This window comes from Paenibacillus sp. FSL L8-0708, assembly GCF_038009325.1.
In the GTDB taxonomy this organism is placed as follows: domain Bacteria; phylum Bacillota; class Bacilli; order Paenibacillales; family Paenibacillaceae; genus Paenibacillus_AQ; species Paenibacillus_AQ odorifer.
Window position 1 is genome coordinate 3,455,272 of the sequence record NZ_JBBPBC010000001.1, and the last position, 111,601, is coordinate 3,566,872.

Consider the following 111,601-nt stretch of genomic DNA (forward strand, 5'->3'; position numbering starts at 1 on the left):
ACTCCAATGGAGTTAAGCGTGTAACGATCTCAAACGATGGTATGCACAAATATTCAGGTATTGGTTTTTGGTCACCAAGTGGAATAGAGAGAGCGGGAATGTATGCTGAAGAATATCTTTCATTTCTATACGCTCAGGGACCACTTCAAATTCTTTCCTTTGGAGATCGGGTGTTCTTTGCTGGTTCAGTTGATTTTTCAAGTGCCAATGTATACGGACTGAAGATATCAAGTATACAAGATCTGGAAACGACTATTAACTCCAAAGCAAGCTTGAATTCCGCTGCATCAAATATGACCTTTGATGCTACAAGTCGGAATCTTAAGTTATGGAGTGCTACAGGTGCATTACTTGCTCAAGTTAATATTCCTAAATAAGATTGAAACTTTTATCTCTTTATGGCGATAATAGACATATGAAATCTTTACCAAGGAGAGTGAGTTTTGTGAAGAAATTTATATCTGGAATTATCGTCGGGGCTTTACTATTTGGAGCAGTACCAACATTTGCAGCAAGCGGGTTGCTTGGACAAAAAGTCCAGGGTATATTCACGGTAGAAAAGAATGGCACTAAACTTGCTGATGCTGTTGTGATTAATGGCTCAGCTTATGCGCCTGTTCGTGCTGTGGCTGAAGCGTCTGGAGTAAATCTCAAGGTAGAAGGGAAGAAAATAATTATGTTATCGGAATCTTCTGAAAATATTTCTGAAGTGAATAGTGTGAAAATCAGTACATTAAAAGCCACTATTACAAACCTTGAAAGCAACATAGAAATCACAACTAAAGGTGAATTGGCTTCTTCAGAAGCTAATTTAATTGCCGCTAAAGAATCTGATAATGGAACACCAGAAAGCGCTTTGGTAATATCTAGTCTTGAGCAACGGATTAAAGAAAGTAAGGCATACATCGCAGAACAACAAAAACTAATTGATCAAGCAAAGGCAGAGATAGAAAAACTACAGGGTCAATTAAAGCCTTAAGACCGTAGTGTGAAAGTATTAATGCAGTGATATTCTATAACTAAGAAAGCCTCTCCAATATTTTGGAGGGGCTTTTACTTTTGTCCGGAAGGAGGAACAGAATTGGTAATTATAAAAAAACTTGAATTAGCACTTGATCTGACGAGACCAGCTGAAGAATTAGTTGAAGCGATTATAACAGTATTAGAATTTTACCCCGGGCGACAACTTGAGATTTTGCAACAAGTTGATCATAGAGTCGGTGAAATGTTAGGTGCATTGCAACCAACAGAAAATTCAAAATTAGAACCAGCAGTAAATTCGGATAAACAATAGAAAGGGGGCGAATTGTAATGACTAAATCTCAAATTGCTGCGTCAACAGTAGGTGCTGTGCTTATTCCAACATTTGATTTTTTATACGGGGAGGCGGACGCTGTCGTAACCATCATGGTCGCGCTTTTGTTTTTTATTATCATGGATTGGTTATCTGGTATTAGAGCCGCCAAAAAGGATAACACATATGCCAGTAAATATGGAATTGATGGAGTCTTTCGTACGTTCTTCATGTTGCTACTACCCGCAGGTGGACATCTGCTTGATATGGTGTTTGGGTTGCCTGGAGCGATATTTGGTGCATTATCCATTGGAACCTTGTACCACGTTTTACAGAGTATGACGGCAAACTCAATTCGGGCAGGTTGGGGGGATTCACTCCCATTGCCAATCTTGGATGTAGTACTTAAGTGGGTGGGTAGTGAGCTGGATAAGAAGGTTAAACGCGCTGCCAACAGAAAGGGGGACGATGAGTAATGTCTCTGACGCTAGATCAAGTAAAGAGTAAATCATCTGCGAGATTGATAGGGTTGCATCCGGTTGTATTGGCTGCTGCAACAGTTTTAATTGAACGGTGTTACACTCGGGGAGTTCCTATCTTGATAACTCAGGGGTTGCGGACAATAGCTGAGCAAAACGCTTTATACGAGCAAGGGCGCTCAAAGCCAGGAGTAATCGTCACCAATGCCCGAGGTGGATATAGCTATCACAATTTTGGACTCGCTGTTGACTTTGCTTTACTGCTGCCTAATGGGTCGAGTGTTTCATGGGATATGAACCGAGACTACAACGGAAACAACATCAAAGACTGGATTGAAGTAGTGGAAGAGGCTAAGAAGCTCGGCTTTGATTGGGGCGGTGACTGGACATCATTTAAGGATTACCCTCATTTCCAAATGGTCTTTGGCTTAACTCTTACTCAGCTGAGAGCTGGTAGCAAACCATCAGAAATAGCAATGGCAAAAGCAACAGCTATTATAGATCGACTAAAAGAGGAGGTAAAGGAAGACATGAGTAGAATTGAGGAGTTAGAAGCAATCGTAGTGAAGCAAGATGAACGCCTAGCAGCCGTAGAAAAACGATTAAACATCTCAGGCAAGGAAACATATGCCATCAATTATACTGAGGCTATTACGGCTGCTAAAGCAGTAGGGGCAATCACCACATCGGCTGACAAGTCAAAGCTTGAGCTTAATATTATTCAGATGTTCTTTAATCTAGGTTTATTTAGGAAAGGGGATAAATAATTAATGGACAATCAAAACTTAACAGATGTTCTAGCGTTCGCCTCGGTGATCGCTGTTTTTGTATTAGCAGGGGTACAGTTCGTAAAGAAAACTTTCAATGTTCCTAACAACGTGCTTCCTGCAATCGGTTTAGTCATTGGCTTGTTAATCGGGGTTGTAGCTTATCCATTTACAGACTTATCTTTAGTGTTGCGTTTATGGTCTGGTGGCCTTGCGGGATTGTCAGCTACTGGGTTGTTTGAACTTGCATTTAGTAATAGATCAGGGACAACTAAAGAATAAATTCTCAAATATTTGTAACTATAACAAAGCCCCGCCTTTTTATGGGCGGGGCTTTACTTACCATGTATTATAGTTCGATTGATACTTAACTTGTTTGTTCTCATAGTTCTCATTAGGATAATCACGTTTGACAGACTGCAAGTAGCCTGAAATTGCAAATGCTGCAGTAAGCCCTCCTACAATACCTGTGACTAAACTGAAAGCCGAAAATCCGAATGTGGCAGTGACCCCAACTGCAGACAATGCCACAAGCAATAGACTGAATAATTTCATCTTTATAAACACCTCCAGTCTGTATCTGTAGTAATTTGGAAATAAAGATTGTTACGTTACTTTGTTTGATCGGTTTCAATATTAGCTAGGCTTCATACTATTTTAAGCTAATAGGATTATAGTAATTACATAACCTCTTTATGATATAAATGTTGACCCTGTCATCATATGCAGGGTCATTTTATCATTCTTATTATTTAGAAGTATTTCCGTATGATAGTGAAATCTTCTTTTTTATTCCACAAATAGAAAGGGGAACTGAATTTAATGTCGAAGTATTATAAGAAATAAGTCACAAAAAGTCTAAGGAGAATTTCTGTATGTCAATGCGTATGATGATCTTTATACCAGGGATCAAAGGGTCTGAGCTATGGGAGGGAAGTAATAAAAGATGGTTTCCGAGAAAGAAAGAGGATCTTTATGCTAGCACGATTACTAATGAACTACGAGTCGAAACCCCTCTTTCATCCGTAAATGCATTTGGTTATACTAAAATTATTTATGAATATATTTTAGATTTTTATCCAAAAGAAATATTTGAATTTCATGCGTATGACTGGAGGAAGCCGATAGGAGAGAGTGTTGATCGTTTAATTAGAACAATTAAAGCTCAAAACGAACTCGGTTACAATGTGTATCTTGTAGCACATAGCATGGGAGGATTGCTTGCTAAATTAGCTATACAAGAACTGGAGAAAGAAGGGGTGTCGTCTTTAGTTTCGCGTTTGATTACCATTGGAACACCATGGAGAGGCGCGCCGGATGCATTCAAAGTTCTTTCTTATGGTGAACCAGGTTTATATAGTGATATATTTCAATTTCGCGAATTATTCGATGACAAAGAAACAAGGGATCTCGCCATGCAGTTTCCTTCAGTTTATCAATTATTACCCAGTGAAGAATATTATTCACACCAAAACGAAACGGAAGATAATCCTGGAAAATTCATTGCACCAAACAGTGAGAATATATATTTATCTTATATGGATGTCATAAGTAAGGTGCAAAACTTCTATATTGATGCCGGGAAAGTTACTGGGATTTATGAAGATGTTTTTTTGAAACATATGAAACCATTGCAAGATGCAATGCTCCAACCTCTACCTGAGGGCTTTAAACATGATTGTTTAATTGCTTGTAATTTTCCGACATTACACCAAATGCCACTAGAAAGTTCAGATAAAAGAAGGACTTTCAAAGGGGAATGCAAACTAGATGACGGAGATAGTGTTGTTCCCTTATATAGTGCAACACCTCCACATGTGGCAAATACATATTATGTATCTGGTCAGCACAGTGATTTATTGACATTAACTCCTGTACTAAGTTTTATTGATTGGTGCTTTAATGATAAGAGTGGTGATCAACCAGATTTCATTTATGATGCCCCTCTAGGAAACATATTCAAAAAGAGTTTGCTCGCAAAAATAATGTGTCCAGTTGATACAACTATTTTAGATAATGAAGGGAACTTTATAACAGGCACATTTGATCCCAGCGTAAAAGGGATAAGTGAACTCGCTTATGATAAAGATACATTGTTTTTAAACATTGGTGAATCTAAGTACGTTTTCATTAGGGATAATGAAGAGGAAAACATTAATTTGAAAATCAATTCCTATGATTTTGGGGTTGCTGATATTTCTATCAAAATCTTCGATGATGAAGAAAATTATACTGAAGTTAAGTTCGATCCACTACCTGTTAACTCTGAAATTTCGGCGGAATTAAAAATTCCAGTAAAGTCTAACTTAAATGAGGCAACCCTTAAATCAAACAAAAAAACACAGTCTGCTCGACTTGTTAAAAAAATGAAAAAACGGGATGAGATTGTTGTACCTGTTCCAAGGTTGCATATCTCTATTATAAATGCAGATGATGTTCAAAAAGCATTATATAGAAAGGTGTTCTCTGGAGATGTAATAATCAAAATTGAATCTGATGCCGATGAACTTATGGAAGACATTTATTATATTATTAATGATCAAATGCCTGTTCGGTACGAAGGTGAGACGATTGTCAATTTGAAGTCTGGAGAATATAATATCAGAGCATTTGGGAAAGATATCTACAATCGACCTACTTTGGATACAACTGTAAAATTCAAAATTGATGATGATGTACCAGAAACCAAAATTATTCTCGAAGTTAATCCGGAGGGATTATTACTTTCCTTTAAGCCACTAACTCAAGGTGCTAAGACAAAAACTTATTATAATGTTAATGATAAAGAGTCTACACCTGTTTCAGAAAATGAAATAATCCCTGTAACATGGGGGAAACTCCTAAACAATAGGAATGATTTTATTGAAATTGAGTACTATTCCGAGAATGAATTTGGATCGGTTGAAGCTCCTAAAAAATTCAGAATTTCATTAGGTGAGATTGGACTTTTGATGTGGGAAGATTACAGTGTTTGGGTTACTCCGGAAGTGATCTGGGGTAATGTATTTAAACATAATGACATATCTATTACTGATGCGAATGCATTTTTCATTGGTAAAAATGCTACAGCGGCTACACTTAATCAAAGAGTTCCTGATGACGTTAAGGGAGTTAAATTTATTTCGAGATTATTTGAAGTCGATGTAATGTATGCCGAAAAATATTCTTTATTCTTTACTGGACCTCCTACAGAAGTGTTGAAAATAGGTCAAGTTTATGACTTTACTTTTGAATTAATTGCTGAAAGGTCTAAAGAAAGAATATTACACTCAAAACCTGAAGCTCACTTAGTACCAATTAAATCTAAAATGAAAAACCAAAAATTAGATGTTCATTTGGAAAATGGTATTTTTAAAAGTCAATTTGTAGTTGATACTAGTTTTTTAACACAGAAATATAAGTTGGTTATATCTGATATCAAAAACACTAGTCCTGCTCTTAGAGAAATCCCATTAACATTAGGAGACGAAGAGCAGAAATAAAAATAAGGAGGCAGCGATTTATGTGGATTACAATGCAATTTATGCTTATTGTTTTTTGGATAATCGCTGCCTTCTTATTTTACCAGTACAAAGGTTGGAAAATTGGGAGCCCCCTAGATCCTATAACGGGTCTGTATTTGATAATTAGATTTGCTCTTATATTTGGTTTATTATCATCAATTTTGTTAGGATTCATTTATTTAGCATTTACAATGAGTAAGGCGGAATTTATTCCAATATTCACCTTAATGGTTGTGCCTGTGGTCTTGGTCATCGGTTTTTTTGCTAAATATTATTTTACAACATCTGTATCCAATAAAAGAGATAGTGACTTAATTAATAAAACAAATGAATGCAGAGAATGGGTACAGAAATTCCCATTTATAAATAATGAAATGATTGAAATAAAAATTTATATCTCTAATGGCAAGGCTACTGGAAGATTGATTGTTCATGATGTAAGTAAAAGTCAGAGGGAAGAAATAAATAAGAATAAACAAGGACTACCTGATGATATTCATTTGGTCGTCATCGCTGCTGATAAAGCCGATTACATTAACGATCCAAACGACAAACCTTTCCATTGAATTGTTATTAGATAAAAACCCGCCTGTTAGGCGGGTTTTTATTATATTTCGACTAGAAAATTAGTTTTCTTGTTTTATATTTTGTTTTAAGTTTAATCGATAGCTCTACAACAATAACATGTTGGAGTGGTTTTGAGTTAAGTAAAATTCTCTTTATCCTCACATACATAATGTGGAAAACGGTTTACATTAAGAATATACGGAAGCACAATACCTTGCCATTATGGGCGGGGTACTTCTTTGAGTTCAGGAAAATTTTCCTTACCAGTGATATAGAGTGCATATACATAATGTTCCAAATATATTATATTGTAGTTAAGGTCTCGCGAGGAAGCTCGTGAGTTTTTTTGCTGAGGAGGATAAAAATTGCTTAAGGTGTTAATTTTTGCTGGTATTATTGTAGTTGTTAGTATAATTGCTGTAGTTCTACTTTTATCGAAAAGAAAGCCACAGTACTCGAAAGGTGAAGTAATCGATCCTCTGAAGATTACAATCAAGGACATAGATCAGATGGAGGATGGATCAGACTTTGAAGAATATTTATATCTCCTATTTTTAGCTTTGGGATATAAGGATGCTTACAAAACTCCAAGAAGTAGAGACTTTGGTACTGATTTAGTTTTTACAGATCGTGAAGGGTATCGTAATGTAGTCCAGGCGAAGCGCTATTCGTACCCAGTAGGCTTAGGAGCTGTTCAAGAGGTATATAGCTCAATGAGGTACTATCAAGCCAAGAAATCTATGGTAATAGCCTCAAATGCGTACACTGCTGCTTGTGATGAACTTGCAGGATATAACGGTGTTAAATTACATAGTAGAAATGATCTTATTGAGATAATTAATTTATTTAAGATGGGACAATTAGACAAGGTCAAGGATATTATTGAAGGAGATCCACACTGGAAGTATGACTCTTGGGATAATTACATGAATAGTAATAAAGTTATTAAGAAGGATTTTAAGGCGGAAAAACGACTGGTCACGAAGAATAGATAGGAGTGATCGTATTGAGTAATATATACAAAGTCCTAAAGACAGACTCAGAATTTCTAACTGCAGCTTTAAAACAGTCTGAAGTTGATATACTTGAACGTCATGGTGATCTGGCAAGGTGTATAGTTGATTGTGGTGGCTCGATTCAGAAATGGAGTCCAGTTAGTGTTAAAGTTGCTGATTCTTATTATATGAGAAATGAATTTGAATTTAGGATGGTTTTGGCATAATCGCGTATTAAAATACCCCATCTACATTAAGGTAGATGGGATATTTTTCATACTGACATTTTAGAACGTAGGTCTGAACATTAGGTGGAGATTTTAACATTTATGTTCTTTTCGCTTCGAAGAAATGGGTGTTATCAGCAAATTCATGAGGCTGGGTTTAATACCATATATATTGGGCATAACCCTTTACAGTATACCCACCAGGCAGAATTCCATGTAATCTGATTCTATAATCTCCTGTTTCAAACCCGCCTGGGAAAAGAACAGTCCAGGCACCATCCGAAGGGGCAGCAGCAGTCAATAAACTTTTCCATGTACAAACAATTGATCCTGATTTATCACATTTTTCTAAAGAAACCTTAAATACACCATCATTAGAATCATAAGTGCTTGTACTTGTAAGATTAACTGTGATATTGGTATTGGGATTATAGACATGGAATGTAGGGGTATAAAAGTTACTAGAAAATTCATAACTGAAGGTATCCTGAGATAAAGGTGAAATGTCAGCTGGAGGAGAACTTGTATTTACAACTGCGGTAACATCATCAGTTACGGGTGCGATATCTTCAGCTGCGGATGAATGAGATGGTAATAAAATCACAAAAAATAATACTGTCATTAGTACTAAACTTAGTTTATTCTTCATTTTACACTCTCCCCAAAATGTTATTTTATTCTATTTTATTATAAAATATTACATTTATTTGTACATAGGTATAATTGATCATAAAATAATGTAAATTATTGTTGAATTTAGATTTTTTACGTCTTGATTATTTAGTATCACCTACAGAATAAAACTTGTGCATTAAATTTCTTGTTATTGCTAACTATAGATAAAGAAGAGGTGATCAAGTTGAAATTCAAAATGAAATTACTTGTGATTCTGTCGACTTTGTTCCTAACTATGAGTGTAGGTCGAATTTGTTTAGCTGCGTCAGGTGATCATATTGAAGATCCAGTAAAAGACATACGAACATACACATTATCTATCCTCTTTGAAGAAATCAATAGCTCTATATCAAAACAATTTGGTTCGGATTGGGGTTTCTTTCCTAAAAAAGTTTGTGAGATAAATGGTAAGAGTCTTACTGTTGAGGGGAATCTTTTCAAAGACAATCAAACCAAAAAAATTAGAGTTGATTTAGAGAAGGAAAATTCAAGGTATAAGGTTATTCGGGTTTCGGAAATTTAGTGAAATATATTAATGATTACTCTGTAGTCAACATGCGAATAAGTTATAGGTGAATTTTAAGGATTATAAAAATTTCCCATCAACCTTAAGTGGTCGGTGGGATGTTCGAAATCTTTAAATTACATTAACAGTAGATCGTTTGCAAACGGTTTCTAAAAGAATATAATATCTTAATAGGACGCTCATCAAACTAGACGGGGCATTTTTGACTTAAGGAGCGATGAAATGAAAAATCAACTCCTGTTTTTTGGAATTTGCTTTACAGTGGCCACGGTTGTTATAAATCTGTTCATATTATTAAAGAACAATGTTCCACATGTTCAGCAATGGTATTGCTGGTCAATTGTGTCATTATGCGGTACGCTCATATATAACGGGGGCTACTACTATTTAGAGAAGAGAAAAGGCGTTTGTGTGATTAACGCCGGAGTAATTATTCTAGGAGTATTAGTGTTTATGTTTTTATTTTAGAAGTGATTATTTGAGTACTACATACATAGAGAAGCACAACTTTCTAACGATGAGCTGACGTTGGGCAATGGCATTTATCTATAACTCCAAAACAAATATGATTGGAAAATTCTTGGGTTAGAGTCCATATTAGAAGGCTAAACGTAAGAATCTATCAAGATAGCTACCGCTCGAGGCATCCAACAATGATTTTAGTTTAGAGTAAAGACAAGAATACTCCGTCAACCTTCGCATTGAGTGTCCAGTTTTATTCTATGGCTTGAATATATAGTTTTGATACAGAAAAAATTTGTATACATAGAAAAAAGATAGGCTGGGAATATATATACAATAACGTTCCCTTGAAAGGAAGAGATAATTATGATTAATGAACTTCTCAAACTCAATGCCTTTCTTAGTTGGTCCATAATGATTTCATTTGGATTCTTATTTGCTTTAACAGGAAAACCAACATATTTGCTTGCTGTAGTATTCAATGCTATTGTGATCTTCTTGTTTTCTAACGAAGGGGATAAACAAAAAGATCCATGATCATCAAGAACCCAGTTGTTTTGTTTGCATAGGGTATAAGTAACCCCTTTTCAAGACTCCATCACCTTTAAACTCGCCTGAGTATAGGCGAGTTTTTTAATCTTTGTAAAAGATTTTTGTAATTAAATGATGGAGAATTATTTATTTTCTTTTTAATCCCAATAGATTAATATGTGTTCGCTTGATTTAAGAACATGTGTTTGGTTATAATACAAACAAATGTTCTTATATTTAGGAGGTTACCATCATGCAAATGCAGATTGGTCAAACCATTGAAATTATTTACTCAGATAAAGTTGGCAAGATAACTCAGCGTAAAATTGATATTAAAGGCATAAAGGACGGGGAGATTCGCGCAACATGCTTAAATACAGGAGCGCCGAGGGTGTTTCTAGCGATAAACATATTAGCTTGGCAGCCAAGTGATAAAGGAGCAATTGCATGAAGCCATTAACGAATAAAGAAAAAGAAATACTCAGATCATTAATTAAGATGATCGAAATCAATCACTATCCACCAACGTTACGTGAACTTGCCAAGGAGGTAGGGTTATCATCTACAGCGGTAATTCACAGGCACATGGAGCGCCTGGAGATTAAGGGATACATACAGAGAGGTAAGAACTTGCCACGAGCGTTGAGGGTTATTAAGGGAGTAGACGAAGACAATGAAATCACAACAGCGTAAGAAACTTGAAGGTAATGGACTTTGGGAGGGAAGTCGGATGATAATGCCTGAGCATAAAAATAGGATTCTGGACGATTCGCTGAAAGAAGAGGTGCGATTAAAGCCTGATTTAGATCCCCAAGCATTAGTGGAGATCTCACAGGTGTTAGCTCAATCATTAGAAGATTGTAGCCCGATCACGTTAACGGTGTTTAAAGAGTATGAGGATATGCAGATACATGGAATAGTGACGAGAGTAGACCAACAGCTTAAACAGATTAAATTCCGTCAAGATGATGATTGGGAATGGATTAAATTAGATAATGTTGTCGGCGTAAGCATGTAAAGAAATATTTCCTGCAAATAAATTAATGACACCCCATCAGTGATTATGCTGTCAGGGTTGCACAGAAAAACAACCGCCGAGTTTAAACCTCTGGCGGTTGTTTGCTGTCCCGTTCTATTTTTTCATCTAAAGCAGTAATGACAAAATCATTCAAACTCATATCAGCAGCTTTTGCGGCTGCTTCATACACAGCCTTACGTCCTTTTGGGACATACGGATAGAGTCTATCGTAATTAGCAGCATTGTATTTATTTTTAGCTCGCGTTGCGGCGGCACTTTTCTTATCTTCCAATGGCTTGTCCCTCCTTTACTATAAGGTAACATTCAATCGATACTCACGCAAGTATAAAAACACTTGACAATATACTCACGTGAGTATATATTTGATTTATGAGATGAAAACATTGAATTCGCGGGAGGGATAAGGGAATGGAGAAATTAAACTCACGGGATGCATATTTGATCGAAATTGCACTACATCAAATGAAGGATGGCGTCACCGGAAGACAGGAACTGGAGTTGCGGACTTTAATAGAAAAATTGCAACGGGTAGATATTGAACAGGTTTAGATACATCGAATAACACGGGGCTACATCCCCTCTAAAGGAGGAAATGAAGATTATGGAACAATGGAGTAATAACGCCTGCCTGGGGTACATCCGGGCGGCATTGGAGCGCAAGGGCTGGAGTAATGAGCGGATCAGAGAAGTAGTCGGGGCAGTGTATTACGAATTTGATTTTAAAACAATAGAAGAGGCAAGGCGCATTTACGAAAATTCGTTTGATTAATCCGCCTGATGAGCGCTGAGAGCGCCTTGGATCGGCTACGGGGCTGATCGAAACTTACCGGATATTGATTCCGGGATGGTCGCGGAATCCGCCATACGAGGGCAGCGCGCGTCCTCACATGCATAGGAGTGATAGATATGTTGGTAGCTCACCAAAGATTAGCTGAAATTTTTTATGAAAACTTGAAAGAACCATTAAGTGAGGAACTAGCTATAGAATTACAACATTGCCTTCATGAGAATGCAAAGTATTGTTGGGACTACAATACTCTTAATAATCAACTTATCCAGGCTAGATCCACTCATGATACTAATTGGGAAATGGATCTTCTGGTTAAGATGGATTGGCTTAGACGCTCAGGAAGGTTGGTGAAAGGGTATTAAGATAATGCCGCCTGATAGATCTATTACGTAGTAAATAAGTAGTATACTCAATACCTGGTAGGGTTATATAATTAACCTAATGAATGAAAATTATGTCAGGTGGTGCATTGTTATGTCGTGGGAGCCAGTGGGGTTTGTATTTTTTTCAACATTAGAGTTTATAGCTATCTATTTTATTATCTGTGCTTTATTTAGATTAAAACCAGTGGAAATTATATTTCCAGCATTATTCATCATTTTGTTAATGGATTTACAGAGTTTCTTTTTTAGAGAAGACCTACAGTTAACCGCAATTGTACCCTTTATCAATATTATACTGTTTGTCTTGCTATTTACAGTTGTGATGCGAATCCCGCTGGTCTGGTCTGCTGTTATATCTGTAATGGGTTATTTTGCTTACGTACTCCTGCAAGTCGCTCTAGTCCAATTGACTTTTGGATATTTATCCGTAAATGAATTGACGTTACATCCTGAAAAAGGGTATTTATTGCAAACAATCAGCAGTGTATTAGGCATAGGCGGTTCGCGTGTTTTTTATATGCTAGGTGGAGGGTTCACATTTGATTTTGAGAAATTAAGGCTAAAACGTGAGGCGATTTATGTATATACACTTATCGGCTGCGCACTATTATTAACGATCTGGCTTCTATACAGTGGCAACACATTAATTGATGTTATCTCTGTATCCATCGCATTTATCTTCTTTGCTTATTACGCAGTTAAAAAGGAGAAGGATAGATGATTGATTTTCTCTCCTTGAGAATCGCTCAAGGAATAAAGAAGGGTGTCCCCGATAGCCCTATTTCAATTACTGTGATGAAATATGCACTCTCAATCATTATAAATGCGTTAATGATAATCGTCCTATCGTTACTGATATCAACATTAACGGGAAGAACACTAGAGGTAACGATAGCACTTACTGTTTTTCCTTTCTTACGACAGGCGTCTGGTGGGTATCACATGCGGTCCGGAATGAAATGTGTTCTGTTTTCGACTGTATTGATTACTTCAATTTCCCTTGCTGACTTTGAATATTGGACGATCATGACTTTGGGTATTGTAAGCTTTATTCTTGTGGGGTTATTTGCGCCGTCGAATATCGAGAAACAATCCCGAATCCCTAAAAATTACTATCCTGCTTTAAAGATTGTATCATTGATGATCGTATCGTCTAATTTTTTAATAGCTTCACCAGTAATCGGCGCTGCATTCCTCGCGCAAAGTATCTCTTTAATTCGCATGAAAGGAGGTGATAACAAATGAAAAAAATAATGGCAAGTGTTAAACGTAAGGCGCTGGTAAACGTGGCTGCTCTTCTTGGAATTGTAGCTTTATCTTCAGTAAGCACGGCAAGTGCTTGGTACGTGTATAATGGAGAAGTGCCGGAGGAGTTGCTAAAATAGAGAAGTAGGTGATAGGTGTGCTGAAACTATCCGTAACTCGTGATCCAGAGGGAGAATCTGGATTAAACAATATAGATGTTGATAGTATACTAATGTTGGATTTTGCTATGAGTTCAGATAAAGTCGCTGTCCATACTGCAGAGGAAATTTATTTTACAGTAGGAACTCTAAAATATTGGAATAAAACTTTAAATAACAGTGGGTACAGATTTGGAATTGCTGACAGAAGTAATTGTGTGAATTTGGAAAAAATAGAAGTGCTAGATAAAACTTTAAAAATAGCGTATTTCGAAAAAGATTTCACGAGTAAATCAAAACGCTGTATGATTGCAAGATACCGCTTTAAAGAGGTTGCAGAAAGTTTGATGTTAGTCAATCCTAATATAATTATTACGGCAAGTGAGAGTCTTTATTAAAGGCTCTTTTTTTATTACCACAATATTCATAAAATGTAAAGTTAAAAACTCATGTTCGTATATGCAATCTGTCCAGCCATTTGCAATATACAAAATACACAATTTGGTTTTTAATATAAGTATATTCGCGCTATGAAACAGTATTGACCTTTTACTTGGTTGCGTGCTATGGGCTATTTCTTCGTTCGGGAGGAGCATGAATCACTCCGACCTACTGCAATATCCATTCATAGAGTTCAGCTTCTTCACATTTAAGAGCTAAGCAAACGGCACGCATTTGTATTGTGTTCATTGGCCGTTCGCTTCGTTCGATACGCGATAAGTGACTAACTGAAATGGATACTCCGTAAAACGTTCTGAGATTTTTAGACAAATCCGCTTGAGTTAGTCGAGCAGATTCTCGGAGCGTACGCAGTAGGCACTTCCCTTGAATCAGAAGCGCCATAACAACCTCCTATTTTGTTATCAAAGAGAGGTGATGAATATCGTTGGAATTATATCACAGTTACATAAAAAAGATAAAGGGCGCGTCCTGGCAGACACCCCCTAATCTTAAAAAATCAATTTTCACTAATAGCATAGCACAATTAAATAACAATTATTATACTTGATTCTCTTTTCGAAAAGTTATTGACAAAGATAAAACACCAGAAATGCAGCATGTAAATCTGAGAGGATGAACTTAATGGATATCATAGAATTTTTAGAGCCAGTTATTGAAAAGAGAACCGAAGAGATCGTGGAGGTAGTTTTAAAAGGTGAAACGAATGATGACTATCAACAGTTTGTTATGCTTCTTCAATCAGTAGAACCAGTCCTACGTAATGAATTGGAAAACTACTTTTTAAATAGTGTACTGGAAGCAGTAAAAACTTCTTATAGAAGTGGAGTAACTGAAGCATCGGCTTTAAGAGAGTTATTATGAAGTAGAAATAAAAAACGTCAACAATTCGTCAACAGTAGATCTTTTTAAGTAGTTAATAAGAATGATATCAATCAGGAAATCCTTTAACTATAAGGATTCATGAACATAAATTCGGGGCCCTCTTTCGAGAGCCCCTTTCATGGGAGAGGAGAAACCGGACGAAGAGCTTATGGGGAAACGTAAGCCTGCTCCGCGGTTGTCTACGACATTTGTGGTGTCGATAATTACATGATGTCCCTGGAAGTCCAATCTTATACATTAAGATGACTTATTTCTCTGAATAAGCTGTTTCGCCTTCTTATTTCATATCTAGACAAATTTTTTATTTCATCGCGCAAATGTGTTACGATAGGCGTGGACTTATGCCCTTTTGGGCATAACAAACAGAGATATAGAGCGGGTGAATAACAGTGAGAGTGGTATCGGGAAGTGCAAAAGGAAGGCCACTGAAGAGTGTTCCGGGAAGTGGGACAAGGCCTACGACCGATAAGGTGAAGGAAGCTGTATTTAGCATGATAGGCCCATATTTCGAAGGTGGAGTGGTGCTGGATTTGTTCGCCGGTACTGGGGGGTTGGGGATCGAAGCCTTAAGCAGAGGGATGGAAAGCGGCGTATTTGTTGATATGGATCCTAAAAGTATCGACACGATACGCGCCAATCTGAAGGCTACTAAGCTGGAAGAACAAGCGCAGGTGTACCGTAATGAAGCTGGGAGAGCGCTAAGTGCGTTGGAGAAGCGGGGGAAAATTTTTGATTTGGTCTTTTTAGATCCTCCCTATCGCTTGAAGCACGGGGATGAGCTTATGCTTATGATGGTCGAAAAAGGAATGCTGCAAGAGGACGCAATTATTGTTCTGGAGCATGAATCAAGTTATGCCTATCCTGAAGACATTCCAGGATTTTATAGGCTGCGTCAGGCCGTATACGGAGAAACGACAATTTCTATTTACCAGTATGAAACTAATCCTGCAGAGGAAAGTGAAGCTGGTGAGGAGGTAGAGAATGAGTCAGCAAATTAGAAAAGAACGTGTTGCCATTTATCCAGGTACCTTTGATCCCGTGACTATGGGACATATGGATATTATTCGGCGCGCATCCAAGCAATTCGACCGTTTGATTGTAACGGTGCTTAATAATTTGAGTAAAAACCCGCTGTTTACTGTTGATGAACGGACAGAGCTATTAAGACAGGCGACCGCTGATATTCCCAATGTGGAAATTGACAGCTTCCGTGATCTGTTAGTGAATTATGTTCGTCAAAAAGATGCTCAAGTCATTGTTCGGGGTATCCGTACCGTTACTGACTTTGAATATGAGCTGCAAAACGCATCGATCAACCATAGCCTGGATCCCGATGCAGAAACGATTTTTATGATGACTAATCCGAAATATTCCTACTTAAGTTCCAGTGTTGTTAAAGAAATCGCCCACTTCGGCGGGAATGTGACTGATTTTGTGACGCCTGAGGTTGAACAAGCGATGAAGCGTAAATTTAACCGAGCCGATGGCGAATAGTACTTACTAGATACGTTCCAGCAGATAATCCCAACAGGATGATGAGCAGAAGGGCTTGCAGACTTAGCAGCTGTGGAAAAGAGCTCCATATGTCCGTTACATTAAGGGTGCCGCTTGGAGTCGGGCGTGAGTCTGCAAGTGCTGGTAAAGCAGCTTTAGGGATAGCCAGCAATGGTTTCCAGAGCAATAAAGTTAACAGAAAAGCATAAAGTCCATGCATCAGACGAACCGTAGCGTAGGGTAGAAATCTGACTCTGGCTTGTTTGAGCATGGTCAGCACCTGTAGTTGCGCACAGAGTCCGCTCCAGCCCAGTGCAGCAGATAGTAAAGCTATCCCAAACATACTAGAGGGACCTGTTCCTATGCTTGCTAGCCCTTTGCTGATCGCGTCGGCGCCCAAATGAATTTCCAGCAAGCTTGCTGGCAGAGCAGCTGGCAATGCGGGAAGTACAGTAGTGATGATATTGATGACTACAGCGAACATAATCATGTAACCGCCCACGACCATCAGACTTTGCACGGCATTAGCGACGGACTCGCCGAGAAGCTTGCCGAAGCTGCGTCCGTCTTTTGCTCTGGCATCTGTTGCTGCAAGCTGAACGCGACTATATAAAGAAGGCTGTTTGGTGTCCGTGGAGATCTTATCAACTGGTTTCGTGTTCGCTGACCGCCCCTCTAATAGAGCATCGGTGTAGCTGGCTAGAAGTCCAGAGATCCAGTGGATGGCCAGCAGGAAATAACCTGCTGAAGTACTGTGTAGAAAAGCTATGCCAATTACTATAAGCATGGTTACCGGACTGGCGAAGTGTGTAAGTGCGGCAAGTCGGGCGGCTTCCTTGTCAGAAATGCTGTTCTGCTTGTGTAGCTGCATGACCCCTCCAGCTCCACCGGGGAATCCGGCTGTGATTCCGAGTGCCAAGGTCCAGCCGCTGGCACCGGGCAGACGAAAGACCTTTTTCATCAATGGCTCCAGAAGCACTCCAAAACCATGCACGAAACCCGAGGCGGTAAGCATCTCTGACAGCATCAGGAAGGGGAGCAGGGCAGGGAATACGAGTGTCCACCAAAGCTTCAATCCTTGGAGTGAAGCCTCAAAGGAGCTCTCCGGTGAGATAATAATTGCAATGGCTGTCAAGATTGCCATAATCCCGGGTATAAATGGTGTGGAGCGTGTAGCTAGTCGGCGTATTTGAATATTTTTCATTTCTCAGATCACCTCTTCATAACTTAAGGCATGGACGATGTGTTATCAATTTATGCAGAGTAGACAACCATCATGCCAAACCACTAGTCGAAGCGGTAATGAAGTTCAATCATTCATATCCTAAAAGTGCCGCGGGAAAGAAGGGAAGAGCAGTGAAGCAACTGAAGCATCGGCCGGGTTTCCGCGCCACAGCTTATCTGTTTACGTTTGTAGTAATCGTGTATGTATTTGTCTTTATGAACACCCCGTACATCGTATATCAGCCAGGCAGTGCATCTGAAGTTGCCCCTATGATTAAGGTAGAGAATGCCGATCCGGCTGAAGAAGGAACGTTTATGATGACTACGGTGTCTGCTAGTTATGCTAATGTGGCCTTATTGGTCGCCTCTGCTTTTAATTCCAATTCAGAGGTTGTGCGAAAAGAAACCCGGCTAGGGGATAAATCAGAAGACGAATATGCTGCGGAGCAGGTTTTTTATATGAATAGCTCACAGTCTTATTCTGTTCAGGCCGCTTATCATGCAGCGGGAATTCCATATGAGGATGTAGTGGATTATCTCTACGTCTTTTCGGTTCCTGTAGAAAGTAATAAAGGACAATTTCTGCCGGGTGACAAAATCATTAGTGTAGAGGGACAAAAAGTGCCCGATCCTGAAGCACTGTCTAAACTGCTCTCCTCTAAAAAAATCGGAGATCAAGTCGCTGTTGTTTTGCAAAGAAATGGCAAGGAAGTACAAGAACAAGTGACGCTGGTTGAAATAAAGGATAAAGAGGGCGCTGCCGTTCGACCTGGTTTTGGAGTTACTATTGCCGCCGTTCAAAAAGTAAAACCAAAAGAAGCAGGGAAAGCTGTCAGCTTTGTAGATACAAATGTTGGCGGACCTTCGGCAGGGCTAATGTTCACTATGGAAATTTACAATCGCCTTACTTCTGGTGATTTAACTAAAGGCCATAGGGTTGCAGGGACGGGTACGATTAACGCTGAGGGTGTAGTTGGTGCTATCGGTGGAGTGAAACACAAGATCGTGGCTGCGGACCGAGAAGGGGCGGAGATTTTTTTCGTGCCTGTTAAGAATTATGACGAAGCCAAAGCAAAAGCTGATAAAATCGGCACATCTATGAAGCTGGTGCCTGTATCTACGCTGGATGAGGCGCTGAAGTATATGGAGGAACTGCCGGTCAAACCATGACCGGAGGTTCCAAATAATCGCGGTACATATCATTTCTACGGGGCTCCTTAAAAGCTCCCGCGAAAGCGGAAGCGGCTTGAAGATCTCGCTCAAGCTGCGGATGGGAACAAAGGGACGGGCGCATGACGATGGGCAACGTAGCTTTTTGTTTCATCTCTTTAAGCAGTGCTCGTCCGCTTTCTCTAAAACCAAGAATACGAATATATCCGGGCCCCTCTGCTAGTATGGAAGGGGTCATTTCTTTTTTAGAATGATTTAACAGAACATGTAGCAGCAGACGCTGTAACCGTGTATGCGTGTAGCGCTTGCTCTTAAGGGCGTGAAGCAGGCCTGAAACAGAGAATTGCTCCAACTCAGGCAAAAGCCGCAGTATTCGATTCTCCAAGCCTTCATTCATATCATGGATCGCGTGTAACTCGGCCGCAGTATGGGTGGTCAGCAGATGGCGGAGCGGGATACTGAAGCTCTCCAAGCTCAGAGGGCCCCTTCCGGCTGCATGCTCTCTTTCCAAAATGGACACGCTATAATCCGGCATATAAGCAGCGGGAGATCCGCCTTCTTGCAGCAGCTTGCGGATGGCCGTCGCACTTGCAATAGAAGAGTCGGCTTGTAATGGGTCATGGAAGCCTGCTGCTGTGCGCGGAACGGTTAGTGGCATTATCTTGCTGTGCAGCCGCTGCAAGGCGATAAGATAATGCAGGCCAAGGCTGTTATTCGGCTGGCGCAGCAGCTCGCCTGCATCTCCGGGACTCTCCGTTTCCGGGAGAGTCCCTTCAAAGGCCACCGCCGCCGCTGCGCTGTACGCGGCGGGGAAGCTCGCTCCGAGCGCCATGCGGCGGCGGATCTCGCTCTGAAGCTCGCTGCTTTCCTCAGCCAGATATCTGGCCAGCGGGAGCAGCGAGCCCAAAGTGCCGGCTTCGGAGCCGAAGCACAAGCTGTCCACGACCCCGGTCGCTTCCAGCAATGCAACTGCTCCGAACGCGAACCACTCGGCTGGCTGGACGGCATAAGCCACCGGCAGCTCAATGACGAGGTCGGCGCCCATATGCAGCGCCATCTCTGTCCGGGCTTGCTTGCTTACCGCCGCCGGCTCGCCGCGCTGGGTAAAGGGACCACTCATGACGACGATGGTGCGCTCTGCGCCGGAAAGTCTTTTGGCTTCCGTGAAGTGATGCACATGTCCGTTATGTAAAGGATTGTATTCTGCGATGATTCCAACCGTTGTCACTGTGGCTTCCCTCCGATAAGTAAGGTATATTTATTGAGTTTAGTAGGGTAGATTTCTAGAGATACTGTTAGCACAAGCTGATCTTTTGATTTACACTAATAGTTATATCATAATTCACCGCATTTTCTGAAACAATATAAAGGGAAAATGGTTGACAAAGGTATAGAATACTAGGTATAATAAATTTTGTTTGTTTGGGAGTGATAAGTATGCAGATTCACTTTCGCAAATTAGCGAATGCCGACGAACCGTTACATATTCACGATGTTGTGGATGTCAGCGAGGTAGTCAAAGGGCGCAAGGATATTCTAACTGTTGCTCCGCTCTCAGTAGACCTTAAAGCGCTGCCCGCGGGAACCGATTGTGTGAACGTGGTGGGGAAACTGAGTGGAGATGTGGACATGTTATGTTCACGTTGTCTCACGGAGGTCAAAAGTGATTTGAACATTCCTTTTGCTGAGACTTTCAAGTGGCTTAAGCAGCCAGTTCTTCCAGATGATGACGAAGATGAGGATCTCATTTACGTCAAGGATGAGGTTGTGGATCTTATCCCGTATGTGGAAGAAAATTTCGTACTGCACTTACCGGATTCGGTATTGTGCAAGGCAGACTGTCTTGGTCTTTGTCAGAAATGCGGACAGAACTTGAACGAAGGCACCTGCAGTTGCGACAACACAGTGATCGATCCTCGACTCGCTGGGTTGAAAGACTTTTTCAAATGAAACATTACAACAAAACACATCCTGCTCTGAGGAGCAGGCTGACAGAAATATCACGAGGAGGTGGAACACATGGCAGTACCACAACGTAGAACGTCTAAAACACGCCGTGACAAACGTCGCACCCACTTTAAGTTGGTTGTGCCGGGCATGGTGAAATGTGAACAATGCGGAGAGTTGAAACTAGCTCACCACGTATGCAAAGTTTGCGGAACTTACAAAGCAAGAGAAATCATCAAACAATAGTTTCAAAAATAAGTAGTGCTTCACTTCGGTGAGGTACTATTTTTTTGTCCAAATTTAATAAAGATAAGGTTTGCACCTATACTTTATGTTCCGCTCAGAAGTCAATGCTTTATTTTTGGTGCGGCATGCTTTATACTACATATTAGTACCTGGTTCTAAAAAATATTTATGATTGTTTGACCTAATATAACAGCGGCCATTCAAGCGGCCGGATGCTTTCTTTAAAATATAAGGAAGTATAAGTTATGCACCTATACTTTATGTCTTATATTTCTCGCTTAAACGCTTACCGTCCTTATTAGGGCGCCGAGGGCGTTTATGCTTGGCATGTGCCAGGAGGTGAGCCGCTATCGAGCGGATGTCCAAGAAAGAACGTCAGCAACAGCTGCTACATATAATTGCAGGCAATCCTTTTGTAACTGATCGGGAGTTGACTCGTCAGCTGAAGGTGAGCATTCAGACGATTCGGTTAGACCGGATGGAGCTGGGAATACCAGAACTGCGTGAAAGAATGAAACAAATGGCAGAGCATTCCTATGATCAGGTGCGCTCTTTGCCTGCGGATGAAGTGATCGGAGATATTGTCGATTTACAGCTCGATAAAAGCGGGATTTCGATCTTTGAAATTCGTGAGGATCATGTCTTTTCCAGAAATGGGATCGCCCGTGGCCACTACGTGTTTGCTCAAGCCAACTCGCTTGCGGTTGCTGTGATTAACGATGAAATTGCCTTGACTGCTTCAGCCGACATACGATTTGTTCGTATGGTTCTGCTTGGTGAGAAGTGCATTGCTAAAGCTCAAGTGCGGTCACTTGCAGGCAGAGGCGGCAAAGCAGAGGTGGACGTATTCACCTATGTCGGAGAAGAATTGGTATTTCAAGGCCACTTTATAGTGTATCGTTCCGCTAATGAAGAGTATAGTGAAGGGGGTAACCGTAGTGCTGATCGCCATTGATGCCATGGGCGGGGACAACGCTCCTGAATGTAATGTCGAGGGGGCGTTGTCCGCGGCCGCGGAATGGAAAGATACGCAGATTGTGCTCGTAGGTGACGAAGCCAGACTAGAGCCACTGCTGAAGGACAAGCCGTCCAACCTGAGTGTGCGGCATGCAGGAGATGTTATTGGTTCTGATGAAGAGCCGGTTAAGGCGGTTCGCCGCAAAAAAGATTCATCCATGGTTGTAGCTGGACGTATGGTGCGTGAGGGCGAAGCAGATGCTATGATTTCGTCAGGTAACACGGGGGCGCTTATGACTACAGGGTTACTTGTAGTAGGCCGTATGCAGGGGATTGAACGTCCGGCGCTGGCACCTATGATTCCGACGCTGGATGATGTTGGCGTGCTTGCGCTTGATCTTGGCGCTAACATGGATGCAAAGCCTGAACATCTGGTGCAATATGCGCTGATGGGCAGCATTTATCGGAATAAAGTGCATGGCATTGCTAAGCCGCGGGTTGGACTTCTAAATGTAGGGACGGAGCCTGGGAAAGGCAACGAACTGACCAAAGAAGCCTATCCACTGCTGGAGAACTTGCCGGGCATTCATTTTATCGGTAATGTTGAGGCACGCGACGTACTGACAGGAAACTGCGATGTGCTTGTCTGCGATGGATTTGCTGGTAATATCCTGTTGAAGTCGCTTGAGGGTACAGCGGGTGCATTGTTCTCTTTACTGAAGGAGCAATTCAGCCGTTCTCTGAAGACTAAGCTTGGAGCGGCTATGCTGATGCCGGAGCTTAGAGCCCTGAAGGGTAAGATGGATTACAAAGAGCATGGCGGTGCACCGCTGCTTGGTCTTAGCGGATTGGTAGTTAAGGGGCATGGATCTTCGGACGGAAATGCGGTTAAAAATGCAGTAAGACAAGCGCGGATTGCTCTGCAAGCCGATCTTGTGCCAAGTATATCCAAGGAAATTAGCGGGAAGTGAGTGACGAAATGAAACAATTGCGGCCGGTTGGGATTATCGGTACGGGTAAATATGTACCTGAGAAAATTTTAACAAACAGTGATCTGGAAAAAATAGTGGAGACTAACGATGAATGGATCGTCAGTCGGACAGGGATCCGTGAAAGACATATCGCTGCACCACATGAGGCAACTTCTGATTTAGCCTATGAAGCTGCACTTAAAGCTTTGGATTCTGCAGGCATGAAAGCCGAAGATCTGGATCTTATTATTATTGCAACGGTAACCCCTGATAGCTCCTTTCCTTCCACAGCCTGCATTTTGCAGGATAAACTTGGAGCTAAAGGTGCTGCGGCCTTTGACTTGTCAGCAGCCTGCTCTGGTTTTGTATACAGCCTAGCTACTGCAGTTGGCTTTATTCAGAACGGAATGTACAATAATGCACTCATAATTGGTGCGGACACTTTATCCCGCATCACTGATTATACGGATCGTAACACCTGTGTACTGTTTGGCGATGGTGCAGGAGCAGTAATCATCGGTGAAGTTCCAGAGGGACGCGGTTTCCAATCCTTCGATCTGGGTGCTGAAGGTTCTGGAGGAAACTTGCTTAAGCTGGAAGCTGGGGGCTCGCGCTTGCCTGCATCTCAGCAGACGGTTGAAGACAAGAAACATTTCATCTATATGAATGGCCGTGAAGTGTTTAAGTTTGCCGTTCGTGTTATGGGCTCAGCTACAGAACGTGTGCTTACTAAAGCCGGATTAGGTAAAGAAGATATTGATTTGTTCGTACCGCATCAAGCGAATATTCGTATCATTCAATCCGCTATGCAGCGGCTTGACCTGCCACCGGAGAAATGTGTAATCAATGTTGATAAATATGCTAATACATCAGCAGCTTCTATTCCTCTAGCTCTAGTTGAAGCGGCGGAAGAAGGACGCATGAAGGAAGGCGACACGGTTCTGATGGTTGGATTCGGCGGTGGCTTGACTTGGGGCGCGTCCGTATTGATCTGGTAATAGAGGAAGGAGTTCTTACTTATGAGTAAAATCGCATTTGTCTTTCCCGGTCAGGGTGCACAGGCAGTTGGAATGGGTAGAGATGTATATGAAGCTCTTCCGCACAGCCGCGCGGTATTCGAAAAAGGTGATGAGGTGCTCGGATTTCCACTGAGCCAGCTGATTTTTGAAGGACCTGACAGTGATTTGAAACAGACCGTAAATACGCAACCGGCTCTGCTAACAGCAAGCGTGGCTTATCTGGAAGCATTACGTGATCAAGGGATGAAGCCGGATTATGTAGCTGGTCATAGCCTAGGAGAATACAGCGCACTGGTTGCGGCAGGCGTATTGTCCTATGAAGATGCTGTAAGACTCGTGCGTTTACGCGGTCGTTTTATGGAGGAAGCTGTTCCAGGTGGACAGGGAGCTATGGCTGCAGTGCTTGGTGCGGAGCGGGATGCTCTGGCAGAATTATGCCGGAGCGTATCCGAGGAGAGCGGCGTGGTAGAACTGGCGAATGTGAACTGCCCGGGACAGATTGTTGTTTCTGGTTCACAGGCCGGGGTTAACGGTGTTGTGCAGCGTGTTAAGGAAGCAGGCGGAAAGCGGGCTATTCCGCTGGAAGTAAGTGGACCTTTTCACTCTTCGATGATGAAGGCTGCGGCAGACCGCTTGGCAGACGAGCTGAAGAGTGTTACCTTTAATGCTCCGGCTGTACCTGTTATTGTCAATGTTACCGCAGCACCTGTAACGGATCCTGAAGAAATCCGTGAACTGCTTGTCCGCCAGGTGTACTCCCCTGTGCTCTGGCAAGACAGTATTGAATGGCTGATTGCTGATGGTGTGGATACTTTTGTGGAAATTGGTTCTGGCAGTGTTCTGGCAGGTCTGATCCGCAAAATAGACAAAACGGTCAAAGTAATCAACATTAACACGCTTGAAAGTGTGCAAGCTGTCTTGTAAGATACGTTCAAACATTGTTTATCAATAGCAATATGATCGAAAGGGGAATAAATGATGTTCTCAGCATTGCGGGGTCAAACGGCCCTTGTAACTGGTGGCTCTCGCGGCATTGGCCGCAGTATTGCACTTGCTCTCGCGGAACATGGCGTGAAGGTGGCCGTGAACTATGCGGGCAGTGAAGCAGCCGCACAAGAAACCGTGGCTCGGATTGTCGAGCTTGGCTCGGAGGGTATTGCCCTTCGTGGCGATGTCGGCAATAGTGAACAGGCCGAGAACCTTGTCAAAGAGGTTCTGAATACCTGGGGACGTATTGACATTGTTGTCAATAATGCCGGCATTACCAGAGACAACCTGATTATGCGCATGAAAGAAGAAGAGTTCGATCAAGTGATCGAAACGAATCTAAAAGGGGTGTTTAACTGCCTAAAGGCAGCTACACGCCCTATGATGAAGCAACGCTACGGGCGCATTATCAATATTTCTTCCGTAGTAGGTGTAACAGGAAATCCTGGACAAGCTAATTACTCCGCAGCTAAGGCAGGTGTCATCGGTTTAACGAAGGCATCGGCTCGTGAGCTTTCCTCACGGGGGATCACGGTGAACTGTATCGCTCCGGGCTTCATTGATACAGATATGACGCGTGAGCTCTCTGAGGAAGTGCGCAGTGAGCTTGAGAAGGGCATTCCACTTGCTCGGCTGGGGCGCCCTGAAGAGATTGCTATGGCTGTAGTCTTCCTGGCCTCTGAAGGCGCTGCGTATATGACCGGCCAGACACTACACGTGGATGGCGGGATGTATATGTAACTCTCCGTCAAGGAGAAATTACACTGTTTTAATGCTGAAATGTGAGGGATAAAGAAAGCGTTTTTGACGCTCTATGGTATTTTGAACTCATATCTCGTATAATACCAAAAGAGGAGGTGAACCGGATGTCCGATGTATTAGAGCGTGTAAAACGCATTGTCATCGACCGCTTAGGTGCCGATGAAGCTGAGGTAACATTAGAAGCGTCTTTCAAAGATGATTTAGGTGCTGATTCTCTTGATGTAGTAGAATTGGTTATGGAATTGGAAGATGAATTCGATATGGAAATCTCTGATGAAGATGCAGAGACGATTACGACCGTGGGTGAAGTTGTGAAGTACATACAATCTCATACCTAGAGTCATATGATTGAGAGTCCCGTTCCTGCTAGGGCGGGACTTCTCCTCATTTATAGAGCATTAAAGATGAATCAAAGGTTGCCTTGAGCAACTATATAAGGGATATAACAGAACCGCAGGATGGTTAATGATGCGGTTATCGCTGTTCATATAGTAGCAACAGAAAGTATATAAGTTCTGAATATAATGTATACAACCTATAGATGGGGTGATTGTGTTTGAGTCATAGAGTGGTTGTTACCGGGATGGGCGTAGTTACATCATTGGGCAAAGATTTGGAGACGTTCTGGGATAATCTTATGAGCGGCAAATCCGGTGTATCACAGGTTGAGACCTTTGATGTCAGTGAGTATACTACGCAAATAGCATCCTCTGTTAAAGATTTCGATCCAGAGGCACTTTTTGGTCGTAAGGAAGCCCGCAAAATGGACCGTTTTGTACAATTTGCAGTGGCTGCCGGTGAGGACGCATTACGAGATAGCGGACTTAAGATCGGTGAAGATATTGATGCCGAAAGAATAGGTGTATCTGTAGGATCAGGTATTGGCGGTCTTGGCACTTGGGAAGACAATCATAACTTGTTGCTTGAAAAAGGACCGAAGCGGGTTAGTCCGTTCTTCATTCCGATGATGATCGCTAACATGGGTTCTGGGCAGTTGTCCATTAACCTTGGTGCAAAGGGTCCTAATACGACGACAGTAACTGCTTGTGCTACAGGAAGTCACTCCATTGGGGAATCCTTCCGCTTGATTCAACGTGGAGACGCAGATGCAATGATCTGCGGTGGTTCCGAAGCGACCATTCGTCCAACAGGTATGGCTGGTTTTTGTGCTATGAGAGCAATGTCCACTCGCAATGATGAGCCTGAGAAGGCAAGTCGTCCGTTTGATGTGGATCGCGATGGTTTTGTTATGGGTGAAGGTGCCGGGATTCTTATTCTGGAATCACTCGAACATGCTGAGAAACGTGGAGCGAAGATCTATGCTGAGGTTATCGGTTATGGTCTAAGCGCAGATGCTCATCATATGACTGAGCCTGATCCAGATGGTGCAGCTCGCTGCATGAAGATGGCAATCCGGGATGCTGGTATCTCTCCTGAAGATATTGATTACATCAATGCTCATGGTACTTCAACGCCTGTAGGAGATAGATCAGAAACTGCTGCTGTTAAAAAAGCATTGGGTGACCATGCCTATAAAGTGGCAATTAGTTCGACGAAATCCATGACAGGTCACCTTCTGGGTGCTGCTGGTGGAGTAGAAGCTATTATCTGTGGCCTTTCTTTGCAAAAAGGGATGATTGCGCCAACGATTAATTTGGACAACCAAGACCCGGAATGTGATCTGGATTATGTACCAAATGTGCCACGTAAAGCTGATCTTGATATTGTAATGTCGAATTCGTTCGGCTTCGGGGGACATAACGCAACAGTTATTCTAAAAAAATATAATTAGTAAGGGGACAGTGCGGTGAAAGGAGAACTGAAGCAGTTACAACAGCAACTTCAAATCCAATTTCACGATTCTGTGCTTCTGAAGCAGGCCTTTACCCATGCATCCTATGTGAATGAACACCGTTTCAATCAGCATCAGGACAATGAGCGTCTCGAATTTCTTGGGGATGCAGTTCTGGAGTTAACGGTTTCTGAATATTTGTACAATCTATTGCCAGACCGACCTGAGGGAGAGTTGACCAAGCTGCGGGCCGCTATTGTATGCGAGCCTTCACTGGTCAAGTTTGCGGAGAGTTTAGGTTTTGGCCGTTATGTACTATTGGGCAAAGGGGAAGAACTTACGGGCGGACGTACTCGCCCGGCCCTGCTGGCTGATGTATTCGAATCCTTCGTGGGAGCGCTTTATCTCGACCAAGGACTGGAAACAGTGCGGAGTTTTCTTGATAATCACGTATTTCCTCTCGTGGAGACGGATGGGAAATTGCAAATGCAGATGACCGATTATAAGACGGAACTGCAAGAGCTAATTCAGCAGCACAATATGGGTACATTGGAATATCGAATTATAGAAGAACGGGGACCTGCACATGAGCGTGAATTCGTCTCAGAGGTGTATATGGCTAACCGTTCACTTGGTAAAGGAAGCGGCCGGTCCAAGAAGGAAGCAGAGCAGCAGGCTGCAGCAGCAGCACTTTTGCATCTGAAAGAGGACGGTGCCTGAGTTTTGCATCAAGGGGACAAGCGGAGGAGAGCAGCAAAGGTCTGAATACCGGCGTTTAGGCGGAGCTCAGACCGTTGCTGCTCTTTTTCGACAATATAAGAACTTATATGTTCCGCGTTACAAAGGATAAGGTACATCTTAATGGTTTTTTAGGGTACAAACGCTATGGTATAATGGGTCAGAGGTGATTGGCAAGTATGTTTTTGAAACGGATAGAATTAGCTGGTTTTAAATCATTTGCCGACAAAACAGAAATGGAGTTTGTGCGCGGTATAACGGCTGTAGTTGGCCCGAACGGAAGCGGCAAAAGCAATATTTCTGACGGCATACGCTGGGTACTCGGCGAACAGAGTGCTAAATCACTGCGTGGCGGCAAGATGGAGGATATCATTTTTGCTGGAAGTGATGCGCGTAAAGCCGTGAATTATGGCGAAGTATCACTTACGCTTGATAATGAAGATCACACACTTCCGCTGGATTTCAGCGAAGTTACAGTGACTCGGAGAGTCCACCGCAGTGGAGATAGTGAATATTTAATTAATAAGCAATCCTGCCGTCTGAAGGATATCACAGAGCTGTTTATGGATACTGGTATCGGACGTGAAGCCTATTCGATTATCGGGCAGGGTAGGATTGAAGAGATTCTAAGTACTCGTTCCGAAGATCGGCGAGGCATCTTTGAAGAAGCATCAGGTATTGTAAAATATAAATCGCGCAAGAAAGACGCAAGTCGAAAGCTGGATGATACCGAGCAGAACCTGCTTCGTATTCATGATTTGATCAGTGAGCTTGAGGATCAGATTGGGCCACTTAAGGATCAGTCCGAGAAAGCTATCCGCTTTAAGGAACTTCGCGAACAATTAAAACATCAGGAAATTTCAGTATACGTACACCAGATTGAAGGCATTCATACCGCTTGGCAGGAAGGTAACGCTAAGCTTGAAACGTTGAAGGACGAGCAGCTGGAGCTGTCTACTGTGGTTTCGGCTCATGATGCCAAGCTGGAGAGCGGGCGCTCTGAACTGCGCACAATCGAAGCACAGATCGAGAAGCAGCAAGAGCAATTGCTGCGTTATAGCGAAGCATTTGAGAAGAGCGAAGGTTACGGTGAAGTGCTGAGGGAACGCAAACGTAATCTGGAAAGTAATCGTGAGCAGTTAATGCTCACGTTAGGTTCGGTTGGCGAGCGTTCTGCAGATCGTCAGCGTGAAGTCGTGGATCTGGAGCTTAAGCTTGAGCAATCGCGGCTTAAGCTTGTGGATCTTCGGAAACAGATCGAAGATGAAGAGACAAGGCTTGAAGGTGTGGCAGACGGGATTAGCCAGAGCCAGGAAGAAAAGCTCAAAAGTGCTCTTTTGGAGCTAATGAACCTTATGGCGAATGCACGTAACGAAATTCGTTACGCGGATCAGCAAAAGGAGAATCTGGAACGTCGTATGAGCCGCAGTGAAGAAGAAAGCGGCAAATGGACAGCCCGGCATGAAGAGTTGTCTGCCAACCAGAAAGGGCTGAAGGACAAGATTGCCCAGCTGGGGAAGGAGCTTAGCAATCTTCGCGGGGCTTATATCACTGAAAGTGAGCAGCTCAGTAAACGTCAGAAGCTGATCGAAGAAACACAATCCGGTCTTCGGAAATGGGAACAGAAGCGGGAAGCGCAAGTCTCTCGTCATGAGACCATGAAAGAGATGCAGGATGATTTCGACGGCTTCATGCTTGGGGTTAAAGAAGTGCTCAAGGGTGCGCGCAAAGGGCAGCTCAACGGTGTGCATGGTGCGGTTGCGGAGCTGATCTCTGTTCCGGAGAAGCTGGAAATGGCGATTGAGACTGCTCTAGGTGCTTCACTTCAGCATGTGGTCATGGATAATGAAACTGTGTCCCGCCAAGCGATATCATTTCTAAAGCAACGTCAGCTGGGACGAGCTACCTTTCTTCCGCTAGATGTTATCCGGCCGCGCCAGATTTCTGGCAGTGACCGTGGTATGGTGGGTGATGCTGACGGATTTGTTGGAATTGGTTCCGAACTCGTTGGTTACGATGATAAATATACTAGCATTATTGGCAGTTTGCTCGGCAATGTGGTTATTGCGGAGAGCTTGGAGCAAGCGAACCGTATCGCCGCTAGATGCCAATATCGTTATCGGGTAGTTACCCTGGAAGGCGATGTAGTTAATGCCGGCGGTTCGATGACCGGGGGTAGCCAGCATAAGAAGAATAATAGCTTGCTTAGCCGTAAACGTCAGCTGGATCAATTAAGCAGTGAGATTGAAGAAAGCGAACGTCAAATAGTGAAGCTGAAGCAAGGCATTGCCAGACTTCGTGAGGAGCAGGAGAACGCTAGCGTGAAGCTGGAGGATCTGCGCCGTGATGGCGATGAGAAAAGACTGGAAGAGCAAAGAGTCTCCGGTGATTTGAAGCAGCTCGAGCATGAGCTTCGGCATGTGCAGGAGCAAGTGGAGAGCACAGGTGCGGAACGCAGTGGCTTTGAGAGTGAAGTACATGCGCTTGAAGAAACGCGGAAACAAGCCACTGCTGAGCTTGAACGCCTTGAAAAGGAAGAAAAGGAAGCCCATGAAGGTATCCGTAACGCTGAATCAGCGCGTAAAGCGAATGAATCAGCTAAGGAAGAGCTGCAAGGCAAGTTGACCAGTATGAAAGTCTCGGAAGGCAAGCTTGATCAGGAGATATTCTCCCTGGAGGAGCAGTTACGTCGCCTAAGACAAGATGTGGGTTCTCAGGACAAGGAGCTGCGCCAGAATCGAAATCTGTTACATACGATTGAACAGGATCTGGCTAACAATGCTTTGGAAGCTGTGAAGCAGAAGGAAGATTTGAACAGTTACCGCTTGAAGAAGGAAGAGACGACTGGAACTTTGGATTTTGCACGTGCTGAGCGTACAGCGTTAACCCGCAAGCTGGAACTTGAGGAAGGCAAGACTAAAGATCAACGTCAGGCCCTTAAAGTAGTTGAGGACAAGCTGCGTGCCACTGAAGTTTCTGTCGGTCGACTCGATGTGGAGCTGGATAATATTCTCCGCAAGCTGAGTGATGACTACGAGTTAAGTTATGAATTAGCAAAACAGAGATATCCAGTGCCTGAAGATGTACCTGCCGCACAAGCCGATGTACAGCGTTTGAAGCGCAGTATTTCTGCGCTAGGAGAGGTTAACTTAGGGGCGATCGAAGAATATCAGCGGGTCCATGAACGGTATACGTTCCTCAGTGGACAAAAAGATGATCTAGTCGAAGCTAAGACTACCTTGTATCAAGTAATCCGCGAGATGGAAGATGAAATGTCCAAACGTTTCAAACAGACCTTTGATGCGATCCGCAAACAGTTCGGGACCGTGTTCTCAAAGCTGTTCGGCGGCGGGCGAGCGGATCTCATGCTTCTGGATCCGGAACATATGCTGGAAACAGGTATAGATATCGTAGCCCAACCACCGGGTAAAAAATTGCAAAATCTGCAGCTTTTATCCGGCGGTGAACGCGCTCTAACTGCGATGGCGTTATTGTTCGCTATTTTGCAAGTGAAGCCAGTTCCGTTCTGCGTATTGGATGAGGTCGAGGCTGCGCTCGATGAAGCGAACGTTGTTCGTTTTGCACAGTATTTACGCGAGTTCTCTGAACAAACTCAGTTCATCGTCGTTACGCACCGCAAAGGAACGATGGAAGAGGCGGACGTGTTATACGGAGTAACGATGGAAGAGGGCGGTGTCTCCAAGCTCGTTTCAGTACGTTTAGAGGATGAAGAAGCTGAGATTGCTTAAATTCATCAAAGAAGAGAAACTTTTAGGAGGAACCAAATGAGCTTTTTTAGAAAATTAAAAGAAAGCATTTCCGGCAAAACGGAAAGTGTAACGAAACAATTCCGCGACGGATTAGAGAAAACCCGTAAAGGTTTTGTAGAGAAGGTCTCCGACCTTATCATCCGCCGCAAAAAGATAGATGAAGAGTTCTACGAAGAGCTGGAAGAGATTTTGATTGGTGCAGACGTGGGTGTAAACACTGTTATGACCCTTGTCGAGGATTTGCGTGCCGAAGTGAAGCAAAATCGGATTGAAGATGCTGCCGAGCTGAAGCCGATTTTGTCCCGTAAGCTTATGGAGCTACTGCGTGGAGATGATGATAACAGCCTGAAGGAAAATCCGAATGGAATTACGGTTATTTTGTTCGTTGGGGTCAATGGCGTGGGCAAGACGACTACCATCGGCAAGCTGGCTCATCGTTACAAACAAGAAGGTAAAAAAGTTCTTTTGGCTGCAGGGGATACGTTCCGTGCCGGAGCGATTGAGCAGCTTGAGGTTTGGGGCCAACGCGCAGGCGTAGATGTCATTAAACAACAAGCAGGCTCTGACCCGGCGGCTGTAATGTACGATGCGGTCCAAGCGGCAAAGCAACGCAACGTGGATATCTTAATCTGCGATACTGCTGGCAGACTGCAGAATAAAAGCAATCTGATGGAAGAGCTCAACAAAATCTTCCGCGTCATTCAAAGAGAAATCCCAAGTGCTCCACATGAGGTACTGATGGTGCTAGATGCTACGACGGGTCAAAATGCACTTACACAAGCCAAGTTATTTGGTGAAAAGAGTGGCGTCACTGGCTTGGTCTTGACGAAGCTGGACGGTACGGCTAAAGGCGGAATCGTTGTAGCGATTCGTCAGGAAATGAATTTGCCGGTGAAGTTTGTAGGTCTTGGAGAAAAAATGGAAGACTTGCAGCCATTTGATTCGCAGCAGTTCGTACATGCTCTTTTTGCCGGATTAATTGCCGAGGAAGAAGAGTCAGAAGAATCGGAAGAGCAAGTGTAGTCAACAGCACAATATAAACATAAAGAAGTCATATTTACAAGGAATGCCCTCGAAGCTATATTTAGTTAGGAGGGCATTCCTTTTCTTTTTTATAAAGGGTTTGTCCGTCATTTTGTAGCAACTGCTAAGCGACTTTTAGAAAGTATAAATGCATCGCGTAAGGGATCCCTTTAAATAACAGCTTTCCCTCACTAATTAGCCTCCAGAAGCGATATTCTATGAATGAGGTACTGATATACAAATTCCATTGCCCTATAATTGTGCCTACAACTAGACCTGCATTTACGTAGCCATCTCGATCCTCATACTGTTGAAATTGCAGAATTAAAGAAAGAATTTCTTCGTCATAGTAACTCTCGGGAACATTCATAAGCTGGCCATCAGCCCAAACTCTAAGCATATCCTCGGTGTTGCTGATTTTTTGCCATTCTAGTTCATACTGTTTTCTTTGAGCGGAGGTGATAGGGGATGTGTTTTCGGTAATTTTTATAATTTTTTGCAGAACTTCATTTGGGAGCTGACTAAGTGCTCTGGGATATAAGCCGATTTCAAATGAAGCGGCAATCTCCCTATAAGCCTTGACTGAATCAATAACATGAATAGGTTGCGTCCTCTCACTAAGAATAGAAAGTGCAAATCGTAAACCTGTCTGATCATGGGAGTTATCTCCGCACCAAATAGTGATTTTTTTGTCCTCGGGAATTTCTTTTAAGGTCTGAATCATGGCTGCCAGTTTATGCTGGGGATTTAAATGATAACCCTGATCCGGAAATCGTTCCTGAAACCATAACTCACGGGTATGATAGCCTTCATTATTATGTAATCCACGCAACGGTCCAGCAGAGAACGTCTCATTAAATGAAAGTACTCGTATTAAATGACGACAACCCAGATGACTAAGGGCTACCTTCATTGATCCCGCTTCAGACAGGCCAAATAACAGATAAATGTGATTCCGCCTAGTCTCTTCCTGCTCAATTGACATAGTATATTTGTGCTCCATAGGTCACTCTCCCATCGCAACAAATTATACCATACTCAATGAATCCACATCCTCAGGCAACTATATAAAAAATACATTATATGAAAAATTCATAACAGTAATGCTTGTCACACTTCCTGCATACAATTCAATGATGAATCTACATTTCATCTCCGGCAACCTATATAAGAGAGAAAGGAAGCGATTCCAAAAAATACAAATATCTCCGGAATCACATTTCTCTGTTATATATGTTGACATGAACGAGTGGATTTACGTATTATGAGAATATAAACCAATATTTCCATGGATGTTTTCTGAAATGAAAGTATAAGTTGTTAACAAAGATTACATCTATCGAAAGGAGTCGGGCTCATGTCCAAATTAGATCCTCTGCCAGGTCTGTCTCCGTATCCATTACAGCATTTTTTCGATGAAATGTATGCTGATAAGAGGAATGTCCGGCCGCACTACAGACATGTGAATCGCATGTTTTCCGGAATGAGCTCCGAAGAGCTGCAAGGGAAGCAAAATTTAATGCAGCGTAGGATGATGGAAGAAGGAATTACCTTTACGCTTTACAACCCGGCTCAGGATCATCCTATGGAGCGAACGATCCCCTTCGATATGATTCCACGTATTATCCCTAAGAATGAGTGGGAGAGGCTAGAAGCTGGAATTATTCAGCGTATCACAGCTTTGAATTTATTCATTCATGACATTTACCATGAGCAATACATTGTTAAAGATGGCATCGTCCCTAGGCGTATGATTATTTCCAACTGTTATTTCCGGCCAGAAATGTCAGGTCTGCGAGTGCCCGGTGGAGCTTATATCACCACCTCAGGAATCGATCTGATCCGCCACCACGATGGGCATTATTATGTACTTGAAGACAACCTGCGAACACCCTCCGGCTTTTCCTATCTTTTTAAAGGCAGAACGCTTATGAATCAATTGTTTCCTGAATTGTCCTTTGCCAGCTCCATCCGAGATGTAGATCATAGCTTAAATCGCTTCTTATCCGTGCTTCGTAGTCTATCTCCTTCAAGAAGGTCAGATCCGGTTATAGCACTCCTAACGCCTGGAGAATACAATTCTGCATATTATGAACATGCTTTTTTGGCACAGCAGATGGGTATACATTTGGTCGAAGGACGAGATTTGGTAACAAAGGATCACAAAATATATCTGAAAGAAATGAACGGACTGCGTCGCGTGGATGTGCTGTATCGTCGGTTGGATGATGATTACATTGATCCGCTAGCCTTTCAACCTGATTCTTTACTGGGTGTGGCAGGACTTATGAATGCATATAGGGCAGGTAACATAGCGATTGCTAATGCTCCGGGAACCGGTGTTGCAGATGATAAAGCGATGTATGTCTATGTACCGGATATGATTCGTTATTATCTGAATGAAGAGCCGATCCTTGGTAATGTGCCGACGTATTTGTTGTCCAGACCTGATGAACGCCTGTATGTTCTTGAGAACCTATCCGAAATGGTTGTTAAAGAAACCTCATTATCCGGAGGATATGGGATGTTGATCGGAAGTGAGGCGACCAAAGAAGAATTAGCCGAGTTCCGAATGAAAATTATTGCCGATCCAGACCGATATGTGGCACAGCCAATTATGTCCTTGTCCAGAGCGCCAGTATTGTCGGGAGGCACTATGGCACCCCGGCATATCGATCTTCGGGCTTTTGTATTAATGGGCGCAGACCGGAAGCCGCATGTCATACCTGGTGGATTAACACGAGTGGCTATGAAAGAAGGTTCACTGGTTGTGAATTCCTCGCAAGGCGGTGGCGTAAAGGATACTTGGGTTATGGCTTGATCTATTATCTTGTAAGCCTTGATTGTGAATCAAAAATATGCAGCATCAATTTGGAGGATAAAGGAGTGGCTAAAGATGCTGAATCGAAATGCGGAGGCTTTATTCTGGATCGGCCGATATATTGAAAGGGCAGAGAATCATGCGCGGCTAATCAATGTACATTATCATATCCAGCAGGAAGAGGATTTTCAGGAAGAAGGACATAAATGGTCGAGGCTTATCGATGCATTAGGAGTTCGAAGTGAGTATTTGCAGCAGTTCGAAACCTTTTCTGAACAGGACGTGTTATCCTTTATTACACTCGATTTGGGCAATTCGAATTCATTATTCTCTTGCGTACATCATGCTAGAAATAATCTTCGCACACTGCGTCAGCATCTTCCAAGTGAGCTATGGGATATCGTCAACAGCTTTAATCTATGGCTTGGGGAGCGGTCAGTCGCTGATATTATGAGTGGCCCACATCATTTCTACCAGCAGGTGAAGGAACGTGCGGCTATGTTTCTAGGAGCAGAACAATCCGTAATGCTTAGGGGAAATGAATGGCATTTTATAGAGAGCGGCCGTTTTCTGGAACGGGCAGAGAATACGACGCGTATTTTGCAGGCAGTTATTGCCTCTTGCCGTTTTAAAGAGCTTCATGCAATTTATATTCAGTTACAGGCTGTGCTGAAATCGGTAAGTGGTTATCAGGCGTTTCGCCGTTATTATGCAGATGCTATGTCACCGGAGAGCATTTTAGATTTTTTGATCGCAAATCCCAAATTTCCACGTTCGATCCGCTTTTCTTTTCACCAGCTGGAAGAGCATTTAGCTAGACTTGAATTAGATTCCTCAGAAAAAGGCTCAGGTCATGAGAAGGTCATCCGTCAAGCAGGAAAGCTGAAAGCAGAGCTGGATTATATGGAGAAAGAGGAAATGTCCGGTGAACTGGTGGAAGATGTGCTGCAATCACTCGTAATATCTTGCCAGAGATTGGGCAAAACGATGGAGGGCGCCTTTTTTCGGCGAGAAGGAGTATCTGTATGAAGATTCAAATCAATCACACCACCACATACAGTTATCCAGAACCGGTTACGGACAGTGTCAATGAAATCAGGCTTACCCCACGCACCAACTATCGGCAATCCTGTTATCACCATGAGGTTGAAGTATCTCCGGCAGCTAATCTATTAACGTATGAGGATTTCTTCGGTAATCGGGTGCATGCCTATTCGGTTAATAAGCCACATACGGAAATGGTAATCCATACGAAAGCTACTGTAGTAACGCTGGATAAAGCCCAGGGTACCGATCTTCCGCGAACCAGCCTTGAAGAGCAAGTTAAACTATTAAATGATGAAAAGTTTCAGAACCGTTATATTGAGTTTATTTTGCCGACCCGTTATACCGAGGTGACTCCTGAATTAGTGGAGTTCGCCTCTCAGTACCCTTTTAGTGAAGCTGAGGATATGTATGAATGGATTCTGAAGTTATCTTCGACGATTTATGAACAGTTCACCTATGATCCTGAGGCAACAAGCGTAAATACAACGGTAAAAAAAGCCCTGAAGCTTAAGCGGGGTGTCTGTCAGGATTATGCTCATCTTATGATCGCTGTCTGCCGCAGTGTAGGTCTGCCTTCAAGATATGTTAGTGGATATCATTTTGTCGGTGATCTACAGAGCAGCAATGCTAATTTCGAGCAGGCTTCACATGCTTGGGTGGAGACCCATATTCCGGGTACGGGCTGGCTTGGTTTTGATCCGACGAATAATGTTGAAGTGAACTGGCGTTATATCAAGCTGGGTCATGGACGGGATTATAAAGATATAGTACCTGTAAAAGGGGTATATCGCGGTGGAGCAGGCACACTAACTGTAAAAGTGGACGTACGCAAGCTGGATAACTGAATTGAAATAATCGAAACATCGAACATCGAACATCGAAACAATCAAAAAAATCAAAAAAATCAAAATATTCGAAACAAACTCTCCGCTCATCTTATTGAATGGGGAGATTTTTTTGTGCGGCGTGCCTAAATTCTGAAGATTTATGAACGAGATGATTCCATTACAGGTTTATTTGGGTAATCTTGATCCATAGTACTTATCTTACAGACATTAGAGGAGAGATTACATATGAGCCCAAACATATCTAAGAAACAAAGATTTATTGGAAAAACAGCGATTATAACCGGAGCGGGCTCGGGAATTGGCCGTGCCACCGCTATTAAGCTGGCGCGGGAAGGTGCAAATGTAGCATTGTTCGATTTAAATCTTGAAAGAACCTCTTCCTTGGCAGAAAAGCTTAATAAGCTTCGAAAAGATTGCGCGCTGGCCATAGAGGTAGATACTTCGGATGAGAAAAAGATGGAGGAAGCCGTACGTTGTACGGTGGAACAATTCGGAGGTGTGGATGTAGTATTCGCTAACGCGGGAATTAATGGCGCTGTGGGCCCGATAGAAGAACTAAGCTTGAGCGACTGGGAGCGTACGATGTCGGTGAACTTGACGGGGACTTTTTTGACTCTGAAATATACTATTCCTCATCTGAAAGATAAAGGGAAGGGCAGTATTATTATTACTAGTTCCATTAATGGGAACACTAGATTTGCCAGCTTTGGGTGGTCTACTTATAGCACTACCAAAGCTGGACAGGTGGCTTTTGCCAAAATGGCAGCTCTCGAGCTTGCTAAGTTTAAGATTCGTGTGAATGTGATCTGCCCTGGGGCTATTGCTACGAATATAGATGAAACCACTGAAATGAGCGAGGATGTAGAAGCAATCGTCATTCCGATTGAATTTCCTGATGGAGCGCAACCCTTGGCAGATGGACCGGGCAAGCCGGATAATGTCGCTGATCTCGTTGCTTTTCTGGCTTCGGATGAATCTATCCATATTACAGGTGCGCAAATCGTAATTGACGGCGCGGAGTCCTTGTTATCCTAATTTCGAGATCGCTCCCCGGTATTGCTCGTACCATTTATTCCATTCGTCTTTCCGTGACTTCAGCGTCGTGCCTTCCAAAAGATGCTGGATCACTTCTAGACAAACATGCCAGCCAGCGAGATCACGTGGGGTATGCGGGGTAAGCGTTTGTAGTGTTTCGTTCAAGACGAGTAAACAGCCTTCTGAATTAGGGTATAACTCAAAACGAACAAGATCCTCAGCCCAAGTAAACTCAAAAATAGATTGATGCTGCAGCGCGGTAATTTCCATATCCACAAACGTTCCGTTCTGCATATCAAACTTTATAAGTCCGCCTTCACGCAGGTCCTCGATTTTTAATTCAGAGAACCATAAGGCAAGCTTCTCATTTTCGGTCAAATAGGACCAAATCTCAGTTGCGGAATGCTTTAACTGGCGTTCGAAACGAGCGACATAATGTTGATCTTTTTTTTGGATGTTAGCTAACATTTATATTTCTCCTTTGGACTACTGCGGTAGTCCTTTTTTTATTGAGTTGAGGCTCATTAGAAAGAGTATAGCAATCGCGTGTGTGAATTGCACGATCCGGCTGTGTGGCTGAAGCGTAACTTATAGGGTATAGAGGGTAATAAAATAGCGGGAGAAATAAGGTCATAAGCAAATCCACGAGCTTGATTTGCGTACGGCGCGGAGTTAGTGTTGGCGAAGATAGGGGAGTGATGAAGGTGATAAGTGTGCAAGACGGGAGAAAGTGAGTGATGTAGGAGATAAGTGTGCATGACGATGAAAAGTGAGTGAAGACAGGGATAAGTGCGTGATGAATGGCGGAAGTAAACAGTAGCATCTACGGTGGCGAGGATGCATCGGCGTTGCGGACTGTATTGCAGCTATTTGGCGTTTTTGCTGTGTTTATTAGAAGTATCGGACTGCATAGCACTTATTGCTGCGATTTTGAACAAAAGTAGGGCGTGTTTGAGCGAATAGGTGCAACTGAGTCCGATAGCAGAGAGAATAAGCCTGAATTTGTGAAATAAGGGCTGCTGGGTCCGAACTATCTATGGCGACCAAGATGTAATGAAGATGCAAAGGATGTAGTATACGAGCAAGAGCTACTGAGCCCGAACGATTTGCGGAGGCGTGGATTCGCTAATGTATCGGACTGTATTGCAGCTATTTGGAGTTTTTGGTGTGTTTATTAGAAGTATCGGACCGCATAGCGCTTATTGCCGCGATTTTGAACAAAAGTAGGGCGTATTTGAGCGAATAGGTGCAACTGAGTCCGATAGCAGAGAGAATAAGCCTGAATTTGTGAAATAAGGTCATCTGAGTCCGCACGTTACATGGTAGCGAGGATGCATCGGCGTTGCGGACTGTATTGCAGCTATTTGGAGTTTTTGGTGTGTTTATTAGAAGTATCGGACCGCATAGCACTTATTGCCGCGATTTTGAATAAAAGTACGGCGTATTTGAGCGAATAGGTGCAACTGAGTCCGATAGCAGAGCGAAAAGGACTAAATTAGCGAAATAAGGGCTGCTGGGTCCGAATGATCTATGGCGACGAAGAGGTAATGAAGGTACAAAGGATGTAGTATATGAGCAAGAGCTACTGGGTTCGATCGGTTTGCGGAGACCTGGATTCGCTAATGGATCGGACTGTATTGCAGCTATTTGGTGTTTTTGGTGTGTTTATTAGAAGTATCGGACCGCATAGCACTTATTGCCGCGATTTTGAACAAAAGTAGGGCGTATTTGAGCGAATAGGTGCAACTGAGTCCGATAGCAGAGAGAATAAGCCTGAATTTGTGAAATAAGGGCTGCTGGGTCCGAACTATCTATGGCGACCAAGATGTAATGAAGATGCAAAGGATGTAGTATACGAGCAAGAGCTACTGAGCCCGAACGATTTGCGGAGGCGTGGATTCGCTAATGTATCGGACTGTATTGCAGCTATTTGGAGTTTTTGGTGTGATTATTAGAAGTATCGGACCGCATAGCACTTATTGCCGCGATTTTGAACAAAAGTAGGGCGTATTTGAGCGAATAGGTGCAACTGAGTCCGATAGCAGAGAGAATAAGCCTGAATTTGTGAAATAAGGGCTGCTGGGTCCGAACTATCTATGGCGACCAAGATGTAATGAAGATGCAAAGGATGTAGTATACGAGCAAGAGCTACTGAGCCCGAACGATTTGCGGAGGCGTGGATTCGCTAATGTATCGGACTGTATTGCAGCTATTTGGAGTTTTTGGTGTGTTTATTAGAAGTATCGGACCGCATAGCGCTTAATGCCGCGATTTTGAACAAAAGTAGGGCGTATTTGAGCGAATAGGTGCAACTGAGTCCGATAGTACAGCGAAATGGACTAAATTAGTGAAATAAGGGCTGCTGGGTCCGAACGATCTATGGCGCCGAAGATGTAATGAAGATGTAATGAAGATGCAAAGGATGTAGTATACGAGCAAGAGCTGCTGGGTCCGAACGATCAATGGCGACGAAGAGGTAATGAATGTGTAATAAAGGATGTAGTATACGAGCAAGAGCTCCTGGGTCCAAACATTTCACGATGGCAATTGTATGCTGACATTGCGGTTATGGACTTAGAATATACATTGTGTACGATAGTTACAGCCTCCAAGCTGCTCAATTGTGCGAGGAGGGGTAAGGGGCATTTGAGTAAACCTAAGTCTTTTATGCTAAAATTAACGCAATTCCGTAAAATCTACTTTTGCTTAGGCAGGGTAGTTAATAGTGTGGCATTGGTGAAGGAGGCTGCGTATATGGGGATGATGTCTTGGTTAGCTGAGCAGCGGATTCAGGAGTCTATGCGTAACGGCGAATTTCGAGATTTACCTGGGCATGGCAAGCCGCTGGAGCTCGAGGATTTATCGGATGTGCCGGAAGAATTGCGGATGTCTTTTAAAATCATGAAGAACTCCGGACTGGTGCCTGAGGAAATCTCTCTGCGAGCTGAATGTGTTACGTTGGAAGGATTGCTAGCGGCGTGTCATAATAGCGGAAGTGCAGAAACCAGTGAGGGCAAGGCTTTGCGGTCAAAACTGTCTATGAAAAGACTTCGTCTACAGGAGTTATTGCGTGAACGCGGCTTGGATAGTAACCCTGCTTTTATGCAATACAGTGCTCAAATACACGAACAGATGATAAAGGGAGAGGAATAACGCTGCTTAAGTTACTGCCTAAATGCCTACATTCATTTGGACATCAGAATAAATAGTGTAAAATAAAAAGGCATCTCTTAGTCGTTTTAGACAGAAGAGCTGCCTTTTTGCTTGTTATGTGTAACTAAACATGTATACTCATCTAATTTGTTTAAAATATACCCATTCCGGATCGCCTTCATCTAAATTCTCAATGACTCCGCTTTTAACAAACCCTTGAAAAAGACATAGTTGCTGCATGATCGTATTGGATTCATTGGTGGAGGTGAAAAGCTTGGGGGTGGGGCATTGTTCCTCGATGTAGCTAAGGAGTGTTTTGGCTATGCCTAGGCGTCTGAACTCAGGATCCACAATGACCAGCTGAATAAAACAGCATTCGAAAAAGGTGGTATCGTAGCAAGCAAATCCTACAAACGTTCCATTATGTGATGCTACGTAACACTGCTCATGATTGATATATTTTTCAATCTTCGATTTGCGGCTTTCATTGCCAATGATCTTGCTGTCTATTTTGGTGAGCATGGGTAGATCTGAAATTGTAGCTTTTGTTACGAATATCATAGTAAGTCTCCTTATTAATATTATAGAGGGTATGAATGGTAAGTCTTGATCTTTAAGGTTTTTTCACACATGATGAAGATGATCTAAGATAACTTCAAGGAAAATTATAACATATGATTATAGACGATGGAGAGATAGAATGAAACAGCTTCCGATTATACAGGTGCTTCCTGACCTGAAAAACATACTTAACACTGCGCAGGCAGCTGTACTTATCGCTGAACCGGGTGCAGGCAAAACAACTGGAACGCCTCCGGCGTTTTTGGACGAGCCCTGGATGGCGGGTAAAAGCATTTTAATGTTAGAGCCTAGAAGGCTTGCTGCTAGATCTGCCGCCACTTACATGGCATCCTGCCTTGGAGAAAGTGTTGGACAGACGGTAGGTTATCGGATGCGGAATGACACTAAAGTAGGCAAAAATACGCGGATTGTTGTAGTCACTGAAGGAGTATTAACGAGAATGCTGCAAAGCGATCCTTCTTTGGGTGATGTGGGTTTAGTTATTTTTGATGAGTTCCATGAGCGCAGTCTTCATGCGGATTTGGGACTTGCCCTTACACTGGAAGCACAGGCTGTGCTGCGGGAGGATCTAAGGATTCTTATCATGTCAGCTACCTTGGACAGTGAGCGGGTGTCTGCTTTACTAGGGGATGCGCCCGTAGTAAATTGTCCGGGCAGAACCTATCCTGTAGAAACAATCTATGTGCCAACTATTGGGAATCTTCCACTGGAAAAAACTGCTGCAGCTGCTGTGAGACGTGCGCTTGCTGATCAATCCGGAGATATTCTCGTCTTTTTACCGGGGGAAAGAGAAATACGCAGAACTCAAAGTGAGTTGGAAAATGGAAGCTTGGCAGAGCAGACGGTAATTCGCCCTTTATATGGCCAGCTGCCACAAAATATCCAAGATGCAGCCGTGGCTGCATCGGTTCAAGGTGAACGAAAAGTAGTGCTTGCGACTTCTATCGCTGAGACAAGTCTAACGATTGAAGGCGTGCGAACGGTAATTGACACAGGGCAGCGCCGTACACAGGTATTCTCACCACGCACAGGAATGCCAAGTCTAACGACAGTCCCGGTATCGAAAGCCTCCGCGGATCAACGGCGGGGACGTGCTGGACGAACAGCCCCAGGCGTGTGCTACAGACTGTGGAGTCAGGAGGAGCATAATCGACTTCCGGATGACAATGTGCCGGAGATTATGCAGACTGACCTTGCGCAGCTCGCTTTGGAGCTGGCGCTGTGGGGCGTGCGCGATCCTGCCGCGCTATCTTGGCTTGACGCGCCGCCCGCTGCGCCTTTTGCGCAGGGCACCGCGCTGCTGCGCCAGCTCGGCGCGCTGGACGCCGGCGGCGCTATTACGCCGCACGGCCACAGCATAGCCGCGCTTGGCGCGCACCCGCGAGCCGCGCATATGCTGCTGCGCGCGGCAGAGCTTGGCGCAGCACCGCTCGCCTGCCGGCTGGCGGCGCTGCTGCAAGAGCGGGACCTTTTCAAGGGTCCCGCGGCCCTAGATTGCGACCTCACGCTCCGCGTTGAGGCGCTGCTCCGGTTCGAGCGCTCCGCTGATAGCGGCGGAGCGGACCCGGCGGCTCTGCGCGCTGTGCAGCGCGAGAGCCGCCATTTCCTGGCGCAGCTGCAAGCCGCGCCGGGCGAGAACGTGAACGACATCAGCCGCTGCGGGCTGCTTCTGTCGTTCGCCTATCCCGACCGGATCGGGCAGAAACGCGGCGATGGCGCGTTTCTGCTCTCCTCCGGTCGGGGGGCGGCCATGCGGGAAGGGCAACCGCTGGCCCGGTCATCTTATATCGTAGCTGCTTCGATCGATGATCGCGCTACACAGGGCGCAATTATGCTGGCAGCTGAGATAGAAGAAGGACAACTGCTTTCCTATCATGCAGACCGCATCACCGAGGAAGCGGATGTGTATTGGGATAAAGAAAGTGGAAGTGTGAAGAAACGTCGTCGCACAATGCTCGGCGCGTTGGTCTTAAAAGAAACTTCACATGAAAGACCCTCCGCAGAAGAAATGGCAAATGTACTATTAAGTGTCATCGCTACAGATGGTATTGAAATCCTACCGTGGGAGAAGGGAACCATACAGCTTCGCGAACGTTTGATGTTTATGCATACCTTACGTTCAGATTGGCCGGATGTATCAGATGTTGCTTTAATTGCTACGTTGGATGAATGGCTTTTGCCATATCTGCAAGGTATGAGGAACCTCCGCGACCTTCAGCGTGTACCGTTAGCGCGAGCGCTTGAGGGGATGTTAGACTGGAATCAGCGGCAGATGCTGGAAAAGGAGGCACCTACACATATATCTGTTCCTAGTGGCTCGCGTGTGCCTGTAGAATATACTAATCCTGCTGCCCCGGTATTGGCAGTAAGATTGCAAGAGATGTTTGGACAGCTGGACACACCTCGAATTGGAGGGGGAAAATTGCCAGTATTGCTGCATCTTTTGTCACCAGCTAGACGACCTGTGCAGGTAACCTCTGATCTAGCAAGTTTTTGGCGGGGGACCTATTTTGAGGTCAAAAAAGATCTGAAGGGACGGTACCCGAAGCACTATTGGCCAGATGACCCATTACAGGCTATTCCGACTAATCGTACACGTCCTGTAAAATAATTTATGGTTACATATGCTCTTGAAATTTTTCCTTAGATGTTTGGTCTCCCGTTTAAAGGGTAATTACTAGCGAAGACAATTACTAAGGAGGGCTTCAAGTGACTAAAAAAATCGTAGGTATTTTCGACACAGAACAAGAAGCAACCAGAGCAATTGAAGGACTTCACAATCAAGGATTTAATAATGATGAAATATCAGTAATCACACGTGATCGTGATGAGCTTAGAAACATCTCAGAGGATACAGGCACAAAAGCTCCAGAAGGAGTAGCAACAGGCGCTGCTACAGGTGGTGTAGTTGGCGGCGTTGCCGGACTATTAGCAGGGATCGGAGCATTGGCGATTCCGGGGATTGGACCGATTCTGGCGGCAGGGCCTATAGTTGCAACCCTTACAGGTGCAGCAGTTGGTGCAGGCGCAGGTGGATTAGTCGGCGGCTTGATCGGGCTCGGTATTCCTGAGGATGAGGCTAAAGAGTACGAAGGTTATGTGGAAAGCGGTAAAATCCTTGTACTAGTCGATGATAATGGACGCGGCTATCAAGCACATGATGTGTTCCGCGGTAACCGTTCGCTGAATACTCAGCGTTACGAAGGCGTCTATAACGAAGACACTAGACTAGGAAATTCGATGGCTAACAGAGCGGATCGGACGGCTGAAGTCTACAACCGCGATAAAATATAACATTATAATAACCTGCTTTAAAAGCGGTAAAAGGTTACAAGGAGCGATTCTCCGATTTAATGGAGAATCGCTCCTTTTGTATTTTTAGTCCATCGCACCTCCCGGAATCCCCTTTGCTCATCCTCTTCTGAGGGGTACGGACCCAGATGACGCTATTGGCTAATTTTTGCTCTTTGCAGCAGGATTTCGGACTCCATGGACGCTATTCTATAGAATGAGGCTCTTATTTCCTGTTTTTTTTGCCAATAGCTGCAATGGGGTCCGATAGGGCTCCAAATATCGGATAATATTGCGTTTAAGGTCCGCTGTGTCCTTTGCTACTACGTTCCTGCATCGTTTCGGAGTGTCCTTATACTGCTACGCACGTGCTGTCCTTGTATTGCTACGTAAGCGCACCCGGTCACGGTGTCCTTATGCTACAGAGTATTCGCATCGGATTGCAACTCTGAACGTGCCCCGTTACGCAGTGTCCTTATGCTGTTACGCAGTGTCCTTATGCTGTTACGCAGTGTCCTTATGCTGTTACGCAGTGTCCTTATGCTGTTACGCAGTGTCCTTATGCTGTTACGCAGTGTCCTTAATACTACTACGCACGTGCTGTCTTTGTACTGCTACGTATGCGCCCGATCACGGTGTCCTTTGCAGGTGGGGCATCGTTCTGCTGACGTACATGCACCGTTCCCTAGAGTCCTTTTACTATTACGTACGTGCATCGTTCCACTGTGTCCTTGTATTGCTACGTAAGCGCACCCGGACTCTGTGTCCTTATCCTACTGAGCATACGCTCCCGGTTTGCAGCTACGAAATCCCCCCGTTCCGCAGCGACCTTATGGTTGCTAAGCACATGCCTCGTTCCGCAGTGTCCTTATATGCTGCTACCAGCACGATCTTAATCAAGGATACGAAGCATGCGGACGAAAGAATCAGCTGCCACGGATAACCTCATATCGCGATGGATTGCGAAGCCTATATTCCTGGGTGGAGGGGGATCATCTAATTGCAACTCGAAAAGTTCTCCTTTTTGAATCTCCTCAATTACAAAAGAACGGCTAATAAAGGCTACCCCGTAACCAAGTCTTGCAAATTCAGAGAGTAAATCAATGCTGCCCAGCTCTATATCTGGTTTAACGGACAACCGTTTACCAGCAAACCAATGATCAACAAACAGTCTGGTGCTGCTTTCTGGGGATAATAAAATAAAAGGTAACTCTGCAAGTTCTTTTGCCGTAAGCGAACGGTTTGCCAGTTCCTGAAAGGCTCGTCCCACTACAAAACAATCCTCAAGGGTGGCAAGCGTCTGAATACTTAATTGTGGATCGTCAATAGGCATATGGACGAGCGCACAGTCTATTTCGCCTTCTTTCAAACGTTTGGTGATCTCATGCGTTTTTCCGTGTGATAGCCGAATTCGTATGCCGGGATATTGTTTGTGGAATGCGTTCAATTGCGGCAGCAAAAGATTTTTTATAAGGGAATCACTTGCTCCAATCCGAACTTCTCCCTCGTTTAATTGCTTTAGATTATGAAGATGCTTTTGTGCAGAATCCAGCATGACTAAAGAGGGCTCAACATATTCCAATAACGCCCGTCCTTCCTCGGTTAGCTCTACACCTTTAGATAAACGATGAAATAATTTGAGGCCTAAAGAATCCTCCATTTGTTTAATGGCATAACTTACGGATGGCTGTGTAATATGCAATTCATTTGCAGCCTTTGTTAGATTTTTGTAACGAGCCGTATATAAAAAAATACGATACCATTCAAGGTTAAAGAATTTGATATAGATCACCTCTATGACAGTCTGTTGAAAATGTGATTTCATTAATCGCAACAATCTTATTATAATTTGGATATATAAATAATAAAAGAGTCGGCAATGGAGGTTTGAATATTATGGCAGGTAACACATTTGGAGAAGTATTTAAGATTACTACCTTTGGAGAGTCACATGGTGCAGCGGTTGGGGTCATAGTGGATGGAGTTACACCTAATGTTGAAATTGATGAAGCATATATTCAGAAACAGATGGATAGAAGGAAACCAGGCCAGTCCTCTGTAACTTCACCGCGTAAGGAATATGATGTGGTGCAAATACAATCAGGAATATTCGAAGGGAAAACAACCGGAACTCCACTCTTTGTAGTTCTGTACAACAAAGATATGAAACCGGAGGCCTATAACGATATTCAGCATTCATTTAGACCCGGCCATGCGGATTATACTTTTTTGCAGAAATACGGAATTCGCGATCATAGAGGCAGTGGACGGGCATCAGGCAGGGAAACAGCGGCAAGAGTAGCTGGCGGAGCGATCGCTCGGAAACTGCTCGAAAGAAGAGGGGTTGAGGTACTAGCCTACACGCAAGAGGTCGGAGGGATTAAGTGTCAAACCTTTGATGAAGATGTTATTGAACAAAATGCAGTCCGCGCCTGTGATGCTAAGGCTGGAGCTGAAATGATTAAAAAAATTGAACACTTAGCTTCGATTGGAGACAGCTGCGGAGGTATCGTGGAGTGTCGGATTAGAGGGGTTATTCCGGGTCTTGGAGAACCCGTATTTGATAAATTGGATGCAGAGTTAGCTAAAGCGATGTTATCTATTGGTGCTGTAAAAGGAATAGAGTTTGGAGCTGGATTCGAAGCGGCCTCTATGCTTGGAAGTGAACATAATGACGCGATGAATAAGGATGGATTTCTTAGTAACCATTCCGGCGGGATTATAGGCGGAATCAGCACAGGAGAAGAGATTATTTTTCGAATAAGTGTAAAGCCTACATCCTCGATTTCTGTTACTCAACAGACCATAAACACGAATGGTGAAGAAGTTGAGATTAAAACGGAGGGCAGACATGATCCATGTATCTGTCCGAGAATCGTGCCGGTTGTTGAAGCAATGGCTTGCTTAGTATTGGAAGATCTTTATAAAAGACAAGCTGCTATTTTTGGATGAACCACTTTATAAAATGAAACAAATCAAAGACTGCACCTCTTAGCAATAGACTGTGAGGTGCAGTCTTTTTTGCATATGTGGTATCATATGGATAATCATTCAAATTATGCTTTGTCTCTAGCTATGCCATAAGATACAGTACAGCGAAAAGGAGGGAATAGATGAGAATCTTTGTTGCAGGTGCTGCTGGTGTGATTGGACGGTCATTGCTTCCTAAGTTACTACAAGCGGGGCATGAGGTTATCGGTCTGACCCATAAAGAAGAAAACAAAACAATCCTTGAGAGCATAGGGGCACAAGCGGTAATCGCGGATGTGTATGAGCGTGAGTCTATATTTGCGGCTATTCAAGCAGCCCAACCTGAAGTGGTAATTCATCAGCTGACTTCATTAAGTCAGCGGAATTTTACAGATAATTCAAGGATAAGAATAGAAGGAACACGAAATATTGTCGATGCTTCACTGACAAGCGGGGTTAAACAGATTATTGCTCAAAGTATCTCTTGGGCTTATGAAGCTGGTGAGGGACCTGCCACGGAGAATACTCCATTAGATACTAATGCTTCTGAATCCCGGATGAGAACCATTGAGGGTATCCGCTCACTTGAAAAGGCAGTTGCAGAAATTCCTAATCATGTGATTTTGCGGTACGGAATGTTGTACGGCCAAGGGACTTGGTATGATGCTGCGGGATTAATGACAGAAGAAATTCGACAAGGGAGACTGACTGCAACAGAAGCGGTTACGTCATTCCTTCATGTGGAGGATGCAGCTAACGCGGCGGCGCTTGCTCTGAACTGGCCTTCTGGTCCAGTTAATATTGTGGACAATGAACCTGCGCGAGGAATAGATTGGGTGCCTGTTTTTTCTGAAATCTTGGGAGCTCCTAGACCTCCTTTGCATATGGGCAGAGAAGGCTGGGAACGGGGAGCGTCCGATACAAAAGCTCGAATGGATTACGGATGGAGTCCATCATACCCGTCATGGAGGTCAGGTTTTGCTCAGAGCTTGAAAGGTTAGAGATGAATCCAAACATGTAGAAGGAGAGATGACATGAATAAATTAAAGAATTTTTCTTTAGTAGTCGTGAATTTAATTGCTGATCTATGGTTTGGAATCGTTCGAAAACCAGAGTTTTATGATAAACACACCGTTACTAGAACAAAGAAAGGGTATGTCCTGTTTGTATCTATGGCAGGCATTATCGCAGTGGGTTCAGCTTTTTGGTTATGCTCGAGAATATATTAGAGAAAAGGCTGCCAATTGGCGGTCTTTTTTTTGATATTGGATGTCAGAAAGCTAGAATGTTATGTTACTACTTAATAGATGGTTAAAACAGGCTCCTTATTATGTTCAGCGCATAAGATTAATGTCTAAACTCATGGATGAAAATCGTGCCAAAGTGACGCTTATTGCCGCCTCAGCTGGGTTTGGAAAAACGACACTTGCGGCCGAATGGGCTCGTACTCATTCCGATGAGGTTGCATAGCTTGCAGATAACCATCTTGTACGGTTCTGGTTAAATTTGCATGCTGCAATTGAGAGAATCTTTCGCCCCTTTTTAAATCGCTTGGATTTGTTTATCCAGTCTGTTCGTGACGGTTCAGTAGAAACTGCGATTCCTCTTTTATTAAACGATCTGCATTCTCTTCCAGGCTCTATTACACTTATAATGGATGATTATCATGCGATTACGAATCAATCGATTCATGAGAGTATGGGCTTTTTCATCGGACATCTTCCGGCTAATGTGAAGCTTGTAATATTGAGTAGAACTCTCCCGCCACTCGCCTTATCCCGCCTAAGAGCACAACAGGAACTACTAGAATTAAGTTACGATGATCTGAGGTTTACATTTGACGAAATAGATGAGCTACAATCTCAATCCTTGAGCGAGCAGCTTTCACAAGATGAGTTATTTTTGCTTGGAAAAAAAACAGAAGGATGGGCAGCGGGTTTAATTCTTGCCTTCCGCTCTTTTTCAGGAAGGGCTGGTCTTGGAAGCTATCCAGCATGCTTTTGAGGCAGAGGATTATACGTTTTCTGCATCATGTATGGATAGGCCTTTCAATTCAATTATCAAAGATGGCGATGAATCTACATTGCTAGATTTACTAGATAAGTTGTCGATCAAAAATATGATTGTGCACCCTGATTTATTTTATTTTCAAGCGGGTTCGATGGCTGTCGCTGGACGATCAGATGATGCCAAACGCTTCTTACAAAGGTTGAACTTTTCATGGAAGAGGAATTTATTATTCCGGAAAAAGAGCAAGCCGTAATTCAAATGCGGTTGGATCTGTATCGTGCTTCGGTTGCATTTTATCAGGGAGACGTGGATACGTTCGTTGAGCTATTGGACCAAAACAGGGAAGGCATAGAGAAATTTGCATCTATAGTAAACGTTACAAGGTCATGGTTTTGTATTTTTGGTGGATCTTTTCTATGAAAGGAATCATCTTAAAGATGCAAATGTCCAACTGGACAAAGTGCTTGTTATCTGTAATTCCTCGAAGCATGTGAGCATGTGGGTACCAGGGGTTATTTTGCAAGCTAAAATGTTAAAAGCAATAGGTCATGTGGAAGATGCAGCGGAGGTTTTGCAGACAGCTATTGCGGAACTTAAGCAATATCATTCTCCTGGCAGGGAAAGATTGCTGGAAGCCGCATATATTCGAATTCAGTTCTCGCAAGGACTGTTAAGTAGCGGTGATGAATGGCTAACGAAAAGGCATATTAGTGCAAATGATAAACCTAATGTTGCCCGGGAATACGAACAAATCACACTCGCGCGTATGCTGATGGCACGTCAAGCTTATCAAAAGTTAGAGGTTAAAAACCGGGTACAAGCCGTTTCTAAGATAAAAGAAAAGCATTTGCTTTAAATCGGCAAAAGATTAATATAACAGTTTATTACCAAACATTTACTTTAAGAAGTGATACTATGGAATACAGAAGGTGATAGGACTAGCGAGGAGGAAATGTAAATGCAATTAATGGCATGGTCTGAATACGAGATTTCATATGACTTAAATAATGATTATTCTATTCGTAAGGCAGACTCAGAAGAGTGGGGACTGTATTGTTCCATTTATTATAATATGCAATATAACGGTTTTTTTAAAGAAGAAAGGTTCAATTCTGCCCAAAGAAACGCTTTTTGGATTTATAAAGGCGAGTCTAAAATAGGTGGAGTAAGGATGTCGCCTAACCGGATATATCATTTATTTGTTATTCCACCGTTTAACGATACATTTGTGGTGCTGAAGCTATTAAAAAAGCTTTTGATTTATTGGTCGGATAGAACAAAACCTATAAAAACCTTCGAGGTTCTGCCAGACCAGGTTCAATTATTTGCGCGGGCAGGGTTTTGGCCTGATGAGTTCAGATGCCGTTGGATGCACCGTCCTACAGATCATTTTGAGGTCGAATGGAACGAAGAGTTAAGGATTGAAAGTCCTCAGATCGAAGATAATGGAATGGGCGCTAAACGATTTATTCTTGAAGAGCAGATTGCCGAATGTAACTTTGCGAGCTTCGATGGAAGTCTTGAGGCAACAAGGAGAAAAAAATTCGCTTATGAAGATTTTATCCCAAGTGAAGAACCTAATTACACAAATGAAGAATTACTGACAGCGTCAACGCTTGTGTATGATAAGAAATCAGGACAGCTAATTGCGAATTGTCTTTTGGGTTTACAAGATGATTACGCAGCAGTTTACAGTATTGGTGTAATCCCTGCTTACAGAGGAAAAGGGATTGCTACAAGGATGTTGAAAAGAGGACTTAATCTCCTGAAAGATAAGTATCCGATCCTAAGATTATATGTCATGGAAGGTAATGATGCGGAGTCTGTTTATTTAAATCTAGGATTTGTCCCTGGAGTACAAGAGATACAGAGTATGTATATTCCTATGCACGACTAAGAAAGGCTGCCAGATGGCAGCCTTTTTTTTGTTAACTAGGCATGAGAGGTAATAGGAAACATGAAATGTTGAGGGAGTTCTTTTAATAGCGGACGTATAAATAAGGTATCTTCACTCTGGGAAATTAATTCTGCCTTAACTTGATCGATTGGATAATCTGGTGTGAAATAAAAATGTATAACTTCAGTATCCGGAGAAATAATGCTTTTCAATACTGTGTTGATATCAAAACTTGTTGTACTAATAATATCAAAAATATGAAGCTGATGATCCTCATGTTTAAAGATCACAATAACGTCAGCCTCTTCAATATAATAAAAGGAATCGTGAAAAGGAAGAATAAAATAAAACAGCAGCTGATGTTCATTATTTATCACGCTAAGCGCGGAGGATACCGGTGTTCTTTTGACCGCGAAATTTTTGATCATGCTAAAATCAACAGGGTTACCTATAGATAAAGGCCGCACAGAGTAGCTTGTAGTTGGCTGATTGCTAAGATGAGCAACGTTAAGTGAAAAGCTGCTTTCTTGCATGCGTTCAAACCCGAATTTAGGATAAAAATCCAAAGCGCGCTCATTAGCAAATAAGTAGAGGAAGTCGTATTCATGTTCGTACTTAGCGATAATGTGGTCTATTAATTTTCGGGATAAGCCTTGCATACGATAATCAGGATGTGTCATCACCGTCCCAATTTGGATGGCGTTGTATTCTTTTTTGTTGATGAGAATAGTCATTTTATTAATAGATGCATTCGCAATGACGTGATCTTCATCGATAAAGGAATAACAAATATATTTGTCATTCCAGCCCCCTTGTTCATACCAAGGTTTAAAATCAATACCAAAGATTGATTGGGCTAAAGAATTGAAGCTAAGCTTATATTTATCGATGTGTTTATAATCGCTAATCAATTGATATTCATGCATAGAATATACCTCTATTTCAGATGATTTTGGGATTCGCATTTTATGAATATATAATACTATGCTTTTTAACCGTAAAGTTGATTTTAAAAATACTATACCAATATAATCCTGTAGATGTGTTATCATAATCTCTAAATTATTGACTCGGAGGTATAAGATGAGAGAGATAGATTACTGTCATTATTTTTGGCAGGATGAGAAAATAAGACTAAGATCTGTTCACATTTGCAGAATTCTCATCACAGCGGCTGATGTTTAAGATCGAGAATCTAAATGATTAATATGTGGTTGGAGTAAATTTTAATAGCATAGACGAGAAAAATGGTACGTTCAGTATAGGCGTGCAAGTGGATAGAGATCATCGAGGTAAGGGGTATGGGACAAGAGCTATCAACATCCTGTTGAAGTATGCTTTTTTGGAGCTTAGACTCAACAAATTTAACGAATGTGCGCTCGAAGGTAACGAACCCTCAGCAGCTATGCTTAGAAAAGTGGGTTGTGTTCAAGAAGGCGTGCGCCGTAAAGTTATTTATACAAATGGACAGTATTTAGACTTACTGTTGTTTGGATTGACGAAGGATGAATTTATGGAGAAAAACGCTATGAAATAGTGCTTAGGAGAGGTTACTTGGAAAGCGGAGTGGCGCAGGGATTATAGCTGAGAAGGACGTTTAGAAAATGAACTTGGCAAAGTGGAACTTATTAGTTACCTAAAAAGCGATTCTTCAATACATGGAGGATCGCTTTTTTGCGTTTTGCTGTTCGAATTGATGTTCTATTGAAGCTTTCGGACCCAGAAGACGCTATTTGCAAATATTAAGCTTTTTCAGAGTAGTTTCGGACTCCAGTGCAGCTATTCCCCAAGAATAGCTGTATATATGTTACTTTTTATGCCAATAGCGTCCATGGGGTCCGATAGCACACCAAAAGTGGGAAAAAGCATCGAATAGAGTCAACTGTGTCCGATAGCAACTCGAACGAGCAATCTTGAACAAACTAAACAAAGAATGGGAGGGGAGCGTGCTGAAGCCTGTGGATTCAGATAGAGTTTATTTCGTGCAGAAGTTTGTGGGCTCAGATAGAGTTTATTTCGTGCAGAAGTATGTGGGTTCAGATGGAGTTTGTAACGTGCTGAAGTATGTGGATCCAGGTAGAGTTTGGTTTGCGTAGAAACTTGCCGATCTAAATAGAGTTTGGTTCACGCAGAAACTTTCGGACCCAGAAGACGCTATTTGCAAATATTAAGCTTTTTCAGAGTAGTTTCGGACACCAGTGCAGCTATTCCACAAGAATAGCTCTATATATGTTACTTTTTATGCCAATAGCGCCCATGGGGTCCGATAGCACACCAAAAGTGGGGAAAAGCAGCGAATAGGGTCAACTGGGTCCGATAGTAGCTCGAACAAGCAACTGATCAAACTAAACTGATCAATCCAAACTGATCAATCCAAACAAACCAAACGAATCAAATTAAACAAAGAATGGAAGGGGGTGCAGAAGCATGCGGGTTCAGATAGAGTTTGTATCGTGCAGAAGCATGTGGACCTAATTCTTCGAGGATCATTCTACGAAATCAACGATGTACAATCATTTATTCCATAATTTCATCATATGAAAAATTCACAATAGAAAACCACAAAAAAACCAAACTCTACCTACTCACATCCACATAAATCATCCTATATCCCACCAAATTTCTATAAACAACGTAATAAGTGAACCCTCTATCAAATTTCAGGTTGTGAAAGTTGGAAAATAGTGCTTATACTAGAGTAATAGAAGGAAAGATTAGCCAACAACATTTACAACATGAGGAGGGTTTATATGGCGTTTATGATTGCTCAACGAGCGTTTATCAAAGTGTATCTTATAACAATGGTAGAACAACACCGCGGTTACGGATATCAAATGCTGGAGGATTTACGTCGGGATTTCAAAGCCCATGGTTATTCTCCTCCACAGAGTGAAATCTATCGCGCCCTGCATGAGCTGGTGCAGCAAGGGATTTTATATCGAACCAAGCAGCTGAAAGGCAATGACCCTAAAGTGGATTTTCAAGAAATCGTACTTTACCATTTCACCTCAGATGGAGAAGAGAAAGCAAAGTTATATAAAAAGCAGGTAAAGACGGATCTTGACCGTTGCTTAGGCATTTTGAATAAAGCTGTTGTGGACAACTATTAGAACTGCAACTATAGTAATATTTTCAGGATGCTCTCACCCTGTTATAATGGTTACTGCCGGATGATTGCAGTATATACTTGGAGGTAGCAAAAGATGGATGAACATATGAAACGCCGGTTAGACAAACAGCGGAAGCTGTTCAGTCAACTTGGCATCACATTAGACGCTCTAACCATACATGAAAAAGAATTCAGCATGAAGCTGCGTGGCTACGATGCGGAGGAAGTAGATACATTTCTGGACAGCGTAATCAAAGATTACGAACGTTTCTATGCGACGATAGCTGATCTGATGGATAAATGGCAAGAGCAGCAGCTGGAAATGCGGGAATTAAAGGCAGAAACAAAAACAGAGGTTATCCAGGTTCCTGTTTCCCGAGGCATTGATCCAAAAGAATTGGAAGAGGTTATTCTGAGGCTTGAAACTAACGTCCGCCAGCTTAAAGATAAGCTTCCTCGCGTGGAAGAGTTTTTATAAGGCGCTGTTTGGGATAATGGGAGCTCCGCTTGACATTTCTAAATTTACCATTGACGAGTTAGCAGTTCATGAATTATGATATGTTCATAAATGATCATTTATATTTTAGTGGCGTGTTACCGTTAAGGGCATGAGCCAAGAATTGTCTTTATTTCCATTAGACAATTCTTGGCTTTTTTTGTTCCAATTTGACGATAATTAGGGAGAGGAGTGATGAGCTTGTCGCGAGAGATCGAGCAATTTCAAGTACAGCGTGTAATTGGGAATAACGTTGTAATGGTTCAGGGAAGCAAAAACGGGAAGGAATATGTCATCATTGGCAAAGGTATTGGATTTGCAGTGAAGGGTTCTGGTGTGATCGAAGGAAATGATGCTCGAATTGAGAAATTGTTTCGTCTAGAAGATCGCGAAGCCTGGAGCCAATATCAAGTTTTGCTGGAAGATATAGATCCTAAGGTAATGAAAATAACTGATGAGATAATTGCAGATATCCAAAGTCAATTTCCTGACAAGTTAAACGACAAGATTTATCTGGCACTCCCGAGCCACATACAGTTCACCATCTACCGTCTGCGCAACGGGATGGATATTATTAATCCGTTTTTGCAAGAAACCAAAATGTCATTTCCGAAGGAATTTGAGATCGCTTACAAGGCATCGGAGAAAATCAATGCTGAATTTCAAGTGCAAATCCCCGAAGATGAGATTGGATTTCTTACTTATCATGTGTATTCAGCAGTCAATAATGTATCGGTTGGTCAGTTAGTCAAGGCCTCTAATATTGTCAATGAGCTTCTAGACATGATTCAGCAAGAACGAAAGATAACTTTTGAGCACGGCAGTATGAATCATATCCGATTAATGATCCACTTGCGTTTTTCTCTGGAACGTATTTTAAAAGGATCACTAATAGATAATCCCTTTGTGAAACATATTAAGAAAGAATACAAAGAGGAATACAAGCTGGCTAAAAAGCTCGGTAAAGTAATGCAAAGATCGCTTGAGGTCGAAATTCCGGAAGAAGAACTATGTTTTCTAGCCATGCATTTGCACCGGTTATTTCAGACCTTAGTGAAATCAAATTAACATCTTAAGAGGAGTGGAGCATATGTTTTCCAAATGGAAATCAAAAAAAGAAGAGAAACATACTGAACATACCATCGAAATCATGGCACCAATCAGCGGGGAGTCAGTTCCACTAGCACAGGTTCCGGATGAAACCTTTGCTGGCGGTCATATGGGTAACGGAATTGCAATAAAACCCTCTGAAGGAATTTTGAAAGCGCCTTTTGACGGTAGGGTTGCTCATATCGTGAAATCGAGTCATGCAGTCATTCTGGAACATTCCTCCGGTATGCAATTGCTATTACATATCGGAATCGATACTGTCAGCCTCAAGGGCAACGGTTTTGTCAGTCATATAACCTCTGGAGATCAAGTAAAAGCAGGTCAAACCCTAATCGAATTTGATCTGGACGTAATTCGCGCGGCAGGTTGTGACACAATTTCGCCTGTAATCGTGACCAGTACAGAGGAGAATCCACCTCAAGTAAGCGGACATTATGGTCAGGTTACAGCAGGACAGGATCTGATTCTTACCGTGGCTTCAAAGTAAATGGTTTATAGAGCACTACTACTATTGAACCGAAAGGATGATTTTAAATGTTGGCTTTTCTACAAAAACTAGGTAAGTCGTTAATGCTTCCTGTTGCAACCATGCCGGCGGCAGCTATTCTTCAAGGGTTTGGTTTGCTTAACTACGAAAAAGATATTCCGCTAGGAGCGACCATTGGTGGATTTCTGAATCAATACTTTGCTCCATTTCTAAACGCCGGAGCGAATGCGATCTTCGGTAACCTAGCCTTAATCTTCGCGGTAGGGGTTGCCATTGGATTTGCCGGTGACGCCGTAGCAGCTTTGTCAGCAGTAATATCGTATATGGTACTGACTAAGATTCTGCTTATCGTACCGCTTCAATTCTCTTTCATCAATGATGATGTTGTATTGAACATGGGTGTACTTGGTGGTATTTTTGCCGGTGCTTGGGCAGCGTTCTTATACAAGAGATACCACAATATAAAAATGCCTGATTGGCTCGGATTTTTTGCAGGTAAACGTTTTGTCCCAATCATTACGGCAGCTTCTATGATGGTTCTTGCTGTATTTGTGGGTATGATCTGGAGTCCGATACAAGATGTTATTAGTGACTTCGGGAACTGGGTTGTGTCACTGGGGGCTGTTGGAGCATTCATCTTCGGTACAGCTAACCGCTTGCTGATTCCGTTCGGTCTTCACCACGTGCTTAATACGATTGCTTGGTTCCAAATTGGTGATTTTACGAATGCAGCTGGTGAACTGGTGCATGGTGACTTGTACCGCTTCTTCGCTGGAGATAAAACTGCTGGGATGTTTATGACTGGATTCTTCCCAATTATGATGTTTGCGCTTCCAGGGGCAGCACTTGCATTTATTCATACAGCTAAACCGGAAAAACGTAAAATGGTTGCTTCCATCTTCATCGGTTCTGCCATTGCTTCTTTCTTAACAGGGATCACTGAACCACTTGAGTTCTCCTTTATGTTCGTAGCACCACTCTTGTACGGAGTTCATGCTTTATTAACAGGATTCTCCATGGCCTTGATGTACATTTTAGATGTCAAGCTTGGTTTTGGTTTCTCCGCAGGTTTGATCGATTATCTTGTAAACCTGAAACTGTCTACTAATGCATGGATACTTATTCCTGTGGGTCTTGGATTCTTCGTCTTGTATTATGTACTATTCCGCTTTATTATCTCATTGTTCAAGCTAAAAACACCTGGACGTGAAGATGATGATGAAGAAAGCCTGTTAGCACCACCTGGAGGTAATGGAACGCCTTCATCGTCTTCTAAAGCTGCTCAAATTCTTGAGAACATCGGCGGTCCATCAAACATCCGCAATATCGATGCATGTATCACACGTCTTCGTCTGATTGTTAATGACGAAAAAGCCGTTAAAGATTCCGCATTGAAACAGCTCGGAGCTTCCGGTGTTATGAGACTGGGTCAAGGGGCTGTGCAGATCGTATTTGGTCCAAAATCAGAGCAAATTAAAGATGATATTCAAAAGCTGTTATAAGTAAATTGATCATGTTAAATTCATTAAACAGGGCTGGTTCCTACACCAGTCCTGTTTTTTTGCTGTGTCCAGAGATAAAGGGTTGCTTTATAGATAATGCCTAGTATAATACTTGGTATAAGTAAGCAAAGGAGTCGGTACACATGTCAGTCGATGATTATTTGGATCTTTTAAATTACGCCAAGGCGATTAAAGATGGGCAGTGGCAGGCTGACATCATTGAGCGCTTAAAGAATCTTAGTGCAGCAGCGGAAAGTCCTCAGATACAAGAAGAAAGTGTAATAGAACTTTGGTCAAGGTTTGATGCCATTAACATAATGATCATGAAGCTGTTTGAGAAGTTACGGGAGAATGAACATTCAGAGCAACAGTTTCAGTGGAAAGAGCAGCTCTGGGAGCTTAGGCTGGAACGGAGTATTTTATCTAAAAAGATTCTTAATCGTTACATTAGAATTAGGTAAACACTAGAAGACAGTTTCCTTATTAATTTAGGGGCTGTCTTTTTTTACGTAATCTTGATACAAAAATACATTGATAGTCGTCTTACTTATAGCTGCAGCTGATAAGGAGGATTTACAAGATGGAAATTCCGGAATCTGAAATTTTTAAAGCAATATTCTATGAACATTATCCTATTGTCAGACGTAAGCTGACCGCTTTGGTTCGTGATGAGTCGGCAGCAGATGATTTGGCACAAGAAGTTTTTCTGAGATTGTATCGTAACCCCCCAGATGATCCAGCAGCGCTGGGTGCCTGGCTTCATAGAGTCCTTACTCGTATTGGATATGATTATCTGGACAAAAAAGCAAGGGAACGGCGGCTGCAAAATAAACAAGAACAGTTATACGAAGTGGGGGAATCACCTCCTTCAGGAGAGGAAGTCTTAATCAGTAAGCTGGATCAGGAGGATGTTCATGAATGGTTGAACGAGCTGCCTGACAGGGATAGACAAGCGCTTCTGCTTAGATACTCTGGTTACAGTTATGCGGAAATAGCAGGCGAGCTTGGTCTAAGACCTCCCGTAGTAGGGACATTACTGCACCGTGCGACCCAGAGGTTAAGACAAAATGCAGCAAAATCACTGTCTCAGACGGAATAACAAAACGAGATAAGCGAAGCTCCAAATTATTTAGGAGGGATTACTAATGACTAAACAACCGCTAAATCAAGATCATAATAAACAACATACAGATGAAGCCTGGGCCAAATTGCAAAACAAGTTAGCGTCTGAGCCTGCAAGTCCCAAATGGTCTGTGTGGAGTCAGCAGTTGTCTGTGGATGTTATGAAAGATGATGACAAAACAGATCCACAAATAGACCAGCCTCAATCTACGGATGACAATCCAACAGCTAATCGCCCATCCAAGCGTCCTCGCATGAATCGTCGGCGCAAATGGGGAGTAGCAGTGGCAGGTGCCGCGATCTTTGCGGTTATACTTGGAACTCCAGTAGGAAATACGGCTATGGCATCGCTGCTGAATCAATTTCGGATGGAAGAAGTTACAGTTGTGAATGAAAATGATATCCGGGATATTTTTTATCAGGTAAATGAAAGTCAATCCATGAATGAAGCTATGAACAAATTTGGTGTGTTTACAAGTTCCTTTGGTTCAAATAAAGGGATTATTCCGCTAAATCAGGTGGAAGAGACTCTAGGTTTTACACTTCCAAGCGGAACTTTGCTCGAGAATGTGAAGAGCGCATATATAACCAATTCACAAGAAATAACCTTGAAGCTTAATATTGAAGCAGTTAATAAAGCAATGAAAAGATTGGGTGCAAAACAGCTTCTTCCAGAAGCCATAGATGGGAAAGAAATTAAATTAGATCTTTCGGAGATCGTGAATTATGATCTTTCGATTGATAATGATAAATGGGCTAATCTTACACAGACGAAGACTCCTTTAATTACGGTAGATCCAACTATAAAGGTTGATGAAGCTTTGGAAGCTATAATCGATTTTCCATTGCTGCCAGATTATCTGAAATCCAGCTTAAAGCAGAGCCGCATTTTATCGGGTGAAATTCCTCTGCCACTGGTAAAAGGCCTGAATACCGATCAAATAAAGATTAAAGATACAACGGTTCTACTGAATCAGAATGAATATAGTCAAGGGATTGTGTACTCGGCCGTTTGGGTACAGAACGGACAACTGTTTGATTTCAACGGAGGAAGCGTGTATACAGATAAAGCTGTATTCTTAGAGAAGCTAGGGGAGTTGATTGAATAATGACGGCTGCTGCAATAGAAGCGAAGTCTTTGACCAAAGAATATGATAACGGACGTGGTTGCCGTGATGTAACGATTACTGTTGGGAAAGGGGAAGCCTTTGGCTTCCTCGGCCCTAATGGTGCGGGGAAAAGTACCTTTGTCAAAATGTTGGTAGGTCTCATTCGTCCATCGAATGGTAGTGCTACTCTATTTGGTCATAAGATCGGTTCACTTGAAGCCAAGTCCCAAATCGGATATTTACCGGAATTATATCGCTATCAAGAATGGCTTACGGGGGAAGAAGTAGTAAGACTGCATGCCAAGCTGTGCCGTGTAGATCGATCTGTAGCCGACAAAAGAATTCCAGAGCTTCTAGCGGAAGTTGGAATTGGAAACCGTGGACGGGATCGTGTGAAACATTATTCCAAAGGGATGCAGCAGAGATTAGGGCTTGCTTGCGCTCTTGTAAACAATCCGGCCATCGTTTTTCTGGATGAGCCCTCATCGGCGCTAGACCCGATTGGACGTCAGGAAGTTCGGAATATTTTGCAGAGGCTAAAAGAGAAGGGAGTTACAATATTTCTTAACTCTCATCTACTGGAGGATGTTGAACTCATCTGCGACCGTATGGCACTGCTGAATAACGGAGTTATACTGCGGCATGGGAAAGTATCTGAGATCTTAAATAAGCGAACAAGCTGGCATTTTAAAGTGGGCGGTTTTACGCCTATTTTGTTGTCTTGGTTACAGGATAGTACTGAACTTCAGATCAAAGTTTCAGCGGATATCGGAGCTCAATCTGAAAAAGGAGCTTCATTCCCAGCTACATTGGAGAGTAGCACAGTTTGGCTGGAAGCGGAATTGGAGAATGAGGAGCAAGTAGGCTGGCTGAACACGTTAATTATTGAACAGGGCATGACCTTATATGAAGTCTCACGGAAGCGAGAACGTCTGGAAGACTGGTTTATGAGTGCTGTATCCGGCCTAAGTCACAGAGGTGAACACGAATGAGAATAATCATAGGAATGACCTGGAAGGAATTGCTGCGTAAACGAGTAATGGTATTAACATTGCTTATGACCATTGTCTTTCTTATAGGATTTTGGTTTGTGGCAAATACGATCGGACAAAGCGGAATACCGAACAGAACAGATATTAGCAGTGGCGAGCATCTCTTAGCTAATTTTACAAATGGTGCTTTTATATTATCACTTGGATTCTTTTTTGGCGCGTTTGTACTCGCCTTTTTGGCGATCTTCAGTTCCTTCTCAGCTATTGCAGGTGAAGCGGAACAAGGGGTTATGCAGGCTTTACTGCCAAGACCGCTGCCGCGGTGGAAATGGTACACAGGTCGCTGGCTTGGATATGTGACGCTTGGGATCGGTTATGCCCTGATTTTATTTATTTCTATTTTATGGATTACTGAGATCCATGCCACCGTTCCTAGAGATGCCGTAGTCCTATTGAAATCATTTTTGTTATTCTCCTCTGTAGTGCCTTTGCTAATTACGATTTCTATGCTGGGTTCTGGATTCTTCTCAGCAGTGGGAAATGGTGTCTTTATGACAATGTTATATGGAGCAGGCTGGTTAGGCGGGATGATTGATAAGATCGGAGGATCGCTGAGATTAGAACCCGATGTCCTTGACACATTAAATAATTTGTCAGGAATGATGGCACTGCTTATGCCAGTGGATGGTTTACAGCGGAAAATGACCGCCGTCCTGTTCAGCGCTAATGAAATGAGTGGAATGATGGGATTGTTCGGCAGCATGAATGGATTGCTGGATTTTAATACGGTTCCGTCAAATATGTTTATTTTTTATGCGATAGGATATACCCTGTTAGCTTTTGTTATAGGTCTACTTCGCTTCGAGCGAAAAGACTTATAAAGGGGGTGTTAATCCAAAAAGAGCCCTCTTGTCTCATGATCGGGACAATTAGGGCTCTTTATGTTGTGTAGCGGGAATCATTTCTTAATACCAAGCTCAATCCATTCGGTAGACCAGTTTCCAATTTCACCAAGTATAGGAGCAAGCGCTGTGCCTTTTGGAGTCAGAGAGTACTCAATACGTACTGGCATTTCAGGATATACAGTTCGCTCTATAATGCCTTCGGTTTCCATTTCCTTCAATCGGTCAGATAACACCTTGCCACTGAGATTGGACAGACAGCTCTCAATTTCACCAAAACGGCGTGGCCCTGGCATAAGCACGAAAACGATCAGCGCGACCCAACGTTTACTTAGCAAGTCTACCGCTTTTTCAAAGCGAGGACACATGTTGAAATCATTCATAATATCACCTCGACATTCATTATATCATAAACTTACATAAAGTAATTATAAATATTTAAAGATATATTATAACTTGACGAAGTTATATTACAATGATAAACTTACTTACAAATAGTTACTTATAATTTAACTAATATTTTATCCTTATGCTTAGCTCTATCTAAGCATTGATGAACAATGAGGAAGGTGTAATTATGATTAAACCAGAAATCACTTCTATTTTACAGAATAAAATCACGCGAATTCCTTTAGCAAATTCCACAAATATATTGGTTGGACCCATCACGTTACCGGTGAATTTAGACGGCGAGACCGTTGTTTTTAAATGGTACAACTGGCTGAATACAACGGATGCAGAGCTTCTTCAAGAGGATAGCAGTAAAGCAACGGCAGCTTTAATTTCACGTTTGCCATCCATGAACTTAGCAGAAGGACAACAATCCAGTGTGTTGGTATATGGCGATTTCGAAGGGTCTGAGGATGCATTGATCCGGATGCATAGCATCTGCCATACTGGCGATATTTTTGGCAGTAAACGTTGCGATTGCGGCTTCCAGCTGCATCAATCCATGAAAATGATTGTTGAGCATGGCTCTGGGGCATTATTTTATCTCGCGAATCATGAAGGAAGAGGCATTGGCCTGTTCAGCAAATCTTTAGCGTATCTTTTACAGGAAGAAGGATACGATACAGTTGAGGCTAATTTAGAGTTGGGATTTGCTGATGATTCAAGAAACTACGAAGAGGCAATCAGTGTTCTGCAAAATTTACGTCACAAACCAGTGACGCTGATTACGAATAATCCGAAGAAATTGGATGCGCTCAAGGCTGCAGGGATGAATGCCGTGAAAAGAGTAGCGTTATGGGGAGATGTATCTTCTTTTAACGAGAAATATTTGCGGACTAAAGTTGCTCGCTCAGGGCATTTAGAAGCTGTGAAGGACACCCATTCGCTAAATGAAAGACTGGCTAAGTAAAGATTGAAGTAGTGCTTTTGCGCTTCTTCTATTATAATGGGGTACTGGGAACCAACTCTAAGCTTAGTGAGGTACAATATGACTGCTATTCAAGTACAAGACTTACGCAAAACATTCAAAGTACAAAAAAACCGCGAGGGTCTCAAAGGGGCCTTCGCTGATTTGTTTAAAAGGGAATATACGGAAGTGACTGCGGTGAAGGACATTTCCTTTTCCATTCCTGAAGGTGAGATCTGTGGATATATCGGCGAGAACGGTGCTGGGAAATCGACCACGATCAAAATGCTCACAGGTATTCTCGTGCCGACTTCCGGAAACCTGACAGTAGGTGGGTATGTTCCGTATTTGGAGCGCGAGAAATTCGTGAAAAATATCGGTGTGGTATTCGGGCAACGCAGTCAGCTATGGTGGGACATTGGCGTGATTGAGTCGTTCCAGCTCCTGCGCAAGGTTTACCGGGTATCTGAACAAGATTTCAAGAAACGGCTGGATGAATTGGTCGAACGACTGCAGTTGCAAGAACTGCTGAATCGTCCGGTTCGTAAGCTTAGTCTAGGTCAGCGGATGCGTTGTGAATTAGTGGCAGCATTGCTTCATAATCCATCGATTGTATTTCTGGATGAACCGACCATTGGCTTAGATATTGTGGTGAAGTCAGAGATCCGTGAATTCCTAAAAGATATGAACCGCGAGCATGGGACAACCATACTGCTGACTACACATGACCTGCAAGATATTGAGGCGCTTTGCTCCCGAGTGATAATGCTTGATGATGGCCGTATCATTTATGACGGAGGACTGGAAGACCTGAAGCAGCGTTGGGGAACCGGACGTGAGGTTCAATTTCAATTTGGAAATGCTACGAAACGTCAGCAACTTGAGTTATGGACTGAGGGATTGCCTGTTACTTGGTCTGCGGAGAACGATTTAGGGGCGTCTGTCTGGATACCGCTAGAGCTAAATGTATCGGATGTATTAGGCAGAGTAGTGGGAAAAGCAGATATTACTGATATCAAAATCATAGAGACCAATACGGACGATATTGTTCGCAGTATTTATCAATCCGGGTCTGCAGACAAGCCTGATGAAATGGCTGCCGCTCTGAAGGATGAAAGAGAGGCTTTACATGTCTGATAAGCTTAATCCTGCAACGGCTATGTCTTCCTCCTCAGGAGGCGCGTCTTCTGAAGGTCCTCAGGAGAATAGCCGTAAATTACTATTCGGGGCTTACTTAGATTTTATACGCATCCGTTTCCTTACCATGCTTGCTTATCGGATTAACTACTACTCAGGTATTCTTATCTATTCACTGAATATTGGGGTTAACTATTTCACTTGGATGGCCATCTATGGCAATGGGGATTCATTGGGTGGCTTTACTGCAACGCAAATGACATCATATGTTGCTGTGTCGTGGATGGCTCGAGCCTTTTATTTTAATAACCTAGACCGCGAGATTTCTACGGATATCCGTGATGGAAGTATCGCTATCCAGTTTATAAGGCCCTATAACTATGTTTTAGTCAAAATGATGCAAGGTCTTGGAGAGGGAATGTTCCGCTTCCTCTTATTTATGATTCCCGGCATGGCCATAGCGATGCTGCTGTTCCCGGTTCAATTGCCAACAGCGCCATCTGCTTGGGCAGGGTTCCTGGTGATGCTCTTTTTCAGCTTTTTAATTAATTCACAGATCAATATCATTACAGGGCTCTCGGCATTTTTCGTGGAAAATAATGAAGGCATGATGCGAATGAAGCGGGTGATTGTAGACTTATTCTCCGGCTTAATCGTACCGATCAGTCTGTTTCCTAACTGGTTATCTTCCGTACTTGAGGTGCTGCCGTTTCAGGCGATTACCTACTTGCCAGGTTCAGTGTTTACGGGACGGGTGCAAGGGGTTGGAATATGGAATGTATTAGGGATACAAATTATTTGGTTCCTGGTATTGCTGATTCCAATTGTCTGGTTATATCATGCGGCGCGGCAGCGTCTCTTCGTGCAGGGAGGTTGAGGAAACATGTATTACCTGGGATTATTAATTGAATATATCAAAAACTATATGAAGAGCCGGCTCACCTATCGCGCTGACTTTTGGGTAGAGGTCATTTCAGACTTACTTTTTCAAGCTACCAACTTTATCTTTATTCTCGTAATTTTTATGCACACAGATAGCCTGGGCGGCTGGAATCAGAATGAAGTAGTGTTCGTTTATGGATTCTTTATGGTGCCATTTGGTGTGTTTAGTTGTTTTGTGAATCTATGGGGATTTAGTGAACGTTACATCGTTAAAGGTGAGATGGACCGTATTTTGACACGCCCAGCTCATAATTTGTTCCAGATTTTTTTGGAAAATGTTGATCCACCAGCACTTATGGGCTCATTCATAGGTATTATTATTATGGCCATCAGTGGCAGCAATTTGGGTCTTCCCTTTGAATGGTGGACGATACCGGCTCTGATCATTCTAACGTTAAGTGCGGTCGCCATCTATACGGGGATTTACACAACGTTGACTTCATTGTCTTTCTATTCGGATGCTCCTACCGGCATTCTTCCGTTAATGTACAACATTCAGACTTATGGCCGTTACCCGGTAACGATTTACAATCGTGCTATACAGGTATTGCTTACTTGGATCATTCCATTTGCATTCGTCGGAGTGTATCCAGCCGCGCTTTTTCTACAGCGGGAGGAGATGACCAGCCTTGCTCTGATGACACCTGTAGTAGGCGCTATATTCCTGGGGATTGGTTTGTTAGCCTGGAGTTATGGCGTACGAAGATATAAAGGTGCGGGGTCTTAAGTTAAGCTAGTGTTTTGTTAAGTTGGAAAGGCTACCTTCGGGTAGTCTTTTTTTTCACCCGGAATTCATGAATATGCTAAAATCATTTATATCTACAATGGGGAGGAATCATAGATGAATGTGTTAGATATTTTACCAGCACCCGAAAACTTAAAAAAACTTATGAAAATACTTGCTTCTCTAAATATTGTCCTATGTCCAGAGGACTGGCTTCGCTATCATAGTTTTGATTCTAAATTTGATAAGAATGTTTCTCTAGCATCGATCGATAACGGCTCAGGCGATAATTTGTTTATTATTTTTACACCTCATGGAACGATAATTAAAGGTTTTGATCATGAGTCCGAAGTAAGTCCATATGCGCGTGACGAACATGAAGTTTGGCCAGGAATCTATGAAGAGGTCCCAACCTCGCTATTGTCTATACTGGAAGATGAGGCGATAGCTAAGGATGATGTTACTTTTTGTTTTTGGCGTGAAAATAATGATTTGACGTGGCAGAAGGGGAAGGTAGAGATTCCAGCGGGAGTAGAAGATGGTTCGGACTTTTTGCTAGGGACTATTTTCCGCACAGCTGAGGATTTTGTGGAATTTGCCGAAGGTTATTTTGAACTCACACTCCCTTTAGAGGTTGTTGCACAAGTTTATGAGGGGGCAGCCATTACAAAAGAGATGATCAAAGCGTTAAATCCTGATGGTGATGTAGAGACAATCCTTCAGGAGTTAGCAGAGCTAGACTCTTAGGGACTTATCGATTTTGAAAACAAAGGGGGATGCGAAATGGAACTTTACGTGGAAAAGCTGAATGCTGATGCTGCTAAGGATATTTTAAGCTGGCAATATGATCCACCCTATGATTTTTACAATAATGAACTAACTCCTGAAGCTATAAGTGAAATGCTAGAGGAAGCATTTTTTTCTGTACTTGATGCAGATAAACAATTGATCGGATTCTTCTGTGTAGGAAGTCCGGCACAGGTTCCAAATGATAAATATACATATTCTCAGGATTTTATAGATGTGGGTTTAGGAATGAAGCCTGAGTTAACCGGACAGGGGAATGGGACTCTATTTTTCACAACAGTCCTTAACTATATTAATGAGAGATGCGAGGAAAAACCAAAGCGGCTGACAGTGGCGAAGTTCAACGATAGAGCGATACGCTTGTATGAAAAACTAGGATTTAGCAGGGAAGCTGAAATCGTTAAAGGAACTACAGAATTTATAATTATGATTTGTAATGAAAATGATAATCTTGCTTCCATGTATGAGCGGGCGAAACCCGGCGAAATAATTACTTTTGGCTCTTATCCGCAAATGGCGGACGGAGCAGACCAAATGCCGATAAAGTGGCGGGTGCTGCAAAATTCAGGTAGAGAACTGTTCATTTTGAGCGAGTACATTTTGGATTGCAGGCGGTATCACGGTGAATATGTTGACGTTACATGGCATGACTCCGATTTGCGAAAGTGGTTGAACGATGAGTTTTATAATGCCGCTTTTAATGACTCCGAGCACAGACTCATCAAGACTACACAATGCACAGATAACGGAGAGGGAAGTATAAACACGGAAGATAAGATTTTTCTGCTTAGTGTTTCGGAGGCGAATGAATTCACCTTTAAACTTGGAGAAGATACTTTACGTGCGAAGCGTAGGGCGGTAGGAACGGGATTTTCTAAAGAGAAAAAGAACGATGGATGTAAATTGTATGTGTATGATAAAAAAGTCAAAGCTGATTATATCCTTGAGAAGGATGAAGAGTTTGGCTGCTCATGGTGGTGGCTGAGAACTCAACCTGCGATTTCCTCACGTGCGTATTTTGTAGGTACTCGTAGCAGTATTCGCAGTTACGGACATGTCAACTTAGCTTGTTACGGTGTGCGCCCCGCTTTAATCCTTAATCTTCAATGAGATAATTTCCAGAGCCTTGCCCATCTGCTCTTCGCGGGAAGTGAACCCTGCCACAGAAACAAAACAGCCTGAACCCCTAGGAATACAGGACTCAGGCTGTTTATTATTGTATCTATTTCATGGAATTAGGTTTGTCTTTAGCATTGAGTGTAGCAATCAGTTTCTCGCCTTCGACATCCAGGTTTGGCAGAATACGGTCGAGCCATTTTGGAAGTGCCCAAGCTTTGTTGCCGAAAATAGACATTACAGCAGGAACTAATCCCATTCGAATAATGAAAGCATCGATTAAGATCCCTACGGCCAGTGTAAAGCCGATTTGTTTAATCATGACATCATCCGTAAAAATAAACCCTGCAAAAACGGAGATCATAATTATAGCAGCGCCTACTACGACACGACTCACCTGGTTGTATCCATGAACAACGGACTCTGATCCCTCATGACCATGAACGTACGATTCACGCATGGAACTGACAAGGAAAACCTGATAGTCCATCGCAAGCCCATATAGGATACCCGTAACGATGATTGGCATAAAGCTTAGCAATGGGCCACCGGTGTCGAAACCAAAGAGAGAATGGAGCCAGCCCCATTGGAACACGGCTGTGGTGATCCCGAAGGTAGCGAGTATGCTAAGCAGAAAGCCGATCGTAGCTTTGATAGGAACGATAATCGAACGAAATACCAACAGAAGAATAATGAGCGATAGGAGAATGATGATTCCTACATAAATGGGAAATACATCTGCCAGTTTGGCCGACATATCGATGTTAACAGCGGTAAATCCGGTAACCCCGAGTTTAACATCATTACTTTGAGCGATACTAGATTCCGTAGCCCGTAAATCATTCACCAGATTTTTGGTTGTTATATCGCTAGGACCCGTTTCTGGAATCAGACTGAAGATAGCTAAATCCTTAGTCATACCCAGAGGAGTGACCAACGCGACATTCTTTTGAGCTTGGAGCTCTTTTACAAGATTTCCTAGGAGCTCCGGAGTGACTGGATTGGAAGAATTCTTTGGTTCTGCAACCAAAATAAGCGGTCCGTTAAATCCCTCTCCAAAACCCTCGGATATAGCATCATAACTTTGTCTTGCTACCGTATCCAAATTCGCTGAGGCAGCTCCGGGAATGCCCATTTCCATTTTGGCTATAGGGGTTGCTGCTACGCCAAGTACCACGACGATGGCAACAATAGTGACCCAACGATACTTGATGACGAATTTAACCCATCTATCAGCTATACCGCGGTTACCCGTTGTATGATAATCCTTGTTTTTCTTGCGAGCTTTAGGCGAACAGATGCGTTCACCCACCAATCCGAGCAATGCCGGCAATAGGGTTAAGGCAACAAATACGTTGATAAGGACGGTAGCAGCTGCTACTAACGCCATCGTAGATAAGAAAGTAAGCCCGATTACAAGCATACCGCAGAGAGCAATAATAACCGTCAAACCGGCGAAAAATACGGCGCTGCCGGATGTGCCAATTGCTCTAGCCGCAGCTTCTTGTGCGCTTAATCCTTGATCAATAATCATCCGGCGTTGGCGATTTACAATGAAAAGAGCATAATCGATTCCGACGGCTAATCCAATCATAAGCGCCAAGACGGAAGTGACACTAGGCATTTCAATGAATTTGGAAATAGAAAATGCTCCACCTACACCGATGCCGACTCCAAGCAGTGCAGTTATAAGGGGCAGACCTGCTGCAACGACAGAGCCAAGCGTCACCAGCAAAACAATTGCAGCAATGACAAGTCCGACAATCTCAGCTGATCCTACACCGATAGATACTGATTTGAGTGTCTCGCCCGGCAGTACAGTGATGTTGGTATCTTTCTCGACATTCATGACGGTATCAATTACAGAATCAAAAATATCTTGAGAGATAGCAGATTGCTCAATAGTAAACTGGAATTGGAACAATGCAATGCTACCGTCTGCGGAAAGAATAACTCCAGGTACTGGAACGCCATCTGCCATCAGAGGACCATAGGAAAGGGGTGCTGTGGCTGCTGCAGACTGATCCATACTGGCAGCCTGAGTTGCTTCAGTAGTTGAACTACTTGCTTCCGCTGCATAATCCGCAGGATTAATCACTTTGTTTATACCGTAAACCTCATTAACACCTTTAGTGATCGCTGCCAAACGTTCTGGCGTATCCAATCGCTCATTTTCAGGTGCTTTGAACACGACACTCCCTTGTCCACCAGATGCAGCCGGAAGTTCTGTTGCTAATTGATCCAAAATCTTTTGCGATTCTGTGCCTTCAATCTTCATTTCTGAACTGATATGAATACCATTCATGCTGATCATAGAGATGACAATTCCTAAAATTAAAATCCAACCTAAAATGAAGTACCCAGGTTTGCGATAAGCGGTTTTTCCCACTCTGTATAATAATGTTGACATGTATCTATTTTACACTCCCTCGATGATGAAAACTGATTGTTAGCCTATTAGAATCCGTTGCGTAAATATCCGTAAATAGTTTCCAAAAATTGATCGAACGTAAGAGTTTGAGGACTTGGATCGTCGCTCGTCGTTTGTCCCGGAAGCAGCACATTAAGTTTTCCGTCAATTAAGGGAAGTACAGTTCCGTAAACCGAATTTATAAGCAGATAAGTATAGACCTCGTCATACTTACCATTTGACAAGTGCAACAATGTTTTTTGTGCTCCAGTTTGCGTAAGATGTATTGCTCTTAGATAATGGGGCTCGAGAGCTGGGAATTTTCGGGAAAGTAAAGAAAGCTCACGCAACCTCCCTATAAGCTCAGATGTAAGTTGCATCTTAATTAGTTGATATAAGGTATCCAGCAGGGAGGCATTTTCAGGGATTTTGGTGAGCAATTCTTCATACTCATTCGTGTTCCGTACGGTAACTGCTCCCATCGCAACTGCCTCTTCCTTGCATGTGAAATAGTTTGCGAAAGTTCTTCTGGAGTAGCCGGCTTTTTGCACGATATCTTCAACAACAAAACCGTCCAACCCATGTTCAAGTGCAAGTTCGAATGCCGCTTCAGCTAGCGCTTTTTCAGTGGCTTCTTTTTTGAAATCTCTCAACGTTTGTTTAATCATAATTTATGTATACACCTCCCATATGGCTGTTATTGTGGTGAAGATTAGGATTAATGACTATATACTAATGCAAACTTGCCTAATGTGCAAACTTTCTCATTGGGCAAGTTTATACTTTGGGATCTGCTTATAGAAAATTCCCAGCAGTTTCACAGCAGAAAACAGGAAATAAAAATAGAATAATTTCTCTTTATCAACAGATGAAAAGAGTACATAATTACAGACGACCTCATTAACTCTAGAAATATTTTGTGAGTATTATAAATGATCTTTTTCAAAGAGGGGAGTTCGTTATATGTATGGAATTCTGGCTGTTTCCGGCCTGTCATTTCTTCTGGTGGCGGTGTTTACGCCTCTATTAATCTGGACGCTGCATAGACTGAGGTTAACGCAGCCGATTCGTGCCGAGCTTCCAGCAGATCATCAGGCCAAACGGGGTACACCACTAATGGCAGGGTTGATCCTGCTTATCGGGATAGCGATTTCGCTGCAGTTTCAACCCGGGCCTCTAATGTTACTCTTATGCGTTGTGTTTTTGTTGTTTAGTTCAGTCGGATTTTTGGATGATTTCAAAAAGGCTTTTTGGCAAAACCCATCCGGCATCAGCGGCCGCTCAAAACTAGTGCTTCAATTTCTTTTTACTGGAATTATATTATATGTGTTGTTCCATTCGTTCGGCCTGACGAGTAATATCGAGTTATTTAAAGGCCAAAATCTGCAGTTGCCTTTATACCTTTATGTGACTATCATTTTGCTGTTTGTGGTCGGCTCCGCGAATGCCATCAATTTTACAGATGGTCTCGATGGGCTACTGATCAATGTTGCCATACCGTCGTATTTTTTCTTTTTTATGATTTCGGACAAACCTGAAGTGCAGACATTTTCACTTGTTATGATCGGTTGTCTGCTAGGGCTTTTGCTTTACAATATTTATCCTGCAAGAGCGTTTATGGGCGATACTGGATCACTCGCGATCGGTGGCTCCCTTTCCGTTCTGGCTGTCATTGAAAAGGTTGAGCTTTTGATTCCGATTTTGTTTTTCGTTTATTTTGCGGAGCAGTTGTCGGTCATTTTACAAGTTTGGTACTACAAACGGACGAAGCTGCGGCTATTCCGGATGGCTCCGATCCATTACCACTTCAGCTTAAAATACGGATGGAGTGAAAACAAAATCGTGATGATTTTCGGTTTCATTTCTTGGGTATCTGTACTGCTGTGCTGGTTGATATGGAAATATTTAATTCACTAAACGAACAATTCGATACGAAATATGAATCTACATAATGTTATTGCAACAACGAGACATCGGCATCTTTTGTATTTACAAATCTATAAAAATAGATATAATGGAACACATGGAACCTTTATTGATATTCAAAGCGTTGTCTAACGAGACTCGCAGTCAAATTATGATGTGGCTAAAAACTCCCGAGGAATTTTTTGATGAAAAGCCTTATTTACAACAAGGCCTAAATTTTCAAATTGGGATTTGCGTGGGAGATATCCAAGCTAAAGCGGGGCTTGCACAGTCGGTTATTTCGAGCTATCTATTGACTATGCAAAAAGCTGGTTTGCTGGAATCTGAGCGAATTGGGAAGTGGACGTATTATCGTCGAAACGAAAAGACAATTCAAGAGTTTTCCGAGTATATTAAAGAGAAACTATAGAAGAAAGGAGGAAGGGCTTTTTTTTTGGTAATACATATCTACAAATCTAAATATGTAAATATAAATGGAGGATTATTTTAAAATGAAAAAGGTTAACCCTTTGCTTATTATTATTTTGGCTTTAGGCGTATTTGGCATTATTACAACGGAAATGGGGATTATAGGTGTTCTGCCACAGGTAACTCAAAAATTTAATATATCAACTTCTCAGTCTGGATGGCTTGTAAGTATATTTGCTTTAGTTGTTGCTATTTCAGGTCCATTTCTGACCTTATTGGCTTCTGGAATTAATCGTAAAGTAATTCTATTAACTGCTGTACTTATTTTTGCAATTTCAAATATTGTTTATGCGTATACGACCATGTTTGAAGTAATGCTGATTTTCCGTATTATCCCTGCTATTTTTCATCCCGTGTTTTTTTCAGTTGCACTTGTTACCGCTGCCCAACTTGTTCCTCCGGAAAAGAGCACCAAAGCAGTTACAAAGGTTTTCGCCGGAATAACGGTCGGGTTTGCTTTTGGTGTGCCTTTGACTTCTTATCTCGCGGACAAAATTTCGTTAGAAGTCGCTTTTCTGTTTGGAGCTGTCGTAAGTATAATTGCCTTTTTAGGAATACTAGCTTGGCTTCCTTCCATGCCAGTTAAAGAAAAAATGTCATATGGTAAACAACTTGGTATTTTACGCAAACCCCTATTGTGGTTAAATATTGTGGCAGTTATTTTTATCTTTGCAGCTATGTTTTCTGTGTACAGTTACTTTGCTGAATATCTTGGGCAGGTAACACATATGAACGGGTCAGGGATTAGTATCATGTTGATGACCTTTGGGATAATCATGATTTTTGGGAATTTTTTATTTGGAAGCCTTTTGCATAAAGGCATTACAAAGACCGTTATCATGTTTCCATTGTTATATGCGGTAACTTACTTATTCTCGTATATTATCTAGGTTCTTATTTCCTTCCGATGGTTGTTATCATAATCATTTGGGGGGCAGTGCATTCCGGCGGACTGATTGTCAGTCAAGCATGGTTAACGACCGAAGCGAAAGAAGCTCCCGAATTCGGTAACAGCTTGTTTATCTCATTTTCCAACCTTGGAATTACAATAGGGACTGCTATCGGTGGTTGGTTTATTTCTCATGCAGGAATACATCGACTCATCTGGATCGGAATTATGTTTTCCCTGCTTGCTTTCTTATCGATCATAATCAAAATAAAGATTTCCAAATTAAACGTGGTGGAAGTAGAGTAAAGGCGAAACAGCGATAGCCAAGTATCTTTTTTCTGTTACATGGCTGTCGCTGTTTTCTATGATTAGTAGTACAGTCTTGTGTTTTTAAGTTTTTTAATTTATTTTTAATAGACCCCATGAAATTACATACGTGTATAAGAAAGAGGTTAACAATGAATAAGATTTATCTAGTAAAAAGCTTTTTAGCTATCACACTCTTACTTGGAACAACAACTGCCTGCAACTTAGCCGAGCAGATTACTTTAGAGCCAGTTCCAACGATTACGGCTGATTCCAGTTCTGGATTAGATTCTGCGCCAGACAATACAACAGAGGACAACAAACGTTTAATAGATGCAAAGGTAACACGAGTAGTCGATGGTGACACCATGAAGCTGACTATAGGCGGCAAAAAGGAAACCATTCGTTTATTGCTGGTTGATACTCCAGAGTCAGTGAATCCGAACATCCCCGAACCACAGCCCTTTTCGCTAGAAGCTTCTGATTTCGCCAAAAAGATGCTTACGGATAAAGATGTACAAATTGAACTTGATGTATCGGAGCGGGACAAATATGGCCGCCTACTTTGTTACCTCTATATAGATGGGAAAATGTTCAATGAGATTCTGCTAGAGCAGGGTTATGCACGTGTAGCCTATGTATTTGCACCTAATACAAAATACGTAGATCAATTTAGAGCGATTCAGGATAAGGCGCGAGAGCGGGGAATAGGTATTTGGAGCATTGAAAATTACGCGCAAGACAATGGTTTTCATGTGCAGAAAAAGAAATAAACTTTAATTAGCTTAGGATATTTGAGCCTATTAGAAGAAAGGATGTAGTTTTTTGAGCGATTATATTATGGAGTTAAGAAAGCTGGTAGGTACCAGACCCCTTATAATGGCAGGAGCCTGTGTTTTATTGTGCAGCAATCATCAATTATTATTACAACGTAGAACGGACAACGGATGCTGGGGTTTGCCAGGTGGCTCGATGGAGCTTGGGGAGACTTTAGAAGAGGTCGCTAAGAGGGAGCTTTTTGAGGAAACGGGCTTAACAGCCAAAGGTCTTGAATTGTTCGACATGTTCTCTGGAAAAGATCTTTATTATAAATACCCGCACGGGGATGAAGTATATAATGTTGTGGCTGCATATCTATGCACAGACTTTGATGGGGCGCTAAAAGTAGATGGAATTGAAGTGCAAGAATTGCGTTTTTTTAATTATGCAGAATTGCCAAGCGAGCTGTCTCCTCCAGATGTTCCCGTCATTAAGAGGTTTTTGGATCGTTTTGTTTGAAACTGAATTATCTAACGAAACCACATCTCACTCAAAGCGTCACCTTTCCTTGGGTACATTAATAAGATGAACAATGAAACATGACATCAGCCCGGAAAGGTGTGCGATTATGGACGGAACAATCCTGAATTTCTTTGCTGGCGGCAACACAGCTCACGGCTTCTCTAACCTCTATGAGTCGTCATTGCAAGGTTTAACACGTTTGTTTGTTTTAAAAGGAGGCCCCGGTACGGGGAAAACTAGAATCATTCGAGAAATCGGAGATCTTCTGGCTCAACAAGGTTATGAGATCTGGTTAATTCACGCAGCGTCAGATAATGATTCACTCGACGGAGTGGTTATTCCTGAATTAAAAGTAGGAATTATAGATGGTACGGCTCCACGGGTCATTAAGCCAGAATTGCCTGAAGAGGCCATCATACATGTGAATTTGGAGCAGGCCGTCGATACGCTCCAGTTAAGCCAGCGTTGTGTTGAGATCGACAGCTTAGTTGATCAGTACACGGAAGAGCATGAACTCGCTTATTCAGGCTTTGCTGAAGCACTCCGCATTCATGACGAATGGGAAGCGATTTATATTGCGACAATGAATTTCCAAGCCGCTGATGAGCTGACTCAGGAGTATATTCAACTTCTGTATGGTGATCAGAACTTCGAAAAAGTAAGCCGGGTGGATCACCGTTTTTTAGGTGCAGCTACGCCTAAGGGTGCAGTGGATTTTGTACCTAATTTAACCGCAGGGCTAAAAAGATATCTTGTAAAAGGTCGCGCGGGTTCCGGTAAATCTACACTTTTAAAAAAATTAGCGGCTGAAGGAATAAAACGTGGTGTCGATGTTGAGATTTACCACTGTGGTTTCGATCCGAACAGCCTTGATATGATTATCGTACGCGAGCTTGGGTTTGCTATTTTTGACAGCACAGCTCCGCATGAGTATTTCCCTGATCGTGCTACCGACGAGATTGTTGATATGTATTCACGGTGCATTCAGCCAGGTACGGATGAAGCTTTTGCCGAAGCCATCGCAAGTATTAAAGAGCGATATTCCAGCACCATGAAACAATCCATTCAACATCTGACAGATGCCAAAGTATTTTTGGATGAGTTAAAGACAATCTATGCCGCAGCTACAGATTTTGACCATATAGATCAGATTAAATCCCAAATTCAACAAGAAATCAGCGGGATTGTGGAAAGTCCTCAGGAGGTTTAACCTTCATTAAAGATCGCTCTCTTAGCGGGCGGTCTTTTTTCTATGTCAAGAAATTGGTATGGTACATACGCACCCATGCGGTTATTCCCACAAGAATTGTATCCAAGTATGCTCTCTCTAGGGACAACGATAAGGGAGAGAGAAACTTATGAGTGATCAGAAAGTGATGTTTAGAACGGGTCTTAAGGATTCTGTAGCTATTGTTGCAGGATTTATTCCTGCTTGTTTTACGTTTGGATTGGTCGGTAAGGGGTTAGGCCTGGGGAGTCTGGAAGTGTTCTTATTGTCAGCGCTCGTATTTGCGGGAGCCAGCCAATTTATTGGCGTGAAAATGCTTGCAGCTGGGGCCGCCGCTCCAATGATCCTGCTGCTTACGTTGATCATTAATTTAAGATATTTGTTTATTAGCCTATCTTTTGGGAGTCAGCTTGACCGTACAATCAATCCGCTGGCCAAAGTCTGGATTGGGTTCAGTTTAACAGAAGAAGTGTACGCTGTTAGTATGATCCCCCGCAATCATTCAAAAGAAAATATAACTCTTCCATATTTGCTGGGTCTACAAATTCCTCCGTATATAGCAAATTTACTGGCAACAGCTGCGGGAATATCGCTGGCATCCTACATTCCGGCTGTATACTTACCTGCTTTGAACACCTCATTATATGCCTTACTGATAGCACTAATAGTGCCACAACTAAAGGGAAGCATTCGGAATTTGGCCATATGTTTAGCAGCGGCGGGTTCTTCATGGCTCCTACATCCCGTACTTGGAAACTCCTCGATACTTGCAGCTATGTTAATGGGTATGGCAGTAGGCTCCTTATTTCGAGAGCAAGCTGAAGTAGAAAAGGAGGTATCCGTATGACTATTCTGATCATTATCGGGATGGCAATCCTTACATTTTCATTTCGTTTTGTACCTTTGCTGCTGACAAAGCATACGAATGGCTCTTCCAAAGTCCAAGCTTTGTTGGAATATTTGCCTATCGCGGTTCTTAGTGCTTTAACGGTTCCTGGGATATTTCAGGTGGACGCAGATGACAATCTTGTAGGTATCGCTTCGGGTATAGTCGCTGTTATACTGGTATTAATTAGGAAAATACCGCTGTTACTCGTGATCTTAGGCGCTGTTTCTGCAGCACTAATTGTAAAAATCCTTACTATGAACCATTAAGAAAACCCGGATTAGAAGGGTAGGAAATCTTATGAAGCATGAATTGCTGATTACTCTCGATAAACAAAGACCTATTCCATTAAGCCGTCAAATTTATGAGCAGGTTCGTAATGCTATCCATTCAGGAGCTTTAAGTGGGGGGGATTCACTGCCTCCATCAAGGACTTTGGCCAATCAACTGGAAGTATCCAGAAGTGTAATTCTTCAATCCTACGAGCTACTTCAAGCAGAGGGTTATCTGGAGATGAGAAAAGGGGCAGGAACCTATATAGCGGGGCTGCCGGTGGAGGAGAAAGACCCCCAGGATTCTGAGAACCCTTACAATTTTATAACGAAAGGTCCTGATTTCCTTACACTCAATCCTTCTTCTATTATAGAAAACGACTTGTACACAGTATTATGTAATTTTCGGCACGGTGTACCTGCATGGGACGCTTTTCCAATGGATCAGTGGCAAAAAGCATTAATGAATGCCTGTCGTCGTGCATCTCCTGATACTTTGGGTTACGGCCCGGTCGAGGGCTCTTTGGGACTACGCCAAGAGATTGCACGTTTATTACGGTCCACACGTTCGATGCCCGTGGTTCCGGAGCAAATTGTGATTACATCCGGGGCAACGCAGGCATTGGATATATTATCGAGAATTTTTGTTTCAAAAGGTGATCATGTTATTGTTGAAGATCCATCACATAACGTTGTGCGGGAGATTTTTTCGTTCGCTGGAGCGGTGGTTACACCCATCAGAGTTGACCTAGAGGGTATCTGTGTAGATGAGCTCCAAGCAAGCTGTGATACCATCAAAGAAGATCCTCATAAAAAACCAAAACTAGCTTATGTCACTCCTTCGCATCAGTTTCCTTTCGGGGTGACCCTGTCGATGAAACGAAGAGTGCAGTTACTGGAATGGGCCAAAGCCAATCAAGCTTTTATTATTGAAGATGATTATGACAGTGAATACAGGTACGAGGGTCCGAAGCTATCATCACTTGCTGGACTAGATGTTGAGGGTAGAGTAATTTATGTAGGCAGTTTTAGTAAAGTGTTATTTCCTTCTCTGCGCATAGGTTATGTTGTATTGCCTCCGACTTTGATTCAACCTTTTTTGGCGGTCAAATGGATAACAGATCGCATGTCTTCTGCTTTGGATCAGGAAGCGTTGGCGGAATTTATTCAGAATGGACATTATGCAAGGCATGTTACGCAGATGGGGAAACTTTATGCTGCCCGCAGGGCTTGTCTAGTAAAAAGTTTGGATGCTGAATTTGGCAGTCGTGTCCGCTATTATGGGGAAGAGGCGGGTCTTCATTTATTAATTGAGCTGGAATCCAATGCCGAAGAGCATCGTATAGCTGAATTGGCGTTACGATATGGAGTTCGGGTTTATCCTGCGTCTTCTTATTTTGTGGGCATTAAACCTCAAGGTCCTGTCTTTCTACTTGGTTATTCCAATCTCACCGAGAATCAGATTAAGATGGGTGTGAACCGCTTGATGTTAGCTGAAACGGAAGCGGCAGTTAGTACTAGAACTTAATCGAAAGCGATAGAATATCTAATTCTGGAGGTTTTTATGAAACGGTATATGTTAGGGATTGATCTTGGCGGAACCAATATTAAAGCAGGGATTTACGATACTGATTTTATGGCTGTAAAAGAAAGATCTATACCAACAGTGGCTGCTAAAGGTCCGGCCCATGTGTTGGGACGGATTAGAGAAGCAGTACGTTTAATCACGGATGAAGCGAATATTCCATTAGATTTGGTAGAAGGAATGGGAATCGGAGTGCCAGGATTACTTGATCCAGTAACGGGAATTTCTTTTTTCTCACCGAATTTTCCGGAATGGGAGCATGTACATGTTGTAGATGAGATGAAAAAATTCTATGACTTTCCTACTTTTATTGATAATGATGTTAGGGTTAATCTTTATGGTGAATGGCAACAAGGTGCAGGAAGAGGGTATAACAATCTGGTTCTGATTACCTTGGGAACGGGATTAGGGTCGGGTATTGTGAACGACGGAAAAGTGATCTACGGTACTTCGTATAGCGCTGGTGAAATTGGGCATATGAATATGTACAGGAACGGGCGTCCCTGCAAATGTGGAAGCTCCGGTTGTTTGGGGCGATATGTGTCCGCGATTGGCATGGTGAATACTTTTAAAGAGAAGCTGAAAGAAGGAAGAACAAGTATTATTCAGACTTGGACTAAGGATCAAGATGAGCAAATTACCGCGTTAATGATATCTGAAGCTTACGAACTTGGAGACGCTCTCTCTATGGAAGTAATGCAGGAGACTGGAACTATACTTGGATTTGGATTAGCGAATGTTGTGAATATCCTCAACCCGGATCTTATTATTGTAGGTGGGGGAATGGCAGCGGCGGGAGATAAATTGCTCCAACCTGTAAGAGACACTGTGCATCATCATGCATTGAAGCTATCAAGCAGTAAGTGTAAAATTGTTCAAGCAGAGCTTGGGAGTCGAGCAGGAACTATAGGTGCGGCCTCTTATGCGTATAGTAAACTGCAAGATGCAGGAAAATTATACTTTGCTTAGTGTTATTTGATTTTTTACATCAAATGGAACCAGATCAAGCCACCCGGAATACAACTGTATAAAACCGTGGAGGTGCTCTTATGTTTGCAATCATGCAATTAATAGGTGGAGTGATTCTTTCTTTGGGATGGATCCCGCAGATTGTTCAAATCCTCAAATCAAAATCCGTAGCCGATTTAAATCTCAAATCGTATTTACTTATGCTGCTCGGGATTAGTTTAATGGAAGCTTATGCGATCAGTTTGGCGGTTACGGGGGTTGGATTAGCTTTTTTGATTACGAATACGATGTCTTTATGTGTTGTATTGCTGGTTATTATTCTAGTGATTAAATATCGAACAAGATAATGAATGAAGCTTATTAATTTAAACTGGATAGTTAACGCAGGAGGTTAATTTGCGCGAAAAAAATTATACATATGAAATCGATGCGATAACTTTTCAATTACAGGAAGCCTGTGATTTTGCTTGGTTAACTAAGCTGGGAAAAGTGTTTAAAGTGTTCGATCAGCAAGACTCCGGAAATCTTTCTTTTGGAGTGGAGCAGGATGGGAAGAAGTGTTTTGTGAAATTTGCTGGGGCGAAACCTTTGACTTATGCCGGGAATCCTCAGGATGCTGTTAACCGTTTAATTGAAGCTATTCCGTTATATAACGAACTTAGATATGATGCGCTGATCGCGCTACTGTCGCATTTTGAAGTTGAGTCGGGGTATGTAGCAGTCTTTGATTGGTTTGCAGGTGAATGTTTACATTCGCATTGGCTGTTTGCGGGAGAAGCGAAGCTGAGTCATCCGGAGTCGCCTTTTTTTCGTTATAAGCAATTATCCGTTGAAAAACGTCTGTCTTCATTAGATGTAATCTTTTCGTTTCATGAATATGTGGAGTTACAGGGTTATGTGGCTGTCGATTTTTATGATGGAAGTATTCTATATGATTTTGTAAACGATGAAACTAAAATTTGTGATATTGATTATTATAGACGTAAGCCTACTGTAAATGATCTGGGAGAGAACTTCTGGGGTTCATCCAGATTTAAGTCACCGGAAGAGTTTATCTTGGATGCGCCGATTGATGAAGTTACGAATGTATTTAATATGGGTGCCACAGCATTTGTTTTGTTAGGAGGAGCATCCGATCGATCGTTTGCAAAATGGGAAACCAGCCAAGCCCTCTACGAGGTTGCTTTGCGGGCTGTCAGTGCGGTGAGGGAGCAGCGGTATCGGAATGTAGCGGAATTTAAATTGGCTTGGGATGCGGCAAAAAATGTTTGAGGCTGGAGGGAAGGCGAGGGATATAATTGCAGGTAAACTTTTATGATTTGGATAAGGAAAAAGAAGTTGAGCTGAAGTACGTTGTTATTATAGTTAAACATGGTGAAGAATGGATTTTAGCGAGACATCAGAACCGTTCGACGTGGGAGTTTGCCGGAGGGCATATAGAGGTTGGCGAAATCCCGGAGCAGGCTGCTGCCAGAGAATTATATGAAGAAACGGGTGCGGAACAATGCTCACTTTTTCCAATAGCTATTTATAGGGTCACTAGTATCGACACTCCAGAAAATTATGGTAAGTTATATTTTGCAAATGTGGAACAGTTCGCAGAACTTCCTCCTTATGAGATGGCAGAAATCAGAGGATTTACTGAGATACCAAAAGAGCTGACGTATTCCTTGATTTACCCAGCCTTGATATCAAAAGTTCAGGATTTCATTAACCATTCATCTTCAGCTGTAGGATAAGAATGATAGCCCTGCTGTTGTCACATGATATGATTAATAAATAGAACAAGCAGGAGGGATTTCATTGAAAAGAGACATTCAGCATGTACCCTATGGCTATGAGCCGCCAGTTGAGCAACGTAAAGGGACTTTAGTGTTTTACGACTCTTTTGAACATATAACAGATCAAGAGCTTGAAGTGGCGGCAAAAACTGCAACAGACCGGCGTTTCACCAAACTGGTGTTATATCCGCTTCATGAGGAAACGGTGCGACGGATGACCAAAGAGCCGGTGAGCGCTTATTATAAGCGAGAGGACCGGCTGCATGAATGGAAAAGGGAGCAAGGGCGTAGCTTTATCACGGTAGAGAGTTTGGAAGGGAAGCGAAAGAAGTATACTCCGCTTGATTCAGCGTTGCGGCATCTTTTGGAGGTCTATCCTTCGCCGATTTTTCTGTATTTAACGCCTGAGGTGGCGAATCAGTTTGCGTCTTATTCTTCTTTTGAAGAGTGGATTGTAAAGATTCGGTTATTGTTGCCAGCTGCACCTTCATCACTGCATCCACGGTTACTAAAATTTCGCCATCGCTGGAATGTTGTTGGAGAAGAGAGAGATTAAGATTAACAAATTTAATTTGTGCTGCTTTGTTTACGTCTATAATTGTACATTCTCCATTGATAATGGATAAAACATCCGATACAAAAACCTAGGATTGCCACAGTGGCGGCCACCGCAACGAGCGCCGTGAAAATGTAAGCTGCGATCGTCCAGCCAACGATGAAGCTGATCAGACCCCCTGCGAGGCAGAAGACTGCTATGCTTTGATTAAACTGTTGTTGTGACCAGTCTTCGAGTACATAGTGGGAACGCTCTTTTGTCAGAAACCTGGCAGCTAGCTTAATGATGGGATTATAACCGAACAAAAGACCGAGCAATCCGGCAAACAAGGGCAGCGCTAGTATCCAGTGTTGTCCTGTTAGCCATGTTAATATTACAGAAATGACGATAAACGCCTGATTAGTTTTTACTAATGGCCGGGGAATTCCTTTGGGCACGTTTTGCATTTTATTCATACCTTTCTCATTGGAATAATTATAGTATACGCTGGGATTGTGGGAATGGGAAGTAGATAATTTCAAGCGGACGTGGGGTGTCGGGAGTTGATTTAGTGATGGAGAGAGAAGGTATGGAGATGGCTGGAAGCGGATGGGGAAGATGAGGCGGGCGGATGGAGGTAGGTGGAGCAGATGGGCGGATGAAGCAGACGGGCTAGAAGGGGGCAGATGGAGAAAATGGGGCGAGTGGGGGCAGAAGGAGCAGATGGGCTGGATGGAGGCAGGTAGTAATTTATTGAGAAAATACAGATGGACATTAATAGCATCCCACCCCAAGCACATTACGTCCTCACCTCCTCTCCACAGCACATTGGGCCTTCTCTCGTTCACACCATCTCCTGCACTTCATCTGCCTCACTTCATCTGCCTCACTTCATCTGCCTCACTTCATCTGCTTCACCCCATCTGCTTCACCTCATCTCAATCACTCCATCGGACCCCAGAGTCCTTATATGCTGGAAAAGTAACCTTTTGAGTAATTATCGGACCCCAATGCAGCTATGAGCACAAAAAGGGATAAAAAAAGTCTGGTTTCAGGGGAATAGCGACGGTGAGGTCCGATAAATTGTGAAAGGACATGATTTAGCGCAAATAGCTGCATCTGAGTCCGATAGGAATGTTAGCTTGAGAGCAAGTGTAATACATGGAAAACAAAAGTGTGGGAGTAAGTGTGAAGCAAGGGAGTAGACGGACAAATGCATGCGCGGAAATAGTGTGAGGCAAGTGTGCGACCTAATGAAGCTAATAGCTCGATGAGAAGTAAATTTGAAGTAGAAGGATGTACGAAATTAGGAGCTATTGGACCCCACAGTCCTTATATGCTGGAAAAGTAACCTTTTGAGTAATTATCGGACTCCAATGCAGCTATGAGCACAAAAAGGGATAAAAAAAGTCCGGTTTCAGGGGAATAGCGGCGCTCAGGTCCGAAAATGAGCCCAAAAGCATGTTTTAGCGCGAATAGCTGCATCTGAGTCCGATAGGGAGGATGGAGCTAAGCCAACCCAACCCCCACGATCTTCCACCAAAATTACTTTGAATTTAAGTAATTTATGTGTTGACATATCTCTTTGAAATATGGTTTTATTATGTAGACCAATTGTTATAATGCAAAGGAAGTGTCAGCTTGTCGAACAAGCCGAATACGCGTGAGGCGATTTTGGACACAGCTTCGAAATTGTTTTTTTCTCAGGGATATCATGCAACAGGACTGAATCAGATTATTAAAGACAGCGATTCACCGAAGGGGTCTCTTTATTACTACTTTCCTCACGGTAAAGAAGAACTGGCTTTAACATGTATTAACCGGACTAGTGAAGTTGTCGCTCAGAAGCTTAGACATCATATGGAGAACAGCAAGAGTGCGTCTGAGGCAATTGAGGATTTCATTCTAGGAATGGCTAAAGATGCTGTGGAATCCTCATACGAAGGGATTGTTCCGTTTAGTTTTTGGTTGGCGGCGGAGACATCCTGTATTAGTGAGGAGCTGCGGACTGCGTGTAAATCTGTGTTTATGGACTTGCAGGATGTGATCAAGAAACGTCTTTTGGATGAGGGCGTAGAGAACAAGCCCGCGGCCGATAAGGCTTCAGTGGTAATCTCTTTATTTGAAGGGGCGCTTCTCCAGACGCTGACTTTTCGGGAGGAACAACCGCTTCTCGCGGCGGCAAAGTTTATCCCAGTAATACTTGGTTAGATACAGACAAATAGATAAGATTATCAGGAGGACTAAGGGTGGAAGCAACTATGCAAGGGAACCAACAAAAAGAGGTCAAGAAGTTTAAGACTATTCCAATTCTTGTCTCTTTATTACTAGCAGGTTTTATCGGAATGTTCAGTGAAACGGCATTAAATGTTGCCTTAAGTGATCTTATGAATGTCCTACAAATTACCCCAGCAACAGCACAATGGTTGACAACAGCTTATCTGCTTACACTGGGTATACTAGTACCAATTTCGGGGATGCTGCTTCAATGGTTTTCGACGAGACAGCTGTTTATAGCGGCTTTATGTTTTTCAATCCTAGGAACATTCCTAGCAGCAGTATCACCTAACTTTGAGTTCTTACTTACAGCAAGAGTGGTTCAAGCTATGGGAACAGCGCTTCTGTTGCCACTGATGTTTAATACAATCCTTATCATCATTGCTCCTGAAAAACGTGGGGCAGCAATGGGGATGATCGGTCTGGTTATTATGGTTGCTCCGGCGATTGGGCCTACCATTGCTGGACTGCTTATTGAAAGCCTCAGCTGGCACTGGATCTTCTGGTTGTCATTGCCATTCTTAGTGATTGCATTGATATTCGGGATTCTGTTCATGCAAAATGTAACAAAGGTGACGAAACCGAAGATTGATATCCTCTCCATTGTGTTGTCTTCACTCGGGTTTGGCGGTATTGTGTTTGGTTTCAGCAGTGCCGGTGAAGAAGCGGGCTGGGGAAGTCCGAAAGTGATCATTGCGATCATCGTAGGTGTAGTAGCACTGTTATTGTTTGGACTTCGTCAAATGAAGATGAAGGAGCCAATGATTAATCTGCGTGCTTTTAAATATCCAATGTTCGCTATTGGTGTAGCTATGGTATTTATCTGTATGATGGTTATTCTGTCCTCCATGTTGATTCTTCCGATGTACCTTCAACAAGGACAAGGTTATACAGCTTTCAAAGCGGGTCTGTTGCTGCTTCCAGGTGGAATTATAAACGGATTGATGTCCCCAATTATGGGTCGTATGTTTGATAAATACGGTCCGAAATGGCTCGTGATTCCAGGTCTGATTATTGCAGCAGTAGCCTTGTGGTTCTTCTCCAGTATTACTGTAGCTTCTACGGTTGTGTTCGTAATCGTACTTCACAGTACGCTTATGATTGGTATTTCGATGGTATTTATGCCGGCACAGACGAATGGTATTAACCAGTTGCCACTAGAACTTTATCCAGATGGTACAGCTATTATGAATACACTGCAGCAGGTTGCTGGTGCGATTGGTACTGCATTAGCAGTCAGCATTATGACCGCGGGTTCAAAAAGCTACATGAAAACTGTGGAGAACCCAGCAGATCCAGCTAATATGTTACCTGCGTTCACGAACGGTGTACAAAATGCTTTTATTTTCGGAATGAGTATGGCGATTGTAGGACTAATTCTTGCTTTCTTCATAAAAAGAGTAGTTGTTAATCATAAAATGAATACCCCGATGCATTAATAAATAAATTTGACGCAAGAAAAGGTGTTCGAATAGGTTAGTTTGTAAAATCCCCTTAGGATAGACAGTGAAAAAAAGTTCATGATCTCATGGACTTAACACTGTTGATCGAAGGGGATTTTTTTTTTCGCAATAAGAAAGAGGACCACTCCTCGTTAGAATACCGAAAAGCGACTCCACTTAAAGCTTTCTTTTTTAAGAAAAATGCTGGGATATATTAGTCAGATATTCTTCTTCGGCCGTATTTTCTTTCATTTGAATGAGCATTTTTGCATCTTCACCAACAACATATCGGAATTGACTTGTCTCATCTGTGGCGGCTTGATATATTGTTTCCGCAACAAGTTCTGGAGGCGAAGCATACGCAGGTTGTTTTTCCATCTCACCCAATTTACCCAAAAATGCAGTAGTAAAAGGTTTATATTCCGTTAATGCATCATTAAAAAAGAACTCCATCGATCTACTACCAAAGTCTGTCTGAATGGCACCAGGTTCAATTAACTTAACTTTGATGTTTTGTGATGCTAATTCATAAGATACGGATTCAGAAAAACCTTCTACGGCAAATTTCGTTGAATGATACAGAGACATTGTAGGAAAGGTTACTTTCCCACCCATAGAAGAGATATTGATAAGCAAACCATCTTGGTTAGCTCTAAAATGTGGCAGCATGGCTTTAGTCATACTGATAAGACCAAAAACGTTGACTTCAAACTGTCTTCTGATCTGCTCATCTGTAGCTACTTCTATAAGTCCCATTGTTCCATAACCAGCATTATTGAGAAGAACGTCAATTTTACCGAACCGTTTGATCGCCTCCTCTAACGCAGGTTGAATCGTGTCTGCTTTCTCAACATCGAGCCGTAACACCAACACATTATCGAGTGTAGTGAATTCACTTTCTTGTTCAGGTGAACGCATCGTGGCTACCACATTCCATCCTCTTTCAGCAAAATGTTTTGCTGTAGTTCTACCGATACCAGACGAAGCACCCGTTATAAAAATTGTTTTCATCTACAATTCCTCCTAAAAGTTTTATGAGCGGTACATCTTAACCTGGTTCGTATTAAACTCACTTCGGAAGTGCTAACTTCTCCATGTTTAACAATCCCTCAGCAATGGTTGTTAGTTTAGCCTTATATTCTTCTATGCCAATTTGAATGCAGATGATCTGTGCTGGATGCATTTCATCTTTATAAAGCGAATACTGAGCGAGTAATTGATCTAACTTATGTTGTGATTCCTCTTGAGCTTGCTTCAACCAAATAATCACCTTCTCATACCCGACAAATTCACCAAAATAAAGCCTCATCATAAAATCAGATTTCTTAATACTGTCAGCCTCTAGTGGAGCTAGTAAATAGGCATTAAAACTATCTCTTCCTTTATCCGTGATGTTTAAAAGATTTTTATTAGGCTTACCTTCTTGAGGTATGTTTTCCTTAGTAATCAGACCCTCCTTTTCCATGCGAGCAAGCGTAGGGTAAATCGTTCCATAACTAGAACTATAGAAATTAGAGAATATTTCCTCCAATAACTGCTTTATTTCGTATCCAGTCAACGATTTTTTCATAAGCATGCCTAAAATAACATCCTGACTGTTCAAAATAGGGCCTCCTTTAAGTTTCTAAATATTTGTATATCGTTATCACAATATATCAGACCTTTATATATTGAGTCAATATATATTGGACGGATACTTGGAGTTGTTTTTTTATGTATTCATTTCCCTAGAATATAAATGCAGTGGCAGTAGAATGAGGACTACAAGTATGAGGATTATAATAATAAATAGGCATTCCGAAAAAAACGACGATCGCTCCCTGGCAGAATACCGGGGAGCGATCGTCGTTTAATTCTCACTTTATTAATTTTCATTGTGTCCATTCCATCATATATACTCGTTGTAACTCCACGTTAAGGATCACGATACAGTAGCTACCATCATCTTTTTTCTTATAATAATACAATCCTCTTTCTTCGTGTTCTATAGGGTTCGCCTGAAATAATTTTTCGTATTTTTCTTTTTCATTTGGATAAATGGCAATTACAGAGTCTTTGAAACTTGATATTCTCTCTTTTAAGAGGTCAATGGAATCAACATTGAGGGGATGCCAAAATGCAGCGTCTTTGATTTCTTTGAATTGCTTTTCGTCATAATCTAATACGTAATAGCTTTCGCCATCCCCATGGAAACTAGGTAGACTTTCAAATATCACCTTTGACTCTGTAGGTTTAGAGATCGATATGCCCCAATTTATCTTCCACGTCTCATAATAGTTCATCGAATTGTTACGGAGCATATATCCAACGAAAACAAATATGAATAGAACGGTAAAACTCAAGATTGTTATTGTTGTTTTTCTCATCGTTGATCTCCTCAACATCCTGCTTGTATTACCATTATTATACATGAATGAGGAGGGAATAAGGGATTATTAATAGAAACTTTACATGCATAGATTTACGATGTATAGTTGTCCTAGGTATAAAAGGATAACTAATATTCATGATATACAGATATTAGTCATTAGAAGAGGAAGTAAATCAACGGTATAAATCCCGTAGAATGAGCTGAATCCGGTCCAAGTAAGCAAATCAACGGTATAAATCCCGTAGAATGAGCCGAATTCGGCTCGACGGAGTAAATCAACGGTATATATCCCGTAGAATAAGCCGAATCCGGACCGACGAAGCAGATCAACGGTATATATCCCGTAGAATGAGCTGAATCCGGTCCAAGTAAGCAAATCAACGGTATAAATCCCGTAGAATGAGCTGAATCCGGTCCAAGTAAGCAAATCAACGGTATAAATCCCGTAGAATGAGCTGAATCCGGTCCAAGTAAGCAAATCAACGGTATATATCCCGTAGAATGAGCCGAATCCGGCTCGACGAAGTAAATCAACGGTATATATCCCGTAGAATAAGCCGAATCCGGACCGACGAAGCAAATCAACGGTATAAATCCCGTAGAATGAGCCGAATCCGGTCCGACGAAGCAAATCAACGGTATAAATCCCGTAGAATGAGCTGAATCCGGTCCAAGTAAGCAAATCAACGGTATAAATCCCGTAGAATGAGCCGAATCCGGCTCGACGAAGTAAATCAACGGTATATATCCCGTAGAATAAGCCGAATCCGGACCGACGAAGCAAATCAACGGTATAAATCCCGTAGAATGAGCCGAATCCGGTCCGACGAAGCAAATCAACGGTATAAATCCCGTAGAATGAGCTGAATCCGGTCCAAGTAAGCAAATCAACGGTATAAATCCCGTAGAATGAGCCGAATCCGGTCCCACGCCAATTGTAAAGTTAGAATTTAGGAGGTGTTAGCTGTTGAAAGTAAGTAAAGAGATGCTGAAGGGCAGTACAGGTACGTTAATTCTGACTCTTTTACTGGAGAAGCCATTATATGGTTATGAGTTAATCAAAGAGCTGGAGCTGAGATCACAGGGTGTTTTTTCATTAAAAGAAGGAACCTTGTATCCAATTCTGCATGCGATGGAAAGTGAGCGCTGGGTAGAGGCTTACTGGATGGAGGTAGAGGGAAGGAAGCGTAAGTACTATAGAATTCTGGATGAAGGTAAAGAGAAACTCAAGGAGAAAAAAGCAGAATGGGTTATGTTTAAAGGTGCAGTTGACTCCGTTCTGGGAGAGGGTGGTGTATGATGAAAGAGAGGCAACAGCAATTTTTGGATGAAGTGTGTGCAGAGATTAAAGCGAAAAAAACTCACCCAGAGATACGTCAAGAATTAGCTAGTCATCTAGAAGATTTAATTTGTGAAAAAGAATCAGACGGTGTATCACGGGAAGAAGCCATAGCTTGGGCGATCGCACAAATGGGGAACCCGCAAACGTTAGGAAAGGAACTTCATCTAATACATAAACCACATGTACCTTGGGGATTGTTTGGCGTTGTAGCTTTATTATCCGCGATCAGTCTGATCGGAATGAGTTCTGTGGATGTAGGCTACAGTGATATTGTTAAAGGTGCTTTTTTGGATAATGCGTTTAGACGCCAAGCGATAAATATACTTATTGGAATTGTATTGATGTTTGGATTGTATTTTATCGATTTCAGAAAGCTGAAAAGTTTCTCGTGGGTATTATACGGAACATCAATAGCAGGAATTCTGTCGAGTATATTCTGGGGGATAACAATAAATGGAGTGAATTATGGTCCTAGGATTTTTTTGATCTTACCTGATATGACATCCTATCGTCCTTATGTTTTGATAGTCGCGTTAGCAGGGATTTTAGTGAATCGTAAGGAATCGGCTAAAAAGAAAACTTGGCGGAGTGGGTTGTTCGACATAAGCCTTCTGTTAGCACCTGCATGGCTTCTTATCTCTTTAAACTCTCTTCCAGAGCTTGTAGTGTATCTAATCTCTTCACTACTATTATATGTATGGATTACTCGCGATTGGATAAAGAGTGTAGTATTATTAGGGTTCTTTGTAATAGTTGGACTAATGTTCATCTTCAATAGCGACTACCTGATGGCCAGAATTATTAGTGCAATAAATCCATCTTTAGATCCAGAAGGTTATGGCTATATCTATCAAGTAATGCGTGAAGTTATTAGTTCAGCGGGTTGGTGGGGGCACGGATTCGGAGCAGTAGAACAAAAGCTGCCGTATGTTTACTCAGATATGTTGCCTGTCTATCTTATTCATTGTTTTGGTTGGGCGGGGGCGCTGCTTTTGCTTGCAGTTATCTCCTGGTTCTTTATCAAGCTTCTATCTACGATACGAGCGATTCGTGATCCCTATGGACAAGCTTTAGTGTTGGGTTTGGCATTTTTACTAGCCATAAGACTAACCTATGGTCTTGCTGTTTTGAGCGGCGGAATGATGTTGACTTCTATCCCGTTCCCCTTCCTGAGCTATGGGAGTCATGTGTGGTTTGAATATGCGGCGATTGGACTTTTGATGGGAATTTATCGTAGGAAGGATATTGGAGCCGTCCAGGATAATACTGTACTGAGTTAGATTCAGGATCCTCTCGTATGTCTAATTATTAAGTATGAATACTTAAGGGAGGTCTTTTAATGGGATGGAAAAAAACAGGCTTGTTAAGTATTGCCTTTGCCCTAGGCTCTATGGGAGGGTTTGGGAGTATACATACAACTGATACTGTAGCTGCCGCAACTGTGAAAGAATCTGCAAAAGTCTATAACCAATTCCAACAATATGTACAGAAACCGGCATCTCTTGCTAACGCACGGAATTATTTGATTAACCATATCAAAGAAGTGGATACCTGGACAGCCACTCAGATGACACTCCAGCTCGAAAATGCACAGAAGGCATATTTACCTGTGTACTCTGAGAAGGTTTTTCCGGAGAATGTTCAGAAAGAGATAAATAATGCTTTATCCAAAAGCAAAAATCTAACCTACAGCACACTCCTTAATGCGATCAAAGATGCTAATGTACGCAATATGTTAATTGAAGGACGGGATAAGGGGTATAAGCTGGAGACTAGTGAGGGCATGTACTATCCAGTGATGCATTATGAGGGGTTCAAAAGCTTTAAGCCGTATGTCACGAAGGACATCGCTGCTTATATAGATATCATGGCCACTGAATCGAATCAACCAAGTGTTTTTGATGCAGCTATTGTGATTAGTTGGACAGAGTTAACGAACAGGGCGCTTGCACTGGAGGATTTTGTGACGAAATACCCAGCTTCCAATCGGTCAACCGTTCTTCAAAAAGAGCTGCTCAATGCAACTTCACGCTTATTATATGGATCAAGCAACACACCAGCTTATGACTATGATGAGCAAGTAATCAAACCTGAAGTAAAGAAGGCGTATGAGAATGCATTAAAAGGAAACAAAGGCGACACCAGAATCCTAATGATTTTAGAAAAACTACTGCAGTTACTTGATTCCACGAATAATAAACTCACACCTGAAGTGGAGAAATTTCTGAATCAAACGGTTAATTCGAAATGAAAAGGCGGGATCTATTGAGAACCGGATTTAGAGGAACAAAAATCATAGTTTTCGCATTTGTGCTGTTGTTATGGACAAACACTATTTTTATGGGCAGCGCAGATGCAGCTTACGTTGGATCATCTACAGACAATGTACTGCAGCAAATGCAGCTGGAGAAGAAAAACAGTCTGCCGCAAGGATTTGTCTATTTGGATGAAGTAATTCCTACTGCTCAATTTGAGATTCGTTATTACGGGGACAATAATTTTGTAGGGAAGCGGATTGATGGTTATAAAGCGCCTTTAGCGATCTTTTCACAGACTGCAGCTACAGCCTTGAAGGCAGTAAGTGAGGATTTAGCCAAAAAAGGATATATCCTAAAAATCTATGATGCTTATCGTCCGCAGACCGCGGTGAATCATTTTGTAAGATGGTCACAGAATTCCGCGGATACTAAGATGAAGCAGCAATATTACCCGCTACTGGATAAACGTAATTTATTCAAACTCGGATTTATAGCGAAAAAATCAGGACATTCCCGTGGCAGTACCATCGATTTAACGATCGTCAATAAAGAGACCGGTGTAGATGTAGATATGGGCAGCCCGTTTGATTTTTTCGGAGAGATCTCTTTTTATGATACATCGTTAATCACCAAGACTCAGAAAGCAAATCGCGCAATTCTCAAAGAGGTTATGGTGAAGCAAGGTTTTAAACCTTATAGTAAGGAATGGTGGCATTTTACGCTGATAAAAGAGCCTTTTCCTAAGCAGTATTTTGACTTCAAGGTGGAATAATCATTTCTAAAGAAGCGGCTCAACATAATGTTGAACGGCTTCTTTTTTTTCTTGGCTTTATTATCCTTAGGATTAGCACATGCTGGAAACGCACATAATACTTGTAATAACTAAAGGGAGGTTTCGAGCGATGATCAAAATGGCAGCGGTAGTTGTGTTAGGTGTTCTGTTTTTAACTAATGGATTTGGTGGATTTGCCGCTCCAACAGTATGGGCAGACTCCGGCCAGGTTAGCGTAATTTTGAATGGTAAACTACTGGAAACTAATCCCCATTCAGCCTACAATAAGGGTTCCACGGTCATGATTCCGCTCAGAGAGGCTTCCAATGCACTGAAATATACAACAACATATCAAAAAAGTTCAGAAACTATAACACTAACAAAGATAAATGAAATAATTAAATGGAAGCTTAACGAACATTTAGTTAGCATCAATAATACACAAGAGTTGGTTTTTAAAGATGATTTCGAATTCAGACAGGATCATATCTATGTTCCAATCTCCTTTTTTAAGACAATTGGTTTAGTAACCTCATATGATGGGGAGTCCAATCAAGTTGAAGTGTATACCCCTGAAGTGACAGCGAGTGTTATAGCGGGGTTACTGGTCGGCGGTAAATATAATGAATTATCGGAGCGATATCATTATGATGTGGTCGTAAATAAGCCAAGCTCAAATGGATTACTGGAAGACTGGAAGCAAATTACGATAAAAGCCGGGAATTATCATGGGATTAAATCTACAAAAAGTAGCTATAACGAGGATCAATTTTCTATCCGCTGTGTATTGGATTTTGCAGAGACAGAGATTCCACTTGAAATTATTTTGAACACATCGGGCAAAATTATAGAATTAAGAGAGACGCTCTAATCGGAAAATGATTCCATGATGACTATGCACATTTCCCAAGCGAGAAGATTTTAGGGGATTATGCATAGTCTTTTTGCTGTTCTAATATACTTTCCCAGATAATTTCTGAAGGGTATCGTAAACCCGATGTGTTTTTAATGTAAAAAATGGTTTTATTTGTTGACTTCCAGATTCATCGAATGTAAATTAAAATTTGAAATAATCAATAAAGCATTTAATTAAATTAGAGAAATGAGTGGAGTACTGGATGACAAAAACAATGACTGGAATGAGTACTGCAGAAGAGCAACCCTTTTCGTTAAAAGCAATCATCCCCCCGCTTCTTGCTATTATTGTCGGTATGATTATGGTTATTCTGGATGGTACTGTTGTGAATGTGGCCGTTCCCAAGCTGGTTGATTATTTTGCTTCCGATCTCAAAACGATTCAGTGGGCGATTACGGGTTATACTTTAGCTTTAGCGGCTGTAATCCCACTCGCGGGCTGGATGACCGATCGTTTTGGATCAAAACAAGTTTTTCTGGCAACTCTTACGATGTTTATTCTTGGCTCTATGTTATGTTCGGTTGCACAAAGCTCATCTCAGCTCATTATTTTTCGAGTCATTCAAGGTCTTGGCGGGGGGATGGTTGCTCCCATTGGGATGGCGATGGTTTTTAAATTAGCTCCAGTAGAACGTCGAGGTTCTATTATGGGGATGCTTGGTATTCCAATGCTCTTAGCTCCGGCACTCGGTCCAGTCTTATCCGGTTGGCTGGTGGAGTACGTAAGCTGGCACTGGATCTTTCTGATTAATGTACCTATTGGAATTGTTGGCATTATTCTTGGTGTTAAATATTTGCCGAAGTCTGAACAAAAGAGCAAAGGCAAACTCGATATCCTAGGCATTATCCTTGCCCCAATTGCCTTCTCTATGTTGGCTTATGGGGTGAATGAAGGTGGTGGAACAAGCTGGTCGTCTACTCCCGCTATTGTTGGCTTATCTGTTGGAGGGGTTGCATTGATCCTTCTTGTCATTGTGGAGCTGCTTCACAAAAATCCGCTTTTACAACTGCGAGTTTTCCGTTCGTCGGATTTCACTCGGGGTATTATATTAACTTGGGTTATGCAAGCTGCTTTGTTTGGGTCCATGTTATTTGTGCCCCTTTACCTGCAGCAGATTCGAAGCTATACCCCGCTGGAGACCGGCCTGATTCTACTTCCGCAGGCTTTAGCTTCAGCAATCGGAATGCCGATTGGCGGCAGGTTGTTTGATAAGATCGGGGCTCGTCCGCTGGCGTTTGTTGGACTTAGTATCATTACGGTCACCTTGTTCCTGTTATCCGGAATTAGTGTTACAACAAATTTATCGTTAATTATGACATACCTGGGTTTCTTAGGCTTTGGGATGGGTCTAACGATGATGCCTTTGAATACTCATGTCTTGAATGCTGCTCCACGTGAATGGGTGGGAAGTGTAACTTCACTTACTGCTGCTGCTCAACAAGTCGTTGTTTCATTTGCTATAGCTGGAATGACAGGTTACCTGACTAGTCAGATCGCTGTTCATATGGGAGCACTGAAAGCGGGAAGTAATCCTTTGACAGCCGCAGTTAGTGGTTTTGATGATGTGTTCTTCCTGTCTGGCTGCATAGGAGTGGTAGGTGTATTGATGAGTATTATTTTGCGCAAGCCTAAGCTTTCTGCTGGCGATCCTACCTCTGGAGAGGGACAGAAGGCAGATGCGGCGATGATGATGGGGCATTAATTGAACCCAAAAACATAGATAATATAGAAAAGGCGTCGTTCAGCTTGTACAGTTGAACGACGCCTTTATTGTTATAAATGCTCTGGTTTCTTCTGAGCCCACGATGCGGGGAGACTTGCTTTACCAAGCAGCTCAGAAGCCACGATTCCCAGCAGAACAAGCGCTGCGCCAGCATAGCCTTGCATCGATAACTTCTCAGCAGCGAACCAATAACCAAACATCGCAGCGAAGACCGGCTCAAGGGAGAAGATTAGTCCGGTGCGGGTTGGTGAAGTATATTTTTGAGCAATAGGTTGCAGGATGAAGCCACAGGCACTGCATAGGATACCAAGCGCTAGAATTGCTGCCCAACCTGGCAAAGTAGAGGGGAGCGAAGGTGTCTCGAAGATTGCGGATAACACTAAGGCCAACCCTCCGGCAAATCCTAACTGCAAGATTCCAATATTCAGGGAATCACATTCTTTTACCGCCTTGCCTGTAAATAAGATCTGTACCGCATAGAACACTGCCGAAAGAATACACAGAAAGTCACCCGGTTGAATAGTTAAGGTTGCATTTAAGGTAAGAAGTCCAATCCCGGCTATGGCGAGGATGGAGCCGAACACTTGCGGAGGTGCAACTCTTTTTTTGAAAATAACTCGATCCAAGATCGGTACAAAAATAACCGTCAATGCAACTAAAAATTATGCGTTTGAGGTGGTGGTTGTTTGAAGTCCGAAGGTTATACATGTGAATACGCCTAGCAGGAGGAATCCGAGGAGAGCACCATATTTTAATGTTCTCATGTCTACTCGTCTTAATCGTTTGTGGAATATCATAGCGGCTAATATAAAAGCAAGTCCGAAGCGGAGTGCAATCAGATTGAATTCGCCTAACGTACCTAACCCCATTTTCATAAATATGTAAGAGGAGCCCCAAAATAATGTTACAACTAACAGCAGCAGCTCAGCTTTGAGCGGTTTCATCTCTTCATCCATCCTTCTTCATTTTCAACTCAATATAGTATAATACGGCTCTATACATAAGGTAACTGAATGTTTATCATAGGATACATGAGTAAAACTTATGTAATTTATAAGGGTGGGAACAGAGGTTGAGCATTAATAAATATGAGATTTTTCTGAAAGTTGTAGAGCTAGGCAGCTTAACAAAAGCAGCAGAAATGCTGGGTTTTACGCAATCCGGAATTAGTCACACCATTAGCAGCTTGGAAATGGAGTTTGGGTTCGCGTTATTAATTAGAAATAGATCCGGTGTGAAATTGACGGTAAACGGGGAACAAGTTCTGCAGCCTATCCGTGAAATCTTGAAATGGAACGAGAAATTGAAGCAGGAGGTAGCGGACATCCACGGGCTAGAGATTGGCACGATCACCATCGGTACGTTCACCAGTGTGTCTGTGCATTGGCTGCCAGGGATGATTAAGCAATTTCGCAGTGAATACCCATATATAGAAATCAAGCTGATGGAAGGCGGTTATTTGGAGGTTGAGCAGTGGATAGAGGCTGGAGTGATCGACTGCGGTTTTATTTCACTGCCTACACGTGAGAAGTTTGACGTAATTCCTTTAAAAAAAGACCGGATGTTAGGGATTGTATCTAAAGAGAATCCTCTTAGTGCAGAACCCTTTCTTTCCTTATCGCAAATTGCCAAGGAGGATTTCATTATCCCGAAAGCAGGCTCGGATTATGATGTTAGACGTGTGCTGGATAAGGCGGGTATTAAACCTAATGTTAAATTCTCAGCAGGTGATGACTATGCCATTATGTCGATGGTGGAGAAAGGCCTTGGCATTAGTATTTTGCCAGAGCTTGTCTTGACCCGGCAAAATTATAATGTGGCCATGCTAGAATTGGAGGAACGTAGTTTCAGATCGTTAGGAATTGCTGTCCACTCTATGAAATACGCTTCTCCCGTCACCAAAAAATTTCTAAAGCATGTGCAAATGTGGCTGAAAGATAACACCTAAATAAATAAGTCAAAAAATAAGAAACTGATACCTCATCAAAGTTAAGAGGGATCAGTTTTTTTGTTTAGTACTTCAGCTAGTTTTTCAGAAAACAGGAACAGAAAACAGGAACTACACACGGGCTTCTGTAATTGATTTTAAAGGATTCTCGTTAAATATATGTATATCTCCATTATCTTATGGTTTTGACGGCATTATATAGGGTTTAAGAGACGTTAAATCGCATGTTAATCCTCTATTAATATCTGTTTTAGAATAATTAATATGTTATAATTAGAAGAGTGGAAATAAGGAATGTATTCAGATGTTCTGGAAATGTGAGGACTTTATGCACAATTACGGATGGATGAGATTAGGAGGAGGATTAAGCGATTGAGCGTTACAATAATTACACTAGTCGTAGTAGCAGTATTTATAGGTGCCTTAATGAGAACCGTGTTTGGTTTTGGTGAAGCGATTGTGAGCATGCCACTGCTTGCACTGCTCCCGATTCCTATACATACCTCAGTTTCTTTGATTGGATTGGCAGGCCTCACGGTTGCCTCACTTACAGTTGTGAGTGGGTGGCGGCATATAGAACGACCTATTTTGATTCGATTAGCACTCTCAACAGTGATAGGAATTCCTGTAGGACTTGTCATGCTTTATTTAGCACCTGCAAGTGTAATTATGACTGGACTTGGTATATTTTTGATTATTTATGGAGTTTATTCAGTGATTAAGAAGAGAATAGTTAAGACGATCGATCATCCCTTGCTTAAGGCAAAAGGCTGGGTGTATCCTTTCGGATTCGCTTCGGGTGTACTTGGCGGTGCTTATAACTTTAATGGTGTCCCTGTCGTGATCTATGGTACTTTACGACAATGGAATCCGGATCGTTTTCGGGGTACGTTGCAAGCTCATTTTCTTATTTCTGGTGTACTCGTTGTAACGGGTCATGCTATCGGGGGATTGTGGACGGTGAATGTTCTTGTTCTTTATGGATATTCTATTCCAGCAATTCTCTTAGCTACGGTGCTTGGGGTATATGTGAATAAACGTATTCCTGCTAAAAAATTTGAGAGTTACTTATTTCTGATTATCATTTTACTTGGTGTCCTAATGCTAGTGCCTCGCGGATAGTTGAAAAGAAAAAGAAAGACGTTCTTCCCCCTTGCTGTATATGAACGTCTTTTAAATTTATCCAATCTTAGGGTTGACGAAGAGCCTTGTTCATGAGAAAATGTACGCGCGTACATTAAATGAATGCGTTTTCGAATAGCGAATTGAACGAGGCTAAATGTCACTGTTCATAACCTATGAGAAGGAGGAATTTATATCGCCAGCCGTAAAGAGGTTGCCGAGCTTGCAGGTGTCTCAGAAGCCACAGTATCTCGCGTGTTAAACAATGTTGGTCCGATTAAGGAAGAAACGAAGGAACGTGTGTTGGCAGCTGCACTGAAGCTAGGCTATACCCCTAGTTCACTTGCTCAGAGCTTTGCTCGTAGACGGAGCGGGAACTTGGGTGTAGTGATGCCTTATTTGCCGAAAGCCCGCTTGTTCTCCACTTATTATTTTTCGGAAATATTAAGTGGAATAGGGAGCAAGGCGCGAGAAGAGGGTTATGATCTGTTAATGTTGTTTCGGAATGCCGAAGCGCCAATGGATTATAACGAGTTGTTTAAGATGCGGAAGATCGATGCTTGCATTGTGCTTGGCGCTAAAGAAGAGCCAGGTGAGCTAGCCTCACTACGCCGTTTGAAGGAAGAAGACCATCCTTTTTGTCTGATTAATCAGCATTTTGCTGGGGAAGCTTTTCACGAGGTGGATGCCGATCATGTCGAAGGAAGCTGGCAAGCGGCTAAACACTTACTGGAACAAGGTTTTACGAGGATTGCTTTTCTAAATGGGCCAGAATCTTATTCCAACAGCCGAGATCGTTTAACGGGGTATACCCGCGCTTTGGCAGAGGTGAATCTTTCTGTAGATTCTTCACTTTTGTTCGAAGGTAACTTTAGCCGGAAAAGCGGAATTATAGCTGCCAAAGAAATGTTGCCTTTGCTGAATGAGATTGATGCGATTATGGCCGCTAATGATCGGATGGCCATTGGTTTGCAGCAAGGGCTGCAGGAGCTAGGAATACCAAGGGATCGCCTGCCAGCTATTGTGGGTTATGATGATTCGGAAGCTGCGGAGCTTACCACACCTGCATTAAGCAGTGTGCGGGTTCCCTTTTACGAACTAGGTGAACTTGCCGCAGCCCAAATCATTGAATTGCTGGGAAACAATCTGGCAGAAGTACCCGCACCAGCCGTACAGATCAAATTACCGACAGAACTAGTTATACGAGCTTCATCTAAATCTATCAACACTTAGGAGGAATAAGATGAAACAGCTTCGCATTGGAATGATCGGTTATAAATTTATGGGTAAAGCCCACAGTAATGCTTATCGCAGTTTGCCTATGTTTTTCCCGAAAGCGCTTAAACCGGAAATGTCTGTAATCTGTGGACGTAATAGTGAAGCGCTTGGAGAAGCTGCATCGCAGTTAGGCTGGGCGGATTGTGTTACGGACTGGAAGGATCTGATCGCTCGAGAGGATATTGATCTTATAGATATTAATGCTCCCAGCAACGCGCATAAGGAGATAGCTTTGGCAGCAGCCAAAGCAGGTAAACATATTTTTTGTGAAAAACCACTTGCGCTGACCTTGGCGGATTCCCGTGAAATGCTGCAAGCTGCTGAAGACGCGGGAGTTACACATATGGTTGGTTTTAATTATCGCTTTTCTCCGGCAGTTCGACTGGCTAAGAAGCTCATAGAGAGTGGGCGGCTGGGAAAGATTTATCATTTTCGGGCTTGGTTTCTACAAGATTGGATAATAGATCCGGATTTCCCTTTAGTATGGAGACTGCAGAAGGATATCGCCGGTTCAGGTTCACACGGAGATCTGGGGGCGCATCTCATAGATTTGGCTCATTTCTTAGTAGGTGATATGAAGGAAGTAATCGGCATGAGCGAGACCTTCATAAAAGAGCGTCCGCTCGCCGCTGAAATGACTGGTTTAAGCGCTAAAGGAGATAAGGATGCACCCAAGGGTAAGGTTACCGTTGACGATGCCACCTTATTTTTAGCCCGTTTTGATAATGGTGCTCTGGGCAGCTTTGAAGCTACAAGATTCGCAGCGGGTCATCGCTCTACCAATTCTTTTGAGATCAATGGGAGTCTTGGCAGTGTGAAATTCGACTTCGAACGTATGAATGAATTAGAAGTTTATTTGACCTCGGATGCAGAGGATGTACAAGGTTTTCGCCGTGTGCTGGCGACCGATCCTGCTCATGAGTATGCAGAGGCTTGGTGGCCACCAGGTCATACGATTGGTTTTGAACATACGTTTATTCACGAAATGCTGGAGCTTTCTAACGCAATTGAAGAAGGTCGTCAGCCAGAACCGAATTTCAATGATGGAGTGAAATGCCAAGCGGTGTTAGAAGCTGTAGAACGCTCTATTGATGAACGCCGGTGGGTCGATTTATCTGAGATGTAATCTAACCTTAGAAGGAGTGCTGAAGATGAGAAAAGCATTGATTGTATGGGGCGGTTGGGAGGGTCATGAGCCTGAGCAGGTCGCTGATATATTCGCTAAAATGTTGCAAGAGGAACAGTTTGAAGTTGAAGTATCGAATACACTGGAGGCTTTTGCTGATGCAGATAAGCTTCTTGGACTAGATTTGATCGTGCCGGTATGGACAATGGGCACAATCGAGCAGGATTTTGTGAATAATGTCTCAGCAGCTGTACAGCATGGAACAGGTCTTGCCGGTTGCCATGGCGGGATGTGTGATTCTTTTCGTAATAATGTAGATTGGCAGTTTATGACGGGTGGACAATGGGTAGCTCATCCTGGGAATGACGGCGTTAACTATACCGTAGAGATTTGTCAAAGCTCAAGTCTTCTGGTAGAAGGATTAGAAGATTTCAGCGTTTGCTCAGAGCAATATTATCTGCACGTAGATCCAGCTGTTGAAGTGCTTGCTACGACTCGTTTTCCAGTAGTTGAAGGACCTCATTCGTATAATAAGGCTGTTGATATGCCAGTAGCTTGGACAAAACGTTGGGGCTTGGGCAGAGTTTATTATAATTCACTGGGGCATCATGCGGACATTGTAGATCAGCCGCAAGTGCGTGAAATGATGCGCAGAGGGTTAATATGGGCAGCTGAAGGTAAAGCGCAAGCATTATCCAATGTTTCGGGGGTTAGGAATAGCTATAGTGGAATGGCAGACAGTCAATAAATTCTGGGAGCGATCAGCGAATGGATAAAGTCAAAGTTGGTATTATTGGATGCGGTAAAATCAGTAGCATCTATATGGAGAACTGTCAAAAGTTCGAGATCCTTGATCTAGTTGCATGTGCAGATTTGGATTTGGTGAGAGCACAAGAACAAGCGGATAAATACAATATTCCAAACGTCTATACCACAGAACAATTACTGAATAATCCAGAGATAGAAATCGTAATCAACTTAACGATCCCAGCTGTTCATGCGGAAGTATGCCTGAAAGCTATTGAAGCGGGTAAACATGTATACGTTGAGAAACCTCTAGCTGTGACGAGAGAAGAAGGCCGCAAAGTTCTGTCAGCTGCGCGGGAAAAGGGAGTACTTGTGGGCAGTGCACCGGAGACATTCTTCGGAGCGGGAATTCAAACGGTTTTGAAGCTGATAGATGAAGGAGTAATTGGCGAACCTGTTGCAGCTACTTCGTTTATGCTGGGCCGTGGACATGAGCATTGGCATCCAGATCCGGAATTTTATTATGCCGCTGGTGGAGGTCCAATGTTCGATATGGGTCCTTACTATTTGACGGCTTTGGTGCAGCTGCTGGGTCCTATTCATACGGTTAGCGGAATGACTGGGAAAGCGCTGGAAGAACGTACGATTACAAGCGAGAAGAAATTTGGGAATAAAATTCCTGTTCAAATTCCAACTCACGTAGCCGGAACCTTACGATTTGAAAATGGTGCCATTGCAACGTTGATTACAAGCTTTGATATCTTTGGCGGGAGCAACCTGCCGCATATAGAAATCTACGGAACGCTAGGAACGATTCAAGTTCCAGACCCGAATAACTTTGGGGGTCCCGTGAAACTCCGGCTTATGGGTGAGAATGAGTGGACGGAACAGCCGTTGTTGTCAGGGTATGATCAGAATACCCGCGGGATTGGACCAGCAGATATGGCTTACGCCATTCGGACGGGTAGAGGGCATCGTGCCAGTGGTGAACTGGCTTATCACGTATTAGAAGCAATGTGGGCTTTTCATGATTCTTCTGATGCTCATTCATTCTACGAAATGGAAAGCACCTGCACTCGTCCTGCGGCACTTCCAATCGGTCTTGCTCCTTACACTTTGGATTAGAGAATTCTTCCTGAAATTGCAACCTATCACTTCCGGTCTTCGTTTGAGAAGATGAAGAGTGGAGGTGTTAATAGGATGCGTAAGATAATTATTGGTTGGATATGGATTCCCGTTGTTATTTTGTTAATCAGTGGCTGTTCAGAGGCTCAACAAGCGAATAAGGAGCCGGTTCCAACTCCTGTAATTAGTTCAGAACCACAAATTCTAGCTTCTCCGAACCCTGCAATGGATGATCCAGGCGCGGTTAAGACTTTCTTATCTGCTCAGAGGATTCCTAACGGAGATATTTATCTGCAAGATAACAAGGTTCATATTAATATTGTAGGTTTGAACTCGAAGATTGAGCAAAGCCTTGCTCAGACTTTCACTGCAGGTACTTATGAGCTTCATGATGTGAAATATACGATGCAAGAGTTATTAGCTGCTCAAGAATTGTTGCATGAACAAGAACTATACCAGAAGCTGAATCTCTACGGCTCTGGTGTAGATACGATTAGTAATAAAGTAACTATTACCATTCCGTCAGATGATGCGGAAGCAGCTAAGCTTGAAATTGAAAAGTGGATCGATCCAAAGATGTTGACCTATGATATTTCTGAAATAGGTGATCCGCATGTAGTAGGTACAATCGTTGATATCGATACTAAACAGGCGAAGCGGATTCTAATCCTTGAACCTGGTAACGAAGATCCATCTTACTGGTTCACATTCAATGCGAAATCTGAAATGTTTAATGAAGCTGGAGAGACCATCAGCTTTAAGGATTTACAGGTTGGACAGCAGGTTAAGTTATGGAATACAGGGATGGTGCTGGAATCTTTTCCCGCGCTTGCGAGTGTGCGGAGGATGGAGCTAGCAATTACTGAGTAATCTAATAGACCCGTCAACAGGTAGCAAGTGCTCCACGTATTTGAACTGTAGATGGAAAGTGAGGGTGCTCTAACCCTCACTTTTTTTAATTAGGAATAGTATACTTTTTCTACTTTATATAATGTATGCTCGATTGTTGGACAGAGATTGGCATGTACTTTGTAATATTTAACTCGAAAATATAAACTTTTCAAAAAGTTCTTTATATTATTTTTTTGTTTAAAGGCAGGAAGAAATTCTGGATTTTTCTCCACATCACCAAAACTTTGAATCCATTGCTCTACATAAGTCTGACTAAGCATTTTTCTATCTAAAACACTCATTATGGATCTTACCATTCGCTCATCTTCCCCATCGGAGTATATTCGATCTGTTATGGTCATCTTTTCGTAAAACAAATCGAGGATAGTTATGAGGTCATTTTCATCCAGTTCGGAGCATTGAGCCAATTCATCTAAAGTATCTGCTGCATGGGCTATAGCATGAGCCCAGCCTTTTTCTTCGTCATACCCCCGGTAATCCCGCTCATTTTGCACACTGCAAAATACCTTCTCTTTTATCTGATGAATTTGCTCTCTTGAGAGAAATGGTGATTCTTTATGCCTCATGAAGAGGAGTGGGATGACTAGCATAGAGAAGGATCTAGTAAAGACAGAGTCTGTATTGGTTTCACCAAGCTTAAAATGCAAATGGTTTTTATCCAAGATAAGAGGTATAAGTTGTTCCAGTTCGTTTGTAGTTAGAGAATTACCTGGGATCCAATGTGATAAGGTTGTATAAATTAGCTCATCCCGTAGTTGGGCATCTAAAGAACCAATGTTATTTATCATTTCTTGTACCAACTGGAAGGTATCGGGAGGTGCTTGGTAATCATTTTCTTTTATGCATATCAACGTTTCTTTTAAATTCATTTTACATGCTCCTATTTTCCAGTGTGAATTATTTTCTAATACCGGATGGTGTAGTTCCTTTATATTGCTTAAACAGCTTGGTAAAATAATTAGGATTGTCGCAGCCCACTCGTCCAGCAATCTCCGTTACAGTAAAATCTGTCTCCAGCAGCAGACGTTCTGCTTCATTTACGCGGCAAAGATTAACATAATCGATGAAGGTTCGGCCGGTGAGCTTCTTAAAGGTTTTGCAGAAATGGTATGGATTTAGATTAACGGATCTCGCGGCACTTTCAATGGTCATTTTCTCATCAAAATGGTTCTCCATGTACTCCAGCAGTGGCTTAAAACGCTCACGATTGAAGGATTGACGTTCATTTGTTCTGCCAGAAACCTGTTCAGGCAAAAAGGTACGGGAGAGCAATATAAAAAGCAGATGAAGTTGATTTTTGATGATCAGCTGAAATGCAGGACCTTTCTGATGCACTTCATCCACGATAGTGCTCAGAAGAGAGTAATAAGTGGAACAGGTTGGAACTAGTGCCGCTGGTTTAACTGGTAGCTGATATCGATTCTCCAAATAGGGAGCTACGAATTGTTCATGTTGAGGATCTTGCTTCCAATCTTTAAATAAAGAACTATGAAATACGACGGATATAAATCGGACATGATCATCCCGCAGACTATATCCAACATGCAAACCTCCAGAAGGAACAAACAAAACCTCTCCGGGATGCAGTTCGTAGGGTTTGCTGTCGATGTGGAAAATGGCGCTGCCTGCTTGCATGATAATGATTTCGAAATGCTCATGCCAGTGTAGAAAAAGGATGTTCTGGCCGATTTTCGCATGTCTGCATTCATTAAAAAACAATCGAAACGGATAGGTGTTTCCTTCTAATTGAGGGTATTCTTTAAGATCATTAGGATAGCTCAATATTTATTCAACTCCCACAATATACGACTATATAAACACAATATAATAAGAGTTTTAAGCTCAAATGCAGTATATACTCGGGTTATAGAACTTACTATAAACCAATATTGGAGTGGTACACAAGATGAAGGATACAATGCGTATAGGTACATTAGTTGGTGGCGGAGATGCTGTTAGAGTGATTCCGCAAATCGTAGGTCATGGCTTCGAATCTTTTAGCTTAACCTTCTGGCAGACTACAGGTGAAACAGATCTTGTGGAAACTGGTAAGCGTGTGCAAGAACTTGCGGCAAAACATGATTTTGTGATTTCATCGGTTGGCATCTTTGGCAATCCTTTGACGAATACGGGTGACAATTCCGATGCATTAGCGAGCTGGGAACGGCTTATTGATCATGCTCATGTATTTGGTACTGATATGGTATCAGGATTCACGGGACGACTACCAGGAGTGTCCATTGATGAATCGATTCCGAAGTTTGCCGAGGTATTTGGTGAGCTGACAAAAAGAGCAGCAGATCGCGGAGTAAGAATTGCTTTTGAGAACTGTTCCATGGATGGCAATTGGACTTCAGGGGACTGGAATATCGCTCATCATCCAATAGCCTGGGAAAAGATGTTTAACGCTGTCCCTGCTGACAATATGGGACTCGAATGGGAGCCCTGCCATCAGATGGTGCAGTTGATTGACCCGATTCCACAGCTGCGCAAATGGACAGATAAGATTTTCCATGTACACGGCAAGGATGCCACCATCGCTTGGGATATTGTAAAAGAATATGGAATCCACGGCCCGAAACCTTATGTATGGCACCGTACTCCGGGTTTTGGTGATACGAACTGGACGGATGTTATCTCCATTTTGCGTCAGGCTGGTTATAAAGGCACCATTGATATTGAAGGTTGGCATGATCCTGTCTATCGGGATGAACTGGAAATGACGGGTCAAGTACATGCCTTGAATCATTTAAAACAATGCCGCGGGGGCAGCTTTGTGCCTAATCCGCTTTAATAAGTCAGGGGGAGAAATATGACAGCACAGTACCGTGTAGCGGTTGCAGGTTGCGGAGGAATGGCTAATGCATGGATTGAATACGCTTTATTGCGTCCAGATACTAAGATCGTTGCTCTAGTAGATATAAGGTTGGAGTCGGCTGAGGCGATGGCCGCGAAGCATGGGATTTCATGTCTGACGTTTACGGATATTAAGCAGGCGATACAGGAGACCGCAGCAAATCTCATCTTTGACGTTACTGTTCCAGGAAGTCATTTCAATATTTCTAGCACTGCATTGGAACTTGGATGTAATGTCTTTAGTGAGAAACCTTTAGCTGAGACTATGGAGGAATGTAATAAGATTGTTGAGATCTCGGAACGGACTGGAAACGCTCATGCTGTGATGCAGAACCGCCGTTATGATCCTCGTATTCGTTCTTTAAGAAAAATCATAGAATCAGGAACGATTGGTAGAACAGGATTTATCGGTGCAAGCTTTTTCCTTGGGGCTCATTTCGGGGGATTCCGTGATGTTATGAAAAGTCCGTTGCTGCTGGATATGGCGATTCATACCTTCGACCAGGCCCGGTTTATTAGTGGCGCGAACCCTGTGTCCGTATACTGTCAGGAGTTTAATCCTCCCGGCTCATGGTATGAGGGGAATGCTTCGGCAGTGTGCATTTTCGAGATGTCCGACGGTTCAATATTTACCTATCAGGGATCTTGGTGTGCAGAAGGTGCATCCACGTCATGGGAAGCTTCTTGGCGGGTTAACGGGGAGAAAGGAACCGCAATCTGGGATGGTCATGAGCTGCCATATGCTGAGGTAGTTACTGCAGGAGATCAGAGTGATAAGTTCATTCGTGACGTAAAGCGTGTAAATGGTGAAAACGTTGAGATGAGTAAAACATTCCATCAAGGGTGTTTGGATGAGATGTTCTTGTCATTGGCAGAGCAACGTCCTGCAGAGACGAATTGTAGAGATAATCGGTATAGTATGGCAATGGTGTTCGGAGCGCTGGAAAGTGCTGAATCTGGCCGGAAAATCGATCTAGTGGAGTTTTGAGATTGACTTCTGTTACTACAATCGCCAGCAAGGAGATCAAAATGAATATTAGAGCTTACCGAGAATTGGATCTTAGTCAAATTGTCTCATTGTTCTACGAAACAGTTCATTCCGTAAACAAACAAGACTACTCACAGGAACAGCTGGATGCTTGGGCACCTAAAGAGGAAGAGGCACTTAAGCTTAATACTTGGAGAGCTTCTTTACGTCAAAATATCACTTATGTAGCCGAAATTGATAATATTATTGTGGGCTTTTCTGATATGACAGCAGAAGGACATTTGGATCGATTATATGTTCACAAAGATTACCAAGGGCAAGGTGTAGCCTCTGCATTGGTGAATAAGTTTGAATTGAAAGCAAAAGAACAGGGTCTTTATGAAATGGATACCGAAGCAAGCATCACTGCTAAACCTTTTTTTGAACGATTGGGGTACCAGGTTATTGCGAAACAAAGTGTAGAACGAAAAGGTGTTCTGTTGGTCAATTATAGGATGAGCAAAAAAATAATGTAATTCAAAAAAAGCAGGTTGCTCATTAGAGCAGTCTGCTTTTTATGATAAGAAGGATATTCAAATTTACCCATCAATCAAGTTCATTAATGCTACAGTATCAAATCGATCCCCTTGAACTAACCATTTACCGTCCACATCAAAGAGAGTCAATATACCTTCCAAAGGTACACGTTTACTTTCTTTGTCATCCTTATCCAATAAAACAAGATCCACCGTATATTTTAACTCGACAATATCCTTTTTTTGTTCGGAAAGGTTGAATTTTAGGTTTTCCGGTTTTAAAGAAAGCTTTTGTTTATCAGCGATTTTAAATGGGATAGTTGTAATTCGGTTCGCTATAGCTTTTTCGGAAAAGTATTCTGTAAAATACGGTTTCATCTCTTCATTTCGCGCAAGAATGGATTCATCAGACATTAAATCCTCAGAAGCCTTGACGGTATATTCTACATTTTTATATTTCTCTGCGGCTTTAGTAGCATCATCTACTTCTGAACTACATCCCATAATTAACGCCAGGGATAATAATATCATGCTTAATATCAACGGTGATTTACGCATTAGTACACCCCCAATGTATTTGATCTTGCATTATTATACTTATATTACCATGTTGTGGTTTCATAATTTCAAGAAGAAAATGATTCAAATCCCTAAATATGGTATGGTGTAAACATGATCGTAAATTTGAGGTGATTAAACTAAAAAGTCGAATCGAAAGGATTATTAAAATGAACACAACCTTAAAATTTACTCGCGGGAATAAAGTAGGACTGATTGCTTGTTCAGATGGTGTGAGAGTAGAAAACCTAGCTAAAGTAGAGGAATTAAAAAGAGTTTTGCATTCCTTTGGACTCCATGTAGTGGTGGCTAATACTTTGTTTAGAAAAGAGGGATATTTCAGCGGCAATCCCAAGGAAAGAGCAGTGGAGCTGAATCAACTATTTAAAAATACTGAAATTAGCGCGATATTCGATATTTCAGGTGGGGATTCTGCCAATCAGATCTTAGAGTACATAGACTATGAAAGTATTCGAATGAACCCCAAACCCTTTTTCGGAATGAGTGATTTGTCAGTTATTTTGAACGCTTTATATACGCAAAATAATTCGAAATCCTATCATTATCAGTTGATGAATTTAGTGTCTTCTGATGGGGCGGAGCAGCAAAGGGCTTTTTATCGAACATTTTTCGAGGGTCAAAACGATCTTTACGATTTCCGGTATCATTGGGTTCGTGGTAACCAGATGAGCGGGATAGTAATCGGGGGGAATATTCGCTGCTTTTTGAAGCTGGCAGGGACAAGCTATTTTCCGGATCCTTGTGACAAAATATTATTGTTGGAGAGTTTAAGTGGCAGAGCTAACAAAATAGTCTCCTTTTTTGCTCAGCTCCAGCAATTGAAATATTTTGATGCTTGTGCTGGATTGATTCTAGGCTCGTTTTCAGAACTTGAGAACTTTAATGAATTCCCGATAGTAGAAGAGTATGTGAAGGAAATTAGCCATTCCGCCTCCATTCCTATTATAAAGACAGCTGAGATTGGGCATGGCAGTAACAGTAAGTGTATTGTTGTGGGCGATAAAATCACTTTGTAAAATTCTTTATCAAATTCCTCTTGCCAGAGAACTTGGAAATGGAGATTCACTCAAAGGGATCATTAGGTCAGCGTTTACGTGTGCAATTTGGACTGCATATT

At 42.4% G+C, this 111,601-nt stretch carries 128 protein-coding genes and 2 pseudogenes (2 of these 130 running past the window's edge); 107 read left to right on the plus strand and 23 right to left on the minus strand.

Annotated features, from left to right (window positions below; translation table 11 throughout):
* From NYE58_RS16445 to NYE58_RS16470, 6 genes are all read left to right on the plus strand, one after another.
* Positions 1-377, plus strand: the 3' end of a protein-coding gene (locus NYE58_RS16445) for a phage tail protein (protein WP_341002388.1). 1,831 nt of this gene lie to the left of the window's left edge; only the last 377 of its 2,208 coding nucleotides appear in the window; its start codon lies beyond the left edge, outside the window; the stop codon is at positions 375-377.
* Between the two features lie 68 nt (positions 378-445).
* The gene (locus NYE58_RS16450; RefSeq protein WP_341002389.1) at positions 446-979 is read left to right on the plus strand and encodes a hypothetical protein; all 534 of its coding nucleotides are present in this window, start codon (positions 446-448) and stop codon (positions 977-979) included.
* Between the two features lie 102 nt (positions 980-1,081).
* Positions 1,082-1,294: a hypothetical protein gene (locus NYE58_RS16455; protein WP_341002390.1), complete on the plus strand. Its 213-nt coding sequence runs from the start codon at positions 1,082-1,084 to the stop codon at positions 1,292-1,294.
* 17 nt (positions 1,295-1,311) lie between these two features.
* Complete coding sequence (locus NYE58_RS16460; protein ID WP_076275556.1) at positions 1,312-1,770, plus strand: phage holin family protein; 459 nt, start codon at positions 1,312-1,314, stop codon at positions 1,768-1,770.
* Positions 1,770-2,540, plus strand: a complete 771-nt coding sequence (locus tag NYE58_RS16465) for a M15 family metallopeptidase (RefSeq protein ID WP_341002391.1) — start codon at positions 1,770-1,772, stop codon at positions 2,538-2,540. The genes NYE58_RS16460 and NYE58_RS16465 overlap by 1 nt, the downstream gene beginning before the upstream one ends.
* A 3-nt stretch (positions 2,541-2,543) precedes the next feature.
* Positions 2,544-2,822 (plus strand): holin, encoded by a 279-nt coding sequence (locus NYE58_RS16470; protein ID WP_341002134.1) that lies wholly within the window; start codon positions 2,544-2,546, stop codon positions 2,820-2,822.
* A gap of 57 nt (positions 2,823-2,879) precedes the next feature.
* Here the strand turns inward: NYE58_RS16470 and NYE58_RS16475 are convergent, their stop codons facing one another.
* The gene (locus NYE58_RS16475) at positions 2,880-3,095 is read right to left on the minus strand and encodes a hypothetical protein (RefSeq protein WP_341002135.1); all 216 of its coding nucleotides are present in this window, start codon (positions 3,093-3,095) and stop codon (positions 2,880-2,882) included.
* 320 nt (positions 3,096-3,415) lie between these two features.
* Between NYE58_RS16475 and NYE58_RS16480 the strand changes: the two genes are divergently transcribed.
* From NYE58_RS16480 to NYE58_RS16495, 4 genes are all read left to right on the plus strand, one after another.
* Positions 3,416-6,022, plus strand: coding sequence for a lipase/acyltransferase domain-containing protein (locus tag NYE58_RS16480; RefSeq protein WP_341002136.1), 2,607 nt, complete (start codon positions 3,416-3,418; stop codon positions 6,020-6,022).
* A gap of 20 nt (positions 6,023-6,042) precedes the next feature.
* Positions 6,043-6,609 carry a hypothetical protein gene (locus tag NYE58_RS16485; protein WP_341002138.1) on the plus strand — a complete coding sequence of 189 codons (567 nt, stop codon included), beginning with the start codon at positions 6,043-6,045 and terminating at the stop codon, positions 6,607-6,609.
* Between the two features lie 375 nt (positions 6,610-6,984).
* Positions 6,985-7,605, plus strand: coding sequence for a restriction endonuclease (locus NYE58_RS16490; protein ID WP_341004261.1), 621 nt, complete (start codon positions 6,985-6,987; stop codon positions 7,603-7,605).
* An 11-nt stretch (positions 7,606-7,616) separates the two neighbouring features.
* A complete protein-coding gene (locus NYE58_RS16495) occupies positions 7,617-7,832 on the plus strand; it encodes a hypothetical protein (RefSeq protein WP_341002392.1) in 216 nt (71 codons plus the stop codon).
* 157 nt (positions 7,833-7,989) lie between these two features.
* Here NYE58_RS16495 and NYE58_RS16500 read toward each other — a convergent pair whose 3' ends face one another.
* Positions 7,990-8,481: a hypothetical protein gene (locus tag NYE58_RS16500; protein ID WP_076139049.1), complete on the minus strand. Its 492-nt coding sequence runs from the start codon at positions 8,479-8,481 to the stop codon at positions 7,990-7,992.
* Positions 8,482-8,703: 222 nt separating this feature from the next.
* Between NYE58_RS16500 and NYE58_RS16505 the strand changes: the two genes are divergently transcribed.
* The 5 genes from NYE58_RS16505 (at position 8,704) to NYE58_RS16525 (ending at position 11,044) form a co-directional block, all read left to right on the plus strand.
* Entirely contained in the window at positions 8,704-9,030 is a 327-nt protein-coding gene (locus NYE58_RS16505) for a hypothetical protein (RefSeq protein WP_341002393.1), read from the plus strand.
* Between the two features lie 831 nt (positions 9,031-9,861).
* Positions 9,862-10,032 carry a hypothetical protein gene (locus NYE58_RS16510; protein ID WP_341002394.1) on the plus strand — a complete coding sequence of 57 codons (171 nt, stop codon included), beginning with the start codon at positions 9,862-9,864 and terminating at the stop codon, positions 10,030-10,032.
* 247 nt (positions 10,033-10,279) lie between these two features.
* Positions 10,280-10,477 carry a hypothetical protein gene (locus NYE58_RS16515; RefSeq protein WP_178944274.1) on the plus strand — a complete coding sequence of 66 codons (198 nt, stop codon included), beginning with the start codon at positions 10,280-10,282 and terminating at the stop codon, positions 10,475-10,477.
* The gene (locus tag NYE58_RS16520; protein ID WP_340398039.1) at positions 10,474-10,719 is read left to right on the plus strand and encodes a LexA family protein; all 246 of its coding nucleotides are present in this window, start codon (positions 10,474-10,476) and stop codon (positions 10,717-10,719) included. Before NYE58_RS16515 ends, NYE58_RS16520 begins: the two co-directional genes overlap by 4 nt.
* Positions 10,700-11,044 carry a YolD-like family protein gene (locus tag NYE58_RS16525; RefSeq protein ID WP_341002396.1) on the plus strand — a complete coding sequence of 115 codons (345 nt, stop codon included), beginning with the start codon at positions 10,700-10,702 and terminating at the stop codon, positions 11,042-11,044. The genes NYE58_RS16520 and NYE58_RS16525 overlap by 20 nt, the downstream gene beginning before the upstream one ends.
* 82 nt (positions 11,045-11,126) lie before the next feature.
* On the opposite strand, the gene NYE58_RS16530 is transcribed toward NYE58_RS16525, so the two are convergent.
* Positions 11,127-11,336, minus strand: coding sequence for a transcriptional regulator (locus tag NYE58_RS16530; RefSeq protein WP_340398041.1), 210 nt, complete (start codon positions 11,334-11,336; stop codon positions 11,127-11,129).
* A gap of 137 nt (positions 11,337-11,473) precedes the next feature.
* Between NYE58_RS16530 and NYE58_RS16535 the strand changes: the two genes are divergently transcribed.
* From NYE58_RS16535 to NYE58_RS16565, 7 genes are all read left to right on the plus strand, one after another.
* On the plus strand, positions 11,474-11,614 hold the full coding sequence (locus tag NYE58_RS16535) for a hypothetical protein (protein ID WP_340398042.1): 141 nt from the start codon (positions 11,474-11,476) through the stop codon (positions 11,612-11,614).
* Between the two features lie 52 nt (positions 11,615-11,666).
* On the plus strand, positions 11,667-11,834 hold the full coding sequence (locus tag NYE58_RS16540) for a hypothetical protein (protein WP_341002397.1): 168 nt from the start codon (positions 11,667-11,669) through the stop codon (positions 11,832-11,834).
* Between the two features lie 137 nt (positions 11,835-11,971).
* Positions 11,972-12,217, plus strand: coding sequence for a DUF7667 family protein (locus NYE58_RS16545; RefSeq protein ID WP_341002398.1), 246 nt, complete (start codon positions 11,972-11,974; stop codon positions 12,215-12,217).
* A gap of 244 nt (positions 12,218-12,461) precedes the next feature.
* Entirely contained in the window at positions 12,462-12,959 is a 498-nt protein-coding gene (locus tag NYE58_RS16550) for a hypothetical protein (RefSeq protein ID WP_341002401.1), read from the plus strand.
* Positions 12,956-13,483: an accessory gene regulator ArgB-like protein gene (locus tag NYE58_RS16555; RefSeq protein ID WP_340398045.1), complete on the plus strand. Its 528-nt coding sequence runs from the start codon at positions 12,956-12,958 to the stop codon at positions 13,481-13,483. Before NYE58_RS16550 ends, NYE58_RS16555 begins: the two co-directional genes overlap by 4 nt.
* On the plus strand, positions 13,480-13,623 hold the full coding sequence (locus tag NYE58_RS16560; protein WP_081389185.1) for a cyclic lactone autoinducer peptide: 144 nt from the start codon (positions 13,480-13,482) through the stop codon (positions 13,621-13,623). Before NYE58_RS16555 ends, NYE58_RS16560 begins: the two co-directional genes overlap by 4 nt.
* A gap of 8 nt (positions 13,624-13,631) precedes the next feature.
* Positions 13,632-14,039, plus strand: coding sequence for a LytTR family transcriptional regulator DNA-binding domain-containing protein (locus tag NYE58_RS16565; RefSeq protein WP_081389184.1), 408 nt, complete (start codon positions 13,632-13,634; stop codon positions 14,037-14,039).
* A gap of 211 nt (positions 14,040-14,250) precedes the next feature.
* Here the strand turns inward: NYE58_RS16565 and NYE58_RS16570 are convergent, their stop codons facing one another.
* Positions 14,251-14,484 carry a helix-turn-helix domain-containing protein gene (locus NYE58_RS16570; protein WP_076138641.1) on the minus strand — a complete coding sequence of 78 codons (234 nt, stop codon included), beginning with the start codon at positions 14,482-14,484 and terminating at the stop codon, positions 14,251-14,253.
* Positions 14,485-14,724: 240 nt separating this feature from the next.
* Here NYE58_RS16570 and NYE58_RS16575 point away from each other — a divergent pair, with 240 nt between their 5' ends.
* The 3 genes from NYE58_RS16575 to coaD all read left to right on the plus strand — a co-directional run bounded on the left by NYE58_RS16575 (position 14,725) and on the right by coaD (position 16,479).
* Positions 14,725-14,964: a hypothetical protein gene (locus NYE58_RS16575; protein WP_340398046.1), complete on the plus strand. Its 240-nt coding sequence runs from the start codon at positions 14,725-14,727 to the stop codon at positions 14,962-14,964.
* Between the two features lie 410 nt (positions 14,965-15,374).
* A complete protein-coding gene (gene rsmD / locus NYE58_RS16580) occupies positions 15,375-15,983 on the plus strand; it encodes a 16S rRNA (guanine(966)-N(2))-methyltransferase RsmD (protein WP_076190033.1) in 609 nt (202 codons plus the stop codon).
* On the plus strand, positions 15,967-16,479 hold the full coding sequence (gene coaD / locus NYE58_RS16585; RefSeq protein ID WP_076126111.1) for a pantetheine-phosphate adenylyltransferase: 513 nt from the start codon (positions 15,967-15,969) through the stop codon (positions 16,477-16,479). Before rsmD ends, coaD begins: the two co-directional genes overlap by 17 nt.
* Here the strand turns inward: coaD and NYE58_RS16590 are convergent.
* The gene (locus NYE58_RS16590) at positions 16,457-17,683 is read right to left on the minus strand and encodes a nucleoside recognition domain-containing protein (protein WP_076218870.1); all 1,227 of its coding nucleotides are present in this window, start codon (positions 17,681-17,683) and stop codon (positions 16,457-16,459) included. The genes coaD and NYE58_RS16590 overlap by 23 nt on opposite strands.
* Positions 17,684-17,835: 152 nt before the next feature.
* Between NYE58_RS16590 and NYE58_RS16595 the strand changes: the two genes are divergently transcribed.
* The gene (locus NYE58_RS16595) at positions 17,836-18,873 is read left to right on the plus strand and encodes a SepM family pheromone-processing serine protease (protein WP_076275749.1); all 1,038 of its coding nucleotides are present in this window, start codon (positions 17,836-17,838) and stop codon (positions 18,871-18,873) included.
* On the opposite strand, the gene NYE58_RS16600 is transcribed toward NYE58_RS16595, so the two are convergent.
* Positions 18,863-20,101, minus strand: coding sequence for a nucleotidyltransferase (locus NYE58_RS16600; protein ID WP_076280754.1), 1,239 nt, complete (start codon positions 20,099-20,101; stop codon positions 18,863-18,865). The genes NYE58_RS16595 and NYE58_RS16600 overlap by 11 nt on opposite strands.
* A gap of 209 nt (positions 20,102-20,310) precedes the next feature.
* Between NYE58_RS16600 and NYE58_RS16605 the strand changes: the two genes are divergently transcribed.
* The 12 genes from NYE58_RS16605 to ftsY all read left to right on the plus strand — a co-directional run bounded on the left by NYE58_RS16605 (position 20,311) and on the right by ftsY (position 33,085).
* Entirely contained in the window at positions 20,311-20,823 is a 513-nt protein-coding gene (locus tag NYE58_RS16605; protein ID WP_036686482.1) for a YceD family protein, read from the plus strand.
* A 69-nt stretch (positions 20,824-20,892) separates the two neighbouring features.
* On the plus strand, positions 20,893-21,066 hold the full coding sequence (rpmF, locus tag NYE58_RS16610) for a 50S ribosomal protein L32 (RefSeq protein WP_019911234.1): 174 nt from the start codon (positions 20,893-20,895) through the stop codon (positions 21,064-21,066).
* 358 nt (positions 21,067-21,424) lie between these two features.
* Positions 21,425-22,021: a transcription factor FapR gene (fapR, locus tag NYE58_RS16615; protein ID WP_036686484.1), complete on the plus strand. Its 597-nt coding sequence runs from the start codon at positions 21,425-21,427 to the stop codon at positions 22,019-22,021.
* Complete coding sequence (gene plsX, locus NYE58_RS16620) at positions 22,005-22,994, plus strand: phosphate acyltransferase PlsX (RefSeq protein WP_038570599.1); 990 nt, start codon at positions 22,005-22,007, stop codon at positions 22,992-22,994. Before fapR ends, plsX begins: the two co-directional genes overlap by 17 nt.
* Positions 22,995-23,002: 8 nt before the next feature.
* Positions 23,003-23,992: a beta-ketoacyl-ACP synthase III gene (locus tag NYE58_RS16625; RefSeq protein ID WP_139329841.1), complete on the plus strand. Its 990-nt coding sequence runs from the start codon at positions 23,003-23,005 to the stop codon at positions 23,990-23,992.
* Positions 23,993-24,013: 21 nt separating this feature from the next.
* Positions 24,014-24,937 (plus strand): ACP S-malonyltransferase, encoded by a 924-nt coding sequence (gene fabD, locus NYE58_RS16630; protein WP_076138632.1) that lies wholly within the window; start codon positions 24,014-24,016, stop codon positions 24,935-24,937.
* Between the two features lie 54 nt (positions 24,938-24,991).
* The gene (gene fabG, locus NYE58_RS16635; RefSeq protein ID WP_036686492.1) at positions 24,992-25,741 is read left to right on the plus strand and encodes a 3-oxoacyl-[acyl-carrier-protein] reductase; all 750 of its coding nucleotides are present in this window, start codon (positions 24,992-24,994) and stop codon (positions 25,739-25,741) included.
* Positions 25,742-25,866: 125 nt separating this feature from the next.
* On the plus strand, positions 25,867-26,100 hold the full coding sequence (locus NYE58_RS16640; protein ID WP_036686493.1) for an acyl carrier protein: 234 nt from the start codon (positions 25,867-25,869) through the stop codon (positions 26,098-26,100).
* Between the two features lie 218 nt (positions 26,101-26,318).
* On the plus strand, positions 26,319-27,554 hold the full coding sequence (gene fabF, locus NYE58_RS16645) for a beta-ketoacyl-ACP synthase II (RefSeq protein WP_076101782.1): 1,236 nt from the start codon (positions 26,319-26,321) through the stop codon (positions 27,552-27,554).
* Between the two features lie 15 nt (positions 27,555-27,569).
* Positions 27,570-28,274: a ribonuclease III gene (gene rnc, locus NYE58_RS16650; RefSeq protein WP_038570606.1), complete on the plus strand. Its 705-nt coding sequence runs from the start codon at positions 27,570-27,572 to the stop codon at positions 28,272-28,274.
* Between the two features lie 197 nt (positions 28,275-28,471).
* Positions 28,472-32,041, plus strand: a complete 3,570-nt coding sequence (gene smc / locus NYE58_RS16655; RefSeq protein WP_076218873.1) for a chromosome segregation protein SMC — start codon at positions 28,472-28,474, stop codon at positions 32,039-32,041.
* A 36-nt stretch (positions 32,042-32,077) separates the two neighbouring features.
* Positions 32,078-33,085 (plus strand): signal recognition particle-docking protein FtsY, encoded by a 1,008-nt coding sequence (ftsY, locus tag NYE58_RS16660; protein ID WP_036686498.1) that lies wholly within the window; start codon positions 32,078-32,080, stop codon positions 33,083-33,085.
* Positions 33,086-33,209: 124 nt separating this feature from the next.
* Here the strand turns inward: ftsY and NYE58_RS16665 are convergent, their stop codons facing one another.
* Positions 33,210-34,088: a DUF1835 domain-containing protein gene (locus NYE58_RS16665; protein WP_076218874.1), complete on the minus strand. Its 879-nt coding sequence runs from the start codon at positions 34,086-34,088 to the stop codon at positions 33,210-33,212.
* 354 nt (positions 34,089-34,442) lie between these two features.
* Between NYE58_RS16665 and NYE58_RS16670 the strand changes: the two genes are divergently transcribed.
* From NYE58_RS16670 to NYE58_RS16685, 4 genes are all read left to right on the plus strand, one after another.
* Positions 34,443-35,906, plus strand: a complete 1,464-nt coding sequence (locus tag NYE58_RS16670) for a circularly permuted type 2 ATP-grasp protein (RefSeq protein ID WP_036686502.1) — start codon at positions 34,443-34,445, stop codon at positions 35,904-35,906.
* A gap of 75 nt (positions 35,907-35,981) precedes the next feature.
* Positions 35,982-36,935 (plus strand): alpha-E domain-containing protein, encoded by a 954-nt coding sequence (locus tag NYE58_RS16675; protein WP_076126125.1) that lies wholly within the window; start codon positions 35,982-35,984, stop codon positions 36,933-36,935.
* Positions 36,932-37,798 carry a transglutaminase family protein gene (locus NYE58_RS16680; RefSeq protein ID WP_076126126.1) on the plus strand — a complete coding sequence of 289 codons (867 nt, stop codon included), beginning with the start codon at positions 36,932-36,934 and terminating at the stop codon, positions 37,796-37,798. The genes NYE58_RS16675 and NYE58_RS16680 overlap by 4 nt, the downstream gene beginning before the upstream one ends.
* Before the next feature lie 228 nt (positions 37,799-38,026).
* On the plus strand, positions 38,027-38,836 hold the full coding sequence (locus tag NYE58_RS16685; RefSeq protein ID WP_036686506.1) for an SDR family oxidoreductase: 810 nt from the start codon (positions 38,027-38,029) through the stop codon (positions 38,834-38,836).
* Here the strand turns inward: NYE58_RS16685 and NYE58_RS16690 are convergent.
* Positions 38,828-39,304 (minus strand): SRPBCC family protein, encoded by a 477-nt coding sequence (locus NYE58_RS16690; protein WP_076275747.1) that lies wholly within the window; start codon positions 39,302-39,304, stop codon positions 38,828-38,830. The genes NYE58_RS16685 and NYE58_RS16690 overlap by 9 nt on opposite strands.
* 332 nt (positions 39,305-39,636) lie before the next feature.
* On the opposite strand from NYE58_RS16690, the gene NYE58_RS16695 reads away from it, so the two are divergent.
* From NYE58_RS16695 to NYE58_RS16705, 3 genes are all read left to right on the plus strand, one after another.
* Positions 39,637-39,780: a hypothetical protein gene (locus tag NYE58_RS16695; RefSeq protein WP_179086966.1), complete on the plus strand. Its 144-nt coding sequence runs from the start codon at positions 39,637-39,639 to the stop codon at positions 39,778-39,780.
* Between the two features lie 627 nt (positions 39,781-40,407).
* Positions 40,408-40,557, plus strand: coding sequence for a hypothetical protein (locus tag NYE58_RS16700; protein ID WP_179087673.1), 150 nt, complete (start codon positions 40,408-40,410; stop codon positions 40,555-40,557).
* Between the two features lie 925 nt (positions 40,558-41,482).
* Complete coding sequence (locus NYE58_RS16705; RefSeq protein WP_341002406.1) at positions 41,483-41,989, plus strand: DnaJ family domain-containing protein; 507 nt, start codon at positions 41,483-41,485, stop codon at positions 41,987-41,989.
* Positions 41,990-42,127: 138 nt separating this feature from the next.
* Here the strand turns inward: NYE58_RS16705 and NYE58_RS16710 are convergent, their stop codons facing one another.
* Complete coding sequence (locus tag NYE58_RS16710) at positions 42,128-42,550, minus strand: GNAT family N-acetyltransferase (RefSeq protein ID WP_076275745.1); 423 nt, start codon at positions 42,548-42,550, stop codon at positions 42,128-42,130.
* Between the two features lie 139 nt (positions 42,551-42,689).
* Between NYE58_RS16710 and hrpB the strand changes: the two genes are divergently transcribed.
* Both hrpB and NYE58_RS16720 read left to right on the plus strand, forming a co-directional pair.
* Positions 42,690-45,182, plus strand: a complete 2,493-nt coding sequence (gene hrpB, locus NYE58_RS16715) for an ATP-dependent helicase HrpB (RefSeq protein WP_341002407.1) — start codon at positions 42,690-42,692, stop codon at positions 45,180-45,182.
* A 98-nt stretch (positions 45,183-45,280) separates the two neighbouring features.
* A complete protein-coding gene (locus tag NYE58_RS16720; RefSeq protein ID WP_076126136.1) occupies positions 45,281-45,865 on the plus strand; it encodes a general stress protein in 585 nt (194 codons plus the stop codon).
* An 889-nt stretch (positions 45,866-46,754) separates the two neighbouring features.
* Here NYE58_RS16720 and NYE58_RS16725 read toward each other — a convergent pair.
* Positions 46,755-47,687: a LysR family transcriptional regulator gene (locus NYE58_RS16725; RefSeq protein WP_076218037.1), complete on the minus strand. Its 933-nt coding sequence runs from the start codon at positions 47,685-47,687 to the stop codon at positions 46,755-46,757.
* 71 nt (positions 47,688-47,758) lie between these two features.
* Between NYE58_RS16725 and aroC the strand changes: the two genes are divergently transcribed.
* The 7 genes from aroC (at position 47,759) to NYE58_RS16760 (ending at position 52,739) form a co-directional block, all read left to right on the plus strand.
* A complete protein-coding gene (gene aroC, locus NYE58_RS16730; protein WP_076126139.1) occupies positions 47,759-48,814 on the plus strand; it encodes a chorismate synthase in 1,056 nt (351 codons plus the stop codon).
* Between the two features lie 161 nt (positions 48,815-48,975).
* A complete protein-coding gene (locus NYE58_RS16735; RefSeq protein WP_076275742.1) occupies positions 48,976-49,833 on the plus strand; it encodes an NAD-dependent epimerase/dehydratase family protein in 858 nt (285 codons plus the stop codon).
* A 33-nt stretch (positions 49,834-49,866) separates the two neighbouring features.
* Positions 49,867-50,061, plus strand: a complete 195-nt coding sequence (locus tag NYE58_RS16740; RefSeq protein WP_076275741.1) for a hypothetical protein — start codon at positions 49,867-49,869, stop codon at positions 50,059-50,061.
* A 322-nt stretch (positions 50,062-50,383) separates the two neighbouring features.
* Positions 50,384-50,836, plus strand: coding sequence for a hypothetical protein (locus tag NYE58_RS16745; RefSeq protein WP_341002408.1), 453 nt, complete (start codon positions 50,384-50,386; stop codon positions 50,834-50,836).
* Entirely contained in the window at positions 50,811-51,095 is a 285-nt protein-coding gene (locus tag NYE58_RS16750; RefSeq protein WP_340034434.1) for a hypothetical protein, read from the plus strand. The genes NYE58_RS16745 and NYE58_RS16750 overlap by 26 nt, the downstream gene beginning before the upstream one ends.
* Positions 51,096-51,245: 150 nt before the next feature.
* Positions 51,246-51,698 carry a hypothetical protein gene (locus tag NYE58_RS16755; protein WP_341002409.1) on the plus strand — a complete coding sequence of 151 codons (453 nt, stop codon included), beginning with the start codon at positions 51,246-51,248 and terminating at the stop codon, positions 51,696-51,698.
* Positions 51,699-51,800: 102 nt separating this feature from the next.
* On the plus strand, positions 51,801-52,739 hold the full coding sequence (locus NYE58_RS16760) for a GNAT family N-acetyltransferase (protein WP_341002410.1): 939 nt from the start codon (positions 51,801-51,803) through the stop codon (positions 52,737-52,739).
* 35 nt (positions 52,740-52,774) lie between these two features.
* Here the strand turns inward: NYE58_RS16760 and NYE58_RS16765 are convergent, their stop codons facing one another.
* On the minus strand, positions 52,775-53,650 hold the full coding sequence (locus tag NYE58_RS16765; RefSeq protein WP_341002411.1) for a GNAT family N-acetyltransferase: 876 nt from the start codon (positions 53,648-53,650) through the stop codon (positions 52,775-52,777).
* A gap of 362 nt (positions 53,651-54,012) precedes the next feature.
* Between NYE58_RS16765 and NYE58_RS16770 the strand changes: the two genes are divergently transcribed.
* The 12 genes from NYE58_RS16770 to NYE58_RS16825 all read left to right on the plus strand — a co-directional run bounded on the left by NYE58_RS16770 (position 54,013) and on the right by NYE58_RS16825 (position 63,547).
* Entirely contained in the window at positions 54,013-54,276 is a 264-nt protein-coding gene (locus NYE58_RS16770) for a GNAT family N-acetyltransferase (protein WP_256718902.1), read from the plus strand.
* 376 nt (positions 54,277-54,652) lie between these two features.
* The gene (locus NYE58_RS16775) at positions 54,653-54,835 is read left to right on the plus strand and encodes a hypothetical protein (RefSeq protein WP_341002412.1); all 183 of its coding nucleotides are present in this window, start codon (positions 54,653-54,655) and stop codon (positions 54,833-54,835) included.
* Positions 54,836-55,489: 654 nt separating this feature from the next.
* A complete protein-coding gene (locus NYE58_RS16780) occupies positions 55,490-55,849 on the plus strand; it encodes a helix-turn-helix transcriptional regulator (RefSeq protein ID WP_036686667.1) in 360 nt (119 codons plus the stop codon).
* Between the two features lie 93 nt (positions 55,850-55,942).
* Positions 55,943-56,326, plus strand: coding sequence for a DivIVA domain-containing protein (locus tag NYE58_RS16785; RefSeq protein WP_036686669.1), 384 nt, complete (start codon positions 55,943-55,945; stop codon positions 56,324-56,326).
* 213 nt (positions 56,327-56,539) lie between these two features.
* Positions 56,540-57,412, plus strand: a complete 873-nt coding sequence (locus tag NYE58_RS16790; protein ID WP_076126156.1) for a PRD domain-containing protein — start codon at positions 56,540-56,542, stop codon at positions 57,410-57,412.
* A gap of 22 nt (positions 57,413-57,434) precedes the next feature.
* Positions 57,435-57,941, plus strand: a complete 507-nt coding sequence (locus NYE58_RS16795) for a PTS sugar transporter subunit IIA (RefSeq protein WP_076126158.1) — start codon at positions 57,435-57,437, stop codon at positions 57,939-57,941.
* 47 nt (positions 57,942-57,988) lie between these two features.
* Positions 57,989-59,443 carry an N-acetylglucosamine-specific PTS transporter subunit IIBC gene (gene nagE / locus NYE58_RS16800; protein ID WP_036686675.1) on the plus strand — a complete coding sequence of 485 codons (1,455 nt, stop codon included), beginning with the start codon at positions 57,989-57,991 and terminating at the stop codon, positions 59,441-59,443.
* 143 nt (positions 59,444-59,586) lie between these two features.
* Positions 59,587-59,904, plus strand: coding sequence for a hypothetical protein (locus tag NYE58_RS16805; protein WP_036686678.1), 318 nt, complete (start codon positions 59,587-59,589; stop codon positions 59,902-59,904).
* Between the two features lie 119 nt (positions 59,905-60,023).
* Positions 60,024-60,542 carry a sigma-70 family RNA polymerase sigma factor gene (locus NYE58_RS16810; protein ID WP_076135192.1) on the plus strand — a complete coding sequence of 173 codons (519 nt, stop codon included), beginning with the start codon at positions 60,024-60,026 and terminating at the stop codon, positions 60,540-60,542.
* A 46-nt stretch (positions 60,543-60,588) separates the two neighbouring features.
* Entirely contained in the window at positions 60,589-61,674 is a 1,086-nt protein-coding gene (locus tag NYE58_RS16815; protein WP_341002413.1) for a DUF4179 domain-containing protein, read from the plus strand.
* On the plus strand, positions 61,674-62,666 hold the full coding sequence (locus tag NYE58_RS16820; protein ID WP_076126163.1) for an ABC transporter ATP-binding protein: 993 nt from the start codon (positions 61,674-61,676) through the stop codon (positions 62,664-62,666). The genes NYE58_RS16815 and NYE58_RS16820 overlap by 1 nt, the downstream gene beginning before the upstream one ends.
* A complete protein-coding gene (locus NYE58_RS16825; RefSeq protein ID WP_076183784.1) occupies positions 62,663-63,547 on the plus strand; it encodes an ABC transporter permease in 885 nt (294 codons plus the stop codon). Before NYE58_RS16820 ends, NYE58_RS16825 begins: the two co-directional genes overlap by 4 nt.
* 77 nt (positions 63,548-63,624) lie before the next feature.
* On the opposite strand, the gene NYE58_RS16830 is transcribed toward NYE58_RS16825, so the two are convergent.
* Complete coding sequence (locus NYE58_RS16830; RefSeq protein ID WP_036686688.1) at positions 63,625-63,951, minus strand: winged helix-turn-helix transcriptional regulator; 327 nt, start codon at positions 63,949-63,951, stop codon at positions 63,625-63,627.
* A 194-nt stretch (positions 63,952-64,145) separates the two neighbouring features.
* Between NYE58_RS16830 and NYE58_RS16835 the strand changes: the two genes are divergently transcribed.
* The 6 genes from NYE58_RS16835 (at position 64,146) to NYE58_RS16860 (ending at position 69,645) form a co-directional block, all read left to right on the plus strand.
* The gene (locus NYE58_RS16835; protein WP_341002414.1) at positions 64,146-64,928 is read left to right on the plus strand and encodes a GTP cyclohydrolase II; all 783 of its coding nucleotides are present in this window, start codon (positions 64,146-64,148) and stop codon (positions 64,926-64,928) included.
* A 78-nt stretch (positions 64,929-65,006) separates the two neighbouring features.
* Complete coding sequence (locus NYE58_RS16840; protein WP_076126169.1) at positions 65,007-66,062, plus strand: ABC transporter ATP-binding protein; 1,056 nt, start codon at positions 65,007-65,009, stop codon at positions 66,060-66,062.
* A 127-nt stretch (positions 66,063-66,189) separates the two neighbouring features.
* A complete protein-coding gene (locus NYE58_RS16845) occupies positions 66,190-66,939 on the plus strand; it encodes an ABC transporter permease (protein ID WP_051491475.1) in 750 nt (249 codons plus the stop codon).
* Between the two features lie 6 nt (positions 66,940-66,945).
* A complete protein-coding gene (locus NYE58_RS16850; protein WP_036686696.1) occupies positions 66,946-67,731 on the plus strand; it encodes an ABC transporter permease in 786 nt (261 codons plus the stop codon).
* A gap of 114 nt (positions 67,732-67,845) precedes the next feature.
* Positions 67,846-68,475: a hypothetical protein gene (locus tag NYE58_RS16855; RefSeq protein WP_076275731.1), complete on the plus strand. Its 630-nt coding sequence runs from the start codon at positions 67,846-67,848 to the stop codon at positions 68,473-68,475.
* Between the two features lie 36 nt (positions 68,476-68,511).
* Positions 68,512-69,645 (plus strand): GNAT family N-acetyltransferase, encoded by a 1,134-nt coding sequence (locus NYE58_RS16860; RefSeq protein WP_341002415.1) that lies wholly within the window; start codon positions 68,512-68,514, stop codon positions 69,643-69,645.
* A gap of 112 nt (positions 69,646-69,757) precedes the next feature.
* On the opposite strand, the gene NYE58_RS16865 is transcribed toward NYE58_RS16860, so the two are convergent.
* Positions 69,758-72,061 carry an MMPL family transporter gene (locus tag NYE58_RS16865; protein ID WP_341002416.1) on the minus strand — a complete coding sequence of 768 codons (2,304 nt, stop codon included), beginning with the start codon at positions 72,059-72,061 and terminating at the stop codon, positions 69,758-69,760.
* Positions 72,062-72,108: 47 nt separating this feature from the next.
* Entirely contained in the window at positions 72,109-72,729 is a 621-nt protein-coding gene (locus NYE58_RS16870) for a TetR/AcrR family transcriptional regulator (protein WP_340012527.1), read from the minus strand.
* Between the two features lie 295 nt (positions 72,730-73,024).
* Between NYE58_RS16870 and mraY the strand changes: the two genes are divergently transcribed.
* The 14 genes and pseudogenes from mraY to NYE58_RS16940 all read left to right on the plus strand — a co-directional run bounded on the left by mraY (position 73,025) and on the right by NYE58_RS16940 (position 84,208).
* A complete protein-coding gene (mraY, locus tag NYE58_RS16875; protein ID WP_076279012.1) occupies positions 73,025-73,978 on the plus strand; it encodes a phospho-N-acetylmuramoyl-pentapeptide-transferase in 954 nt (317 codons plus the stop codon).
* 106 nt (positions 73,979-74,084) lie between these two features.
* Positions 74,085-74,396: an ArsR/SmtB family transcription factor gene (locus NYE58_RS16880; RefSeq protein WP_076183917.1), complete on the plus strand. Its 312-nt coding sequence runs from the start codon at positions 74,085-74,087 to the stop codon at positions 74,394-74,396.
* Positions 74,397-74,478: 82 nt separating this feature from the next.
* A pseudogene (locus tag NYE58_RS16885) lies at positions 74,479-75,650 on the plus strand (MFS transporter).
* A gap of 152 nt (positions 75,651-75,802) precedes the next feature.
* Positions 75,803-76,423, plus strand: coding sequence for a thermonuclease family protein (locus NYE58_RS16890; RefSeq protein WP_341002417.1), 621 nt, complete (start codon positions 75,803-75,805; stop codon positions 76,421-76,423).
* Between the two features lie 67 nt (positions 76,424-76,490).
* Positions 76,491-76,928: an NUDIX hydrolase gene (locus NYE58_RS16895; protein WP_076218042.1), complete on the plus strand. Its 438-nt coding sequence runs from the start codon at positions 76,491-76,493 to the stop codon at positions 76,926-76,928.
* Positions 76,929-77,037: 109 nt separating this feature from the next.
* Entirely contained in the window at positions 77,038-78,141 is a 1,104-nt protein-coding gene (locus tag NYE58_RS16900; protein ID WP_341002418.1) for a PRK06851 family protein, read from the plus strand.
* 148 nt (positions 78,142-78,289) lie between these two features.
* Positions 78,290-79,006 carry an AzlC family ABC transporter permease gene (locus tag NYE58_RS16905; protein WP_076309345.1) on the plus strand — a complete coding sequence of 239 codons (717 nt, stop codon included), beginning with the start codon at positions 78,290-78,292 and terminating at the stop codon, positions 79,004-79,006.
* Complete coding sequence (locus NYE58_RS16910; protein WP_036686713.1) at positions 79,003-79,314, plus strand: AzlD domain-containing protein; 312 nt, start codon at positions 79,003-79,005, stop codon at positions 79,312-79,314. Before NYE58_RS16905 ends, NYE58_RS16910 begins: the two co-directional genes overlap by 4 nt.
* Positions 79,315-79,345: 31 nt before the next feature.
* Positions 79,346-80,845: a MocR-like pyridoxine biosynthesis transcription factor PdxR gene (pdxR, locus tag NYE58_RS16915; RefSeq protein ID WP_341002419.1), complete on the plus strand. Its 1,500-nt coding sequence runs from the start codon at positions 79,346-79,348 to the stop codon at positions 80,843-80,845.
* A 36-nt stretch (positions 80,846-80,881) separates the two neighbouring features.
* Positions 80,882-81,871, plus strand: a complete 990-nt coding sequence (locus tag NYE58_RS16920; RefSeq protein ID WP_341002421.1) for an ROK family protein — start codon at positions 80,882-80,884, stop codon at positions 81,869-81,871.
* Between the two features lie 80 nt (positions 81,872-81,951).
* Positions 81,952-82,218: a PQ-loop domain-containing transporter gene (locus tag NYE58_RS16925; protein WP_076275723.1), complete on the plus strand. Its 267-nt coding sequence runs from the start codon at positions 81,952-81,954 to the stop codon at positions 82,216-82,218.
* 49 nt (positions 82,219-82,267) lie between these two features.
* The gene (locus tag NYE58_RS16930) at positions 82,268-83,143 is read left to right on the plus strand and encodes a serine/threonine protein kinase (protein ID WP_341002422.1); all 876 of its coding nucleotides are present in this window, start codon (positions 82,268-82,270) and stop codon (positions 83,141-83,143) included.
* A gap of 26 nt (positions 83,144-83,169) precedes the next feature.
* Complete coding sequence (locus NYE58_RS16935) at positions 83,170-83,610, plus strand: NUDIX hydrolase (RefSeq protein ID WP_341002424.1); 441 nt, start codon at positions 83,170-83,172, stop codon at positions 83,608-83,610.
* Positions 83,611-83,674: 64 nt separating this feature from the next.
* On the plus strand, positions 83,675-84,208 hold the full coding sequence (locus NYE58_RS16940) for a hypothetical protein (RefSeq protein ID WP_341002426.1): 534 nt from the start codon (positions 83,675-83,677) through the stop codon (positions 84,206-84,208).
* An 11-nt stretch (positions 84,209-84,219) separates the two neighbouring features.
* On the opposite strand, the gene NYE58_RS16945 is transcribed toward NYE58_RS16940, so the two are convergent.
* Positions 84,220-84,654 carry a DUF4395 domain-containing protein gene (locus NYE58_RS16945; RefSeq protein ID WP_076126204.1) on the minus strand — a complete coding sequence of 145 codons (435 nt, stop codon included), beginning with the start codon at positions 84,652-84,654 and terminating at the stop codon, positions 84,220-84,222.
* A gap of 142 nt (positions 84,655-84,796) precedes the next feature.
* On the opposite strand from NYE58_RS16945, the gene NYE58_RS16950 reads away from it, so the two are divergent.
* From NYE58_RS16950 to NYE58_RS16960, 3 genes are all read left to right on the plus strand, one after another.
* Positions 84,797-85,180: a hypothetical protein gene (locus NYE58_RS16950; RefSeq protein WP_341002427.1), complete on the plus strand. Its 384-nt coding sequence runs from the start codon at positions 84,797-84,799 to the stop codon at positions 85,178-85,180.
* 648 nt (positions 85,181-85,828) lie between these two features.
* On the plus strand, positions 85,829-86,398 hold the full coding sequence (locus NYE58_RS16955; protein WP_341002428.1) for a TetR/AcrR family transcriptional regulator: 570 nt from the start codon (positions 85,829-85,831) through the stop codon (positions 86,396-86,398).
* 50 nt (positions 86,399-86,448) lie between these two features.
* Positions 86,449-87,903, plus strand: a complete 1,455-nt coding sequence (locus NYE58_RS16960; protein ID WP_076130929.1) for a DHA2 family efflux MFS transporter permease subunit — start codon at positions 86,449-86,451, stop codon at positions 87,901-87,903.
* Between the two features lie 195 nt (positions 87,904-88,098).
* Here NYE58_RS16960 and NYE58_RS16965 read toward each other — a convergent pair whose 3' ends face one another.
* From NYE58_RS16965 to NYE58_RS16980, 4 genes are all read right to left on the minus strand, one after another.
* The gene (locus NYE58_RS16965) at positions 88,099-88,917 is read right to left on the minus strand and encodes an SDR family oxidoreductase (RefSeq protein ID WP_076275719.1); all 819 of its coding nucleotides are present in this window, start codon (positions 88,915-88,917) and stop codon (positions 88,099-88,101) included.
* Positions 88,918-88,975: 58 nt separating this feature from the next.
* A complete protein-coding gene (locus NYE58_RS16970) occupies positions 88,976-89,509 on the minus strand; it encodes a PadR family transcriptional regulator (RefSeq protein WP_081387354.1) in 534 nt (177 codons plus the stop codon).
* A gap of 268 nt (positions 89,510-89,777) precedes the next feature.
* Positions 89,778-90,272 (minus strand): hypothetical protein, encoded by a 495-nt coding sequence (locus NYE58_RS16975; protein ID WP_076275718.1) that lies wholly within the window; start codon positions 90,270-90,272, stop codon positions 89,778-89,780.
* A gap of 138 nt (positions 90,273-90,410) precedes the next feature.
* Positions 90,411-91,163, minus strand: a complete 753-nt coding sequence (locus tag NYE58_RS16980) for a hypothetical protein (protein WP_341002430.1) — start codon at positions 91,161-91,163, stop codon at positions 90,411-90,413.
* Positions 91,164-91,244: 81 nt separating this feature from the next.
* Between NYE58_RS16980 and NYE58_RS16985 the strand changes: the two genes are divergently transcribed.
* The 6 genes from NYE58_RS16985 to NYE58_RS17010 all read left to right on the plus strand — a co-directional run bounded on the left by NYE58_RS16985 (position 91,245) and on the right by NYE58_RS17010 (position 97,267).
* Positions 91,245-91,577: a PadR family transcriptional regulator gene (locus tag NYE58_RS16985; RefSeq protein WP_036678319.1), complete on the plus strand. Its 333-nt coding sequence runs from the start codon at positions 91,245-91,247 to the stop codon at positions 91,575-91,577.
* Positions 91,574-92,899, plus strand: a complete 1,326-nt coding sequence (locus tag NYE58_RS16990; RefSeq protein ID WP_341002431.1) for an FtsW/RodA/SpoVE family cell cycle protein — start codon at positions 91,574-91,576, stop codon at positions 92,897-92,899. The genes NYE58_RS16985 and NYE58_RS16990 overlap by 4 nt, the downstream gene beginning before the upstream one ends.
* 59 nt (positions 92,900-92,958) lie before the next feature.
* The gene (locus NYE58_RS16995) at positions 92,959-93,870 is read left to right on the plus strand and encodes a hypothetical protein (RefSeq protein ID WP_341002432.1); all 912 of its coding nucleotides are present in this window, start codon (positions 92,959-92,961) and stop codon (positions 93,868-93,870) included.
* Entirely contained in the window at positions 93,867-94,649 is a 783-nt protein-coding gene (locus NYE58_RS17000; protein WP_341002434.1) for a M15 family metallopeptidase, read from the plus strand. Before NYE58_RS16995 ends, NYE58_RS17000 begins: the two co-directional genes overlap by 4 nt.
* Positions 94,650-94,779: 130 nt before the next feature.
* Positions 94,780-95,520 carry a copper amine oxidase N-terminal domain-containing protein gene (locus NYE58_RS17005; RefSeq protein ID WP_076309351.1) on the plus strand — a complete coding sequence of 247 codons (741 nt, stop codon included), beginning with the start codon at positions 94,780-94,782 and terminating at the stop codon, positions 95,518-95,520.
* Positions 95,521-95,767: 247 nt separating this feature from the next.
* On the plus strand, positions 95,768-97,267 hold the full coding sequence (locus NYE58_RS17010) for an MDR family MFS transporter (protein ID WP_076129292.1): 1,500 nt from the start codon (positions 95,768-95,770) through the stop codon (positions 97,265-97,267).
* Between the two features lie 71 nt (positions 97,268-97,338).
* On the opposite strand, the pseudogene NYE58_RS37510 reads toward NYE58_RS17010, so the two are convergent.
* A pseudogene (locus tag NYE58_RS37510) lies at positions 97,339-98,232 on the minus strand (DMT family transporter).
* Between the two features lie 128 nt (positions 98,233-98,360).
* Between NYE58_RS37510 and NYE58_RS17025 the strand changes: the two are divergent.
* The 7 genes from NYE58_RS17025 (at position 98,361) to NYE58_RS17055 (ending at position 105,504) form a co-directional block, all read left to right on the plus strand.
* Entirely contained in the window at positions 98,361-99,236 is an 876-nt protein-coding gene (locus NYE58_RS17025; RefSeq protein WP_341002439.1) for a LysR family transcriptional regulator, read from the plus strand.
* Positions 99,237-99,608: 372 nt separating this feature from the next.
* Positions 99,609-100,358: a sulfite exporter TauE/SafE family protein gene (locus NYE58_RS17030; protein ID WP_341002441.1), complete on the plus strand. Its 750-nt coding sequence runs from the start codon at positions 99,609-99,611 to the stop codon at positions 100,356-100,358.
* Between the two features lie 189 nt (positions 100,359-100,547).
* Entirely contained in the window at positions 100,548-101,591 is a 1,044-nt protein-coding gene (locus tag NYE58_RS17035) for a LacI family DNA-binding transcriptional regulator (RefSeq protein WP_076275712.1), read from the plus strand.
* Positions 101,592-101,601: 10 nt separating this feature from the next.
* Positions 101,602-102,762, plus strand: a complete 1,161-nt coding sequence (locus NYE58_RS17040) for a Gfo/Idh/MocA family protein (protein WP_076185992.1) — start codon at positions 101,602-101,604, stop codon at positions 102,760-102,762.
* Positions 102,763-102,787: 25 nt separating this feature from the next.
* Entirely contained in the window at positions 102,788-103,510 is a 723-nt protein-coding gene (locus NYE58_RS17045) for a ThuA domain-containing protein (RefSeq protein ID WP_076217927.1), read from the plus strand.
* A 20-nt stretch (positions 103,511-103,530) separates the two neighbouring features.
* Complete coding sequence (locus NYE58_RS17050) at positions 103,531-104,634, plus strand: Gfo/Idh/MocA family protein (RefSeq protein ID WP_076217926.1); 1,104 nt, start codon at positions 103,531-103,533, stop codon at positions 104,632-104,634.
* 75 nt (positions 104,635-104,709) lie between these two features.
* Positions 104,710-105,504 (plus strand): hypothetical protein, encoded by a 795-nt coding sequence (locus NYE58_RS17055; protein ID WP_341002442.1) that lies wholly within the window; start codon positions 104,710-104,712, stop codon positions 105,502-105,504.
* 89 nt (positions 105,505-105,593) lie between these two features.
* On the opposite strand, the gene NYE58_RS17060 is transcribed toward NYE58_RS17055, so the two are convergent.
* Entirely contained in the window at positions 105,594-106,415 is an 822-nt protein-coding gene (locus tag NYE58_RS17060) for a DUF2785 domain-containing protein (protein WP_076275710.1), read from the minus strand.
* A 28-nt stretch (positions 106,416-106,443) separates the two neighbouring features.
* Positions 106,444-107,328, minus strand: a complete 885-nt coding sequence (locus NYE58_RS17065; RefSeq protein ID WP_341002443.1) for a helix-turn-helix domain-containing protein — start codon at positions 107,326-107,328, stop codon at positions 106,444-106,446.
* A gap of 124 nt (positions 107,329-107,452) precedes the next feature.
* On the opposite strand from NYE58_RS17065, the gene NYE58_RS17070 reads away from it, so the two are divergent.
* From NYE58_RS17070 to NYE58_RS17080, 3 genes are read left to right on the plus strand one after another with little or no spacing between them, the layout of a single operon-like run.
* Positions 107,453-108,340, plus strand: coding sequence for a sugar phosphate isomerase/epimerase family protein (locus NYE58_RS17070; RefSeq protein ID WP_076217922.1), 888 nt, complete (start codon positions 107,453-107,455; stop codon positions 108,338-108,340).
* Positions 108,341-108,358: 18 nt separating this feature from the next.
* Positions 108,359-109,390 (plus strand): Gfo/Idh/MocA family protein, encoded by a 1,032-nt coding sequence (locus tag NYE58_RS17075; RefSeq protein WP_076275709.1) that lies wholly within the window; start codon positions 108,359-108,361, stop codon positions 109,388-109,390.
* A gap of 41 nt (positions 109,391-109,431) precedes the next feature.
* Positions 109,432-109,905, plus strand: coding sequence for a GNAT family N-acetyltransferase (locus tag NYE58_RS17080; protein ID WP_341002444.1), 474 nt, complete (start codon positions 109,432-109,434; stop codon positions 109,903-109,905).
* A gap of 63 nt (positions 109,906-109,968) precedes the next feature.
* Here the strand turns inward: NYE58_RS17080 and NYE58_RS17085 are convergent, their stop codons facing one another.
* Positions 109,969-110,463, minus strand: coding sequence for a hypothetical protein (locus NYE58_RS17085; RefSeq protein ID WP_076129305.1), 495 nt, complete (start codon positions 110,461-110,463; stop codon positions 109,969-109,971).
* 170 nt (positions 110,464-110,633) lie between these two features.
* On the opposite strand from NYE58_RS17085, the gene NYE58_RS17090 reads away from it, so the two are divergent.
* Positions 110,634-111,500 (plus strand): S66 family peptidase, encoded by an 867-nt coding sequence (locus NYE58_RS17090; RefSeq protein WP_076275708.1) that lies wholly within the window; start codon positions 110,634-110,636, stop codon positions 111,498-111,500.
* A protein-coding gene (locus NYE58_RS37515; RefSeq protein WP_081387352.1) for a DUF2569 family protein crosses the window boundary here: on the plus strand, positions 111,451-111,601 show its 5' portion. It continues 41 nt past the right edge of the window; 151 of the gene's 192 nt are visible here — the first part of the coding sequence; its start codon is at positions 111,451-111,453; the stop codon falls past the right edge of the window. Before NYE58_RS17090 ends, NYE58_RS37515 begins: the two co-directional genes overlap by 50 nt.

What these genes read in the sequence shown, in the direction of transcription:
- NYE58_RS16460 (WP_076275556.1), top strand. Translation starts at nt 1,312, where the DNA reads ATGACTAAATCTCAAATTGCTGCGTCAACAGTAGGTGCTGTGCTTATT.
- NYE58_RS16465 (WP_341002391.1), top strand. Translation starts at nt 1,770, where the DNA reads ATGTCTCTGACGCTAGATCAAGTAAAGAGTAAATCATCTGCGAGATTG.
- NYE58_RS16470 (WP_341002134.1), top strand. Translation starts at nt 2,544, where the DNA reads ATGGACAATCAAAACTTAACAGATGTTCTAGCGTTCGCCTCGGTGATC.
- NYE58_RS16475 (WP_341002135.1), bottom strand. Translation starts at nt 3,095, where the DNA reads ATGAAATTATTCAGTCTATTGCTTGTGGCATTGTCTGCAGTTGGGGTC.
- NYE58_RS16480 (WP_341002136.1), top strand. Translation starts at nt 3,416, where the DNA reads ATGTCAATGCGTATGATGATCTTTATACCAGGGATCAAAGGGTCTGAG.
- NYE58_RS16485 (WP_341002138.1), top strand. Translation starts at nt 6,043, where the DNA reads ATGTGGATTACAATGCAATTTATGCTTATTGTTTTTTGGATAATCGCT.
- NYE58_RS16500 (WP_076139049.1), bottom strand. Translation starts at nt 8,481, where the DNA reads ATGAAGAATAAACTAAGTTTAGTACTAATGACAGTATTATTTTTTGTG.
- NYE58_RS16505 (WP_341002393.1), top strand. Translation starts at nt 8,704, where the DNA reads ATGAAATTACTTGTGATTCTGTCGACTTTGTTCCTAACTATGAGTGTA.
- NYE58_RS16510 (WP_341002394.1), top strand. Translation starts at nt 9,862, where the DNA reads ATGATTAATGAACTTCTCAAACTCAATGCCTTTCTTAGTTGGTCCATA.
- NYE58_RS16515 (WP_178944274.1), top strand. Translation starts at nt 10,280, where the DNA reads ATGCAAATGCAGATTGGTCAAACCATTGAAATTATTTACTCAGATAAA.
- NYE58_RS16520 (WP_340398039.1), top strand. Translation starts at nt 10,474, where the DNA reads ATGAAGCCATTAACGAATAAAGAAAAAGAAATACTCAGATCATTAATT.
- NYE58_RS16525 (WP_341002396.1), top strand. Translation starts at nt 10,700, where the DNA reads ATGAAATCACAACAGCGTAAGAAACTTGAAGGTAATGGACTTTGGGAG.
- NYE58_RS16535 (WP_340398042.1), top strand. Translation starts at nt 11,474, where the DNA reads ATGGAGAAATTAAACTCACGGGATGCATATTTGATCGAAATTGCACTA.
- NYE58_RS16540 (WP_341002397.1), top strand. Translation starts at nt 11,667, where the DNA reads ATGGAACAATGGAGTAATAACGCCTGCCTGGGGTACATCCGGGCGGCA.
- NYE58_RS16545 (WP_341002398.1), top strand. Translation starts at nt 11,972, where the DNA reads ATGTTGGTAGCTCACCAAAGATTAGCTGAAATTTTTTATGAAAACTTG.
- NYE58_RS16550 (WP_341002401.1), top strand. Translation starts at nt 12,462, where the DNA reads ATGGATTTACAGAGTTTCTTTTTTAGAGAAGACCTACAGTTAACCGCA.
- NYE58_RS16555 (WP_340398045.1), top strand. Translation starts at nt 12,956, where the DNA reads ATGATTGATTTTCTCTCCTTGAGAATCGCTCAAGGAATAAAGAAGGGT.
- NYE58_RS16560 (WP_081389185.1), top strand. Translation starts at nt 13,480, where the DNA reads ATGAAAAAAATAATGGCAAGTGTTAAACGTAAGGCGCTGGTAAACGTG.
- NYE58_RS16570 (WP_076138641.1), bottom strand. Translation starts at nt 14,484, where the DNA reads ATGGCGCTTCTGATTCAAGGGAAGTGCCTACTGCGTACGCTCCGAGAA.
- NYE58_RS16575 (WP_340398046.1), top strand. Translation starts at nt 14,725, where the DNA reads ATGGATATCATAGAATTTTTAGAGCCAGTTATTGAAAAGAGAACCGAA.
- coaD (WP_076126111.1), top strand. Translation starts at nt 15,967, where the DNA reads ATGAGTCAGCAAATTAGAAAAGAACGTGTTGCCATTTATCCAGGTACC.
- NYE58_RS16590 (WP_076218870.1), bottom strand. Translation starts at nt 17,683, where the DNA reads ATGAAAAATATTCAAATACGCCGACTAGCTACACGCTCCACACCATTT.
- NYE58_RS16605 (WP_036686482.1), top strand. Translation starts at nt 20,311, where the DNA reads ATGCAGATTCACTTTCGCAAATTAGCGAATGCCGACGAACCGTTACAT.
- rpmF (WP_019911234.1), top strand. Translation starts at nt 20,893, where the DNA reads ATGGCAGTACCACAACGTAGAACGTCTAAAACACGCCGTGACAAACGT.
- fapR (WP_036686484.1), top strand. Translation starts at nt 21,425, where the DNA reads ATGTCCAAGAAAGAACGTCAGCAACAGCTGCTACATATAATTGCAGGC.
- NYE58_RS16625 (WP_139329841.1), top strand. Translation starts at nt 23,003, where the DNA reads ATGAAACAATTGCGGCCGGTTGGGATTATCGGTACGGGTAAATATGTA.
- fabD (WP_076138632.1), top strand. Translation starts at nt 24,014, where the DNA reads ATGAGTAAAATCGCATTTGTCTTTCCCGGTCAGGGTGCACAGGCAGTT.
- fabG (WP_036686492.1), top strand. Translation starts at nt 24,992, where the DNA reads ATGTTCTCAGCATTGCGGGGTCAAACGGCCCTTGTAACTGGTGGCTCT.
- NYE58_RS16640 (WP_036686493.1), top strand. Translation starts at nt 25,867, where the DNA reads ATGTCCGATGTATTAGAGCGTGTAAAACGCATTGTCATCGACCGCTTA.
- smc (WP_076218873.1), top strand. Translation starts at nt 28,472, where the DNA reads ATGTTTTTGAAACGGATAGAATTAGCTGGTTTTAAATCATTTGCCGAC.
- ftsY (WP_036686498.1), top strand. Translation starts at nt 32,078, where the DNA reads ATGAGCTTTTTTAGAAAATTAAAAGAAAGCATTTCCGGCAAAACGGAA.
- NYE58_RS16665 (WP_076218874.1), bottom strand. Translation starts at nt 34,088, where the DNA reads ATGGAGCACAAATATACTATGTCAATTGAGCAGGAAGAGACTAGGCGG.
- NYE58_RS16670 (WP_036686502.1), top strand. Translation starts at nt 34,443, where the DNA reads ATGTCCAAATTAGATCCTCTGCCAGGTCTGTCTCCGTATCCATTACAG.
- NYE58_RS16675 (WP_076126125.1), top strand. Translation starts at nt 35,982, where the DNA reads ATGCTGAATCGAAATGCGGAGGCTTTATTCTGGATCGGCCGATATATT.
- NYE58_RS16680 (WP_076126126.1), top strand. Translation starts at nt 36,932, where the DNA reads ATGAAGATTCAAATCAATCACACCACCACATACAGTTATCCAGAACCG.
- NYE58_RS16685 (WP_036686506.1), top strand. Translation starts at nt 38,027, where the DNA reads ATGAGCCCAAACATATCTAAGAAACAAAGATTTATTGGAAAAACAGCG.
- NYE58_RS16690 (WP_076275747.1), bottom strand. Translation starts at nt 39,304, where the DNA reads ATGTTAGCTAACATCCAAAAAAAAGATCAACATTATGTCGCTCGTTTC.
- NYE58_RS16695 (WP_179086966.1), top strand. Translation starts at nt 39,637, where the DNA reads ATGGCGGAAGTAAACAGTAGCATCTACGGTGGCGAGGATGCATCGGCG.
- NYE58_RS16700 (WP_179087673.1), top strand. Translation starts at nt 40,408, where the DNA reads ATGAGCAAGAGCTACTGGGTTCGATCGGTTTGCGGAGACCTGGATTCG.
- NYE58_RS16710 (WP_076275745.1), bottom strand. Translation starts at nt 42,550, where the DNA reads ATGATATTCGTAACAAAAGCTACAATTTCAGATCTACCCATGCTCACC.
- hrpB (WP_341002407.1), top strand. Translation starts at nt 42,690, where the DNA reads ATGAAACAGCTTCCGATTATACAGGTGCTTCCTGACCTGAAAAACATA.
- NYE58_RS16725 (WP_076218037.1), bottom strand. Translation starts at nt 47,687, where the DNA reads ATGAAATCACATTTTCAACAGACTGTCATAGAGGTGATCTATATCAAA.
- aroC (WP_076126139.1), top strand. Translation starts at nt 47,759, where the DNA reads ATGGCAGGTAACACATTTGGAGAAGTATTTAAGATTACTACCTTTGGA.
- NYE58_RS16735 (WP_076275742.1), top strand. Translation starts at nt 48,976, where the DNA reads ATGAGAATCTTTGTTGCAGGTGCTGCTGGTGTGATTGGACGGTCATTG.
- NYE58_RS16740 (WP_076275741.1), top strand. Translation starts at nt 49,867, where the DNA reads ATGAATAAATTAAAGAATTTTTCTTTAGTAGTCGTGAATTTAATTGCT.
- NYE58_RS16760 (WP_341002410.1), top strand. Translation starts at nt 51,801, where the DNA reads ATGCAATTAATGGCATGGTCTGAATACGAGATTTCATATGACTTAAAT.
- NYE58_RS16780 (WP_036686667.1), top strand. Translation starts at nt 55,490, where the DNA reads ATGGCGTTTATGATTGCTCAACGAGCGTTTATCAAAGTGTATCTTATA.
- NYE58_RS16785 (WP_036686669.1), top strand. Translation starts at nt 55,943, where the DNA reads ATGGATGAACATATGAAACGCCGGTTAGACAAACAGCGGAAGCTGTTC.
- NYE58_RS16790 (WP_076126156.1), top strand. Translation starts at nt 56,540, where the DNA reads ATGAGCTTGTCGCGAGAGATCGAGCAATTTCAAGTACAGCGTGTAATT.
- NYE58_RS16795 (WP_076126158.1), top strand. Translation starts at nt 57,435, where the DNA reads ATGTTTTCCAAATGGAAATCAAAAAAAGAAGAGAAACATACTGAACAT.
- nagE (WP_036686675.1), top strand. Translation starts at nt 57,989, where the DNA reads ATGTTGGCTTTTCTACAAAAACTAGGTAAGTCGTTAATGCTTCCTGTT.
- NYE58_RS16805 (WP_036686678.1), top strand. Translation starts at nt 59,587, where the DNA reads ATGTCAGTCGATGATTATTTGGATCTTTTAAATTACGCCAAGGCGATT.
- NYE58_RS16810 (WP_076135192.1), top strand. Translation starts at nt 60,024, where the DNA reads ATGGAAATTCCGGAATCTGAAATTTTTAAAGCAATATTCTATGAACAT.
- NYE58_RS16815 (WP_341002413.1), top strand. Translation starts at nt 60,589, where the DNA reads ATGACTAAACAACCGCTAAATCAAGATCATAATAAACAACATACAGAT.
- NYE58_RS16820 (WP_076126163.1), top strand. Translation starts at nt 61,674, where the DNA reads ATGACGGCTGCTGCAATAGAAGCGAAGTCTTTGACCAAAGAATATGAT.
- NYE58_RS16825 (WP_076183784.1), top strand. Translation starts at nt 62,663, where the DNA reads ATGAGAATAATCATAGGAATGACCTGGAAGGAATTGCTGCGTAAACGA.
- NYE58_RS16830 (WP_036686688.1), bottom strand. Translation starts at nt 63,951, where the DNA reads ATGAATGATTTCAACATGTGTCCTCGCTTTGAAAAAGCGGTAGACTTG.
- NYE58_RS16835 (WP_341002414.1), top strand. Translation starts at nt 64,146, where the DNA reads ATGATTAAACCAGAAATCACTTCTATTTTACAGAATAAAATCACGCGA.
- NYE58_RS16840 (WP_076126169.1), top strand. Translation starts at nt 65,007, where the DNA reads ATGACTGCTATTCAAGTACAAGACTTACGCAAAACATTCAAAGTACAA.
- NYE58_RS16845 (WP_051491475.1), top strand. Translation starts at nt 66,190, where the DNA reads ATGCTTGCTTATCGGATTAACTACTACTCAGGTATTCTTATCTATTCA.
- NYE58_RS16850 (WP_036686696.1), top strand. Translation starts at nt 66,946, where the DNA reads ATGTATTACCTGGGATTATTAATTGAATATATCAAAAACTATATGAAG.
- NYE58_RS16855 (WP_076275731.1), top strand. Translation starts at nt 67,846, where the DNA reads ATGAATGTGTTAGATATTTTACCAGCACCCGAAAACTTAAAAAAACTT.
- NYE58_RS16860 (WP_341002415.1), top strand. Translation starts at nt 68,512, where the DNA reads ATGGAACTTTACGTGGAAAAGCTGAATGCTGATGCTGCTAAGGATATT.
- NYE58_RS16865 (WP_341002416.1), bottom strand. Translation starts at nt 72,061, where the DNA reads ATGTCAACATTATTATACAGAGTGGGAAAAACCGCTTATCGCAAACCT.
- NYE58_RS16870 (WP_340012527.1), bottom strand. Translation starts at nt 72,729, where the DNA reads ATGATTAAACAAACGTTGAGAGATTTCAAAAAAGAAGCCACTGAAAAA.
- mraY (WP_076279012.1), top strand. Translation starts at nt 73,025, where the DNA reads ATGTATGGAATTCTGGCTGTTTCCGGCCTGTCATTTCTTCTGGTGGCG.
- NYE58_RS16880 (WP_076183917.1), top strand. Translation starts at nt 74,085, where the DNA reads ATGGAACCTTTATTGATATTCAAAGCGTTGTCTAACGAGACTCGCAGT.
- NYE58_RS16890 (WP_341002417.1), top strand. Translation starts at nt 75,803, where the DNA reads ATGAATAAGATTTATCTAGTAAAAAGCTTTTTAGCTATCACACTCTTA.
- NYE58_RS16895 (WP_076218042.1), top strand. Translation starts at nt 76,491, where the DNA reads ATGGAGTTAAGAAAGCTGGTAGGTACCAGACCCCTTATAATGGCAGGA.
- NYE58_RS16900 (WP_341002418.1), top strand. Translation starts at nt 77,038, where the DNA reads ATGGACGGAACAATCCTGAATTTCTTTGCTGGCGGCAACACAGCTCAC.
- NYE58_RS16905 (WP_076309345.1), top strand. Translation starts at nt 78,290, where the DNA reads ATGAGTGATCAGAAAGTGATGTTTAGAACGGGTCTTAAGGATTCTGTA.
- NYE58_RS16910 (WP_036686713.1), top strand. Translation starts at nt 79,003, where the DNA reads ATGACTATTCTGATCATTATCGGGATGGCAATCCTTACATTTTCATTT.
- pdxR (WP_341002419.1), top strand. Translation starts at nt 79,346, where the DNA reads ATGAAGCATGAATTGCTGATTACTCTCGATAAACAAAGACCTATTCCA.
- NYE58_RS16920 (WP_341002421.1), top strand. Translation starts at nt 80,882, where the DNA reads ATGAAACGGTATATGTTAGGGATTGATCTTGGCGGAACCAATATTAAA.
- NYE58_RS16925 (WP_076275723.1), top strand. Translation starts at nt 81,952, where the DNA reads ATGTTTGCAATCATGCAATTAATAGGTGGAGTGATTCTTTCTTTGGGA.
- NYE58_RS16945 (WP_076126204.1), bottom strand. Translation starts at nt 84,654, where the DNA reads ATGCAAAACGTGCCCAAAGGAATTCCCCGGCCATTAGTAAAAACTAAT.
- NYE58_RS16950 (WP_341002427.1), top strand. Translation starts at nt 84,797, where the DNA reads ATGGGGAAGATGAGGCGGGCGGATGGAGGTAGGTGGAGCAGATGGGCG.
- NYE58_RS16960 (WP_076130929.1), top strand. Translation starts at nt 86,449, where the DNA reads ATGCAAGGGAACCAACAAAAAGAGGTCAAGAAGTTTAAGACTATTCCA.
- NYE58_RS16965 (WP_076275719.1), bottom strand. Translation starts at nt 88,917, where the DNA reads ATGAAAACAATTTTTATAACGGGTGCTTCGTCTGGTATCGGTAGAACT.
- NYE58_RS16975 (WP_076275718.1), bottom strand. Translation starts at nt 90,272, where the DNA reads ATGAGAAAAACAACAATAACAATCTTGAGTTTTACCGTTCTATTCATA.
- NYE58_RS16990 (WP_341002431.1), top strand. Translation starts at nt 91,574, where the DNA reads ATGATGAAAGAGAGGCAACAGCAATTTTTGGATGAAGTGTGTGCAGAG.
- NYE58_RS16995 (WP_341002432.1), top strand. Translation starts at nt 92,959, where the DNA reads ATGGGATGGAAAAAAACAGGCTTGTTAAGTATTGCCTTTGCCCTAGGC.
- NYE58_RS17000 (WP_341002434.1), top strand. Translation starts at nt 93,867, where the DNA reads ATGAAAAGGCGGGATCTATTGAGAACCGGATTTAGAGGAACAAAAATC.
- NYE58_RS17005 (WP_076309351.1), top strand. Translation starts at nt 94,780, where the DNA reads ATGATCAAAATGGCAGCGGTAGTTGTGTTAGGTGTTCTGTTTTTAACT.
- NYE58_RS17010 (WP_076129292.1), top strand. Translation starts at nt 95,768, where the DNA reads ATGACAAAAACAATGACTGGAATGAGTACTGCAGAAGAGCAACCCTTT.
- NYE58_RS17040 (WP_076185992.1), top strand. Translation starts at nt 101,602, where the DNA reads ATGAAACAGCTTCGCATTGGAATGATCGGTTATAAATTTATGGGTAAA.
- NYE58_RS17045 (WP_076217927.1), top strand. Translation starts at nt 102,788, where the DNA reads ATGAGAAAAGCATTGATTGTATGGGGCGGTTGGGAGGGTCATGAGCCT.
- NYE58_RS17050 (WP_076217926.1), top strand. Translation starts at nt 103,531, where the DNA reads ATGGATAAAGTCAAAGTTGGTATTATTGGATGCGGTAAAATCAGTAGC.
- NYE58_RS17055 (WP_341002442.1), top strand. Translation starts at nt 104,710, where the DNA reads ATGCGTAAGATAATTATTGGTTGGATATGGATTCCCGTTGTTATTTTG.
- NYE58_RS17060 (WP_076275710.1), bottom strand. Translation starts at nt 106,415, where the DNA reads ATGAATTTAAAAGAAACGTTGATATGCATAAAAGAAAATGATTACCAA.
- NYE58_RS17070 (WP_076217922.1), top strand. Translation starts at nt 107,453, where the DNA reads ATGAAGGATACAATGCGTATAGGTACATTAGTTGGTGGCGGAGATGCT.
- NYE58_RS17075 (WP_076275709.1), top strand. Translation starts at nt 108,359, where the DNA reads ATGACAGCACAGTACCGTGTAGCGGTTGCAGGTTGCGGAGGAATGGCT.
- NYE58_RS17080 (WP_341002444.1), top strand. Translation starts at nt 109,432, where the DNA reads ATGAATATTAGAGCTTACCGAGAATTGGATCTTAGTCAAATTGTCTCA.
- NYE58_RS17085 (WP_076129305.1), bottom strand. Translation starts at nt 110,463, where the DNA reads ATGCGTAAATCACCGTTGATATTAAGCATGATATTATTATCCCTGGCG.
- NYE58_RS17090 (WP_076275708.1), top strand. Translation starts at nt 110,634, where the DNA reads ATGAACACAACCTTAAAATTTACTCGCGGGAATAAAGTAGGACTGATT.